The sequence below is a fragment of the Erysipelatoclostridium sp. An173 genome (assembly GCF_002160495.1).
Lineage (GTDB): Bacteria > Bacillota_I > Bacilli_A > Erysipelotrichales > Coprobacillaceae > Thomasclavelia > Thomasclavelia merdavium.
Genome location: NZ_NFKR01000003.1, coordinates 1 through 115343, shown reverse-complemented (window position 1 = coordinate 115343; position 115343 = coordinate 1). Strand labels below are relative to the sequence as shown.

Here is a 115343-nt window from a genome sequence, read left to right as displayed (position 1 = left end):
TTTAAAATATGCGCTAATATCTGCATATCACTAAGAAGCACTTTACAGATTTCATCCATTAATTGAATTCGGGTAAAAATTTTTCCTGGATAAGATAGTAATTTATAAAGTAATTCAAACTCCTTTTTTGGCAATTCAACTACTTCATCTTTTCTTGATACCGTAAAAGAGTCATAATCTAAAACCACATCACCAATGCGAATCTTTCGTTCATCATTAATCTTAGCTCGACGAAGTAATGCTTTTATTTTTAAAATAAACTCTTCTTCATCAACTGGTTTGCTCATATAATCATCAATTCCTACTAAATATCCCATTTTACGATCAATCGTTTTTTGCTTAGCTGAAACCATTAAAATTAGGCATCATAATATCAACGATCATTAAATCAATTGCTTTTTGATCTAAACACTCTAAAGCATCTTTACCATCATTAGCCAAAACAACATTATAATTCTCGTTTTCTAATAAACTTTTCATAAATAAACGAGTATTTTTATCGTCATCTACAACCAATATCGTAATCATATTACACCACCTTTAATTTTCATTTATCTTAACATCCTATTATTAATTATAAATTTCTTCTAATAGCATTTCAACATCACCAAATATCATCAGTGTAACTTTGTTTTTTAATTACATTAACACTTGATCATTTTTCTCTATTCTTCTAAATAATATAATGTTAGTTTTTTTTACTTAAAGATTATTATCCACTTTTGATATAACTTTACTCTTTGCAAACACTTATGTTATAAAAAATGAGCTTATAATTAAAAGCTCATTTTTAGTAATTTAAACTCTTTATTCTTTTTTCTATTTCCTTGATAACTTTAATAAATTCATCATCATTTTTACCGGTTGAATCATCTAGATTCCAATTATCATCAAATTCTTTACCTATATATGGACAATCTATATTACATCCCATGCTTATTGTAATATCAACATCAAGAATATCTTGTACTAATTTACTATATTGTTCTTGTTCCATATCAATTTGATATTTTTCTTTAACAAGTCTAATGTCATCTTGATTTATTTACGGTTTTAACTTAGTACCACATGAATAAAATTCATATTTGTCATTCATAAATTTCTTTCCTAATACTTCTGCTATTTGACTACGACATGAATTATGAACACATACGATTAATTTTTTTCCATATTTGTTAACCTTTCTATTACCTATCAATATTTTGATATAGCTAACATAAAATATCAAATTGTTATTATATATTATTTTTATAATAACATTTTTTCAATCAATTATATCTTTCTTCATAAAAAAACAAGAATCTAATAAATAATTTGTACTAAATATATTTAATCATTATCTAACATATGCCTGGATAAATTTTATTGTTTCACCTTTATTATATGGTCTAATAGTGTACTCGTTTACTGCACTAGGAATAATAAATGTTTCCGCATAATGTACAATAAATGGTTCAAAAGCACCATTTGGACTTTCAATAACAGCACTGGAACCATCTACTAAATTAAGCATATGTACTCCTTTCTTTGAAGAATGATAAGTCCTTTTTTTAGTAGTAAATCTTCTTGTCTCTATAAATTCTAACTCATGCAAACCAGTTTTTTCTTCTAAATAATCATTATCCTGATGAATAATTTCAATATTATTAACCAGATTATTTTTTACCCATTGTGTAGTTCTATCCCATTGAATATTATTTTTACCATCTTCTATATGGATTGGTCTTGGAAAACCATCCAATCCTAACCGATTCCAATCCCATAGCTTAAATGTAAATATATATGGAGTAGCACTAATTTCTAAAACCATACATCCTGAAGAGGAACAATGAATTGTTCCTGCCGGTATCAAGAAATGATCATGTTTTTTAGCTGGAAAAAAATTAACATACCTATCAGCATCAAATGTTTTTTTACCTAACTGTGCTACTTTAAGGTCATCAATCATTTCCTCGGGATTAATATTTTCTTTAAGTCCAAGATATACTCCACCATGATTTTGTGCATCTAATATATAATAACTTTCATCTTGAGTATAAGTCATTCCAAAATGTGATTTGATATATTCTGTTAAAGGATGAACTTGTAAACTTAAATTTTGACCATCAATTGTATCTAAAAAATCAAAACGAATTGGAAATTCAGCTCCAAAGCGGCAATAATTTTTTATACCTAACAATTCTACTGGCTGATATAAAACCAAATCCATAGCTGGTATTTCAATTCGAACATTTCCATATCTTAAATATAAACTGTTTTCTTCAGGAACACCATCAAAACTCCAAGCATAGTTTTTTTCTTTAGGATCTAAGCCACAATGTTCTTTCATCCATTGGCCACCCCATACACCGGGATCAAAATAAGGAACAAGTCTAAATGGTTGTTTTACTATTTGTTTTAACCCACTTCTTAAAGCGTTGCCGGTTACCATTTTTAAATGACCGTATTTATTACTATCAATAAAATAGTCAACTTTTTCAAATACTTTCATTTTATATTTATCCGCTATACGCCATTCAATAAAAAATCCTCTTTTGATTTTTCGTAGTGAATCCTCATCATTATTATCCGCTTTAAAATTAGGCATTCCTTGGCGATAACGACATTGAATTTCCCATCTTGCTAAATCGCAATAAATATAAAGATCTCCATTGCTAATTAATCTAGCACCAACACCATATATTAAAATTTTCTGTTTATCTTGAAGAAATTTTTTTACTTCATTCAATTTTTCATAATCTACAAAATCTTCTAATACACCATAAAACATAACTCCACGTACTCTATCATTTGTTAAATGTGGTTGCATTAATTCGTTTATTTTTTCTTTATTATAAAAAATATCTTCACTTCTAATTAATATTTTAGGTTCATAAACATCTTGAATAAAATTTAAAACCTCATCATCTACTCCAGGATAACAATCTACAACAAGACAATTAACAGCCTGTGTTGCTGTTGATAGCTCTTTTTCCATAGCTAATAAAGTTCCAAAAACTTCTTTATCAAATCCAGCAATTTTCGTTTCTGGATATTTATCATAATTCATTTTACAATTCATCTCTTTTCTTTTATTAATTTACTTTTCAATTATTTTTAACTTCAATAATGCATGATATATCCCATCATGGTTATTGTCCAAGGTCACTCTTTTTACCTGGTCTTGAATATTTTTGGGGGCATTTTTCATTGCATACCCATATTTTACTATCTTCAACATTTCTAAATCATTATACTGATCACCAAATGCAATTGTATTATCCAATGGTATTTGCCATAACTCACATAGTTTTTTTATCGCAGTACCTTTATTAACATTTTGATCCATTATTTCTATTAAATTATTGGATGATTGAGTAATAGTACAGTTATTAAAATGTGACTGGATTTTTTCTTTTATTGATAATGTTTTTTGTGGATTACAAATACATAAAATCTTATGAATAGCAGTTAATTGAGATAATTGATCGATTGTTGTTTGTTGTGACTTTACTTTAACAATATTTTCTTCATTTTGAATTCTTGAATCATTGCAATTTTTTACTAGCCATTGATCAAAAGAATACACACACCATGATAAATCAAAATGCTCCTTTTCAAGATATTTAATAATATTTACTGCATAATTTACATTCATACTCTGAGTATAAATAATGTCTAATTTGCTATCAATTATTAATGCACCACTATATGCAATAATAGTTCCTTTAATATTATATTTTTTCAAAATTGACAAAATTCCCGAAGGACTTCTTGCAGAAACAATAACAAATGGAATTTTCTTACTTTCTAATTCAAGAATAGCTTTTCTAGTTAAAAACGTAATCTCGTGATGATCATTTAATAACGTTCCATCAACATCACTAAATACTATTTGATTCATCTTAAGTCCTCCTTAAATTTTAATGGGTTTTATTCTCAAAGAACAAAACCCATTTTTTTATTTTATATTATCTATAATTTTACAAATATTGTTGCGCCCATTTTTATATCCAAGCCCAACTAAAACACATGCAAGAATACTAACAATCATCAATACAACTCCCAGTATTTGCATGAATGGATGAATGGATGCACCAAACAGAACAAGAACTAAGGATATTGAGGAAAAAATAATAAGGTTTCTTAACCATTTTTTTAAATGGTTTAACATTTTTGTTTGATATTGTACTTCTGCAATATATGCATTTTTAAGTTTTGCATCCATATCTTCATCTCCTTTTTAATATTGTAAACCTGGATTAAAGAATCCAATTAATACACCAACAAAGGCAATAACAACCAATAATAACATTACTTTAATTGGTGACATTTTCTTTTTAGCTAATAAATACCAGCAAAGCATAATAAATGCAGCTGTTAAAAATCCTGGATAAACACTGTCTAATGTTTTTTGTAATTCTAAATATGGTTCTTTAGCACCTTGAGCTGTTAATGTAAAATTAGTAGTAACAGTAACCCATGTAGCAGCTACAGCACCAATAACAATACCACCTAACATAGTGATTGATTCTCTTAATGCTTCTCCTTGTGGTCCGACTAAAAAATCAACTGCTTTTCCACCTAATTCGTATCCTTTAAAATATAAGAATTTCATTCCAAAGTAAGCAAATAAGTTCCATACAATAATATAGAATATCGCTCCTAATGGTGATCCGCCGCTTGACATTCCTAAAGCTACCCCTAATAAAATAGGTATAACTGTTCCAACAACTAGCGAATCTCCAATTCCTGCTAATGGTCCCATTAACCCAGCACGTAACCCATTAATTGTTTCATCGTCAACATCTTCCCCATTGGCACGAGCTTCTTCTAGTCCAGCTGTCATCCCAACAATAACTGATCCAATTTGTGGTTCGGTATTAAAGAAAGCTGTATAAGTTTTCATTGCTTTTTCTTTATCTTCTTTTTTATTATATAATTCTTCAACAACAGGTAGCATTGAACACAAATATCCAAATGTTTGCATATGTTCTTGAGAAAAACATGTTAAATTCCCATAATACCAATTGTGAAATGACTTTGTAAGAGTCTTTTTTGTTAACTTTTTATCCATTTTAAATATCCTCCTCATCATCTTCATCATCTGATACTGCTACCGTTTTGTTTAGTGTCAACATTTTAATTCTGTAATTAATTAACGCAAACATTCCAGCAATAATTGTTGCAGAAACAAGATTGATACCTAAAGCAGCAGCTAGAGTAAATCCAAAGAAAAATGGAATAAAATCAATAGCTTTAGTTACAATTTGTTTTAATAAAATTGCAATTCCGACACATGGAAGTAAAGAACCAACTGTAAATAAAGTCATCATTGCAATTCCATCCATTGGTAAATAACTCTTAATTAAATCTACCATTGGTGCCCCCATTTTACACATGATTAATGTTGGGATAAAAGAACAAATAATGTGTGAGATCCAAGGTAATCCCATATTAACTAAATATAATTTTTTAAAGTTTCCGTTTTCAACAGCTTTCCATCCCATATGTTGCCAAACAAGATTGATTGTTGCAGTACCATAGAATAAAACTGTTCCTAAAGTTCCAACCATTGTACCAAAAGATGTAGCCATTGCTTGCCCATCAGCACTACCAGCATCTAAACCATAGCTCTTCAATGCAATCATTGCTAATGGAATACCAATATAACTTACTGCACGAACATCTGCTGAAACTGTTCCACCAGGTGTAACCAATGCAATATATACAACTTGCATTGCAACCCCGACTAAAATACCAGTATAAATATCCCCTAAAATAATACCACACACTAAACCACCAATTAATGGTCGTCCTAATGTATAGTTACCGATTGACGTTCCTCCTAAACCAGGCATACTTGATAAACAAGCGAATAATCCTAGCAAAGCCGCTTGAATCCAACTAATTTCCATAATTAACTTCTCCTTTTTATATTATTATTAATAACCAAATTTTCCTTTAAAATCATCCCATGTTCCTATTGATACATCAGGTAATAAAGCGAATTTGATTTTATAGCCAGCTTTTGCTATTTTTTCAAATGCATCTGCCTCTTCTTGAGTAATTGATTGATTATTTCCCAATTTAACTGCACCTTCTCTATCATTGCATGGTCCAACAATAACTGTATCAATACCACATTTAAAATTTTGATCTACTAAAATTTTACACATATCAATTGGATTTTTAGTGATTAAGAAATAACGTGTATCACTATCTAATACTTTCTGACTCTTTTTTTCAAAATCAGCTAATGTCCATACAAATGTCTTTTTTCCACTTGCTGCTTTATAAGCGGCCTTAAGAACATCATTTTTTGCTGCCTTATCGTTAACAGCAATTAACCCATCACAAGGATATTCACGAGCCCAACGTGTACATGTTTGACCATGAATCATCCGATCATCAATACGAATAAATGAAACTGACATAATTTTTTCCTCCTTTAAATATCATCGTCTTCATCATTTTCAATTTTGAATTCTTTTAAAGCTGTTTGTCCCTCATGCAAAACTTGTTGTAAAAATGTTTCTTTATCTAATGTGTCTTTCATAAGAACAGTTGTTAATGCTAATGGCAAATTCATACCACCAATAATGATGCAATGTTCATCCATATTTTTTTCATGAATAACATTCATTGCTGTAGTAAGTGGTGAACCCCCTATTAAATCACCAAGCAAAATGATTTCATCATCTTGATTGATAAAATCAATAGTCTTTTCAAAATCTTGTGCAAATTCATCAGCACTTTTTCCGTTTTCTAAACCTGAAGCTATAACATCTTCACGTTGTCCTGCCAACATCATAAGCGCATCTTTTAATCCATTTGCAAATTGACCATGACTGACCATAACTACATATCTCATTTTTTATTCCCTCCTCTTTCGACACTTAAATTCTATCAATAAAACTCATTCATTCCATCTGTCTATTGTCACATTTTATTAATGACAATCAACAGATTATTAGTATGACAATTGTCATATAAAAAAAGAGAATAGTTACAAACTATTCTCTTAAAAATTCATTAACTTCATTTTGTAAAGACATTAATGATAAATCTAAATCTTGCCAATTTCTCATAATGTTTTGAATTTGAGTATCCATCATACTTAATGCCGAATTATATTTTCTAAATTGATTTTGACTTATTGTATTTTGCATAACCTCATTTAATAAACTTAAATCAACTTGTGTATCTCCTAATTCTTCATCACTCAACATATTTAAAGCTTTTGAAGATTGGATAACAGTTTTTAAAGATGATATTCCTTGCGAATAACGGAATAAATTTTCTTGAGATTCTTGATCATACGTTAACATTTTTAAAAATTCCCAGGCTTTTTTTTCATAAGAGGTACGTGAAGAAATTCCCATTAATAAAGATGACACTTCACTTCCAGTTTTTTGAGTTATCCCTGGCATTTTAACACAATCCCATTCAAACTGTGAATATTTTTTTACTTTATATGGATAAGGTTTGTAAGTTCGATATTCTGCAAAAGTCATTGGTGCAAATGCAACTTTACCAGTATCAAAATCCTGAGAGGTAACTGTGTAACCTTGATTTAGTTCCGTTAATCTTTGTGCAAAAGATAAAGCACTCTTTACAGATTCCTGGCTTAAATAACACTCATCTCCATCATCATCAAATAAATTAATTTCATGACTATAAATTGAATCTAGCCAATCATAATTATAACAACCATACTGATCAATTTGTCCATCGTTATTAGTATCCTTTGTAATCTGTTTACAAATTTCATAAAAATCATCTAATGTCCAGTTATTATCGGGAATCTCTATATTTTCATTTTTTAGCAACGTTTTATTGACGAACATTAATGTCGGATTACTTTCGTATGGTAATGCATACTGATCACCATGATATTTTCCCGTATCCAAAGCACTTTCATAATAATCATCTTTATTAAATTGTGTATCCTGCTGGATTAAATAATCCAAATCCTTTAAAGCTCCCAGAGCACTTAAAGTATTGAAATCTTCACTTAATATCATAAATACATCTGGTTCTTCCCCTTTAAGATATTGCGAAGATAGCCATTGTGAATAATCATCTTTTATAATTCCGCTTTCATATTCAACATTAACCATTGGATATTTTTTTTCAAATCTCTCAATAACCTGATCAATAATTTGATAACAATCACCATTAGGCACATTCCAATTACTTCCTGCAAAAATACCAATCTTTAATGTTATTTTTTGAGGTTGCCAAATAATTAATAAAACACATACTACAGCTAATAAAATACAAATAATTTTTTTCTTATTCATTATTTAAATCCCTCGTTGTTAATCCGGTCTGAACAGCCCAAATAGCTAACTGAGTACGATCTCTTAAATTTAACTTTGACAATATTGAACTCAAATAATTTCTTACTGTTCCCTCTGATAAAAAGAGTTTTTGAGCAATCTCTTTATTAGATAAACCAAATGCAACCTGCTGAATAACTCGCCATTCAGGTTGATTGATATCCTGAATAGCTTCTTCGTCAACTTGAATAGCTAAATTATTTTGCGACATCTTTGAAAACATACTAAATACTTTAGTAGCAATATCCGGGTTAATCATTGCTCCTCCACTATTTACTGTTAAAATAGCTTGATATAACTCATCCATTCCTACTCCCTTCAACAGATAACCACTAGCACCGTATTTTAAAGCGCTAAAAACAAAATCATCATCATCAAAAGTTGTTAAAATAATAATTTTTGTTTCAGGATATTTTTCTTTGACAACTTTAGTACAATATACCCCATCCATACCTGGCATTCTAATATCCATCAAAATAATATCTACTTTTTCTCGTTCTAAAATTTTTAATACTTCAAATCCATCCACTGCAGTGGCAACTACTTGAATATCTTCGTGAGTCCCTAAAACTATTTTCAGTGATTCTCTTATTAATTCTTGATCATCAGCTATTACTACTTTCACCATATTTTTCTCCCCTTTGTATTGGTATTTTGACAATTGTTAAAAATCCATTATCACCTGCAAAATAAATTTCACCATTGATAATAGCTACCCTTTCTTTCATTTGAGTTAATCCAAAACCATATTTAATATTTTTACACCCAGCCCCGTTATCTTGTATCTTTAGGTATAAAAAATCCATCTCCTGATAAATATCAATACCGACAAATGTTGCATGTCCATGTCTTAAAGCATTAGTGATACATTCTTGAATGATACGAAATAAGATATCCTCTTTATTTTTTTCAAAATCAATATTATTTAATTGATAATTTAGTTCAATCGTTAAATCGCTTACACTAGAAAACTCATCTATCATCCGCTCAATAGCTTCTTTAAAACTATGCTCTTCTAATGCTCCTGGACGAAGTTTATTTAATGAATTACGTACATCTTTTATTCCCTGACGTACAACCTTAGAAATAACCTCTAATTGTTGCTTAGTAGCTTGAGGATTAATTTCAATCATTGCTAAACAAGCATCTATTCCCGCAGCAATCCCCGTTAATGCATGACCTAAAGTATCATGTATTTCTCTTGCCAAACGTTTTCTTTCATTATTTTCACCTATTTTTTCAGTTATTGCAGCATAATTTTGTAATTCTTTATTCACTTGATTAATCATATTTAATTCTTCACTAATATGTTCATTTTCTTGAATTTCATCTGCAAGATAAACAATCATGAAACTAATAAACAAAATTATATTAATTGTTTCTAAACATGCTTTGACAATCATAAATACACCAGAAATATTAGATCCATAGACTTGAAAATAGTCATTGACACTTACCATTGGAAACATTGCTGAAAAAACATCATAACTAGATATTAGATATACAATAACCAATATCACCATGAACCATTTAGAATATCTACCATCTTTTAAATGAAAAATACAATCACAAAATACTAAAAATAAAATTCCATTATATCCCATATATATACTATAAATTAATGCAAAACTTACTATTATCTCGATAATGCTATAAAAAATATTCATATACTTATGAGTGGTAACATTCTCATTACGACCATACATAATAAAAATTAAAATACCATAAAGAAATAATGAACCAAAAAAAACTTTTAAAGGATGATGAGGTATGTAATCAATATTATCTAAAAAGTCTCTTGATAATTGTGATAAAATAATATAACGAGTGGTTAAAAGAATCACAGTTCCGTAAAAAAGAACGATTATTAGATTTAATATTGACATTGTATTATGTAAAATCGACAATGTTTTACGATGTGAATAAATCATTATTGCCACCCCGTTTCATCATAAAAGGAAATATTTTCCTTATTAATTAAATTTACTGGAATAATAATTTCTTCTTCAATATCTTTGCCTGACAATAATTCGTACATCTTTTTGCCAGCGATATTTCCAATTGAAATTGGTGATTGTGCAACAGTCCCTGCTACCATTTCATTGCTATTAATCAACGACTTTAAATCTGGTGTCCCATCTATACCATAAACTATAACATCATTAATATGGCGTGATTCTAAAGCTGCTAATGCCCCCAATGCACTAGGATCATTCAAAGCCATTACAACATCAACATTGCTATTTTTATCTAGCATTTCTTCCATCAAAGGCATTGCTAATTCTAATTGTCCCTCACATTCTCCTTCATCAATAACCTGATATTGTGAATTTCCACTAATTGTATCTAAAAAACCGTCAATACGATCTTTGGCAGATTTGACATTTGTATGCTTTAATAACATAATTTGTGCCGAATCCATTTTTTTCATCATATCACGTGCACATTGTACGCCTGCATCATAATTATCAGAAACTATTGTACTATCTACTAACCGCGGATTTTCAACAGGAGCATCTACTATAATAACAGGTATTCCTGCTTCATGTGCCGCTTTTAATGCGGGCGTGATTTTTTGTGAATCAATAGGATTTATAAAAATGCCATCAACTTGCCTATCAATGAATGAATAAATTTGTTCAATTTGTTTATCAACATCTAAAGCCGGATTACGAACTAAAAGTTGATCTTCATGTTGTTCAATAACCTTTATTAATTCATTATTAATAACTTCATAAAAAGGGTTATTCATTGTCATATACGTTACTCCAAAAACTCGATTTTGGGTTGATGGTGACTGATATTCCTTATAAATCAATGTTGTAATTAAAGCAACTATTAAAATAATGACAATGTATACTGATTTACGATTAATTTTTTTCATCCTTTTCACCTACTTTTTTTATTCTACCACGATAATATTACATAAACAATCTAACTACATTCTCGATTATCAATATATTTCAATTATACTAACTATTTTCTAATAAAAAAAGGATTTAAAACTGTCTTTAATAAGATTAGATTAAACCCTGAAATATAGATTAATTATTAATAACTATAGTGTTTTTACATTATAATTTTTAAATGCTTTTTTTTAAAGATATGGATAAAGACAAACAACTAATAGAATTGAAGTTCCCCAACATAATGGATTAATATAAATCATTCCTTGAAAACCTAATGGATAAACTAAAAAATATGTTCCTAAACAACGAACAATTATTTCAAGAATTCCAACTCCAAGAGGTACTGATGATTCACCAACCCCGGTTAAAACAAAACGAACAATAAAGTTTATACCTAAAATAAAATAACAAAACGATGTAAAAGAAATATATTGAACTCCTAAAGAAATAATATGTAGTTCATTTTTATTTACGAATAAAGTCATAAATTCACTACTAAAAAAGTGTGCTAATACAGCGACTATTAAACTTAATAAAACTGTAATCTTTAAAGTATCTTTAGCTCCTTTTTTAATACGATTATATGAATTATTACTATAATTTTGTGCTGTAGAAGATGCTTTAGAAAAGACATATCAGCAAATCATCGATGTAGCTTATTTTATTATTCCTACATCAATGGAAAAACAAGTTAAAGATTTTGCATTATCTCATAATTTAATAATCTATTGTTTAAAGGAATCTGTTTGTCAAATTAATGTTCGAGAAAATCATCCTATTCTAAATGATTTTTCTAAGGAAAGACTTTGGAATTATCCATTTATTAATTTTATTAACCAAAGACCTGGCGCTTATGACACTTATCAAAAATATATTAATCCACATAAAACTATCGAAGTTGATCACCATTCTTTGCGTAGTAAGATTGTTAGTGAAACTGATGCTTTTTCAATTGGAATTCCAATGAGCAATAAAGAAAAGAGGTAATTACATATAGTTGGTATTCCTACTCCTGAATTAAAAATGAAGATTTATGAAATACGCAGACAAAATGATAAGAATAATACTTTATTAAATCAATATCGACATATCATTGAAGAAAATTTGTTAAGTTTATAAAAGCCTCACATTGAGGCTTTTAATAATAGATTACTTTTTAGATTTATTTTTTGCTCCTAAATACACTGGTCCTATTTTCATCTTATTTAATACATCATCAATTTTATTAACTTCATCTTTAGTAAGCTCTATTTTACAACTATCAAAATTTTCTTTTAGTCGTTCTAATTTTCTACTTCCTGGAATTGGGACAATATCTATGTCTTTATTTTCCATCCATGCTAAAGAAATTTATCCCATTGTAGCATGTTTTTCATCTGCAAGTTGTTGAAGATATGATAATAGTTCTTTAGATTCTTCATAGCCATCTTTAGTAAATTGAGGCATTAAATTTCTAAAATCACTTTGATCCTCTTTTATTTTTTCACCATGATAAGTGCCTGTTAAAAAGCCATTCGCCATTGGTGAAAACGCTACAAATGTAACTCCTAGTTCTTTACAAGTATCAAAAATCTTTTCTTCATCTCTTGCCATCATTGAATATCTATTTTGAATTGCGCTAACTGGAAAAACTTTATGTGCTCTTCTTAGCGTTTCTTCATCCACTTGTGAAATTCCCCATGCTTTAATTTTTCCTTCTAAATATAATTCTTTCATTGTTTTAGCGACAGTTTCAATTTGTGTATTAGGATCAATACTATGTAAATAATATAAATCTACATAGTCAGTTTGTAATCTTTTTAAACTTTCATTCAATGTTTTTTTAATTGTTTCAGGTCTTGCATCTAAAGTTCTTTTACCATCAATCATTGTAATTCCACATTTAGTAGCGATAACTACTTTATGACGAATATCTTTCAAAGCTTCGCCAACAACTTCTTCATTATAAGCAATTGTTCCATCAGGATATACTCCAGTATATCTTTGAGCTGTATCAAAAAAAGTATATCCTAAATCATATGCCTTAAGAATTATTTTAACTGCTTCCTGCTTTTCAATCGGTTTGCCATAAGCGTGGGTAAATTCCATACACCCTAGACCAACTGGACTAATTTCTATATCTGTGTTTCCTAATTTTACTGTTTTCATATATTAAACATCTCCTTTACTATTGTTGATTAGCTTTAATTATTTCTGAAATTTTAATATTTTCATTAATAAATCTTGCTTCTGGATTTTTATCAGAAAGTGAAGTATAAATAGCTTTTCTTGGACAATGATGCGCACATGCTAAACAAAATTCACACTGATTAGATTTACGTTTAGCTTTTTTATCCTGTAAATTAAAATTTCCTATCGGACAAACAAGTGTACACATACCACAGCCTATACATTTATCTTCATTAACTGTAATCTGTGAACCATCATTAACATTATCTGGTCTACGACTTGCCATCTCATATAACTCTCTGCCTTTTTGTGTTGGTACAGGTATATAATGTTTCCTTTCGTGAATCTCATCCTTAATGTGTTTTAATTGTAAATCAATCTTCTTATCGATTGCTTTTTGCTCATTCATATCAAATGATGGGATATAATTATCAACCATCTGTAAAGTATGAACATAACCAAGATGTACTTTCTGACTTTTAGCATAATAGTAAGCCCATTCTCCTGCGACACTATCATTCATTCCATAAGTTAAAATCAGATATAAATATTCTGTTTTAAATTTTGCTTTATCTAAAAATCTTCTGACAATTTTAGGTAGTTCACCACCATAAACCGGTGCTACAATGCCTATTGTTTCATCTTTATAACTTAATTCTGTTTTCTTCAATTCTTGAACAATACTTATCGGATGTTGATCTAATTGTTTAGCAATATATAGACAATTACCAGTCGCAGTAAAATAAAATATCATTTTATTGACCTCCTTTCCTCTTCTCGTTTATATTTTACTTTTGATTTTTTTAAAAGTATAATATCAATATAGAATATAATTATACGTAAATTGCATAGTTTTTAAGGGAGAATATTTCATGGAATTACATCAATTAGAATGTCTTGTCACAGTTGCAGAAGCTGGAACTATTTCTAAAGCAGCTGAAATTTTAATGTTTTCACAACCTGCATTAACACGTGCTATCCAAAGCCTTGAAGATGAACTAGGTTATCCACTATTTGATTGAGTTAAAAATCGTCTTAAGTTAAACGATACTGGCGAACTAGCAGTTAAATACGCTAGAAAAGTTTTAGAAGATAAAGATTTGATGTTAAAAAATCTAGCAGCATATCAAAAAAAATAAACAATGTATTTCTATTGGAGCATGTGCACCAGCTCCATTATGGGGATTAAAGCAAATCTTTCTAAAACAATATCCTGATATAAAAATTAATTCTACTATCAGTGAAGATAACATTGAATTAATAGAAGCTTTTAATAATCATGCGTTTTCTATTCTTATCCTCGATTATCCAATTAATGAAAAAAATATAATTTCTACTAAATTATTTAGCGAGACTTTATATATAGCAGTAAGACCAGATGACCCATTATCCCACTATAAATCAATTACATTTGAACAATTAAACGGAACTAATATTCTTCTTTTATCAAAAACAGGATACTGGAGTGAAATCTGTAATGAAAAACTATCTGAATCTTTGATGCTTGTTCAAGAAGACATTGATGCTTACAACGCTTTATTAAAAGCCTCTTCTTTACCTACTTTTAGAACAAACATTACAATTCCTAAATTTAAAAAGATTGAAGATAGAGTCTATATACCAATATCTGATAAAGAGGCAACTTTATCATTCTATGCTATATACAATAAAAATGATCATGATAGATATAGTATAATAGAAAATGAAATTCGTAATGTTCCTTGGCATTTATATCGAAATGAAGAATCATTTTAGAATACAAAAAAACCTCGATAAATCGAGGTTTTTAATATCTAATTATTATTCACCAACATATGGTAATAAAGCCATTTGACGAGCACGTTTGATAGCTGTAGCTAATTGTCTTTGATATTTAGCGCTTGTACCAGTTACACGTCTTGGAATAATTTTACCGTTAGCTGAGATAAATCTTTTTAATAATTCAACATCTTTATAATCGATGTAAGTAATTTTGTTTTTTGTGAAGTAGCAAACTTTTCTTCTACCCATTCTTTGTTTTCTAAATGCCATTTTTTTAGCTCCTTTCATTAAAACTGAATATCATCTTCCATGATATCAAAAGTATTCAATGAATTATCAAATTCTTTTTCTAATTCAACTGTTTTCATATCATAGAAATTATCATTATTTTGTGGTTGTTGCTGCATTTGAGCTTGATTTCTCTCTCTAGCAGCTTTTGTTTCTAAAAATTGAACACTATCACAGATAACCTCAGTTACATAAACTCTTTGTCCCTGTTGGTTATCATAACTACGAGTTTGTATTCTTCCTTCAACTCCAACTAGACTTCCTTTAGAACAATATCTTTCCACATTTTCTGCTGGTTTACGCCAAACAACGCAGTTAATAAAATCTGCTTGTTGTTGTCCATCTCTAGAAGTAAAATTACGATTTACTGCTAAAGTAAATGAAGTAACCGCATCACCTTGGGGTGTTCTTCTTAATTCAGGATCTCTAGTCATGCGTCCGACAAGAACTACTCTATTAATCATCGATAATGCCTCCTATCTACGAAGTGTTAAATGACGTAATACAGATGCATTAATGTTTGATAAACGTTCAAATTCAGCGATATCAGCTCCACTGCAAGTTGTATCAACAACTACATAGTAACCTTTTTTGTAGTCTTTGATTTCATAAGCTAAATCACGTAAACCCCATTCGTTAACGTTATCTACTGTTCCACCATTAGCTGTTAAGACACCTTTGAAATATTCAATTAACTTATTTCTAGCATCTTCTTCAACGTCAGGTTTTACAATAAACATAATTTCATACTTGTTCATCTTTTATACCTCCTATGGTCTATCGGCTTATTTCTTTTTGAATAAGCAGGCAGTAAATTAATATTTTTACATGCTTAGTTATAATAGCACAACTTTTTAAACAAAGCAATAATTTGTTTGATTAAATCATCTTTTTTAAATAATATCTAAGCTGTCTTTCCATGCTATAACTCTTAAAACTGAAAGATCTAATTCATTTAAACATAGCTCATCATTATTTATTGCTGCTATAAGACTTTCAAAATAGATCTGTGGTCTACTTGTCATAATTAAATCATTACCAGCTTTTATAGCTTTAATCACTATTTCACTATCATTTCCAAATTCATTATTATTTAAATCAGTAACGTCATCAGTCATAATAACCCCATTATATTTTAAATCTTCCCTTAGAAGATCATGAATATCTTTAGATAAAGTAGCGGGATTTTGATTATCGACACTATCAATAATATTATTAGTTACTAATATACTATTAGCTCCAGCTTCAATACCAGCTTTAAACGGTAATAAATCATTATTTTTTAAACTATTAAAATCTCGACTATCATGATAAGTTCCACCACTACCAGGAGCACTTCCATAACCAGGAAAATGTTTTAAAACACTACCCATTTTTATATTACTCATAGCCATTACAACATTTCTTACATAATTACTAGTTGCATCAGCATCCACTCCAAATGAGCGTCTATAAATATAATCATCTTCATTTGTTGCAACATCAGCTACTGGTGCTAAATTAACATTTATTCCAAATTCTTTTAGATATTCTGATTTTTCTGTCGCATCACTTATTATTGAATCCATTCCTCCTGATTTATAAACATCTTGAGGTAATCTAAAACGGTTATCTCGCAAATATTTACTGACACGAACTACAGAACCACCTTCTTCATCTACAGCAATAATCATTGGGTATTTGGCATTGCTTTGATATCTTTCAATATTTTCAATTACTTCATTTCGAGATTTATTGGCAAAATCATCTTCAAATAATACACAGCCACTCATTGTTTGATCGGTTAATAAGTTTTTTGAATCTAATACTAATAACAATTGACCAGCTTTATCTTCAATGGTCATTGCTTGTACTATATTTGATAATTCCTTTCGTTTATCTAAACTAATATCAGCATTGATAATTTTATTTTCGGTAACCTTACTATTTATTATCTCATATTCACTTTTAATATCACCAGTATAACTAATTGTAATATCATTACCAAAAATCAAATTTTTTGAATCATTTAAAAGGGACTTATCTAATTTATATTCACTATTTTTATCATCTCTAATTGTAACTGTATCCTTAGAGACACTTATTATTTGAGCCGTAATTCGATTAATTATTATATTTGAATCTTTATCCATCAGTAATAAATACTGGTAATAACCAGCTCCAGTAATTAAACCTATTAAAACAACAATAATAATCAATTTACTTATTATTTTAGCTTTTGTCATTTTAAATCCTCTGGAGTAGTAATTTTAATATTTTCATAGCTTCCACAAACAGCCATTACAGGTACTTCAGTAAACTTTTCTACTAATGAAGCATCATCTGTTGCCTCGTATTTTTCATCTTTAGCTCTTTGATAACACTCTTTAATTAAACCAGCTTTAAAAGCCTGTGGTGTTTGAGCTTGCATTAATAAATTTCTAGGTAGTGTTTCAACCACTTTACCATCCTGGCATAACTTAATTGTATCTTTAACAGGAACCATTAATAAACAAGCATCATTATTAATTAAACATTCTAATAAACTATCAATATTATCGATTGTTAAATAGGGTCTTGCTCCATCATGAATCAAGACGATCTTTTGATTAACTACCTGCAAACCATTATAAACACTATCTTGTCTTTCTTTACCACCGAAAACATAAACAATTCGCTTGTCATTAACCAATTCTTTAATCTCATTAATTTCATCTTCCTTAGTCACTACTACAATTTGTTTACATCTTTGATCTTGAAGAAATACCGACATCGTCATTTCGTAGACTGTTTTATCATTAAATCGATATAACATCTTATTATAGCTAAGGCCACTACGACTACCTTTTCCAGCACACAATACAATTGCACTATAATCCATTTTCTCACTCCCTTTTAGATTATTGTATCATTTAATGATTATCTTGAAAATAAACATTATCTATCAACTAATTAATATAATTTAATAAAAAGGGTGTGATCAATCATTAAAAATATAATTGGTTTTATTTTAAGTTTAGGTGTTTTCCTTTTTAGTATGCACATTCTATCAACTAGCTTAGATACCTTAGCAAATGATAAATTAAAAAAAATCTTATATCATCTATCGGCAAATAAATATGTAGGCGTTTTAACCGGTACTTTAATTACCGCCATCATCCACAGTTCTTCAACGATGACTATTATTCTTATTGGTTTGCTTAATAGTCATTTAATTTCTTTGTATCAAGCTACCTGGATTGTTTTAGGCGCTAATATCGGTACAACAGTTACTGGTTTAATGATTGCTTTGGATTTGGGTCAATCAGCGATTTATCTTTGTATTATTGGTTTTATCCTCATGTTTTTTAAAAACAAAATAACATACTTGGGCCGATTATTAATGGCCTTAGGTTTGATTTTTTTAGCCATGGATGCAATGTCACTTTCTCTTGCCCCAATTCAAAAATCTACTTTTTTCATGAACTTATTTTCTCAATTAAATAATCCTTTAATAGCTATTTTAGCTGGAACTTTATTTACAGCAATCATTCAAAGTTCTACTGCTTCAGTTGGAGTTTTACAAACAATCTATAAAAAAGGATTAATCAGTTTTAATATGGCAACCAATGTTATTTATGGTCAGAATATTGGTACTTGTATTACAGCTTTTTTAAGTTCTATTAATGGTAATCCCAACGCTAAACGATTAAGTGTCATTCATGTTTTGATCAATATTATTGGTACATTAGTTTTTGTAGTGGCATCTTATTTTATTCCTTTTGTTTCTTTTATCGAAAATTTAACTTCAAACTATTCAATGCAAATAGCATATATGCATACATTTTTTAATCTAGCTTCAACAATTTTATTTTTACCATTTGATTCTTGTTTAATCTATCTTGCTTATAAAATTATTCCCATAACCAAAGGAGAGAAATAATGTTAACTAGCTTTATAGAATTTATTAATCTTTATGGTTATAAAGCCATTTTAGTATTAATTACTTTAGAAAATATTTTCCCACCAATTCCTTGTGAATTGATTTTAACTTTTAGTGGTTTTTTAACTACAATTTCCAATCTTGATCCTCCGGGTGTAATTATTGTTGCTACTTTAGGTTCTTATTTAGGAGCTGTTATATTATATTTCTGTGGTTATTTAATTGATTATAATCGTTTAATTTCTTTTTTGACTAATAAACTTCATTTTAATAATGACTCTGTATATCGTTCAATCAACTGGTTTGATAAATATGGTAAGATTATTGTTTTTCTAGGAAGATTAATTCCAATTATTCGTTCTTTAATATCAATTCCAGCGGGAATTACTAAAATGAATTTTTTTAATTTTTCTATTTATACAATTATTGGTAGTTTGATTTGGAATGCTGTTTTAGTATATTTTGGGATTTTTTTAGGTGATAACTGGCAACTAATTAGTTTTTATTTACAACGTTATTCTATTATCATTGTTTTTATATTAATTATTATTTTTATAGTAAAAAAGGTAAGAACTTAAATTTAAGTTTTTACCCTTTTCAATAAATATTTATTTACTGCTTTAATAATACCGCGCCCTTGTAATTCCATATTATATTCATCTAAGATATTTTCAATATCCTCTTCTCTAATCTTTTCTTTAAAATGTTTTCTAATAATTTTCTTTAAATCCTGTTTACTAAGATTTTTAAAACTTATAATCTCATCAATCCGGCTAATAAATTCTTCGCTAAAAAAAACATTGACCTTTCTAAAATTATTACCTTTTTTAAATCCTAATTGATTTTTAACTACTCCTTTATTAGATGTCATAATAATAATTGTATTATTAAAATATACTTTACGTTTATGACTATCTTCTAAATACCCTTCATCAAATACCTGTAAAAACAAACTCAAAACATCAGGACTAGCTTTATCCACTTCATCTAATAATAAAACACTTTTAGGATAAGTTTGCAATTGTCCTAATAATAAACTTGGCTTATCATAGCCAACATAACCTGGAGCAGCACCAATAATTTTTTGAACACTGCTGCTATCACGATATTCACTCATATCTAAACGAATTAATTTTCTTGATAACAATCTAGCTAATTCTTTAGCCGTCTCACTTTTACCAACACCACTATTTCCTAAAAACATCATTACTTTAGGCTGCAATGAATCTTTCGAGAGCTTTAATTGATTAACAATTTGTTCTATTGCTTTACTTTGACCAACTATTTTTTGATTTAGTTTTGCTTTAATATTTTCAAAATCATAGTTATCATTTATCTTTATAGATGTATATTCTTCAATTACCTCTTTTACAATTTTTTTAGTAATAATATGCTGTTGTTTAAATCGAGCTTTTACACAAGCTAAGTCAAATATATCAATAGCTTTATCAGGAAATGTTCTATTTTTAATATAACGATCGACATTTTCTACAAGATATGTCAACACTTCATCATTGACTTCAATCTGATGAAATCGTTCATAAAAAAGTTTTGTTTTTTGTAGTATTTCTAATGTTTCTTCTTTTGTGTTTTCTTTTAAAGTAATAACACTAAAACGACGATTCATAGCCTGGTCTTTTTCAAAATGCTGATAATACTCTTCAGTAGTCGTAGCACCAATAATAGTTAGATCTTTACGAGCTAAATATGGTTTTAAAATATTTGCTGCATCAATGGCTCCTTCAGCACCACCAGCACCAATTATATTATGAATTTCATCAATAAAAATAATTACATTATCCATGTCTTTAACTTTGTCGATGATTTTTCGTAATTTTTCCTCAAATTCTCCTCGATATTTTGTTCCAGCTACAATACTAGATAAACTTAACTCATAAATAATTTTTTTCTTCAATCCATCATTTACTTTATTTTGATTAATTAAATAGGCTAGTTTTTCTACCAAAGCTGATTTACCAACACCAGCTTCTCCAATGATCAAAGCATTATTTTTTTCTTTCTTACTTAAAATCATACATAATTTTTCTAATTCTTTTTTACGACCAATAATTAAGTGTTCACTTTGTTTTACTTTCTTATTTAGATTTACTAATGAAGGTATTTGATCTAATTTTGTTTCTAATTCACTATTTTCATTTAACTGATAAATAATATCATCAAAATCTACATGATATTTTTTTAATAACTCATGTGCTACACATTCAGCATTTTTTAATAAAGAGATTGTTAAAATATTAAGCGTCACTTTACTTTTATTTTGCTTATTTGTTATTTCCACAGCTGTTTCTAAAATATTCTTTACAGCATCACTATATTCCATATAAAAAGGTTGATCATCATTTGTCCCAAACAACCTTTTTATATCTTCATATATGTTTTTTTCATTTACACCGTATTCTTTTACTAAGTCTCGCAATTTACAATCACTTATCTTCAATAATGAAAGTAATAAGTGCTCACTGCCAACATTATTGTGTCCTAAATCAAAGGCAATGCTTTCAGCTACTACAATTGCTTTTTGGGCTTGTTCATCAAATTTTGTTAACATGTTCCACCTCTAATTTTATTATATGTTTCACCTCTTAAATTATTAACGAAACATTTTTATTTTAAACATAAAACGGTATTTGAAATAATAGCCAATATTTATTAACTGTAATTTTTATTTTTATAGCTAATAAAAAAAACTATCTTTCGATAGTTATGAAAATAATTCTGCCAAAAATGATTTCTTTTTTATTTCCTTACTTGTAACACAATAACTTGTCTTTAATGCTCCGGTCAATTTTTTTCCCTTACCTTCACCTAAAACAATCTTATATTCACCATTGTAATATTTAGCATTATAGTTTTTTTGATGATCGGCTAAAGCCTGATCAACGTCATCAACACTTTTAACCCATTGTTGATAATCTTTGATTAAAGAGTCTTTAATTTCATACATTGTTTCTATATCTTCATTGCTGTTACTATTAGCTATTATTTTATATTTAGGTTCATTGCCAGAAGCATCTACGGTTACGATGTTCATTAAAATTAATAAGATTATAACTGTTTTTTTCATATAGTTCACCTCAAGTTCATTATTACCAACTATGATTAAGTTATACAAAAAATATTTAAAAGAGGTATTAAGTTTTATGAATAATCGAATAATGCAAAAAGAAATTGTTACTGATTCCTTGGGGTCTTTAAATTCTCAAATCAAATTAAACCAACCAGTTAAAGAATTTCTTGTTTTACAACAAGTTTATGAAGCTGGTATTAAAGAAATAAGGACCAAATTAGAGATTCTTGATGATGAATTTAAAATAAAACATGATCATAATCCTATTCATCATATGGAGTACCGATTAAAATCTCTAGATAGTATTGTAAACAAACTAAAGAAAAGAAACCTTGAGGTTTCATTAGAATCAATGGTTGAAAATTTAACTGATATCGCTGGTGTCCGAGTTATTTGTAATTATGTTAGTGATGTTTATCGGATTGCAGAATTATTAGTTAAACAAAGTGATATTAAATTAATTCAAAAAAAAGATTATATTAAACATCCTAAAGAAAACGGTTATCGAAGTTTACATTTAGTAGTTGAAGTACCTATCTTTTTAGCAGAAAGAGTCCAGCCTATAGCTGTAGAAATCCAAATCAGAACTATTGCCATGGACTTTTGGGCTAGTTTAGAACATCATTTACGTTATAAATCTGATAGTGAAGTACCTGATGGTGTTCGTGATGAATTAATTGAATGTGCTAAAACAATTTCGCACTTAGATTATAAAATGCAAGGAATTCATGAAGAATTAAATAAATCAAAGAAAAGAATTAAAAGTTCATGAAAGAAAAGAATTAAAAGTTCATGAAAGTAGCTTTCTTAGATCGTGATGGAACCATAATTAAAGACTATCCCGATGAAAAATGGTCATCGATAAAACATCCAGAATTTCTTGAGGGTTCTATTGATGGAATGCAAAAGTTAATTGCAAATGGTTATCACATCATTATTATTACTAATCAGTATTTAATTAATGATGGTATTATTACCTTAGATCAATATCAACAATTTACTCAAGAATTTTTATCGATATGTCAAAATAATAATATTAACATTTTAGAAATATATTTTTGCCCTCATAATGAACAAGATCATTGTAATTGTAAAAAGCCAAAGCCTGGTATGATTTTAACCAGGCCTTGGCAAAATATAATATCGACTTAAATAATTCAATCTACTGTGGTGATAGTGAAGCAGACTATTTACTGGCAAAACATTTCAATTTACCATTTTATGCTATATCATCATCACTAGATTATCCTGATATTATTAAATACGATATTATTTTAGATGTTTGTCATTACTTAGAATTGACATAACATCTTCATTATTCATATGATGACTCTAACATCATAAGTTACTAAACAATTAACAAATACTGATACTTTAAAGTATCAATATCACAATATATCATGATTTTAATTCTTCCCAAATAAAATATCAAATTATTTTGTTTTTATAATTTAATAGAGTACTCTTTATAAGTGGCATACTAATAAATTGAAATTAAACACCATTGTTGTTTACTATATTATTCTAATTTAAACTCTTATTAAAATTACGTTTTTCTAAAATAATCATATAGATTTACATCATTCAAAATTAAATCAATAACATTATCTTCATCTTTAATATGCACATCATGATTCTTCAATAATTTTATTATTTCAAGGATCTTATTTTTATTATTATACACATATCTTAAATCAAATGTATGAATATCACCGCTACGTTCCTTTATCTGAATATAAAAATTATCCCCTAAAGTATTTAAAGGTCCATTTGATTTAACTGCTTTATACTTAATACTTACCAATAAAATATCACTATAAGATATTTTTTTATATATTTTATCATGATTGTTTTTTATAATAAAACCAAAAAATAATAAGAAAGAAGTATAAAAAGAGTTTCTATAGGTTATTTCAACATGATTTTCTGTAAAGATCCAATTTTCATTTATACAAAAACTAATAGTAATATATAATAAAATTATAAAGAAAAATAAATCAAATAAAATATATTTTCCTAGAAAAGTATAACAGATAGCAATTTCCAACATTATATCAATAACTAAGAAAATAATAATTTTTTTCCTATCTATCAAATTTCCTAAAAATATTGATTTCATGAATATTTTCTCCCCTTTCCCACATTCTATTTACTTCATTATATTCCCAAATAAATATACTGTAAATACATTATACAAGGACATGGAATAGCTTAGTTGATAAATAACATATCACTATAAAGCAAAATGAAGGATTTTATTAATCCTTCATTTAAGCTATAGATTTATTTGTTAATATTTAAAGTTGACATAGCATCTTTTTTATTCATATGATGAATCTACATCATAAGTTACTAAATCATCAAAAGTTTGTCTTCTTATAACTAAACGATCTTTACCTTGATAAGTAAAAACAACTGCTGGTTTTGGCAACTGATTATAATTTGATGACATCGAATAGTGATAAGCTCCAGTTGAAAACATTGCTAAAATATCACCAGGTTGTGGATCTTGTAACATAATATCTTTAATTAAAATATCTCCAGATTCACAGTTCTTTCCAGCCACTGTTACTAAATGATCAGCTGGCATTTGGGCTTTATTAGCAATTATTGCATCATATTTAGCGTCATATAAACAAGAACGAATATTATCAGTCATTCCACCATCAACTGTTATATAATCACGAATATCTTTAATATACTTATATGAACCTACAGTATATAATGTAATACCGGCATTACCAACACAATAACGTCCTGGTTCTACTAAAACCATTGGGCGTTTTAAATCACGAGCTTCAAACCCTTTAGTTATTATATCCATAATTGTATTAACAACTTCATCAAATTCTAGTGGACGATCTGCTTTAGTATACGCAATTCCAAAACCACCACCAGCATTTAACTTATTGATTACAATTCCAAAAATATCATAAATTTCATATGCTATTTCCACAAATTTATTCATTGCTAGTACGTATGCCTGAATATCTTCAATTTGACTACCAACGTGACAATGAATACCATCAAATTTAATATTTGGTGCATCTATTACTTTTTTGATTGCTTTTAAATATGTATTATCATGTGAACTAAATCCAAATTTAGTATCTTTAGCTCCAACACGAATATAATCATGCCCACCTGCATAAACACCTGGTGTTATTCTGACAATTCCATTTACCATAACGTTTAATTTAGCAGCAATTTCTTGAACTAATTCAATTTCATAAAAATTATCAATAACAAAATTTTCAACACCATTTAATAGAGCGTATTCAATTTCTGAAGGCAATTTATTATTACCATGAAAATAAATCTTTTTAGGATCAAAACCACCTTTTAATGCTACTGATATTTCTCCTGCAGAAACACAATCAATACCTACACCGTATTCTTTAGCAATTTGATAAATTGCTTTACAAGAAAATGATTTAGATGCAAATAATGGTAAAGTATTTTCATATTTGTCAATCATCTTTGTTTTAAGTGTATTAAATTGATTACGAATATGTCCTTCAGACATTACATATAAAGGTGTCCCATATTTTTTAGCCAGATCACAGGCATTTACATCATCTATGTATAAATTGTTATTTTTTATTTCGGCAAACTTTGTTTGTAATACCATAACTTCCCCCTATTAATATAATGATTTTAAAGTATATAATCCATGGTCTTTATCTAATAATGCATATGCTGCACTAATAGCACCTTGGACAAATACTTCTTTTGATAAAGCTGTATGTTTAATTTCGATAATCTCATCATTTCCTGCAAACATTACAGTGTGTTCACCAAAAATCGTTCCTCCACGCATTGCCTGAATTCCGATACTTTCATGTTTACGTTTTTCATGTAAACTACTACGATCATATACAGCTTCAACACCGTCGATTTCTTCTGCCATAACTTCATATAAAAGTTTAGCAGTTCCTGATGGTGCATCAATTTTTTGATTATGATGTTTTTCTAAAATCTCAATATCAAAACCTGCTTCAAAAAATTCTTTTGCAAAAGCTCGTAACATTTTTGTAAACATCTGAACCCCAAAAGAAGTATTATAAGATTGAAAGATTGGTATTTTTTTAGATGCTTCTTCAATTTTATTTAATTGTTCTTCGCTATAACCTGTTGTAGCGATTACTAATTTTGTTTTATTAGCAAGTGCATAATCTAAAATATCATCTAAATTATTAGGGTGAGAAAAGTCGATGATGACATCGGCTTTTTCATCACATTCAGCTAATGAAGAGTAGCTTTTTTCAGGAACTTTTTCATCAAATTCATAACTAACTACACCTACTAACTCCATATTTTCTTGACTTCTTACTTTATGGGCAACTTTTTTACCCATTAATCCATATCCGTATACTATTACTTTCATTTTAAAACCCCAACTTTTCAAATGCTGACATAGCATCAAATAATAATTTTTTATTTTCTTCTGTTGTTTCAACTAATGGTAATCTAACAGTTTCTTTGCAAATTCCCATATGTGCTAAAGCTGCTTTAGGCATAATTGGATTTACATCTATGAATAAATAACGACTTACCGGCTCTAAAGCAAATGCTAATTCTTGAGCTCGTGGTAAATCACCTTTTAATGCTAATTGTGCTAACAATTCAGTTTGACGTGGATATAAATTTGATAATACCGAAATTACACCTTTTCCACCAGCACAAATAAATGGCAAGATATTATCATCACACCCTGAATATAAATCAAAATCCATTCCTTGAGTCTTAGCTAAAACTTCCATTGCATAAGCAATGTTATCTGTTGCATCTTTCATCGCAACGATATTTTTATGTTTAGCTAATTCGACAACTGTATCTACACTAATATTAATTCCTGTTCTTCCTGGTACATTGTAAAGAATCATTGGAATATCAACAGCATCTGCGATTGTTGTATAATGTTTTATTAAACCACGTTGACTAGTTTTGTTGTAATATGGTGTAACAACTAAAATCGCATCAGCACCTTTTTCTTTAGCGTATTTTGCTTTTGTTAATGCTGTTGCTGTATCATTTGAACCAGCACCTGCAATAACTTTTATTCCAGTTCCTGCTGCCATTTCTAATGTAATATCTAATAATTCAAATTCATCATCAATATGAATAGTTGGTGTTTCTCCTGTAGTTCCATTAACTAATAAAGCTTGAACCCCACCGTCAATCATTCTTTGTACCTGTTTTCTAAAACTATCATAATCAATGCTTCCATCTTCATGCATTGGTAATACTAGTGCAACTGCACTACCTTCAAAAATAGCCATAATAACCTCCTTATATATTTAAGCCAAAAGCTTCATTTAACTTTTCCATCGCTAAATTACGATGCTTTTTATCGACAATAACTGAAATAGTTCGCTTAGAAGTAGTAACCTGGTAAAAATGAATATTATTTTCACCTAAAACTTTAAATACTTGAGCGGCACCACCTGGAGTTGTTTCTAATCGTTTACCCCCAAGAGCAATCTTAAAATATTTACGATTAGTTGCAATTTCTAGCTGCTGTACTTCTTCTTTTAAACGTAAAATTGCTTCATTAAGATTTTTTTGATATTTTTCATCTAATGTAATCTCGATTTGCATCGCATCTTCAATCATAACTTGAGAAATCATATCTACGTTAACACCACATTCACTAATAATTGTAAAAATTTTTGCAATTATCATAGGATGCTTAGGAACATTTTTTAGTTGTAGTTGTATAATATTGTCCTCATAGCTCACTGCATCAATAACCTTTTCCATCATTGTTCTCTCCTTTACAAAAAAAGTTGCAATGAGTATCATTGCAACATAAACAGCGTATGAACAATGATAGCTCACCATTATCAAAAGATAATGACAGTCTTATAGATGTTCTCTATAAACCCAGAGAATAAATAACTGCAATTATTTACCCCTTCGGCGAAAGCCCCTCTACTAACATCATAGTTGCAGCATCATCAATATTAGTTTCTTAACATTTCGCGCCTCTATCTAATATCTGTCTACAATATATCACAATAGATATCATAATACAATATTAATTATACTGTTTTAATCAATGTTTTTAAATAGAAACATTCCTCATTTATCAATATATATGCTTAGCTTTTATAATTAGAATAAATAACAATATATTTTAAAATAAAAAGATTAAACCAATAATTTTAGTTTAATCCTTTAAATATTATTTTATCATTTCTTTAATTTCTGCAACACTACAATTATCCAGTATCATTTCAAATATTCTATCATATTGTTCATTGTTTAAATTATCTAAGATATCTGGATTTTCATCAGGATAATATTTTTTAAATAACTGTTTTGTTTTCTCTCTGTTTTTTTCTATGATTCCTTTTTCTTTTCCTTTTTCATACATATCTTGTTTATCCTGTTCATTTGCCCAGCGATTTAAGCTTCTTTTATAGGCCATATCTCTTAACTCTTCATCTTTGTTGAACTTATCTATCTTGTTTTTCATAACTTCAATCACCTTATGTCCCTTTAATGCCATTATATCATCTGTCAATCCGTTTTCAAATATGTAGATCCCTTTTTCTAATTCACTGAATTCTTTTAGTTCTTTTTGTTTTTTTATAATGTTGATATACGGCATTTGAACATAGACTCTTGTTATTAGATTATACTGCTCTACTTTCCCTTCTTCATTACGGCTTTCATATTTATCGTACAGCTTCAAATTATTTTTATCGATGCCATCAATAAAAATTATCTGATAAACATGCCGGATCTTTTCTTTATAATCATCGCCGGTTTTTTCTTGTCGGGATAATAATGATGCTCCATAAATCTGAAATCTTTGATATTGATTTTTAGAAAAAGCTGAACTTTGCATTTCAATGTTGACATAATCACCATTATCCAACTGAGCTCGAATATCGAGGACCATATCTTTGTCTTCGATATTTTCAACGACAAGATCAGGATTTAAAATAGTAATTGATTTACAAACAATACCTAAGATACCTTCAATAAAAAGTTTTAAAAGATATTTAGCGTCAGGATCTTGATCATTACCAAGGGAGTGTTTAAACATAAAGTCGTTTTTAAAATCATAGATTTTATCTGGTCGTTTAACCATATTTATATCACCTCGATATTATATACTCCCTTAATAATTCATTTTTCTTTTTTATTTATACTTTTTGATTTAAATAATATTTATCTAAATCTATTTGCTTTTCACTTTTGGCTACTAATATAGCAGCTAATGAAGCTCCGGTAACATTAGTAGCAGTCCTAATCATATCAACGATACTTGATATTGGTGCTAAGATGACAATTATTTCTATCGGTAAACCAGCACTTGCAAATAATGCTGTTGCCGTTATAGTCGCTGTACCTGGAACTCCTACCGTACCTAAAGAAACTACAACTGCTAAAACAATTAAAAATAAATACTGCCCTAAAGTATAATTAATATTTAATACATTAATTGCTAAAATTGCTAACAATATCGGCCACATTCCAGCACATCCTGGCATTCCTAAATTGGCTCCTAAACTAGTTACAAAACTAGCAATATCTTCATTAACCCCTATTTTTGTTAATTGTTTAACCGTAATTGGAATAGTTCCAATACTACTTTGACTAGTAAAAGCAACTATTCCAGCTGGCCAGATTCCTTTAAAAAAAGTTAATGGTTTTAATCCAGCTATTTTTAATAATAAACTACTAACACCAAAAATTTGAATGAGGCATATTAAATAAGCTAAAAACATAACACTAACTAATGGTATTAGTTCAACAATTGTACTTTTACTTACTGCTCTTGCAATCAATGCTAAAACAGCATATGGTGTAAAACTAATAACAAAGTTAATTACTTCTTTCATTACTGCATTACCAGCATCAATAAATTTTTTAAACAATAATATTTCCTTTTGGCTATTAGTAGCAGCTTTATTATAAGCAATTGCTATTATTATACAAAAAACAACTATTGGTACTACTTCACCATTTACCCAACTATCAGCAAGATTTTTAGGAAATAGATTAACGATCGTATCAATAAAATCAGGAACATTAACAGCTTCATAATTATTAGCTAACTGATAATTGATTCCTGAACCAACGTTACTAACTACTGCTAATATTAACGTAATCACTGCTGCTAAAAATGTATTCAACAATAAAAAGAAAATTGTTTTAGCCCCTATTTTTTTAAGTCTAATTGAACTATCTAAATCGGTAATACTAGAAATAATACTAAAAAACAATAAAGGAATTACAGTTGCTAAAATCAAATTCGAATAAATATTACCAATGGCTTCTAAATAACGATAATATCCTTTAAATACAATTCCTACAATAATCCCAAAAACCAATCCTAATATCGTTAAGATACTAAAATCAATTTTTTTTACTTTATCCATATAATAAATAATAATAAAAAATACTCCCGCTAATAATAGCGCTCCTAATTCTAAAATATTCATATAAACTGTCCTCTTTTCTTTAAATTATTTTATACTTGACAGTTTACCAACATCGTTCAAAATACAATTTTCTTATAAAGTCATCAAAAATCATTCTTTCACTCTTTTCCTACTAAAACAGTATGATATAAATCTATAATAATCATATTTATCTGTCAAGAAATATAATAACTAGTATTTATTGCCCTTAAAATTTGTTATAATTTTATAAAATGTGAGGTGACCTTAATGAAATATTCACTTGAAGATAGTTTAGAGGCCTGGCAAACTAATGCTAAATTTTGGGATGAGTGTATGGGAGATAATTCTAATCAGTTTCATCGTGAAGTAGTTCGCCCTAAAGTAAATAAATTACTTGATATTCAAAAAGATGACTATGTCTTAGATATTGCTTGTGGTAATGGTAATTATTCTGCATATTTAGTTAATCAGGGTGTAAATGTTGTTGCTTTTGATTATTCTTCAAAAATGATTGAACTAGCTAAAAAAAGACAAGCACGTTATATTAATAAAATTGAATTTCATGTTATTGATGCTACAAATAAACAAAGTCTAATGACATTAAAAAAAGATCTCCCGTATACTAAAGCTGTTTCTAATATGGCAATAATGGATATTTTTGAAATATCTACCCTATTTAAATGTGTTAATGAGCTATTAATTGAAAATGGAACTTTTGTATTTGCAACTCAACATCCCTGTTTTGTTACTTTAACTGATAAATATATGAGCGCTCATAGTTATTATGATATTGCAATTGATGGGCAACCTAAAAAACAATGCTATTATCATCGATCACTACAAGACATCTTTAATGTATGTTTTAAAAATGGTTTTGTTATTGATGGTTTTTATGAAGAATGTTTTCATGATCAAGAAAAACCAGAAATTATTATCGTCAGAGCCAGAAAAATATTTTAAGATAAAATGAAGGAAATTTCCTTCATTTCATCTTTCTTTGATAATATTTTTAGCTGATAAATAAGTGATATAAAAATAACCACCATAAATGATAATTAAAAATAATATTGTTATCTTAATAGCACCAAAAACATTTAATTGACCTGATGACTCTAACATTAATTTACATACTTGAATTCCAAAAACAGAATGAATCAAAGCTAAAATTAATGGAAAAGCAAAATATATTGCAATTTGAATAAATAATGATTTATTGATCATCTTTTCATCGACACCTATTTTTCGTAAAATCTGATACTTTTCTTTATTATCAATACATTGTGATAATTCTTTCAAAGCCAATATTGCTGCACATGAAATTAAAAATACTAATCCAATATATAAACCAATAAAGATAACCATTGCTCCAGTTCCGATATTATTAGTAGCAATCTCTAGTTTAGTAGTAACAATTAAATCATCACTACGATATCCTAATAGTTTTTCATTAATTTCATCTCTTTTAGCTTTACTACTACTATAATTACCTATCAAAAAGCTTTCATCAACATTCAAATTCTTTACTGCTTCATCAGGTACGATATAAAATCCCATATCAGCTGGACTTGATTGAATCGTTAAAAAACCATATTGACAAGAAGCAAATTTACTATGATAAACCTTGCCATTTAATTCAATATCAGGTTTATTTTTTAAAACCATATTTCTAATATTACAAACATTGTTATAATTACCCATTACCACATATTCATTTTCTAATTGATAGGTTGGTAAATTATATAGTTTAGCTACTTGATTATATGCACTCACTCCTATTATACGTTCATGCTCATTTAAAAATTCCTCACTAACATCGCTATACATATTGCCATAGGTATCACCATATGTTAATTCATCACTATAATAAGTTTCAAAATTTAATTCTTCTTGTAAATTAATCTCATCATTTAAATTTATATTATTACTATTTAAATATTCTTTTACTGTCATTTGACTATCTTTTACATTTGTAATCATTTGTAAATCGACTGGTACTAATTCATCAATTTCACTATTAGCACTATCATTTAAAGCCACAGTACTTGAGAATATACAAATTGTTAAAAAGAGTAATAAACAAATAACGGTTATTGATAGTATTGTAGTATTAATTTTACTGACAACCTGACTAACAGTAAAACTATTTAAGTTTTTAAAATAGACTGATTTAATTTTCAAAACTAATTTTAATAATAATCCTGATAAAGACCAGTAAATTAAATATGTTGCTACGGCTCCATAGATCATTTGCAAGATTATTGAAAAAAAGGTTGTTAAATTTTCAACATTACTTGTAACGTTATAATAAGCATAAGATAAAAGTAAAACCGCACCAATAAATACAAATAAACAAACAATTGGATTTTTATTAGTAATTAATTCATTTTGTTGATGAGCAGTCATTAAATTTATTAATTGTTGACGATTAACCTGGACTGTATTAAAAACAATTACTAATAAATACATAATTCCAAAATAACATATTGTTTTTAATAATGCTGATCCTGATAATACAAATGTAAATCTATTCATATCAGCTTCAAACATATTAGCTACAATAATAGACATCACTTGTGATAATACAATTCCTAAAACAAGACCAACAATCAATGATATTAAACCAATAATTAAAGTTTCTACAATTAGAATCTTAGAAATCTGCTGTTTAGACATTCCTAATATCATATAAATACCAAATTCTCTTTTCCTACGTTTCATTAAAAAGCGATTAGCATAAACAATCAAAAATCCTAATACAAAAGAAACAAAAACACTTACACCTGATAAAATATCATTCATCATTTTAATAATATCTCTAGCCAAGTCACTAATTTCCAACATAACAGTTTGGGACTGTAAAGAATTAAAAATATAAAAGATTGTTATTCCTAAAATCAAAGTTACAAAATAAATAACATAATCTTTAAAACTCTTTTTAATATTTTTAAACGATAGATTAAATAACATCACTAATATCGCCTCCTAATAGAGAAACAACATCGATGATCTTATCAAAAAATTCTTTGCGACTTTGATTACCACGACTAAACTCATTAAAAATCTGACCATCTTTAATAAAGATAACTTTAGAAGCATAACTAGCACTAAAAGCATCATGAGTAACCATTAAAATAGTCGTTTTGTATTCTTGATTTAATTTATTTAATCTTTCAAGTAATAACCTAGAACTCTTGGAATCTAAAGCACCCGTAGGTTCATCCGCTAGGACTAACTGGGGATTAGTAATAATTGCCCTGGCACTAGCTACTCTTTGTTTTTGTCCACCAGACATTTGTGATGGATATTTATCTAAAATATCACTTATATCTAATTTACTAGCGACTTCTTTAACTCGTTTATCTATTTCCTGATAAGATACTTTTTGAATTTGCAAAGCTAAAGCAATGTTTTCATAAGCTGTTAAAGTGTCTAATAAATTGAATTCTTGAAAAATAAATCCTAATTGTTCGCGTCTGAATTGATTCAATTTATTTCCTTTAAGCTTAGTAATATCGATTCCTTTTAAATAAATATGACCGCTAGTAACCCTATCAATCGTAGAAATTAAGTTTAACAAAGTTGTTTTACCAGAACCACTGGCCCCCATAATGGCCACAAAATCTCCTTCATCAATTGACATTGATAAATTATTAATTGCTTTTGTTAGATTACTCTTGTTTCCATAATATTTACTAATATTTTCAATTACTAATATCTTTTTCATAATCTTTTTCTCCTTTACATCTTTATTATAGAAAACAGATAATCTAGATGACATCGAAATACCTTACACTATCTTACAACTTTGTAATAATCTTCATTATTAAAATCGATTATCACTTTAGTATACTTCCCTTGTTTTGATTCAATAGCTATTTGATGTCCTAACTTATGACATAAATTTTTGACAATATATAATCCCATACCTGTAGCACTAGAAACAAGGCGACCATTTTCTCCGGTAAACGATTTATCAAAAACATATGGTAATTCACTATCTTTTATCCCAATTCCGTTATCTAATATTTCCAAGGAAATATAATTTTTATTTTGAATAACATTAAAACTAATTAAACAATCACTTTCACCGTGATATTTAATACTATTACTAATTATCTGATTAATAATAAATTCTAACCATTTGCTATCACTCAATACTGTTGCTTCAATATTTTTTATTTTAATTGCAATATTTTGATACAATAAACTATCCTGATTTTTCTTAATAACATTTTTTATGATCTGATTCAAATCACATTTTTTTATTAAATAATCTTTTTCACTGCTATCTAATCTAGCATAATATAAAACTAATTCGACATTATTTTCTATTTTATTAATTTGATCTTTGAGTTTTCTAACGTTACTTTCGTGATTATGAATCATTAACTTAGTACTAGCCATCGGTAACTTAACTTCATGAATCCATAATTCAATATACTCTTTAAAATCACTTACTTCTTGTTGATATTTTTCTATTTCTTCATATGTTGCTTTATCAATTTCGTATAGCGAATCATACAAAATCTGTCCTTCTAAAAAATTTGGTCTTGTTATTAAGGCACTAATTAAACATTTTTTATCTAATTGATCTAACTTTTTTTGAAAATCCTGATAAAAGAAACTTTTTCGATAATAATCATAGCTAATAACGATTAATAAAAATAAAACCATTATAATCAAAAGAGATACTTTTAAAGTTGCTGGTAAATGATACATTACTAAAAAAAACTGCACTAATAATATCATTGTAAAATACAATAATATCAAAACAATCTGATCTTTAATATAATCTAGTAATTTCATATTAATATATACCCTTGATCCCTTCTTGTTTCAATAACATCAACTAACCCAATTTTAGCTATTTTCTTTCTTAATCTTGTCATGTTAACAGTTAACGTATTATCATCAATAAACTTATCAGTACCCCATAAATAATTCATAATATCATCACGAGTAACAATTTTTCCTTGATTAATTACTAAATAATAAAAGATACTCATTTCATTTTTCGACAACAATAAACTCATATCTTCTTTTTCAAGCGTACTTTTCAATAAATTGATTTTAACTCCATGATATTCTAACTTAGGCTCATTTTTTTGTAGCCGTTTAAATATGGCTTCAATATGTAACAATAAGATAGTTGGATTATATGGTTTAGTAATATAATCATCTACCCCATAACTATATGATAGTATTTCATCTATTTCACTATCTTTACTTGTAACCATAATTACAGGTACATTTGATACTTCTCTTAATTTTTTTAATAATTGCTGGCCATTTAAATAGGGTATTTTAATATCCAATAAAATTAAATCTGGATTAATTTCTAATATTCTGCTTAATGAATTTTTAAAATCATCTAAAATTATTCCTTGATAACCATTATTATCTAATAAAACTTTCAACTCTTTTCTCAATTCAATATCATCTTCAACAATTAATATCTTCATAACTTTTCTCCTTACCTTACAATCATGTAAGTTACTAATTAAAAAGGGTATAGCCGCCTATACCCTAATCAACCTTCTTACCTTTATTCATTACTTTATTAAATAACTTTTCTGTTTCCTCAAATTGTTTTAAAATTGCCTCATTACTAGGTTTACTTACTTTAACAGCATTATCTTTATCAACTAGCACTTGTAAATTACGATCAATATTTTTTAATAAAACAATAATTTCATCTAACTTTTCTTCCATATTTCCTCCACTTGATTACCAGGAATTACCCAGGTATTCTTTTCCTTTAATTCGATACATAAAATCAGTTGTCCATGATGTATCAGTTGTAATAGGATTATCTAATAACTCTAATCCTTCATCAACATTACTATTTTCACTAAGACGAGCAGCCAAATAATAATTACCTGCTTTTTTTACCCGATATTTATAATCATTAGTTATCTTTTCCTGGTTAGTTATATCCTGACGATCAAAGACACTAGCCCCAAATTCGTTTATATCTCCTGATGTAATACTAATATTTAATATCTGAGTATCAATTTGTGTATTATTATCATTATTGATAATTGTAAATTGCTTAGCGACTTCCAGTATGATTTGATTATAATCATCACTTACAGCTTCTATTTTAACAAATTCTGGTGTAGATTCAAAGTTTTCAATTCCTGAAGCAATAATTTGATTCATTTGATCAACAGCTTCCTTACATGACATCTCAACTTCTGGTGATAAATCAGTTTCTGGAGATACTTCATCTTCAATAATATCACTATCATCACTTGTAGTACTATTATCATAGTTATTTTCTGCTTCGCTACTTTCAACTATTTCTAGATGATTATATTTTAATTGATTATCGTTTAAGCAAATAAATTCAATACTATTCATCTTTTCATAATCAAAATATTCATCATCAATTTTATCATTTAAAACAATATAACCAATAACCTTATTATTTTGATACACCTCTAATAAATGTTGATTTACAAACATTGTTTTATAATCATAATTACCCTCAAGATTAGAAACACTTACCGTTCCTTTATCAAATATTAATAAATATTCTAGATTAGCAAAACCAAAGCCATCATATTGATTGATGATTTCATTAATATTGGTTTCTTTTAATTTATCACGATAAACAGGTCGTAAGAATGTTTCTTTATCTTTTTGATAAACTATAATATCATCACTATCCGTCAATGTTACAACCTTAAATTTATTTACATGACTAATTCGATCTGTAAATTCACCGTATTCTTTAATAAGATTTTTATAAATACTTAATCTGTTATTTTTTAAGACACAAACATAATCACCATTTACATTGTTGTAATGATCAATTTTTATAAAATTACTTGATATCATCAATATTGCCATAAAGGTCAGCAAAACAATTATGATCGTCTTATTCTTTTTTACATTACGATAAAATATTAATAGAACGATTCCAGTGATAACTTTTAATATTCGTAAAACTAAATTTATTCCATCAATAATTACATAATCATAATTTTTAACATAATAAAAGCCAAATAAAATTGTAAAAAGATTATAAAATAAATAACCAATGATAAAAAACATTATTAATAATATAAGATAATTTATTTTTTTTAGTGATTTCTTTTTATCATTAAATTCAATATTTTGTTCTTTCAATTTATCAATTAAATCTTGATTATAATCAGTAATTAAATTACCAGTATCATAAGAAATCTGAATTTGATTACTTGAATAAAAAACAGATTTCATCTTTGAAAATTGAAATTTACCATATTTATCAACAAAACCAGCTTCATTTAGTGTCATTACTCGATTATTAGTTTCTTTATTATAGATTACTGGAATAGCTATTATGACAATTACTAATAGGGCAATAATTATTTCATTATCTATTTTTGTAAAAGGGAGCGCTGCAATATATATTCCCAATAAAATTGTTATTACAATTAATAAAATAAGAATAATTTTATATATCTTATTTTTTACGTATTTTATTTGCATTGATCTTCTCCTGATTTAAATTAAATATGGTAAAAATACTGTTGCTAGTCCTAAAAAGAAGAAAAAGCCTAAAACATCAGTAACCGTAGTAACAAATACCCCACTAGCAAGAGCTGGATCAATTTTCAACTTATCTAAAATTACTGGGATGAAGTAACCAGCAATATTAGCCAAGATCATATTTAAAAACATCGCTAATCCAGTAACTAATCCAAATATTGGATTACCTTCAAATATCATCGAACCAATGGCAACCAAAATACCAATAATAATCCCACTACACATTCCTACTGCAATTTCTTTTAACATTATTTTTATAGCGTTGGCTTTTGTCATTTCACCAAGTGATAATCCTCGAACAACGATTGTTAAAGTTTGAGTTCCGGCATTACCACCCATACCAGTTACAATTGGCATTACTGTAGCTAAAGTAACTACTTGAGCAATTGTTCCTTCAAAAAAACTAACTACTGAAGCTGCTAAAACTGCAGTAAAAAGATTAATTATCAACCAGGGAATTCTACTTTTAAAAGATTCTTCGATAGTTGAATCTAAACGTTCTTCAGAGTCAACACCCCCTAATAAGTTGATATCTTCAGTACTTTCTTCTTGCATAATATCAATGATATCATCGAATTCAATTACCCCTAATAAATGATCTTCTTCATCTACTACAGGCATCATAATAAAACCATATTTTTTAAACTTTCGAGCAACTTCTTCCTGGTCAACATTATATAAAACTGATTTAACATTAGGATTAGTAATATCAATCATTTTAGTATCAAAAGTACTACTAACAATATCTCTTAATGATACGACGCCTTTTAATACATTTTGAGGATCTACTACATATAAATAATAAGTAGTATCTTGTTCCGTATTTTCTTGTAAATACTTTAAAGTCTTTTCGACAGTATTTCCAGAACGAATACTAATATATTCAGTAGTCATAATTCCACCAGCTGTATCAGGTTCAAAAGTTAATAATTTTTCAACATCAGCTTTATCATCTTGATCCATCTTATTTAAAATGTCTTGTTTTTCATTTTCTTCTAGTTCCCCAATTAAATCAGTAATTTCATCTTTAGACATTTCATCTATGATTTTACGTTGTTTGGCATCAGAAAATAATTTTAACAATTCATATTGTTCATCTTCGTCGTCTTCTTCTTCGATAATATTAGCAACTACATCATTAGGTAAATGATCCATTAATTCTTTAATACTATCTTCATCTTCATGAAGAATATCTAAAATATCGGCAGGGTGAATATTAGTAATTAATTTCTTTATCTGTTGCTGGTCACCATCTAATAAAACTTTTTTTAACTCTTCACGAGTAATACTATAACTCATATATATCCCCCTTTTTACTAGTTTATTTTTCACTGTAATTCTAACATAAATATAAGCTATTATTTTATCAAAATAACATAATTTAAAAAGGACTATAAAAATAGTCCTTAATCGATTGGTGCTTGATAAAAGCCACCAATAAAATTTTCAGTTGGAATTACATTAATTATTGCTTTATCATCACCTTCATGAAGCAATTGAACAATATCTTGTACTTCATAAGCTGATACAACAGTATGTAATAAACTCATTGGGGCTTTACTATAGCCACCATAACCATTCATTACTGAAATACCATGACGATAATTTTTAATATATAAATCAACTACTTGTTCTGGATGTTTAGTTGTTATTTGTAAAGTTACACGTTTGTAACGTTGATAGAACGATGAAATAGTTCTAGTTGAAATAAACTGGAAGACAATTGAATATCCCGCATAAATCCAACCAAACATATAACCAAAAATACATAATATACATGTATTAAAGACAAAGACATAACCCCAGATTGACCGACCGCTTTTATTAGAAACATATAAAGCGATAAAATCAGTTCCCGCTGTTGAAGCATTTCCTTTTAAAGCTATTACTGTAGCAATACCATAAACAAAACCACCAAAACATACATTTAAGATCACATCATCGAACAATGGTGGAAAAGTACAAACTTTAAGTAGAAAACTTGTTAAGAATACCTGACACAAAGATGAAATAACAAATTTTTTACCGATACTTTTAAAACACAAAATAGCAACTGGTACATTTAAAGCAATCATCCCAAGTGATGTTGAAAAACTGATACCATATAAAGAAGTAATACGATCAATTAAAATTGCTACCCCAGTAAAACCACTTGATAATAAATTAGCCGGTTCAACAAATACTTTAATAGCATAAGTTTGTAAAAATGATGATGCAATTACAGCAAGAGCAGTGATTAAATATCGAAACCAGATTTTCTTTTTCATAATCCTAATTTTACTAATTTTTTAACCAAATCTAAACTAACTACATCATAGTCATTTTGATGAGTTTCAGGTCCATAACAATAATTAACATCTTTTCCACTTGTAGTTGGATCAGTTCGCCAATCTTTACAAGAGGAATGAATTTGATTGATTTTTGCAATTTCAACAATTTCTTTAGCATTACTAGCATTAACACCGCTACCAGCTAATATTTCAATTTTATCCCCATATTTTGCTTGTAATTCTTTAATTAATTCAATTCCATCCATTGCTTTAGCTTTTAAACCGCTTGTAAGTAAGCGATCAACACCTAAATCAATTAAAATCTCAATACTCTTATATGGATCATTAACACAATCAAAAGCACGATGAAATACTGCTGTTTTATGATATTTTTTACATAACTCAACCATTTTTCTAGTTCTTTCAACATCAATCTCATGGTTTTCATGTAAGAAACCAAAAGCAAGACCATCTGCCCCTGTTTCTAATAAATCTTTAGCTTCAATTAACATTTGACGATACTCAGATTTACTATAACAAAAACCTGCGCCCCTTGGTCTAACCATACAGATTACTGTTAAGTTAGTATTAGCCTTAGTCATTTTTAATGAAGCTAAACTAGGTGTTAAACCTCCTAAATGCAAAGCACTATTTAATTCTATTCTTTTAGCGCCACCATTATAAGCATTTAAGGCATCTTCGTAACTACCACAACATATTTCAATCATTCGTTTTCCCTACTTTCTATTTTGCAAGATGATATAAACTTAAAGCATAAATTTTAGCATTAGTAATAATATCTTCGATTGTCATCCATTCGTTAGGTAAATGACCAATACCTTTTTGACCTGGGAAAGATGGACCAAAAGGAACGATATTTGGCATTAATTTTGCATAAGTCCCTCCCGTTGTTGTTACTGGTGTACCATCATTTCCGGTTACTTTTTCATAAGTATATACTAATGTTTTAACAAGTTTACAATCTTTTTCAAATTTAACTGGATTATAATTATCTACTAAAATTACATCAAAATCAGATACTGCTTTTTTAATATTATCAATAATTGTTTCTACACTTACGTTAGCAGGATAACTAACACTAAATTGAATACTAGGATCTTGGTCTAATAATAATTGATAATTTCTAACTTCCAATAATCCAAATTCTTCATCTTTAAAATCGATATTAAAACATTCACCATTATTTTTAGTATTTAAAATATAATCATTAACTAAGTTAAAGAATTTTTCTAACTGATCTTGTTTTCCTGTGATTTTAACTACTGCCCGTCCCCGTTCACCATAAACAACAGGATATTTACAATCAGGAGTAAATCCCATTATTGGTGGTTTTTCTTTACTTAAATAATATTTCAAATCTTCAAAACCACTTTCTTCATCACAGCCAAAAATAATTCTAACTTCATGACTTAAATCAATATTCAATTCCTTTAATGCATATAATGCAAATAAACAAGATATAATAGGTCCTTTATTATCTAATATTCCCCGACTATAAATAGTTCCATTTTCCACGTATCCGCTAAATGGCGGATGTTTCCATCCTGTTTTAACAGGTACTACATCTAAATGACCGATGGCACAAATATAATCATCACTGCTACCATAACTAGCATAACCAATATAATTATCAATATTAGTTGTTTTAAATCCTAAAGACGTCGCTAATGCTAATGTTTTATCTAAAGCTTCTTTTACTCCTGTCCCAAATGGAGCATTTTCTTTAGCTTCACTTTCAACACTATCAATTTTTACAATATCAATAATGCCATCGATCATTTGTTTTGATATTTCATCAACTTTATTTAATATTTCTGTTTCCATATTATTTTTCTTCTAATGGAGCCATTCTTGTTGCCATATAATTATCTAACCATTCTTGACTAGCAACTGTATGAACACATTTACCATCAATATTTTCAGTTAAATAAACAGTTGGTTTTTCATTAGCAGTTGCCACTGCAAATGAGAATCCTTCAATATTAGTAGCAACACCCCATTCTCCTTTATTATTCATTGCTACTAGTGACATATCACCAGCTTTTCCACGACGTTGTTTTAATTCTAAATCAAAATCATTAACAGCTTTTTCACAAGCAGCTTGTGGATGCATTCCTTCTTTCATTAAACGAACTATTTCATAAGCAACGCAACCTTTCATTACATCTTCACCAAGTCCTGTTGCACTAGCACCACCGACTTTACTGTCAACATAGAATCCAGAACCAGAAATTGGTGAATCACCAACACGACCAGCTTTTTTCATAAATAATCCACTTGTTGAAGTAGCTGAAGTCATTTTACCATGACTATCTAGACAAACCATTCCTACTGTATCATGACCAGCATATGGTTTAATTTCTTGTTCTTGAACTTCTTTAACACGATTACGATAATGAATTTTAGCACGATCGCTTAACATATTTTTTCTTTCAAATCCTTCTTTATGAGCAAATTTTTCTGCTCCAGCACCAACTAAAAGATTATTAACTTTTTCTTTTGATAATCTTCTAGCAATACTAACTGGGTTAGCATAATCTTTAATAGCAGCTACAGCACCAATATCAAGTGTATCACCATCCATAAATGCAGCGTCTAATTCTACTTCCATTTCTTCATTAGGTAAGCCACCATATCCTACTGATTTATAGTATGGAAAATCTTCTACTTCTCTAATTGCTGTTTCAATAGCATCACCAGCATCTTTTCCTTCTGCCAACATTTCACTAGCTTTGCTAATACCTTCCATGGCCATTCGCCATGTTGCGATAATACCCCACATTTATAAATTCCTCCTTTATTTTTAACAAAAGGATGCTTCTTAGCATCCTTTTTAGTTTAGAAACAATACTTTGAAGTAATTGGATTTAGATCTTCTTTATCTACTAAGGCTTTTGCTAATTTACACATTCCATCTAATGCTTCATTTAAACCAGTACCACCTTTTTTAGGCGTTTCGACAATATGAACTTTATCTTTAAACTCATTGATTGTTTCTTCATTTTCCTTTGACATTGCAGCAAATGCTGGTACATCTGTAGTTTGATTGATGTCATAAGCAATATTTGCTGCCATTTTTCCATATCCTAAATAATTAAATGCTGGTCCACAAATTACTACATCTGGTTTTAATTTATTAACCATTGCACATAATTTACGACTTACTTCTTTAGGATTTGCTTCATAAAAACCATCTCCACAATATAGACAAGCAACAACACGACCACCTACTGCTTTTAAGTATGGTTCCATCATAATTGCTGGTCCTACTGGATCTTTAGTTGCGCCTAAAGGAACCATATGATCGTCTTTAATACCTGCACCAGATTGGATTTGATCATAAATCATAATTACTTTCATTTTATTGCCTCCTTTTATAAATCATCAAATGATAAATCGTCTAATGAGAAATCGTCATCTTCTTCTTCGTTTGCTGCATTAGCTTCATCAATTAAATATTGTTTATCCATAATTTTAATAAATGGCATGTAAATAAATACACCGGCAATTAATAATAATCCTTGCAAGATAGCTCCAACCCAGTTAGTCGCTAATAAACCTGAAATAATTACTGGTGTTGTCCATGGAATTTGAACCCCACTACAAATTGGAACAAAATCCAGAGCCATTGCAAAATAAGATATAACGATATTCATCGTCGGTACTAAAACAAATGGAACTAACATAGTTGGGTTTAATACGATTGGTAACCCAAATACGATTGGTTCGTTAATACCAAAGATACCTGGTACTAATGCTAATTTACCTAATTCAGTAATACGTTTAGATTTACAGAATAATAACATTGCAATAATTAATGATAATGTAGAACCACATCCACCGAATGTTGCAAATAAATCTTGGAATTGTTGACAAATAATATGTCCTTCCCCAACTCCTGTTTTAAAGAATTCTAAGTTTTCAACTGCTAAAGTTTGTAAAATTGGATTAAATACTGCTCCAACTACAGATCCACCATTTACCCCGAAGAACCAGAATAAATGTAAGAAGATATAAGCAATAACCATTGCTCCTAAAGTATCACCTAAGTTTAATAATGGTGTTTGTAAGAATTCGAAAATAATTTGGAATACGTTTGTTCCTAAGAAACCAAATAATAAGTTAATTAGGAAGAATACTGTCATAACAATAACTGCTGGAATTAAAGCTCCAAATGATTGTTCAACAGTAGGAGGTACTCCTTTAGGCATTTTAATTACCCAACCTTTTTTCTCTACCCAAGAATAAATATGTACGGCAATGAAAGAAACAATGATACCAACAAAAATACCTTTAGCACCAACCCATCCAAGTGGTAAACCAGATAAGCTTGCTGCTACTTCTTCACCACCTACAGTAATTGTTCCTTCTACTGTATATGGCATAATTAAAAACCATGACATAATGGCAACAGCTGCACCAAAGATTTTGTCAGTTTTCATTTGACGAGCAAATGAATAAGCAATACCAACAACAGCAAAAATTGCCATGATATCAAATGTTGCACTTGCTGGTTTAGCAATAAATGTTGCTAATGTTTCACCAGTGCTTGAATTAACAACAACTGATTCTAACCAATCAGTCCATGCAGTAATTGGAAAGTTTCCAATTAATAAGAATATTGATCCGGCAATAAGTAATGGTGTAGAAACCAAGAAACCATCACGAATTGCAACTAGATATTTGTTACGCCCAATAGCTTCCGCTAAAGGCATCAAAACTTTTTCAAGTTTTTTCATCATAATAGTTTGCCCTCTTTTCTATTTTATTTTTTATTCCCCTTAATTAATTTAATTGCTGTTTTAAGAACTTTTTCTCCGTTCATCATTCCATAATCACCTTGGTCGATTACAGCAATAGGGATCCCTTGGCTTCCAAATTGAGCCACTGTTTCATCATACATATATTTTACTTGTGGTCCAAGTAAAATACAGTCAGGACGATCATTACTAATGATTTCTTCTAGTTTGTTGTGTGGAAAAGCTGCTACTTTAATTGGTAATTTATGTTGATTAGCAACATCTTGCATATTGCTTGCTAACATACTTGTAGACATTCCAGCACTACAAAATAAATAAATTTTTTTCATCTTTTTTTCCTCCCTTTATTTTTTATAATCAGTATTTTCATACTTATTACTATTTTTCTAATGCAGCAACACGTTCATTTAAACGAATGATTTCTAATGCCATTACTTTAATAGTTTCAGCTGACATTAATTGATCTTCTGCATGCATCAATAAAATTGTTGGTACAACATGTTCACCGCTTGCTTCTTTTTGAATCAATTCACCATGAGCACTATGTCCACCATTAAATGATTCTTCTCCTTCTTTGATCTTAGCTTTAGCTAATTCAAAATCTCCCTCACTTGCAGCCTTCATAGCTTCAATATAACTTGATTTAGCCATTCCTACTGCTGAAATAATTTTAAAACTTACTAATTCTAATCCTTCCATAATCAATTCTCCTTATCTTATAGTATTATTATAAAATTTATTACCCGTTTTTTTTATTATTCATTTTTCCTAGTATTAGGAAATTAATTGCATGAAACTACCTTAGTATTTCCAATATAGTCATGTAAAGCACGATGTTCACCTTTAAATAAATACAACAAAATACTAACTGCTGTAACTACAAATCCAGCGTACATCAATGGCGTTACAAAATTAATTTGGGTAATAATCGTAATAACTTCATGCCAAATAGCACTAGCAGTAACTAATACCCCTTCAATAACAATAATTCCTAATAATTGTCGTAATAACATATTTTTAATTGTTACTGGTTCATTATTGTTTTGAACAATTTTAATTTTACAAATTCTTTTACCAACTGTTTGTCCTGGATAAATATAAGTTGGAACTATCACAAAATAGAAAATCGCAAATAATACAGCTATTACCCCGGAAATAATTCCATAAGGCTGTTCAAATTCAACAATGTTTTGATTTAACATTGTATTAGTTAACTTTTGTGATGTAATTGCAATTGGAATTGCTGTACATAAAGCCCCAACATACCAGTCAATTATGTAACTTATAAAACGCTTTGTCATTGAAGCATCAATATAATTATATTTTTTCTTTTTATTTCTTTTTTTTCTTTCTACCTTAGTTGCCATTTTATTCTCCTATTCAATAACGTGCTGAATAAATTCCTGATAATTTTTAACCTCTAATAACTGTCTGAATTTATTAGAATCACTAACAATACTACTTAGCCAGTCAAAAAATATTTTCAACAGATGACTATCGGTATCTCTTATCGCTAATAAAAGTACTAATTTGACCTCAAAATCACCCCATTTTACTGGTTTATCTAAAATCATAATTGATATACAAGATTCTTTTGAAGTAATTTCAATCGAGTGTGGTACTGCAAAACCATTTACAAATGATGTTGCCGAAACTGACTCACGTTTAAATACATCTTCTTTATATCTTTCATCGGCTAAATTTTTACTAATTAATTCATCACATAAAAAATCAATAACCTCTTTGGAACTAGCCATTTGTTTTTTTACATGAAATAAATCTGGTCGTATTAATTCATTTACTAATACTACAAAATCTTCATGATAACGTTGTTTATCTAAAAGATTTAAAGTCTGGAAAACTTTACTTTCATCTTCATAATTAACAAATAATGTTATTTGCACTGTCGGGATATTTAAATTATGTTTTAATGGTACAGTCGTAATTATTAAATCTGGTTCTTGTTGTTTTATCATCGTTTCTTCATAAAAACCATATCTTTTTACAATTACCATTCGTTCTTCAAATCTAAGTTTTAATTTATCAATACACATATTTGATAACATTTGATTGTGCGGGATAATTATAACCGCTCGATAACGTTTAATCGAATTTACACGATCATAAGCAGCTCCTAAATGTAAAGCTAAAAATGATAGTTCATTTTCTTTAACATTTATCTTGCAAATATCAGCAATTACTTCACCAGCTCTAATTGCCATTTCAAAAACCAATGGGTATTTTCTTTTTATCTCTTGAAGATAAATATTAGTAATCGTAACATTGTTTTGCTGTCTTTCTAGTAATAGTTGTAAATGCATTTTTAAGCCTAGCTTAAAATCCTTATCTTTAGAAAAATTAATATCAAAATAATCTTTTACTTCTTTAATTACAGCATCAACAATTTGATTTAATAACTTATCTAAATTTTCATCTTCATCATCTTTTTGATAACTACCAATTAATAATTGAGCAAATAAAACAACTTCATCTTCTACTAACTCAATATCAATTGTTTTACTAACCCGATGAAAAAACTCATATGAAATTTGATATTCAATATTATTATTTAAATGATGTTTAGCAGTTTTACTATTAATATAATTACGATTAATAATTCTTTCAATTGCAACACCAGCATGAATCATAATCATTGGAAAATCAATTTCACGAATTTGATAATTATACAATTCACAAACATCCTCAAGGATATCTTTAATTTCTAATAAATCAAAATTTGACCATAAATCAGCAATTGAATTTAAATTCAAGAAATTACCATGAGTTTCCTCAGTTAATAATTGTTTATATAATTTTCTTTTATCTGCTTCATTTCCCCGTAAGCTAATATAATTCTTTGATCTAATCAATTTTAAGCTAGGATATTCACTTATCATCTTACGAATCTTTTTAATATCATTATCAATTGAATAACCACTAACAAAAACCTGGTCTTGTAAAGCTATTAAATTAATTTCTTTGCTTTTAAATAACAACTCTCGAATGATATAAACACAACGTTCATGTGAGTTTTGAGGAATAAGTTCCTTAGTTTCAATATCTTGTTTAAAAAGCAAAGCTTCATCAATTTGATAACCTAATCTTTTATTTGATTTAATCAATAAACAATCATAAAACTTATTAATAACATCGATATCTGATCTAATAGTACGATCAGAGACATTTAATAATTTGGCAAGTTCTTTCCCTGTAATCCAATTATTATCATTATTTAATATGTCAATAATTTGATTTTGACGTTTATTAAGCATGACATCAACTCCGCTATCATACTAACACATTTTTAGGATTTATATCTATAATTAAACTTCCTAACAGATAGGAAAATTCCTATCTGTTAGGAAGTGTTATTTCCTTTATAAATAATTAAGCATAATATTGTTATTATATTGTCAAATGAGGTAAACTATTAATCGAGGTGAGAAAAATGTTGAATTTTATTGAATATCCAAAATGCAGTACATGTAAAAAAGCTAAAAAATACTTAGATCAACTTGGTTTAGAGCACCAGGATCGTCATATTGTTGAAGAAAAATTAAACAAAGAAGAACTACATGCTTTATATAAAAAAAGTAATTTGCCACTTAAAAAATTCTTTAATACTTCTGGATTAAAATATCGTGAATTAAATTTAAAAGATAAATTACCAACAATGGGTGAAGATGAACAATTAGAACTTCTAGCTAGTGATGGTATGCTTGTTAAAAGACCAATCGTTGAAACTGAAAATCGCGTTTTAGTTGGTTTTAAAGCTAGTGAATATGATACATTAAAATAATGCCTGCTTCATATAGTCATTATCGTTTAGGTAAAATCGTTTTAAAACAGCTTGATGACCAGCTAAAAAAAATTATTAATGATAATATTGATTTTTATAATATTGGTCTTCATGGTCCGGATATTTTATTTTATAATCGGCCCTATTTACATAGCAAAATCAATCGCTTAGGCAGTGCTATTCATCAACAAAAAGCTTGTGAGTTTTTACTTCCAGCAATAACAACATTACAACATACTAAAAGTCAGGCTCAGTTTGCGTATCTTTGTGGTTTTGTTTGTCACTTTATTTTAGATAGTAATTGTCATCCTTTAGTAAATGAAATAATGGATAAGACTAAAACTACTCATTTTGAAATAGAAACTGAGTTAGATCGTTATTTTATGGTCAAAGATGGTTTGAATCCTTTAAAAACTCATTTAGCTAATCATATCCATATTAATGATGATATTGTTAGTAATATTGCTATCTTTTATCCTCAAGCGAGCATTAAAGATATTTATAAGAGTTTAAAAGGAATGAAATTTTATGATCGTTTATTGGTGGCTCCGCAATTGTATAAAAGAGGCTTGATTTATTTGGTATTAAAAATAACCTTTACTTTTAAAAGGTTTCAAGGCTTTGTTGTTAATTATCAACCAAATCAAAAAATTGCTTTAGATATTATTGCGTTAGAAAAGTTATTTAACCAAAGTATTGATGAGTGTGTTGTTTATATTAATGATTTTATTGCTGCTTTAAAAAACGAACATTCTTTAAGTAATCGATTTAACCGCAATTTTAAATAGACGAGTTCATCGTCTTTTTTATTTATTAAAATGCAATTTTTAACTAAAACTGCTATAATACTTACTATCGGTTGTAGTTAAAAATTAACTTAAACTTAAACTATTAAACATGACAAAATAATTTAAACTATTTATAATGGTTTAGACAGGAGGTTTTATATGCCCGCAAGTTATACACATCAACACTTTGGAAATCAAGTTTTAAGCAGGCTTGATCATCCTAAAATTGTTGAAATCATCAACAACAATCGAAATTATTACAATATTGGTCTTCAAGGTCCCGATATTTTGTTTTTTTATCATCCTTTAAAAAATAATTATGTAAATGAATTGGGAAATCGTCTTCATCAAGAAATTGCTCGCGATTTTTTTGAAAAAGCTAAAGAACAGCTTAAAGAAACTAATAGTGAAGCCGCTTTAGCTTATATCTTCGGTTTCATTAATCATTTTATTCTTGATAGTGAATGTCATGGTTTTATTGATACTGTCATGGAGAATAAAGAAATTTCTCATTATGCCATTGAACGGGATTTAGATCAGCGTTTTATGATTATTAATAATGATAAGTTCAATTATTGTAGTGCTAAACATCTTATCGCTAATAAAGATACAGCTACTATAATTGCTCCATTTTTTAAATTGAAACCTGATACAATTTTAACTTCTCTAAAATCATTTCGACGATTTAATCAATTATTTGCTTGTCAAAGCAATATTAAAAGAACCATAATCTTAACAGGAATGAAATTAGTTAATGCTAAGAGTTATTTAGGAATGGTAATGCAAGCAAAACCAGAACCTTTAATTAAAGACGATATTGACATCCTGGTTAATATATTTAATCAGTCAATTAATACTGCAACAAAGGAGATAATTGGTTATTATGAAAGTTACTTAAATAATACTAGAATATCTAACCGATTCGATTTTAATTATGAATAAACTAACTAAATTAGAAAAATACTGGATTTTATATGACGTTGGAAATTCGGCTTTTGTCCTTTTAGTTTCCACTATTATTCCTATTTATTTTAAAAACCTGGCTTCTAGTGCTGGGATTTCTTTAAGTGATTCAACAGCATACTACAGCTATGCGATTTCTATTTCAACACTAATAGTAGCTTTAGCTGGTCCAACACTTGGTAGTATTGGTGATCAAAAAAATCTTCGTAAACCAATATTTACCTTTTTTATGCTAATGGGGGTTTTATGTTTAGTTGCTATGGCTGTTCCTCTTGGCTGGATTGCTTTTCTAGTACTCTTTATTATCGCTAAAACTGGATTATCTACTAGCTTAGTATTTTATGATTCAATGCTAGTTGATATTACAACTAGTGATCGAGTTGATGAAGTTTCTTCACATGGTTATGCCTGGGGATATATTGGCAGCTGTATTCCTTTTACTATTAGTTTATTATTAATTTTAGGAGCTAATTCAATTGGATTAACAACTGTACAAGCTACTGCAATTGCATTTATTATTAATGCTTTATGGTGGCTTTTAGCAACAATTCCTTTATTAAAAAATTATCGCCAAGTAAATTATTCGACTAAAAAAGAACCTGTATTAGGTAATCTTAAACGAGTTTTGACGAATATTAAAAATGATAAAAAAGTTTTATTTTTCTTAATTGCTTTTTTCTTTTATATTGATGGTGTTTATACGATTATTGAAATGGCAACTTCATATGGTAAAGATGTTGGAATTAACGATAGCAGTTTATTATTAGCTTTATTAATGACTCAAGTAGTAGCTTTCCCATTTTCTTTGATATTTGGTAAGCTAGCTAAAAAATATTCAGTTAAATCTTTAATTTTAACTTGTATTACTGGTTATTTCTTTATCGCTGTATTTGCTTTATGGTTAGATACAGCTTGGAAATTCTGGGTTTTAGCTGTTTTTGTAGCTGTATTCCAAGGAGCAATTCAAGCATTATCTAGATCATATTTTACTCAGATAATTCCTACTAATCAGGCTAGTGAATATTTCGGTGTATTTGACATATTTGGTAAAGGAGCTTCTTTTATGGGAACTTTACTAATGGGAATTGTTACTCAATTGACTGATAGTTCAAAATATGGTGTAATCGTTATTGCTTTTATGTTTGTTATTGGTGGAATTATTTTTAAAAATAAATGTAGTGATTAAAAGTGTATTGCGATTAAATCTTTAAAATTTGACTAATTTTAAAGATTTAATTCATTTAATACACTTTTTTAATCAAATCTTAACATTCTTCACTTTTCATTGATATTTACTTTTGTTTTTAACTTTGATAGAATATAGATTATATAATTATATAAAAAAGGAGTGTATTATTTTATGGATTCAGGCCCCGAGTCGATTTCATTTCAAATTGTTTTAATTGTTATTTTAACGTTAGTTAATGCATATTTTGCAGCAAGTGAGATGGCAATTGTTTCTGTCAACAAAACTAAAATAAAAAATTTAAGTGAAGCTGGAAATAAAAAAGCCAAATTAGTTGAAAAGTTATTAGAGGAACCAACTAACTTTTTATCTACTATTCAAGTAGCTATTACATTAGCTGGATTTTTTAACTCTGCTAGTGCTGCAACAGGAATTTCAGTTACCTTTGCAAGCTTTTTAAAAAGTTTATCTGTTCCTTATGCTGATACGATTGCTGTTGTATTAATTACCATTTTAATTTCATTTATTACATTGATTTTTGGTGAGTTGGTACCTAAAAGAATCGCTTTGCAAAAAGCAGAATGGTTTTCAATGTTTTGTGCTAAACCAGTTTTAATTATTAGTAAAATAGCAGCACCATTTATTAAGATCTTATCTTGGTCAACAAAATTTGTCTTGATGATTTTTGGTATGAAGGATGAAAATGCTGAAGATACCATATCTCGTGAAGAATTTCGTTCTTTGGTAAAAAGTGGTCAAGAAAGTGGTGTCTTTGATGAAAATGAAAGTGATATGATTTCTAATATTTTTGAATTTGATGAAAGTTTAGCATTAAATATCATGACCCCAAGAACAGAGGTCTACTGTATTGATATTGAAGATCCTTTAAGTAAAAATATTGAACAGATGATGACAATGCGATATACTCGAATTCCAATATATGAAAAGTCAATCGATAACATTATTGGTATTTTGAATATGAAAGATTTTGTTATTGAAGCTCGCAAAGTTGGATTTGATAATGTAGATATTAGTAAGCTTTTAAGAAAACCATATTTTGTTTTAGAATCAAAAAATACTGATGATTTATTAAAAGAACTACAGGAAGATCATCAACATATTGCTATTTTAGTTGATGAATATGGTGGTTTTTCAGGAATTGTAACAGTTGAAGATTTAATTGAAGAAATTGTTGGTGAAATTGAGGATGAATATGATCCTGATGATGAACCAAAATTACAAAAAATCGATGATCACAATTACATAGTTGATGGTAATTATATAATTGATGATTTGATTGATGAATTAGATCTAAATTTAAATATAGATGATATTAATCATGATACAGTAAGTGGTTTTATTCTTGAGTTATTAGGAGAAATACCTGAGGATAATCAAGAACGAAGTGTTACAATCAATAACCTTATTTTTAAAATCACTGGTATCAAGGCTAATCGAGTAACAAAAATTAAATTGACTATAAAAGAAGAACCAGAAGCTAATTTAGAAGATTAGCTCTGGTTCTTTTTTATTCCTTACTTTCTTTTGTTTCATTAATTACAACACGATGTGGATATGGAATATCAATACCTTCTTTATCAAAACGTTCTTTGATTCTTAAACGTAAATCAGACATTAATTGGAATCCATCTGAATTATCTTTAGATAATAATGTTGCTCTTAATTGAATCCCACTTTCATTAAAATTAATACAATGTACTTTAACAATTGGTTCATTTTGTTCTTTTTGTAATTCATTTCGACCATCAACACATAATGGGTGCTTATCGCCTTCTTCTTGAATTATGGCAATAGCTTTTTGTAAATCACTTTCATAAGATATTTCAATTAATAAATAATTAGCTTTTTGTGTCTTTACATTAGATACATTTTCAATAATTGCTTTATTCATAATAGAATTAGGAATAATAACCTGTGTTTTTTCTAATGTTTCCACAATACTATGACGCATTGAAATATCAATAACTGTTCCTGTTACAGTATATTCACGAACATTAACAAAATCACCAATCTTATATGGTTTATAAGTTAAAATCATAAAACCATTAATTATATTACTTGCTGCTTCTTGTGAGGCAAGCCCAATAACAACTGCGATAATTCCCCCACTAGCTAACAATGCTTTCATGATTGATTGCATTGCACTTAATTCACTTAAAATAACAATCAATACTAAAGAAATTAAAACAATTTTCTTGATTCGCATTGGAAATACGATTTTAATTGGATCATCTATTTTTTTCTTTATAATCTTATTAATTAATTTATTTAATATTAAAGCAATAATTATAACAATAACAATGCTTATCAAACTGTTTATAAGACCATGTTCAAATAATGAATCAATCCTTTGATATATTTCATCTAAACCTGCCATCTATTCACCCACTTACTTTTTTCCAAAATAATTACCAATTACAAACAAACATATTCCTTGAATAGCACCAACAATTGCAACCATTAATAAAACATAGCTAATTATAAAAAGGACATTACTGCCTGTATTAAAAGCATTAATAATCAAAAATAATACAAATGAAATTGCTGCTACTATTCCCGAATATTTTGCTATATTTAAAAATTTAAACTCTAAAATCTTATTTTTATCCATTCTACTTACCTATACAAAAGCGTTTAAACAATTCATCTAATAAATCTTCTTTTGCTTTCTCTCCCAATATTTCTTTTAAATTATTCCAACATTCATACAAATCAGTAACTATTAAATCTGTTGGTACACTTAATTTCATTGCATCAACTGCTTGATTTAATGACTGACTAGCACGTTGCAATAACATCGTTTGTCTAGCATTAGTTAAAATGTAATTATTATTATCAATAATCTTACCTAGTTCAAACATTGTTTTAATTTCAGCTACTAAATCACCAATTTGATTATCTTTAGCACTTATTTTTACTCCTTGTAGATCAACTTTGATACCTTGATCAATTTTATTGATTACAATAATCCTTGTAGCATCTTTTGTAAGCTCTAATAACTGTTTATCTTCATCGCTTAATTCCTGACTACCATCAATTACTAATAAAACCAAATCAGCCTGATGAACTAATTCCTTTGATTTTTCAACCCCAATGCTTTCAATAATATCATCAGTTTCCCTAATACCAGCAGTATCAATCATATTCAAAACAATACCATCTATACTAATACTTCCTTCAACGATATCTCTTGTCGTTCCAGCAATATCAGTAACAATTGCTTTATCTTCATCCAATAAAGCATTTAATAAACTACTTTTCCCAACGTTAGGTCGACCAATAATAACAGTCTTAATTCCTTCTTTAATTAACTTAATATTCTTTGAATTTTCTAAGATTTCATTCATTTTAGCTAATAAATCACTACTTTTAGGCAATAAAGAAGAAGCCGTCAATTCTTCAACATCATCATATTCAGGATAATCAATATTTACTTCAATTTGCGTAATTATTTGAATCAAATCCTCTTTTAATGTTTCAATAAAATTACTAATATTTCCAGTGATTCCCTTTAACGCTAAATCAGTAGCATAACTATTTTTAGCTGTAATAATGTCACTAATAGCTTCAGCTTGTGATAAATCAATTCGCCCATTTAAAAAAGCACGTTTACTAAATTCACCACGTTCTGCCATTCTAGCACCATTTTTTATACATACTTCTAATACCTTAGAAGTAATATAAACACCACCATGACAGTTAATCTCTACCATTTCTTCACCAGTGAAAGTTCTTTTACCACGATAGATATTAACCAAAACCTCATCTATTTTCTTTCCTTCATCTATAATAAAACCATAATTAATTGTATGACTTGGTTTTTCTAAAATTTTTCCTGTGAAAAACTTTTGTACAAAAGCAATACAATCAGGTCCACTTACTCTAATTATTGAAATAGCAGCTTCCAATCTACTAGTTGCAATTGCTACAATAATATCATCATTCACATTATCACCTTCCTTTATCCTTTGTATTTTATCATAAATTATTATTAATTAATATACCCAATCAATGTTATAATAATTATATAAATTAACTATTGGAGGAGGGTAATATGAATTTAGGAATTATTGGAAGTGGCATGATCGTTCAAGATTTTCTCACTATCGCAGATTTAATCGATGATATGAAATTAGAAGCCATTTTAGGTCGAAAAGAATCTATAGAAAAAATAAATTTCTTAGCTAATAAATATAATATCAACAAAACATATTATGATTATGATGAATTATTAGATGATGACAATATTGATACCGTATATATTGCAGTACCTAATCATCTTCATTTTGAATTTACAAAAAAAGCACTAGATCATAAAAAACATGTTATTTGTGAAAAACCATTTACATCTAATTTAGATGAACTAAAAGAACTAATAACACTATCAAAACAAAATAACTGTTTACTATTTGAAGCAATTACTAATCAATACTTACCTGCATACAAAAAAATAAAAAAACAATTACCATCAATTGGTAAAATAAGTATTGTTTCATGTAACTTCTCTCAATATTCTTCACGTTATGATGACTTTAAAAAAGGAATAATTTTACCAGCATTTGATGTAAACAAATCAGGCGGAGCTTTAATGGATTTAAATGTTTATAATATTCATTTTGTAGTTGGATTATTTGGTAAACCAGAACACGTTCATTATTATGCCAATATTGAACATGACATTGATACTTCTGGAGTTTTATGTCTAAACTATCCAAATTTTGAAGCAGTATGCATTGCTGCCAAAGATTGTAGTGCTCCTATTTCAACAACTATTCAAGGTGACAAGGGATGTATAAAAATTGATGGTCCTGTAAGTGTACTAAGTGATGTGCAAATTTTAAAAAATACTGAAAATAGCGAACGGATTGATACTGGTAATTATCATCGTTTATATAGCGAGTTCAAAGCATTTACAACTTATATTGATAATCTTGATTTCAAGGCTTGTAATAAAATGTTAGAACACTCATATATTGTAATGGATGTACTTACTCAAGCTCGTAAAAGCGCTAATATTGTCTTTGGTGTAGAAAGTTAAAAAATTATATATCGCATATAGAAAAACAGCATATTATTATGCTGTCTAAACTAATTAAATAATAATAAAGATAGAAAATATAAATCTTCTATCTTTTTTCATATTTTTTATCGAATTATATAAATCTTGATATGATTAATGTCCTCCGCCTAACCATTTAATTAACCATTCATAAAAACCATATGTCATCATCATTATTTCCTCCTTTTATGAGGAAAATAATAATGATTAAATCAATGTTTTTTTGATTATTGTATTTATTATATTTAAATTGTATTTATCTTAAAACTCAAGCACATTTAATAAGACAATTTGATTTATTAAACAATTGTCTTCTACTTTATATTCATTTTTACCATTATACCTAGCTACAATTTCGTTTATTTTTTGTAAACCAATGCCATGATTTTCTACATCCATTTTGGAACTTTTTCTTTCTTGAATATATTCAATTTCTTTGATGTCATTGATCGGATTTGATATTTTTATTAGAAGATTATTTTTAATGTTAACTACATTTAAGATGATATATCGATCATTGGAAAGTTTTAAGTTGGCTTCTATTGCATTTATAACTAAATTATAAAACAATGAACAAATATCCATGTTATCCATATTTATAACACTATTTACATTATATGAAAAATCAAAATTTATCTGATTATCTTTAAAAGTTTGATCAAAAGAATTTAATATACTTGAAATATAAAGATTATTAGTATTATATACATCAACCAAACTAATCTTTTCAAAAATATTTTCTAAGTACTCTTTGGCATCATCATGTTTATCATTTTCTAGTAATTTATAAAGTACATGATAATGTGCTTTAATATCATGCTTAAAATTTCTTAAACTGGCATAGTTATCTATCAATTTTTGATAATAGTCTTCTTGTAATTTTAATGTTTCATCTTTAACTATATTTTCTAAATAATATTTATCTTTTTCATTTTTATTTTTTATAAATAATACTATTGATATTATTGAAATTATTATATTTGTAATTGCAACTATCTTTATTATGACACTTAATTGATATTTAATTTTATTATCGTATGTTTGGGCTATAATCAATGGAAATATTGTTGCACTAAAAGAAAATATAATATTCATATAAATATAGCTAGAAAATTTATTAAAATTGTACTTATTATATAACATTATTATTATTTTAGATAATATATAAATTACTACAATTACAAAAAATCTTAGGCAATTTGATAGTAAAAATTTTATCTCACTCACTTCTATGATTTTATACTCTATAAATAAATCTACAAATTGTTCAATAATAGTTGTTATAATTATACTTACTATAAGTATTTTTAATGTTTTTATATTATTATTCCTAAATAGAATTATTAAACTTATAAAACATATTACAACATTTAAATCTACCCAAATATCTACAATATGTTCAAATAAGACTAGATAAACTAGTATGATTATTATTGATAAAGCTAATATTTCTTTTAACTTTTTATTTTTATCATATTCTAAATCAAATAAAGCATCTGCTACTAATAAATATTTAATGATATCAATAAATTGTTTTATTAATAGTATTAGCCAATTAATCATATGAAATGTTCTCCATTAAATAATGATGATAAGTTTTCATGACATCGCTTCTTTTCCCGTGTGATATACTTACATTTACATCGTTATCTAAAGTAATAATGCGTTGATCTATATTCTTTATGTAGCGCATATTTACTAGATATGATTTATGAGTTCTAATAAAATTAGGATTAGAAATTCTAGTTGCAAAATCACTTAACGTCATCCGATAAATATCATAATCGTTTTCATAATGAATATTGATATATGGACCATCTGCTCTTACATAATAAACTTTATATAAATTTACTACATTATTATTTATAACAACAGTTCTATTTTCTAGTAATTCTTTATAAATTTTTGTTAATGGAATTTCTAATTTGTCAATTTTACTTTTATTTATATAACCATAAACATTTCTACCAAATGAATCTTCCATATACTCATCATAGTTAGTTAAAAAGATAATTCTTGATTGATTATTTCGGTTATAAAAAATATCTTTAACATTTACTCCTGAAATATTTCCCATTTTTATATCTAAAATAATTAAATCAAAGACTTTCTTACTATTTAATAATTCTTCACCACTATAAAATACATGATAAATAAATTTATTATTTCTTTTCCAAGAACATTTTTCTAAATAATCAATTATCTCTTTAACATATTCTTTTTCATCATCACATATTGCAATATTTACTTCCATTAACCTTCACCTTTCTTTAAAATATACTGATTTAATCAACTAAATTTTGATTAGCACAAAATAATTAATATATAAAATTATTAACAAATTTTATAAGAAGAACGATATTTTGTCTACTATTGTAAATCAGATATTTAAATATGTACACAATATGTGTAAAAACATAATATTGACGTAAAAAAATAAACACATGTTAATTCATGTGTTTATATCAATAATAATGAAACTATTAATGGAATTGTAAAGACACTTACTAGTGTTGTAATAAAAATGCTTTTAGCTGCTAATTCAACATCCCCACCATATTGTTTAGCGAACAAAACTGCACTATTTCCAACTGGCATTGCAATATTAATTAATGTAATTCCTTGAATTAATGGATCAGAAATAAAATATGCAATGATCGGGAATACAACGATTGGTAATACTACTTGTTTTACTACTGTAAAATAATATAATCTTAGTTCTGTAAATAAATCCTTAATTTTTATATTGGCAAGAGTGGCTCCAATAATCATCATTGCTAGTGGAGTAGTCATATCACCAACCATCTCACAACAATTTGCAAGTACATCAGGAACCGGTATTTCTAAAAAATAAATAAAGATGGCAATCACAGATGAAATTACTCCTGGTGATAATAGATTTTTAGGATTTAATTTCATTTTAACGTCATTTCCATAGTTGATTAAAATAACGCCTAATGTAAATACCTCCAGATTAAATAAAATATTAAATAGTGCTGTATAAAAAACCGCATCATTTCCAAATAAAGCCTTCATAATTGGAAATCCCATAAATCCTATATTAGAAAAGATTGTCATGAATATATAAAGTCCTTGTTGTGGCAAGGGAATCCGCATTATTTTTACAAGAATAAAGCTTATTACTGGTAATAATAAATAAACAGCAGTTGCAACACCTAATGTATAAATAACCATACTTTTATCAGTAATTGTTGTAGAACAAACTGAAGAAAATATCATTGCTGTTGTTGTTATAGAAATAACAATATAATTTAATTTACTATTTAATTCATCATTTAATATGTTCTTTTTTTGCATAAAATAACCAAGTCCAATTATTAAAAACAATTGAATCATTTGGTTAATAACGACCATAATATCCATTAAAATCCCCCATTCTTAACAGATATTATAACATAGTCACTTTACATTTATTAAATTGTTACTGAAAATGAAACTAATAAAAAAATGATAACATAAGCTATCATTTTAATTTATTTTCATAAAAATCGATTTTATAATTTATCATTTCCATATGTTTATTTAATTCTTGCTGCTGTAGTAATAAAATTTCTTTTTGTTTTTTTAAAATTTCATAACGCTGATCTAGTGTTTTATCCCCTTGTTTACACAAATCAATATAATTACGAATATAAGCTATTGTCATTCCCGTATTTCGCATACACATAATCATATCAAGCCATTTTAAATCATCATCATTATAAACTCGCTGATTACTTGTATTTTTCTTTATTGGTGGTAATAATCGTTCTTTTTCATAATATCTTAATGTTGAAGCATTTAAATTATATTTTTTACAAACCTGATTAATTGTATATTCCATTTTCATCTTCCTTTATCTCATTAATCATCTTTTTAATTTGATTGATTAAACAGCAGCATTCATATTGTTTATTTTGTAATAAATCATAATGAAATAATAATATATCCAATAGACTCATATCACTATCTATCAAATCCAAAATATCACTATCACTATAACCTAATGATATTAAGGTTTTAGTTAACGAAATAATTGCTTGATCATGATAATCAAAATTATACAATGACTTAATAATCTTATTTTCATATAATACATCCAATAAATCTTGTCTTACTGTTATATCCATATCCTGATCCTCCTACTTTAAGCATACAACTTAAACCTAACTGCAAGGCAAGTGTTTTTTTATATTTAAAAGACCAATATTATTAAAAACATAATATTGGTCAAACACATGTACTTAAAAGTATTTTATTTTACATAAGATATTACCATGTGACGGTTTTTACCTTCACCATGACTTTCAGTTTTAACATGATTAAATTTAGCTAATTCTTGATGCATTACTTTTCTTTCATCAGCAGGCATTGGGTCTAATTTAATATCTGTTTTGGTACGTTGAACTTGTTTACCAAATCTTCTTGCCATTGAAGCAACTTTTTTATAACGATCTTCTTTATATCCGTTAATATCAATACTAATTTCATAACGCTTTTTATATGTATTACTAACAGCATTTTTTACAATAAAGTTAATAGCTCTTAAAATAACACCAGCTTTTCCAATTAAAATTGAATTATTGCTTGTATTAATATTACAATAAATACGACCATCTTGTAGATATGAAACTGTTTCAATTTCAAATCCCATATCACTGATAAAACGACGAATATAACTTTCGATAAACTCTTGAATCATTGGTATAGTGTAACATTCAATTGTTGCTTTTTTTATAAATAAAGTTTTTGTTTCACTAATTACTTCATAGTTTAATTCATCAATTGTAACGCCTAGTTCTTCACATGCGTTATTTACAGCATCTTGAACAGTTTTGGCAGTATACTGTTTTTTCACTTATATCACCTACTTTTTCTTATTTAAGAAATTAGTTGTTGTTGCTTCAACTTCCTTTTTTGCTTTTTCAACATGGAAGAATTGAATATATACAGTTCTAACGATTGTAATTACGTTAGTTGTAATCCAGTATAATGACATTGCAGCAGGCATAGTTGCTGATAAATAAATAATGAAAATTGTCATTATGTTATTCATGGTATTCATTGACTTCATTTGATTTGAAGGTCGATATTTTGGTGAACGTCTTGCCATGATTTGGTTGATTTGCATTGCAAAGAATTGTGTTACAGCAACCAAAATTAATAAAACAATATAAGGAATATCTAAGCTAAAGATATGTTCAATTGGACGAGCACCTAAATTTACACCAAAAACAATTGTATCATATAAGATTTCAATTCTTTGTACAGCGTGCCACATTGCAAACATAATTGGTAATGTTAAAAATGTTGCAAGAGAACCAAACATACTTACGTTATTTTTCTTATAAAGATTTTGAATCTCTGCAGATTGACGCATTTGTGATGCTTGATCTTTACGTCCACGATATTTACGTTGAATTTTTTCTAATTCTGGTTGTAATAATTGCATTTTTTGTGTTGATACAGTCGACTTAATCATAATTGGTAATGTAATTAAGTTTACGATGATTGTAACACCAATTACCCCAAAGGCAACGTTTCCAACATATTCGTTAATGAACAGGATCCCTTTTGCTAGAGGAATTACAAATAAAAAGTCAAACCACCCGGCAGATAATGTCCAAGGTGTTGAAGTTGTAATCGCTCTTGACTCAATTAAATTTCCATTACTATCAAGATTTTGAGTACATCCTGTCAAGATAGCAACAAAGAAAACTAAACAAAATATTTTTAGAATCTTTTTAGTTTTGTTATCTAACACCATTTATTTTTCCATCCTTTTTAATATTTTTTTATATAGATATTGTAGCTCATTTAAATTAGAATTAAAATCTAATTTTAAATATTTATCTCTAATAATGACGATATAATCATAACTTTTTTCAAAATCAATCGTCTGTTGCACCATCATCCTTACTTGCCGCTTAATTTTATTACGTACTACCGCTTTTCCTAATTTTTTGCTTACTGATATCCCAACTCTTGCGTGTGGATGATCATTTTTTCGGTAATAAATAATGAAAGAACGATTAGCTAAACTTTGTTTTTCTTTTATTATGAGACTAAAATCCTCATTTTTTTTTACTCGATATTCTTTTTTCATAACTTTTTAGAAAAAAAACCCACCGTAAAGTGGATTTTTTTAAGCAGACAATACTTTTCTTCCTCTTTTACGGCGACGTGCAAGTACTTTTCTTCCTCCTACAGTAGCCATTCTAGCTCTAAAACCATGTGTCTTTGATCTTTTTCTTTTATTTGGTTGATATGTTCTTTTCATTAATTACACCTCCATATTTTAATACTTTTATACAAATAACATATGCCCCACCATTTTATATGAAAAAGCCCCTCAAGTCAATGAAATTAACGAAAAAGTACATCGCTAATAATCAAATTTTTTTCTTTTAATCTTCACCTCATTATTTTTTGTGACATTTTTATTGTGACTTTTCAAAAAACAAAACCCCTTTATCAACAATTTATTACACATGTTATGCACAAAGTCATATCACTGTTTTTTTTGATGTGAATAAATGTGAGTTTTGAAAAAAAGCGCGATTATTACAATATCTTGATTGTGACTTTATTATGAATACGATAATTAGCACTCTAATTTAGACACATTTTTCACATTCACATATTTCTATATGCACAAATAAAGTTGTGAATTTTGTGAATTTCTATTATTTTCTTACAAAATTGCCAATATTAATGTGAATAACTTTGTGAACACTTTTCCAGCCTCTTTTTTTTCCTTTAAATTTACAATTTATTAACATATAATGTTAGTTGCGGAGGTAAAAAAATGAATGATAATAGTAAAATTTGGCAATTATGTCTTGATACACTAGAAAAACAAGAACTGCCTGATAGTCGTAAAATCGACAAAATTATTATGGAATCTGTTTTTCGTAGTGCCAAAATATCATCTATTAATGATAATAAGGTTGTCATTACTACTCCTTATTCATTTAATGTAGAAACAATAAAAAATAATCAAAAAGATATTGAAGAAATCCTCTCAGGTATGTTAGCTTCGCCAATTACAGTAGAAATATTAGGTGAAGAAGATTTTAAAAAAACAATTACTGTTCAAAATGAACAACCATTTAAAGATAATTTAAATAAGACTTTCACTTTTGATAACTTTGTTGTTGGTAGTTCTAATAGAATGGCCCAAAATGCCGCTTTATTAGTTTCTAGCAATCCTGGTTCTAATTTCAATCCTTTATTTATCTACAGTAATCCAGGATTAGGAAAAACTCACTTATTAAATGCTATTGGTAACTATTCTAAAGAAACCAATCCTTCATTAAAAATTCGTTATATTACTAGTAAGGAATTTGTCGATGAAGTAATTGGGGCAATGAAAGGTAAAAATAGTAATGATATTTACCTTAAATATAAAAATCTGGATATGTTATTAATTGATGATATTCAGTTTTTATTTAATAAAGAAAAAAGTAGTGAGATATTTTTCCATATTTTCAATGAATTAATCAACAATAATAAACAAATTGTTATCACAAGTGATAAAATGCCTGAGGAATTACAAGGAATTGAATCCCGACTAATTAGCCGTTTTAACTCAGGTTTAAGTTTTGGTATTGATCCACCTGAATTTGAAACTGCTAGAGCAATTCTAGAAAAGAAAATAGAAAATCTTGATAATCCATCATTAATTATTCAAGATGATGTTGTTGATTTCATGGCAAATCACTATTGTAAAGATATTCGTAATCTAGAAGGTGCTTTAAAGCGATTATTTTTTTGCAGTATTATGAACCATACCAATAATATTGATATGGCTTTTGCATTAGAATCATTTAAAGATGATAAAGTTGTTCAAAATCCAAAAACAGCTTTAACAAAAGAATTAATCTTAAAAACAACAGCAGAGTTTTATTACTTAACAATTTCTCAGTTAGTATCTAAAAATAAAACTCGTAAATTAACAACCCCAAGAGAAATCTGCATGTATTTAATGAGAGAACTATTAGATATCACATTTGCAGAAATCGGAACAATATTTAGTAATCGTGATCACTCTACGGTCATGAAAGCTTGTGCTCGAGTTGATAATAAAATCAAGAAAGATCCTGACTATAAATTAGCTATCAACAAATTAAAGCACAAATTAGGAATAAATTAGACACATTAAAATCACACAAAAAACCTAGTATTATTCACGGTTTTTAAATTTATGCACAAAATTCACATCCTAATAATACTAGTAGAATTATTTAAAATAAATATATATAATAAGTCAAAAGGAGGTCATTATGAAATTTAGAATTAATCGACTTAAATTATTAAATGCTTTATCAAAAACAACTAAAGCTGTTTCTATTCGTAGTCCTTTACCCGTATTAACAGGTATTAAATTTGATTTACAACCTGATGGTTTAATTTTAACTGGTAGTGATTCTGATATCACAATTCAAACTAAAATTGAAACTAGTGATGACTTAGTTATTGAACAAACAGGTGGTGTAGTTTTAAATTCACGTTATATATTAGAAATTGTTAGAAAGATAGATAGTGATGAGATTTCATTAGAAATCATTGATGGTTCACTTACTAGAATTTCTGGAGCAACTTCTAAATTTGATTTAAATGGTAATGACGTTATTGATTATCCTCGTATTGATTTATCAAAAACAGGAACTAAAGTATTAATTAATGCTTTTACTTTAAAAGATGTTATTACACAAACTAAATTTGCTGCTAGTGAAAAAGAACATAAACCAATTTTAACTGGTATTAACTTTAAAGCAGCTAACAATCAATTAGAAGTAACTGCTACTGATAGTTATCGTCTAGCTAAAAAAGTAGTGCCATTAGATGATGAACTTACTTTCAATATTACAATTCCTCAAAAATCATTAGATGAAATTGCTAAAATCATTGAACGTGATGATTTAATTGAAATGTATGTTTCTGATCGTAAAGTACTTTATGTTTTTGACAACAATATCATTCAAACAAGATTAATTGATGGAACATTCCCAGATACTAATCGTTTGATTCCTGAAAGTTTTGATTATGAATTAGATATTGATACTCACTATTTATTAAATGCAATTGATCGTGTTTCTTTATTAAATAATGAACAGAATAATATTATTAAATTAGATATGTCTAATGAAAAAGTTATTCTTTCATCATATATGCAAGAAATTGGTTCTGTTGAAGAAATTTTAGATCGTTCATTCTATAAAGGTGATTCTTTAAGTATTTCATTTAGTTCAAAATATGCAACTGATGCATTAAGAGCATTTAATGAACCAAAAGTTAAAATTTTATTTACTGGTGCTATGAAACCATTTATCGTTAAAGATTATGAAAAAGATGATTTAATCCAGTTAGTTTTACCAGTAAGAACATATTAAGCTACGATATGTAGCTTTTTATTTTGTAGAGCACTTTTTTTACTGGCTGTTTTATGTATATGCCGATAAATTTTAAATATGAGCAATTTTTTTAGAAAGACAACATTTTTTTAGTAATCAAAAAAAAGCGTTTATATGCTTATTTTTTTGATTTTAAGGATAAATTATGTTATAATAATAATATATTTATGAAAAAAAAGAGGGACATCATGAAAAAAATTCAAATAAAAGATGAATATATAACTTTAGGACAATTTTTAAAATATACAAATTGTGTATCTAGTGGAATTGAAGCTAAGATGGTTATCCAGGATGGATTAGTACTTGTTAATGGTGAAGTAGAAACTCGTCGTGGTAAAAAACTTCGCTCTAATGATCAAGTTGAATTTAATGGAGAATCATTTGTAATTGAGTAATGAAAATTAATTCATTGAGTTTAAATACATTTCGTAATTATGATCATTTTTTTATTGAGTTTGATCATGATATTAACATTTTAATTGGTAGTAATGGTCAAGGTAAGACTAATTTAATTGAAGCTATTTATTTATTATCTGTGGGTAAATCTTTTAAAACACATATTAATAAACAAATGATTATGTTTGATAAAGAGTTTGCTCGTGTTAAGGGTGAAGTTGTTACTAATAACAAGGCTAGACAGTTAGAAATGATATTAGGTAATAATTTTAAAAGAGCTAAAATTGATGATCAGGATATTCATAAAATTAGTGAATATGTTGGATTATTAAATGTAGTTGTTTTTATTCCCGATGATCTTTATTTAATTAAGGGCAGTCCGAGAAATCGGCGCCATTTTATTGATTTAGAACTTTCGAAGATTTCACCAATTTATGTTTTTAATTTAAGTAAGTATAATAAGCTTCTTAAAGAAAGAAACAAGTATTTAAAATTGTTACATCAAAATAGGAAAAAAAGTGATGAGTATCTAGAGGTTTTAGATGAACAGATGGCAAGATTGCAATATGATTTAATTAGAAGAAGAATTGATTTTATTAAAAGATTAGATGAAAAAGTAGCTATTGTTTATCGTTTGATTTCTAAACAGAATGATGAACAAATTAAATTAGCTTATCATAGTTTTATCAAAAAAGATGTTAGCTATGAAAGTATTTTAGAAATGTATCAAAAAAATCATCAGCGTGATATTGATTATATGCAAACACATATTGGAATTCATAAAGATGATTTAAAGATTTATTTAAACCAGAAGGAAGCATATTTATTTGCTTCACAAGGGCAACAAAGAACAATTGTACTCAGCTTGAAGATTGCTTTAATTGAATTGATTAAAGAGGAAATAGGTGAGTATCCGGTTTTATTATTAGATGATGTTTTATCAGAATTAGATGAAACAAGAAAAAACATGCTATTAGATATATTGAATCAAAAAATTCAAACTTTTATTACAACAACTTCAATAGATGGTATTCACCATCGAATTATTGAAAAAGCAAAGAAAATCTATATCGCAGGTGGCAAGGAGGCTACATAATGTCAGAAGAAAAAGTACAACATAGTTATGATGAGTCAGATATTCAGGTATTAGAAGGACTAGAAGCGGTTCGTAAAAGACCAGGTATGTATATTGGAACGACATCAATTAGAGGATTACATCATTTAGTATGGGAAATTGTTGATAATTCTATCGATGAAGCATTAGCTGGATATGCTAGCCATATTCGCGTTATCTTAAAAGATGATGATGTTGTTCAGGTAATTGATGATGGGCGTGGAATGCCTACTGGTACTCACGCAAAAACAGGAATTTCTACTGTTGAAACAATTTTTACAGTATTACATGCCGGTGGAAAATTTGGTGGCGGCGGATATAAGGTTTCTGGTGGTCTACATGGTGTTGGAGCTTCTGTCGTAAATGCTTTGTCATCTTGGTTAGAAGTTCATGTACATCGTGATGGACATATTTATTATCAACGTTATGAAAATGGTGGTCAACCAGTTGAACCATTAAAAATTATTGGTGATAGTGATATTACAGGAACTATTGTAACTTTTAAAGCTGATCCACTTATTTTTAAAGAAGGAACAGTTTATGATTATGATATTTTAAGACAACGTATTCGTGAATTAGCATTTTTAAATAAGGGATTAAAATTATCATTAGAAGATACTCGTGATGGAGCAAATCGTAAACATGTTTATCATTATGAAGGTGGTATTAAAGAATATGTTGCTTATATCAACAAAAATAAGACACCAATTCATGATGAAATTATTTATATGGAAGATATGCAACAGGATATTACTATCGAAGTAGGTATGCAATACAACGATGGATATCAATCTAATATCTATTCTTTCTGTAATAATATTAATACTCATGAGGGTGGAACTCATGAAGAAGGTTTTAGATTAGCATTAACAAGAGTAATTAATAATTATGCAAAAAATAATGGTTTATTGAAAAAAGATGATGATGCTTTATCTGGTGAAGATGTTCGTGAAGGATTAACAGCAATAATTTCTGTAAAACATCCTGATCCTCAATATGAAGGACAAACAAAAACAAAATTAGGAAACGCTGAAGTAAGAAAAATTGCAAGTAATATTATTTCTAAAGAATTAGAAAAATTCTTATTAGAAAACCCAGATACAGCTAGAATAATTGTTGATAAAGCAATAGTTGCTTCAAGAGCTCGAATGGCTGCTAAAAAAGCTCGAGAAATGACTAGAAGAAAAAGTGCTTTAGAAGTATCTAATTTACCTGGTAAATTGGCAGACTGTTCAAGTAAAGATGCTAGTGAATGTGAAATATTCATAGTCGAAGGGGATTCAGCCGGAGGTAGTGCTAAAATGGGACGTGACCGTCGCATCCAGGCAATCTTACCTTTACGTGGTAAAATTTTGAATGTTGAAAAATCAAGATTAGAAAAGATTTTAGGAAATGCTGAAATTCGTTCGATGATTACAGCTTTTGGAACAGGAATTGGTGATGAATTTAATATTGATAAATTAAGATACCATAAAATTGTAATCATGACCGATGCCGACGTAGATGGTGGTCACATTCGTATTTTGATGTTAACATTCTTATATCGTTATTTAAAACCTTTAATTGAAAATGGTTTTGTTTATGCAGCACAACCACCATTATATCTTTTAAAACATGGAAAAGATGAACATTATTGTTATAGTGATGAAGAATTAGAAGATTTAAAAACTAAATTAGGTGAAGGGGCTAAATACACTATTCAACGATACAAAGGTCTTGGAGAGATGAATGCTGACCAGTTATGGGAAACAACTATGGATCCTAAAAGACGAATTTTAAATCAAATTGATTTAGATGAAGCAATGGAAGCAGATATGATCTTTGATATGTTAATGGGTGAAAAAGTAGAGCCACGACGTGAATTTATTCAAGAAAACGCCAAATATGTAACTGATTTAGATATTTAGTAAAGGAGAAAAGTAATGGAAGAAAGAGGAATAAGAAAAGTAAAACTAACATCAGAAATGAAAAACTCTTTTATGCAATATGCAATGTCAGTTATTGTAGCGCGAGCTTTACCTGATGTTCGTGATGGTTTAAAACCAGTACAGCGAAGAATAATTTATGGAATGAGTGATTTAGGTTGTACGCCAGGAACACCGTATAAAAAATCAGCTCGTATTGTTGGGGAAGTTATGGGGAAATACCATCCTCATGGTGACTCTTCAATTTATGAAGCTTTAGTAAGAATGGCACAAGACTTTTCATATCGTTACATGTTAGTTGATGGTCATGGAAACTTTGGGTCTATCGATGGTGATGGTGCTGCGGCGCAACGTTATACTGAAGCTAGAATGTCACGAATTTCTAGTGAGTTAGTAAGAGATATTAAAGAAAATACCATTGATTTTATTCCTAATTATGATGGTGAAGAAAAAGAACCAGCAGTTTTACCTGCTAGAATTCCTAATCTTTTAATTAACGGTTCAACTGGAATTGCAGTAGGGATGGCAACAAATATTCCACCTCATAATTTAAGTGAAGTAATTGATGCTATCTTAGCAGTAGCTAAAGATCCCGATATTACAATTATGGAATTGATGGAAAATTATATTCAAGGACCAGATTTTCCTACTGGTGGTTACATCTTAGGAAAAAGTGCGATAAAAAAAGCTTATGAAACTGGTAATGGTTTAATTGTAATGCGTGCTAAAACAGAAATTGAAGAGCACGGTAATAAAAAAGCTATTATTGTAACTGAAATTCCATACATGGTTAATAAAGCTAGAATGATTGAAAAAATATCACAATTGGTAAAAGAAAAGAAAATTGAAGGAATTACTGATTTACGTGATGAATCTAACCGTGAAGGAATTCGAGTAGTTATTGAATTACGACGTGATGTTCAACCAGAAGTTATTTTAAATCAATTATATAAATTGACATCTTTACAAACAACTTTTGGTGCTAACTGTATTGCCTTAGTTAATAATGAACCAAAAACATTGAATTTAAAAGAAATGATTACTTTATATCTTGATCATCAAGAAGAAGTAATTCGCCGTAGAACTCAGTTTAGATTAGGTAAAGCTGAAGATCGAGCTCATATTTTAGAAGGGCTTAAAAGAGCTTTAGATCAAATTGATGAAATTATTGAATTGATCCGTTCTAGTAGAACAACAGAAATTATTCAAACTAGATTAATGGAAGAATTCAATATGTCTGATAAACAAGCAAAAGCAATTCGAGAAATGCAATTACAACGTTTAGCTGGTTTGGAAAGACAGAAAATTGAAGATGAATTAAATAAATTATTAGAAATAATTGCTGATTTAAAAGATATTCTTGAAAATAGAGAACGTTTATTATCAATAATTCATGATGAATTAGAAGAAATTAAAGCTAAATATGGTGATAAACGTCGTACAGAAATTATTCAAGGTACTTTTGATTTAGAAGATGAAGATTTAATTCCAGTTGAAGATGTAATTATTTCTTTAACAAACAATGGTTATATAAAGAGAATGCCAGTAGATACATATAAATCACAAAATCGTGGTGGACGTGGTATTAAAGGTATGTCGACAAACAATGATGATATTGTTAGTTCATTAATTAATATGTCAACACATGATGATTTATTATTCTTTACTAATTTTGGAAAAGTTTATCGTTTAAAAGGATACAACATTCCTGAATTTGGTCGTTCTGCTAAAGGATTACCTGTTGTTAATTTATTGAATTTAGATAAAGAAGAACATGTAAAATCAATGATTAATATTAATCGTAAACAGTTTGAAGAAAATGATGATTTTTATCTAGTCTTTGTAACAAAAAATGGTTTAATTAAACGTGTTCACATCAATGAATTCCAAAGAATTCGTCAATCTGGTAAGATTGCAATTAGTTTAAAAGATGATGATCAATTAGTACAAGTTAAATTAACTGATGGTAATAATGAAGTTTTAATTGCAGCTTCAAATGGTAAATTAGTACGTTTCAAAGAAGATAATGTTCGACCAATGGGAAGAACTGCTAGTGGTGTAAAAGGAATAAACGTTGATGGCAGTGAAGTTATCGGAATGACTACTAATAATGAAGGGCAATATATATTAGTAGTAACTGAACATGGTTATGGTAAAATGTCGCCATTAGATGAATATCGTTTATCTAACCGTGGTGGTAAAGGAGTTAAAACTATCAATACAACGGCTCGTAATGGTCAAATTGTAGCATTAAGAGCTGTCAATGGTAATGAAGATTTACTAATTATGACTGATGATGGTATTATGATTCGTTTACCAATGGAACAAGTTAAAACAGCTGGTCGAGCTACTCAAGGAGTACGTTTGATTAAAGTTAGTGAAGGACATATTGTTTCTACAGTTGAAGTAGTTGAAAAAGCTACTGAAAATGAAGATGAAATTGAAGTAGAAGAGTAATAAGAAGCTGATCATTTTGGTCAGCTTCTTTAATTTAAATTAGTTATATATTGTTTAATATCTCCAACATCATAATAATAATTTTCAACATGATAGCTTTTTATTTCTAATAGGGTAGGGAGATTAGCTAACTCTACGCTAGAATAGATTTGTAATGATGAATAATCTATTTCTGGGGTTAATAAAGAAGCATAGACATAACCCTTTTTAGCTTTTTTATTTATTTTTAAATAGTTTTTATCAGCAATTTTTATTTCATATTTTTTTATTTTATTAAAACGATTTAATTCAGTACTATTTTTATATTTTTGAGCATTTTCACCTTCATAATATTGAATATTATTATTTTTATCAACTTGTCCAATTTCAATATCATTTTCAGTTTTAAAAGCACTCCAATCAAATTTTGATATTTTATTATCTGGATCTTTGTTTTCAGTATTAATGAAATATACATCGTTTTCTTTAGCAAAGTCACAGATTAAATCTTCAATCTGGTGACATTCTTGACAGTCATTATTATAAAAATAAACATAATACGTATTATCGGGATTATTAACATTTCTAGTAAAAATATTCTTAGTTGTAATATGTTCAAATTGACTATAAGCACCTTTACTCCTTTGAGTTAAAAAATAACATCCAGCTATTGCAATTATGGCAATAATAACAATTACTATTAATCTTTTCTTTGTTTTCATAATTAAATGTACCTCCAATTTAATAATAAAAATTTTGTTTACATAATTATTATAGGTGTTATTTTTATAAAAAAATTGGTTTAGGTATAAGAGGAAAGAATTTTGAATAAGATGTATATTTTATTTCCGAGGTAATAGTATAAATAATTTTAATTGTACTAATTATAGGATCAAACAAATGATACTAGCTAAATATGATTTATCATATTTGGCTTAAAAATAGTTAATTTATATAAAATAATTTTATTTTTTTGCAATTGTTTATTGTATAAACCTTATTGTTATTTTGGTATAATATAATAATCGAAGGAGTGAGATTGATATGGATGCAAGTCAGTTATTAGAATTAATAAATCAAGGAGAAACACTAACTACAGAATTTAAATTGTAGGTCAAAATACCTGATTTTAAAAAACTTATAAAATTATGTGTGAAAGAAATTGTAGCTTTATCAAACTCTAATGACGGATATTTGTTAATTAGTGTTGAAGATGATAAGACCATAACAGGGTGTAAAAATTATGATTTGCAAAATATTGTGGAAAGTATTTATGATAGAACAAAACCTAATATATTTACTAAAGCTGAGACTATACGCATAAATGATAAAGATGTAATTGTTATTAAAGTAGAAAAAGGAATGCAATTATGTGGTACAACTTCTGGAGAATATTATAAACGATTAGGTAAGAATTCAAAGCCGTATAATCCTACTGGGATTAAAGAAGATTTTAGTATAAGTACAGATTATTCTGCTCAAATTATAGAACAATCAACAATTGATGATATTAATATTTTAGAAGTTTATAAATTAAAAGAAAAATTAAAAATTAGAGATAAGCAATCTACTTTAGTAGAATTAGATGATATATCTTTTTTAAAAGATTTATCACTATTGATTGATACTAACAATGGATTAAAATTAAATGTTGCTGGTATGCTTTTTGTAGGAAAGGAAGAATCTATAAAAAAATATTTGCCTCAGGCAGAATGTATTTATTTACATTATAACGATAATAATCGTGATGAATACGATAATAGATTAGACTTAAAAATGCCAATTATTTCTGTATTAGATAGATTGACAGAAAAAATTCAAGATTATAATAGTTTGATTAATATACAGATAGGATTGTTTAGGTTGGAAATTTATGATTTTTCTGAAAAAGTATTTCAAGAAGCTTTATTAAATGCATATACACATCGCCGTTATGATTCTCCTGGTTCCATCTATGTTAAGCATTATTCTGATAAATTAGTTATAGAGAGTCCAGGAGGATTTATGGCTGATATTACAGCAGATAATATTATTACTCATCCTTCGTTACCGAGAAATAAATTAATAGCTGAAACACTACAACGACTACGTTATGTTCAAAGATCTGGTCAGGGTATTGATATTATGTATAGAGAAATGGTTTCTATGGGAAAACCATATCCTGAATATACAGTTTATAATGACGCTATTAGATTAACATTATATAGCGTATTAGAAGATGAAGGGTTCGTGAAGTTTATAACTGAAACCCAAGATAAAAATATGATTACATTTTCTTTATCCGAATTGATGATATTGAGGTATTTATTTGAAAATAAGACAATAAATCTATCAACAGCAAAAAAACTTACGCAGCAATCAGAAAATGAAGTTAAACATGCTCTTAATAATTTAGAAAAGTATAAGCTAATTGAATTATCTGGGCGAGTGTATATGATGACGCCAAGTTCATATCATAAGGTAAAATCTGATGTTCAATATACTCAGGATAAAACAGTAACATATTTAAAATCAAAAGATTTAATTATAGAGTATTTATTGACTCATGATAGTATAAATAATGAAACGATTCGTGAATTATGTAGATGCACTAAAAAACAAGCAACAACTTTTTCTAGAAAAATGAGAGAACCTGGGATAATAACTATGGAAGGAAAAGGAAGGGCAACAATCTATAAGTTAAATAAGAAGTAACATTATTATTGTTTTTGAATTAATCGGCCCAAATCGGTCCAAATCGGTCCAAATCGGTCCAAATCGGTCCAAATCGGTCCAAATTTATAATGCTAAACTTTGGACAATTTATCTATTTAATTATTTTATCATAAAGTTATGTGATATTATTTGTATAACTAGATATTAAAATTAAAAGAATTTTTAATAAGATGTATATTTTATTTCCGAGGTAATAAAAAAGAAAAAATATTTTTATATGTAAATAGTATTAAATGATGGCAATAAAAAGTACCTATAGTAAAAGCACAGCTTTTTTATAGGTATTTATTTATTATGATTGTTTTAAAAAATTAATAGTTTTAACACTGAGTTTTAAGCATTTTTCTTGTTTAAATATACAAATCCTGCAGCAAATAATAACGCCATAGTTAGATAATCATAAATTGGTGCATCATCACCTGTTTTAACAGCAGTTTTTTCTTGATCTGTTACAGGAGGTGTTGTTTCAGAATCTGTTATTTGTGTTGAATCTGATACATTTATAGCTTCTTTAATAAATGTAAAGGCTGTTTTTCCACATTCATCACAACTTGCATCATTATTATAGAAGTAAATCCATGACCAATGTCCTTGATATTGATAAGGATTTCCATTTTCATCTGTATATAATCCAGACATATCAATAACATGATCTGTTGTTGAAACATGTAAATTAGATGCTTGCATTTCTTTTAAACGATTAATAGTTGGTATTTCATGTAATTCAGGATCAACTGTTGTATCATCTTTTGAATAAATGAAATACATTGGTAAATCTTTAATTCCTTCTAATTGTTCATCACTAATAAATTTATCAGGAACTGCTTCACAAATTGGCACAATTGCATCATATTCATCAGGATATGCCATTGTCATTGATAATGTCATGTAACCACCATTTGAACATCCTGCAATAACAACTTTTGTAGCTCCAACTTTTTCTTTATATGCAGCAATTAATTCATGTAATGATTCTTGATAATAAGAAGTTCCATCAGCACTTATACTACCATTGTTAAAATTACTTTGTTTTCCATCATTATCCATCCAATATGTAGGACATTGTGGGACTAAAATATGAGCATTACCAATAGTATTTTGGAATTCTTCACCAGCTAAAGCTGTTGCTTTATTAGCTAATAATGTAATATAAGGATCAGTTTCTCTATCTGAGATAGTTGTAGCATAAGCACCACCTTCACCTAAACCATGTAACCAGACTACTAATGTATCACTATTAGTTGCTGGTGTATAAGTAGCATAATCATAGCTAACACCATCACTTGCTTGATAAGTATCTACTGCAAAATTATCAGCAGCAGTAGTTTTATTTGTATAATTACGATCAATTGTAATATCTTGAACAGGTAATCCATTAGATGTAACACTTTCATCTTTTAAAGTGATATCAAAATAATAATCTTTAACATATGTATTATATTGAGTTGTTAATGACCAAACAACTGGTGAACTAACAGTTGGAGAAACTGCAAGAGTTAATACTACTGTATTTCCTTCTGTAATTACATTTTCTACTACTCTAGTTTCTTCTTTTGGTTCAATAGTATTTGTTTCAAAATTAAAACCTTCAGAGTGTTCAACAACATTAAATGTTTCAGTTGTTACATTATCAAGAGGTTGTGATAAAGTTAAAGTGATTGTTCTAGTTGCACAACCCCAATCATAACCTTCAACATAAATATCGTATGTACCAGTTATGTCTACATTATCTTTTGCATTAATACTAGATATTGTTGAAAACATCATCATGTCACAAACGAAAAAACTTAAAATTTTTTTCATTCCTTTTTTCATTTTCAAACCTTCCTTTCGCTATCTATTATACAATTCAAAGCGCTTTCAAAAGGGTCAAAAACTTAGGTTATTGAGGTTGTTTTCGTATATTTTTACGGTATTTAGCAGGCGTTTGTTTATATTTCTTTTTAAAATCATTAATAAATGATTTTAAATTTGGATAACAATATCAAGTAGTGAATATTCAGTATATAATAAATCTTTATGAGCTTTTTCAAGACGGATGGAATTAATATATTCTTTAACTGTCATGTTTAAATATGTTTTAAAATATTGAGAAAGATATCCAGATGACATGTTAAAGTGTTCTGCAATATTGCCAATAGTTAATTTTTCATCATAATGGTCTTCTATGTATTTAGTCATTTGAATAATTCTTTTATCATGGACTGAGTTAATTTCATAAGGCATATCTTGTTTTTTAATAATTGTAGTTGAACACATGATATAGAGTATATCTAACAGATAACTATGAATTTTCATATTTACAAATTTATTTTGATTATCATAAGCATTGATGATGTGAAAAATATCATTTAAAATTTCGTTTTGATGTTTTTTATCAGGTTGTAAAAAATAATAATTATCTATTTCTGGAAAATAATAACGAAGATACTCATAGTTTATTTGTAAAGCATAACCTTTATAGATTTCTGTACTTTTACTATGATGCATACCGTGTAACTCCTGAGAATTAATAATATAAAGACTTCCTGCTGGTATCGTTAATTTTTGGGTATTGAGATAAAGTATTAAATCACCTAATACAGGTATTAGAATTTCAATACTGTTATGCCAATGTTTTGCTGTCTTGGTTTGATGATCTTCAAAATATATATCAATTAATTTTATTGGTAATTTATGATCTAATTCTATTTTTTCATATTCAAACATGATTATTTCCCTTTCATAATTATAGATAGTGTTATTTTTTATTAAATTACATTCTAATAATATCTTACGCGACTTTTCATTATTTTGCATCAAAACAAATATATCTATGTAAACTATATTTTGAATATAATATCATTAGATTAATATTATGTAGTTGGTTTTAAAATGATCCTTTGCATTCTAAGATAAAATTAGATAGTTAAAAATGCTAATTATTTTTTTAGTATTAATAGGAGAATAGTTATATAGTAATTTGAAATCTTTTAATACAATCTCGATTTTATACCATAGATATTGGTATAAGTGGTATTCCCTGGGAAATAATGATTATAAATAGATACAATGAAAGCAATTGAATATGATAAATAATTATTGTATAATTTTAGAAAATAAGAATAAGTAAGGGAGATATAAAATGATTGATATTGCGATATTAAGAGAAAATCCAACCTTAGTAAAAGAAAACATGAAAAAGAAATTCCAAGATGATAAGATTGGGTTAGTAGATGAAGCATATAAATTAGATAAAGATTATCGTGAAGTTGTAACTAAAGCAAGTGAACTAAGAAGTGTTCGTAATAAATTGTCTAAAGAAATTGGAAAATTTATGCGCGAAGGTAATAAAGAGGCAGCTGAAAATAATAAAAAACAAGTAAATGAAATGGCTGATGAATTAAAGAAATTAGAAGAATTAGAAGTTAAATATGGTAATGAATTAAAAGCTATTATGATGAAAATTCCTAATTTCATTGATGAAACAGTACCACTAGGAAAAGATGATAGTGAAAATGTAGAAATCACTAAATATGGTGATCCTGTTGTTCCTGATTTTGAAATTCCTTATCATACTGAAATTATGGAAAAATTTGATGGTATTGATATGGATGCAGCTGGTCGTGTTGCTGGTCAAGGTTTTTATTATTTAATGGGTGATATCGCTCGTTTACATTCAGCAGTTTTATCTTATGCTCGTGATTTTATGATTGATCGAGGATTTACTTATGTAGTACCACCATATATGATTCGTAGCAACGTTGTAACTGGAGTTATGAGTTTTGAAGAAATGGATAGCATGATGTATAAAATCGAAGGGGAAGATTTATATTTAATTGGTACTTCTGAACATTCAATGATTGGTAAATTTATTGATACTATTATTGATGAAGAAAAATTACCATATACTTATACTTCATATTCACCATGCTTTAGAAAAGAAAAAGGTGCTCATGGTATTGAAGAACGTGGTGTATACCGAATTCATCAATTTGAAAAACAAGAGATGATCGTTGTATGTAAACCTGAAGATAGTAAAATGTGGTTTGATAAATTGTGGAATAATACAGTTGATTTATTTAGATCATTAGACATTCCTGTTCGTACATTGGAATGCTGTTCTGGTGATTTAGCTGATTTAAAATCAAAAAGTATCGATGTTGAAGCTTGGTCACCACGTCAAAAGAAATATTTTGAAGTTGGTTCATGTTCAAATTTAACAGATGCTCAAGCTCGTCGTTTAAATATTAGAATTAAAGGTAAAGAAGGAAAATATTTTGCTCACACTTTAAATAATACAGTTGTGGCACCACCAAGAATGTTAATTGCTTTCCTTGAAAACAATTTAAATGAAGATGGTAGTGTAAATATACCAAAAGCATTACAACCTTATATGGGTGGAAAGGAAAAGATAACTACTAAATAGTTATCTTTTTAACTATATGAAAAGAATATATATTAGTGATTTAGATGGAACATTATTGAATAGTCAAGGATATATTAGTGATTATACAATTAAAACAATTAACGATTTAGTTGAACGAGGAATGATTTTTACTTATGCTACTGCTCGTTCTTTAGTTTCAGCTGCTCCCGTTACTAAAGGTTTAACCAAAAATCTACCATTAATTATTTATAATGGAACATTTATCGTTAATGGAGAAACTGGAAAGATTATTCATAAAAATGTTTTTAACAATGATCAGGTTAGTTTAGTAAAACAGATTATGGATAAATATTCCATTAAACCAATGGTGTATGCTCTTGTCAATGATAGAGAAAGAGTAACTATTATTAATGAAGATTTACATCCTGGGACTAAACATTATTTAAATAACCGTAAAAATGATTATCGAATGAATCTTACTAATAATGGTGATGAGTTATATCAAGGTGACATATTTTATTTTACGATTATTAATGATAAAGAAAGATTAGAACCAATTTATAATGAGTTAAAAAATTATCCTGATTATAATATCACTTTTCAACAAGAAATATACCGTGAAGAATACTGGTTAGAAACTATGCCTAAATCAGCATCTAAAGCAAATGCTATTTTAAAATTAAAAGAAATTTTAGGATGTGATGAGGTTATTTCTTTTGGTGATGCTATAAACGATATTCCGATGTTTGAAATATCTGATCAATGTTATGCTATGGAAAATGCTGTTTCAAAATTAAAGGAAAAAGCTACAGCAGTAATTAAAAGCAATGATCAAGATGGTGTTGCAAAATGGTTAATAGAAAATTATAAATAAAGCAAGTCGCTAGACGAATTAGACGTTTAGCAACTTATTTTTTATTAAAGAAACAAAATTATTAATTGCTGGATTATGATTATTTTTATCATAAACCAAGTAGATGCCTTCTTCAATTACTGGCTCTAAGGGAATTGCTTTAATGTATTGGTTATAACAATTGTCTTTAACAAAGGCATGAAGAATAGCACAGCCTTGATTACAGGCTATTTTTAATAAATTTCCTTCAAACTCAGGAAACTTATTTTGATTATCAATTTTACGAACATCAAAAAGAATATTATTAAGTTCACTTTGATGTAGTTTATCTTTCTTGGCTAATTCACTTTTTTTATTTACTAATACTACCAAGGGGTATTTATTGATCAAAATCTGTTGATAACGGGGATCATGGTTAGACATAGTTAATGCTAGATCGATAGTGGCACTTTCTAATTGTTGATAAAGTTCATGATTAGAATAACTATTTAATTCTATTGTTAAAAGGGGATATTTTTTATTTAATTTAGAAATAATCTTAACTAATAAATTAGGATCTAAATTTTTTAAAAAGCCAATTTTTAAATTACCTGTTATTCCTTGTTGATAGCTAATAAAGTTGTTTTTTGATAAATTGACCTGGTTAATTATTTTTTTAGCTTCTATTAAAAAATATTTTCCTGAATCTGTTAATGAGATTTGTTTACTATCACGATTAAATAAAAGCGTGTCTAGTTCTTTTTCTAAAGATTTTATTTGTTTAGTAAGAGCTGTTTGAGAAATAAAAAGATTGTTGGCTGCTTTAGTAAAATTCATTGTTTCACTAATAGCAATAAAATATTCTAGCTGGCGAAGATTCATAGATTAGCTCCTTTCAAAATAATGTTGCAATTATATTATAATATTTTTTTAGCATTTTAACTAAATTATATGCATTTTACCTAAATTTAATAGTTATCCTAAAAACAATATGATAATCTATCATTAAAGGAGGATACTATGAAAGTAACTATTGATTGTAATGATAATAATGAATTAGAAATAATCATTAAGTGTAAAAAAATAGATGATAATATTAAACAAATCGTTTCATTATTTGAAGATAAGCCATATTTGATTGGAAAGTTAAATGATCGAACTTATCAAATAAAAATTGAAGATATTTATTATCTAGAAGCTAATGAGGATCATATTTTTATTTATTGTAAAAATAAAGTGTATGAAACTAATTCAAGATTATATGAATTAGAAAATAAATTGGATAATCGTTATTTTATTAGAATAAGTAAGTCTATTATTTTAAATTTAAGAAAACTAGCAAGTGTAAAAGCATATTTAAATGGTCGTTATGAAGCAACTTTAATAAATAATGAACGGGTAATTATTACTCGTCATTATGTAAATGATTTTAAAAAGAAGTTTGGAATGTAGGTGAATAAAATGAAATTAAAAAAGATGATAAGACTATATTTAACGACAACTTGTATTTCTTATACCTTTGTAATGATAGGACAGGCAATATTATGCAATTTAAGTGATACGACAATGAGTAATAATTTGATTTTAATTATATTTGCTATTTGTACATTGGTTAATGTGTTAATTCATATTATCCATTATCAAGATTTAAAAGATTGGCTAACTTCAGTTTTATCAATTTTAAGTATTTTTGTGATTGTTTCTTTGGCTAATTATTTACTAGGATACAATAATGCTATTTTTGAATTTGAACGTCTTATTTTTATTTTAATTATGTCCATTGCGGTTTATTTTTTTGTAATAACAGTTGTATTTATAAAAAATCAAGATGATGCTAAAAAAATTAATGAAAAATTAAAGGCAACTATAAAATAAACTAATAGTTGCTAAGATGTAACTTCCAGTTGGTGGAGGAAACTGTTAAAAATAGTTATATTAAAAGCAGGAGGAAGAAGTGATGGAAAAAGTAATTGAAATAAAGAATCTAACAAAAAGCTATGGAAGTTTAATCGCATTAGATGATTTTAATCTTGATGTTTATCAAGGTGAAATATTAGGTTTGTTAGGGCCAAATGGTAGTGGAAAATCGACTTGTATTAATACTATTTTATCGTTATTGAAATATGATTCAGGAAAAATTATGATTTTTAATCAAGAAATGAAACCATCAGCATATCAAATTAAAAGAAAAATCGGTGTTGTTTTTCAAGATGTCGCAGTTTTTGAAGAACTAAGTGTTAAAGAAAATATTGATTATTTTTGTGGTTTATATATTAAAGATAAAAAAATAAGAGCTAAATATGTTCAAGAAGCAATTGATTTAGTTAGTTTAAATGAATTTGTAAAATTTAAACCAAAACAATTAAGTGGCGGGTTACTTAGAAGATTGAATATTGCTTGTGGTATTGCTCATAAACCGGAATTGATATTTTTAGATGAACCGACTGTAGCTGTTGATCCTCAAAGTCGTAATAGTATTCTTGAAGGAATTAAAAAGTTAAATGATGATGGGGCAACAATTGTTTATACAACTCATTATATGGAAGAAGTCGAACAGTTGTGTAATCGAGTTGTAATTATTGATAAAGGTAAAATAATTGCTTCTGGTAGTGTTGATGAATTGAAAAATATGATTAGTTTAGGCGAGAAAATTACTATTGAGTTAAATGAAATTAATAATGATTTTATTAAGCAAATAAAAGAAAATAAAAATGTTATTGATGTTACTACTAATAATAACATTGTTCATATTGCTTATTATAGTAAAGAAGGAAATTTAGAGAATTTAATTGATTATCTTAGAAAAAATAATGTTAGTTATACTAGCTTATTTAGTGAACGTCCAACACTAAATGATGTCTTTTTAAATCTAACAGGAAAAGAGTTAAGAGATTAATGTTTATTCATTTTTTTAAGTATCAGTTAAAAACATTATTACGTAATCGAACTGTTATTTTTTGGACGTTAGTTTTTCCAATTATTTTAGCAACATTTTTCAATCTAGCTTTTTCTAATTTAACTAGTAGTGAAAATTTTGATGCTGTTGATGTTGCTTTAGTTGAAAAACAAGAAAATAATGGTTTTAAAGAGATTTTACAATCTTTAGATCAGGATGATAATAAGTTAATTAATTTAAAAATAACAAATTTGTCTGATGCTAAAGAGTTATTAAAAGATGAAAAGATAAGTGGTTATTATTTAATTGATAGTAGTATTGAATTGATTGTTAATGATAGTGGTATTAATGAAACGATTTTAGAAAGTATTATTAATGAATATTTGAGTTTACAAAGTACAATAAATAATATTGGTTCAATTAATCCAGATATAATTTATAATAATATTTTAAATCAGCTTGATTTAAATCAAAATCATTTTAAACAAATTGATATTGGTAAAAATACTGATTCAACAGTTATTTATTTTTATACATTAATAGGGATGAATTGTTTAAATGCTAGTTTTTGTGGACTTCGAGCTAATAGCCAAATTGAGGCTAATTTATCAAGACAGGGAACAAGAATTAATATTTCACCGATTTCTAAACTAGTTACAATTATATCTAGTCTTATTACATCATTTATTATTCAATTTTCAATCATGATGGTTTTAATGGCCTATTTAGTATTTGGATTAAAAGTTAATTTTGGAAATCAAATAGGTTATATAATTTTATTAATTGCAATTGGCTGCTTTACGGGAATTGCATTAGGTAATTTTACTGGAAATGTTCTTAAGTTTAAAAATGAAGATAATAAAATTTCCTTTTTATCTAGTTTTTCATTAATATTATCATTTTTTTCCGGAATGATGATCATGGATATAAAATACTGGATCCAAAATAATTTACCAATATTTTCGTACCTAAATCCAGTTAACTTAATCACTGATGGCTTGTATGCTTTATATTATTATGATAATTTAAATCGTTATACAACCAACATGATCTGTTTATTTATAATAGGTTTGATCTTATTATTAGGTTCATTAATAATAGCACGGAGGAAACAGTATGATAGTATTTAAAAAATATTTAAAAGTTGCTAATACGTATACACCGCTTATCCTCTTATATACTGTAATATTTTTAGTAATGACAATTTTTGTAGGAACATTTAATTCATCATCTATTGATTATCAGGCAACAGATATTAATGTTGCTATCATCAATCATGATAGTAATACCTGGTTAATTGACAGTTTAAAAGATTATGTTGGTGATAATGGTAATTTAGTTGAATTGCAGGATAATGAAGAAGCTTTACGTGATGCTTTGTTTTATCGTAAAGTTGATTATATTATGATCGTCCCTGAAAACTATACTAATGATTTTATTGCTGGTAAAAATGTTGATATTGAAACGATGGAATTACCAGATGCTTATAATAGTGTTTATAGTAAGAATTTATTAAATCGGTTTTTAAATACTGCTAATCTATATTTACAAGCAGGAGTTGATGAAAATCAAATAAGTACTTTGATTAAACAAGATCTTAGTAATAAGGCCGATGTATCAATGTTAGAGCAAAAAAGTGATGTTGATTTTACTATGGTAACTACATATTATAATTTTTTAAACTATATGTTACTTACAATTGCAATAGTAATTATTTCTATGGTTATGGTTTCTTTTAATGAAGAAAAAATTATGCGTAGAAATTTAATAGCTCCAATTAGTTATAAAAAGATGAATCGACAATTATTATTGGGAAACTGTACATTAGGATTATTACTTTGGCTGTTATATATATCAATTAGTTTCATTCTTTATCCAAAAGCTATGTTTACAATTAATGGTGCTTTATTAGTGTTAAATTCATTTGCTTTATTGATTTTTATTGAAGTTTTAAGTTTTCTAATTACTAAAATTACTAGTAATCGTGAAATCTTAAGTGGAATAGGTAATGTTTTTTCGTTAGGCTCAAGTTTTCTTTGTGGTGCTTTTGTACCTCAAAGTATGCTTAGTCCGTTAGTATTAACTATTGGTAAATGTTTACCATCTTATTGGTTTATTAAAGCTAATAACGAGATTGTAAAACTAACAAGTTTTACTTTAGAGTCATTGCTTCCAATCTTTATAGATATTATAATTATTTTAGGTTTTGCTTTAATTGCTTATATTTTAATGCAGTTTATAAGCAGGTGGCAATTAAAAAGATAATTATACAAGGAGAAAAATTGTGGAAATCGATTATTATGAAGCAACAAGTTTAGATGCTAAAGATATAATAGAATATTTAAATGTTATTGCTAGTCAAACTAATAACTTAACTTTTGGCAAAAATGAATTAGAAATTAATGAATTACAAGAAATGCAGTTAATAAATGAAATTCATAATAGCATTAATTCGGTTATGATCCTTGCTAAAGATGGAAATAAGATAGTAGGGATGGTAAGTTTATCTGGTGAATCTAAAGCTAGAATTAAACATCGTAGTAATTTAGGTATTTCAGTATTAAAAGAATATTGGCATCAAGGTATTGGTAGTTCTTTATTAGCTGCGGCTATTGGTTATGCTATTGAAAATGATATTGAAATTATTGAATTGGAAGTTATTACTACTAATAAAAATGCAATTAAATTATATGAAAAATTTGGTTTTGAAACGATTGGAATATATGAAAATTATTTTAAAATCGATGATGAATATTATGATGCTCAATTAATGAATTTATATTTATGATAATAGCGCTTAAAGAGCACTATTATTTTAATTTAGTATCTTTTATTTTTAATTATAATTTGTTTAAATAATATTTAAGAAGTTAGTGTAAAAATATATGATTTGAAATGGAGGTAAAAATGAAAAAGATATTCTTTTTTGATATTGATGGTACTTTAGCTATTAAAGGTGTGATTCCTAAAGGTAATATTGAAGCCCTAAAAAAACTTAAAGAAAAGGGATATCTAGTCTTTATTTGTACAGGACGAGCACCATTTTATGCTAAAAATATGTTTAAAGATTTAGTAAGTAGTTATGTAACATGTAATGGAAGATATATAATTTATCAAGATAAAAAATTACACGGTGAAGTACTTAGTGAAAGTGATTTGAATTATTATCAAAATAAGATTAGTAAATTAAATTGTGGGGCATTATTTATGTCTGATGAAAAAGCGTATGCTTTTAATCTTAATCAAAAGCAAATTGAAGAATCTAAAAAAGAATATGGTAATGATAAGATTAGCCACCAAAAACTTGATCAGGATTTTTATACATTTGATTTATTTTATCAAAATATTAAACAACGTGATCAATTAATAGCAGAATTTAAAGATGATTTGATAATAAATGATCATGGTGGTACTGGTTCTTGTGATTGTTCAACAATTTGTTTTGATAAAGGAAGTGCTATTGCTTATTTATTGAAATATTTTGAAATTTCTAAAGATCAAGCATATGCTTTTGGTGATGGTTATAATGATCAAGCTATGTTTAAGGAGGCTGGTCATTGTATTGCGATGGGAAATGCTGTTGATGTTTTAAAGGAAAAAGCAACTTATGTTACTGATACAATTGAAAATGATGGCATTTTAAAAGCTTTGTATCATGAAAAAGTTATTTAATAAAAGGAAGTGATGCTATTTGCATGATATTTGGAATCCTTGGCATGGATGTAAAAAGATAAGTGAAGGATGCTTAAATTGTTATATGTTTTATATGGATAAAAAATATGACAAAGATGGTTCAAATATTTATAAAACTAAAAATTTTTATTATCCATTAAGTAAAAATCGTAAAGGTGAGTATAAGATAAAAAGCGGTGAATTAATTAGAATTTGCATGGCTTCTGATTTTTTTCTTGAAGAAGCTGATAAGTGGCGTGATGAAGTATGGCAGATTATAAAACAAAGAAGTGATGTTAAGTTTTTTATTCTAACTAAAAGAGCTGAAAGAATTAAAGAGTGTCTTCCAAGTGATTGGCAGGATGGTTATGAAAATGTTATTTTGAATGTTACTTGTGAAAACCAAAAAAGGGCTAATCAACGTATACCTATTTTATTAGATTTGCCAGCTAAACATTTAGGAATTATGTGTGCGCCATTACTTGGACCGATAGATATTTCTAAATATTTATCTTTTGATAGAATTGAACAAATCATTGTTGGTGGCGAAAATTATGAAGGTAGTCGGCCATGCCATTATGAGTGGGTTTTAGATTTATATAAACAGGCTAAAAAAAGGAATATAAAATTTTGTTTTATTGAAACAGGAACCTATTTTATAAAAAATAACAAGGGATATTGTATTCCTTCAAAAGCTAAACAAAGTCAATTAGCTTATAAATCAAAACTTCAAAATTACGGTAAACCAATTAAATTCAATCTTACTAAAGATGAGTATATAATGCATTATCGTCAAAAGTGTAAAGAATGTGGTTCAAGACTGATATGTAATGGTTGTAGTGATTGTGGACGATGTCAGGATGCGATTGTTACTAAAGAAGAAATGGAAGAATTTGATCGGAAAAATATGATTAAATAATAATCATCAATGCTTTTAATGTATAATTAGTAATAAAAAATAAGTATTAGACATAATTAAATATTAACGATATGATGTAGGTGTCAAATAGGTACCTACTTTTTTTATTAGATTAGGAGGTTAAAAATGAAATTAGTAAATCGTGTTGGATTATATTTTATAGGCTTATTTATTATTACAATTGGAATTAATTTATCAATAATTTCTGGTTTAGGAATTTCACCAGTTTCTGCATTTACTTTACCATTAAGTGAGGCAGTTAATATTAGTTTAGGAACAATTACAATTGTTACATATGTAATTTTTGTATTAATTCAAATTTTGGTTTTAAAAAAAAATTTTAAGAAAAAGAATTTATTACAAGCACCATTTAGTTTTGCATTTGGCTTTTTTGTTGATTTTACTGGTCAAATGTTAAGTGGTTTAAATCCGCAAACATATACAAGTCAATTTATTTTAATGATTTTAGGAATAATAATATGTGCTTTTGGAGCAACGATATATATTATTATGAATATTGTTCCTAATGCTCCAGAAGGATTAAATTTAGCACTTAGTGAACGTTTAAATATGCCTTTTTCTAAAATTAAAATTATTTGTGATTGCTTATTTGTTTTAATTGGTGTTATCATTTCTTTAATTTTCTTAGGCGGAGTAACAGCAATTAGAGAAGGAACATTGATTTCAGCTTTATTAACAGGAAAATTAATTGGTCTTTTTACTAAATGGTTTGAACCAGGATTGAAGAAAATCGCTTTTAATGATAATGATGAAAAACAATTATTATTAAATGAAGCTATGTAAAACTTATTTTTATAGTTAATGATAATATACATTTAATAAATAAATAATAAAAATGATTGAAATTATTTAATAGATAAGATATAATCATATTTGCCATTACAATAGGCGGCTTCGAACCATGTCAGGACCGGAAGGTAGCAGCATTAAGAATAACCGTCTATGTGTAGTGGTTTTTTGTATAAAGGAGAAAAATTATGGATCAAGATATTGAATTTATGAAGATTGCATATTTGGAAGCTTTAAAATGTCTTGAAAAAGATGAAGTGCCTGTGGGAGCTATTATTGTTAAAGATAATCAAATTATTAGTAGTAGTCATAATTTACGACAAACTACCAAATTAGCTACAGCTCATGCAGAAATTTTAGCAATTGAAGAAGCTTGTAAAAAGTTAGATTCATGGTATCTTGATAAGTGTACGTTATATGTAACTTTAGAACCTTGCGTAATGTGTTCTGGAGCAATAATAAATAGTCGGATAAAGAAAGTTGTTTTTGGAGCCTATGAATCAAGGTGGTTAGCTTTAACGAGTATTTATCAAAGTGAAAAGCCTGTCAACCATCATCCAGAAATTATACCTGGCATTTTAGAAGAACAGTGTTCTAAAGTAATTAAAGATTATTTTAAAAATAAACGAAAGAAGGATAAAAGTTAATAATTTTATCCTTTTTTTATCGATTATATAGTATAATAGGTAAAAGTGAGGAGTGAATTAGTGATGTCATATAAAGCTTTATATCGGTCATATCGACCTCAAACATTTGAAGAAGTTGCGGGACAAGAACATATAGTTACAACATTAAAAAATGCTATTAAAGAAAATCGTATTGGTCATGCTTATTTGTTTGCTGGTCCTCGTGGAACCGGAAAAACAACTATCGCTAAATTATTAGCAAAAGCTTTAAATTGTACCGGGGAAAATCCACCATGTGACAATTGTCCTAATTGCAAGGCTATAACTGCAGGGGAGCATCCTGATGTTATTGAAATAGATGCTGCTAGTAATAATGGTGTTGATGAAGTACGTGATTTAATTGATAAAGTAAAATATGCACCTATAAACGGTAAATATAAAGTTTATATTATTGATGAAGTTCATATGATGTCACCAGGAGCTTTCAATGCTTTATTAAAAACATTAGAAGAACCACCTGCACATATTGTTTTTATTTTAGCGACAACAGAACCTCATAAAATTTTGCCAACTATTATTTCTAGATGTCAGCGTTTTGATTTTAAAAAAGTTGATGATCATGATATCGTTGAGCGATTAGAATTTGTTTTAAAATCTGAACAAAAAAAATATGATCTTAAAGCTTTAGAATTAGTTGCAAAACTAGCTGATGGGGGAATGCGTGATGCTTTAAGTATCTTAGAGCAGTGTTTAGCTTTTAATAATGAACTTACGGTCGCTAACGTAAATGAAGTATATGGCTTATTATCAATGGATAATAAAATTAAGTTTATTAAGCAATTATTATCTAAAGATATCAAGGGTGTTTTAGAGTCGCTTGAAAACATGCTAAGCGGTAGTATAGATATTAAAAGATTAACGTTTGATTTAATTGACGTTTTAAAAGATATTATTATTTATAAAAATACTCAGGATATTTCTATTTTATTTGTCTTAACTAAACAAGATGTTGATAATTTAGCACCATATATTCTAGTAGAAGAAGCATTTGAAATCATTGATATTTTAATTGATGCTAGTTCACATTATAGTCAATCAGTTAATGCTAATACATATTTTGAACTAGCAATGCTTAAAATTTGTAATAAAGTCAAAGATGAAAATAAAATTAATGTAGAAAATACACCTGTTTTACAAGTTGACCATACTTCAAAAGCAACATCAGTAGTTGAAAATGATATTCAAGAAAATATATCTGCTGATGTTCAAAATAATAATCAACAAGAAGCAGGTATTGATAATCAAAATAATGTACAACAGCAACCAATTATTGATATCCAAGAAGACGAATATTATAATGAACCTATTAATGAGCCTGATTATTATCCTGAAGATTTAACATATAGTGAAGAAGTTAATAATCCAATTGAATCGATAGAAGTAGAAAATAAACCTGTAAAAACAGAAAAGAAAGAAATAGTTAATGTTGAAGTATCATTTGATGACATATTAAATATTTTAGTTCAAGCAAAACGAACTGTTTTAAATGAAATTAAAGAAAAATGGTCAGTAATTGCTCGTTATCGTTTTAATTTAAATACAGCAAAATTTGCTTCAATGCTTTGCGATGGAACTCCGGTTGCTGCTTGTGAAGGTGGTATTATTATTGCTTTTGAACATCAGCCAAATGTTAATGAAGTAAACGAAACTAGAAACTATCATCAGTTGAAGAAGTTTTTAACAGAAGTTTTGGGTGAAAGTTATGATTTTATTGCTGTAAAAAGTAGTAATTGGACAGAACTTAGAAATACATATATTAAAATGATGCGCTCTGGAACTTTACCAAAACCACAGCCAATTGTTCTCCATCATATTGGTGATGTAGAAGATAATCAGCCTGAATTAAATGATGCGCAGGCTTTAGCAGTTGAACTGTTTGGTGATTTAGTTGAATTTGAAGAATAGGAGGTACTTATGAATTATCCACAAGCATTTCAGGATTTAGTAGATTGTTTTAAACGTTTGCCTGGAATTGGCGGTAAAAGTGCTGAAAGATTAGTTTATCATATTTTATCTATGGATAAAAAATATGTTGATGAATTTGCTGAGGCTTTAGCAACAATTCAAGATAAAATTCATTATTGTAAAAAATGTGGTCATATATGTGAAAATGAATATTGCGATATTTGTTTAGATCCTGATCGTGATCAGTCTACTATTTGTATAGTTGAAGATCCTAAAGATGTCTTTGCAATGGAAAAAGTAAAAGAATATCGAGGCTTATATCATGTTTTACATGGTTCTGTATCGATTATGGAAGGTAAAACAATCGAAGACTTAAATATTGCTTCATTATTTGATCGCTTAGATGATAATGTTAAAGAAGTAATTATTGCTACTAATCCTACTAGAGATGGAGAGACAACAGCTCTTTATTTAGCCAAGTTATTAGCCAAGAAAAATATTAATACTAGTAGAATTGCTAATGGTCTTCCAATAGGAAGTAATATTGATTATGCTGATGAGTTAACATTATTAAAATCATTAGAAGGTAGAAAAAAAATATAAACATCTCATACAATTTAATGAGGTGTTTTTTTATGAAACAAATTATTTATGTAATCATTAGAGCTTATATAATTTTATTTTTGATAAATATTTTTACTAACAACTATTTTAGTTATAACTTTTTAAATATTTTTATTTTATCATTATTACCATTATCTGGAATTATCATTATTTATATTATCTCACTAATATAAAAAAAATCCGGTTTTTAAACCGGATTTTAATCAATAGGAATATATTTACTGCTCGTATCAATTTCTTTTGGAGCATTTTTAGGTAATGTAATAATCAATTCACCATTGTTGTAACTTGCTTTAATATCTTCTTGTTTGATATTATCACCAACATAGAAGCTACGTGAACAAGATCCTGAATAACGTTCGCGACGAATGATATTACCATCATTGTCTTTTTGATCGTTATCACTAGATTTTTTGGCACTGATATTTAAATATCCAGCATGCAATTCAATAGAAATATCTTCCTTAGCAAAGCCAGGAACTTCCATTTCTAATTGATAGTTATCACCGACTTCTTTAACATCAGTTTTCATTAAATTAGTAGTTCTAGTTCCTCTAAAGAAAGGTTCATCAAACATGTTATCAAAAACATCATCAAAAGTTGCAAATCCAGGTAGTAATTTCATATAAATCATCTCCTTTTAAATTTATTTTTCGAAATTACTTCATGAATAAATCATCTTCATAATAATATTCTTATTTTTAGCATCAACTATAGTGAAAATGTTAACTAAAATTATTCAATTGGAATAAAATTACTTTTTGTTTCTACTTGTTTTGGTGCTTCTTTAGGCAATTTAATAATCAACTCACCATTGTTATAACTTGCTTTAATATCTTCTTGTTTAATATCATCACCAACATAGAAGCTACGTGAACAAGATCCTGAATAACGTTCGCGACGAATGATATTACCATCATTGTCTTTTTGATCGTTATCATTAGATTTTTTAGCACTGATATTCAAATATCCATCATGTAATTCAATAGAAATATCTTCCTTAGCAAAGCCAGGAACTTCCATTTCTAATTGATAGTTGTCACCGACTTCTTTAACATCAGTTTTCATTAAATTAGTAGTTCTAGTTCCTCTAAAGAAATGATCATCAAACATGTTATCAAAAACATCATCAAAAGTTGCAAATCCAGGTAGTAATTTCATATAAATCATCTCCTTTTAAATTTATTCTTTGAAATTACTTCATGAATAAATCATCTTTTCTTTTTACAACTATTATTATAGTCTATTTTTTAGCACTGTCAAGTATAGAGTGCTAATTTTTTTTATTAATTTATTTCCATAAATAATAGAGGAAAATAGGGTATTTATATTGGCTAAATCAATATTTTTAATGATTTATTTAAAATGACGTTTTAATTGCTATATGTTATAATATACAACGAAAGTCTATAAAAAATTGGAAGGAAATAAAAATGAAAGGTAAGTTTATTACATTAGAAGGACCTGATGGTAGTGGTAAGACAACAGTGTCTAAAATTATTGTTGAAAAACTAAAAGATGAAGGACACAAAGTTTTATTAACAAGAGAACCAGGTGGAATTGATATTTCTGAACAAATAAGAAATATTATTTTAGATAAAAAAAATGTTAAAATGGAAGCTCGTACGGAAGCTTTATTATATGCAGCAGCTAGACGCCAACATTTAATTGAAAAAGTACAGCCAGCATTAAATCAAGGATATATTGTAATTTGTGATCGTTTCGTTGACAGTTCTCTAGCATATCAAGGAGTGGCTAGAGGAATTGGAATTGATGAAGTTTATCAAATGAATCAATTTGCAATTGGTGATATTCAGCCAGATGCTACTATCTTTTTTGATTTACCATATGAAATTGGGTTAGCAAGAATTAATAAAGGAAATCGTAGTACTGATCGTTTAGATTTAGAGTCAAATGATTTTCATAAAAAGGTTTATGAAGGTTATATGGAAATTTGTAATAAGTTTGCTGATCGAATCACTAAAATTGATGCTAATAAGTCAATAGATGAAGTCGTTGATCAAGTTTTAACTGTAATAAAGGAAAAGTTATGAAAGAATATTTACAGGAAAATCAACCAAAATTCTATAATTTAATAAAAAATGAATTTATTCAAAATAAAATTCCTCATGCTTTTTTACTAGTTGGTAATAATACGAAAGTACCATTAAATTACTTAGCAATGTCATTAATTTGTGACGAAACTTTAGCTTGTGAAAAATGTAATGATTGTCGTAAAGTTCTAGAAAATAAGTATGGAGATATTATTAGATATGATGGAAAAGAGACTTCAATAAAAAAAGGTGATATTGAATATATCCAAGATACTTTCAAAAAATCTTCTTTAGAAGGTAAAGCAAAAATTTATATTATTGAAAATATTGAATCAGCTACTAAAGAAGCTATGAATACATTATTAAAGATGTTAGAAGAACCGACATCAGGTATTTATGCTATTTTTACTACTAATAATATTAGTAGGGTATTACCAACTATATTGTCACGTTGTCAAGTTATTGATATTAAGCCTGATAGTAAAGAGGTAATATATAAAGCTTTAATTAAAAGTAATATTCCTGAAGAGGCTGCTAAAATTTTAACATATTTATCAGCTAGTGAAGAAGAAGCTAAAAATTTATATGATGAAAGATTTGAATATATGCAAACTGAAGTAATTAATTTTATTGAGGATTTGTATACGAAAAGAATGAATTTGATTATTAATGTTCAAACTAATTTATTGAAGAACTATAAAGAACGTGATGATATTAAATTATTTTTAAATATGCTTGTTTTAGCAATGAAAGATATGTTTCACGTGAAACATAATCAAAATTTAGTATTCAGTGCCCATTACGATTTCTTTAATAGTTTGCAAATAGATGAAAACAAATTAATAAAACAAATTGAAATTATTTTAGAAACTATTTATACAATAGAAAGCAATGCTAATCTATTAATGTTAATAGATAGTATGATGTATCGTTTATAGAAAGGAGATTATATGGAACAACTTAAATTAGCAAGTGTTAAATTCAAAAGTGCTGGAAAAGTTTATTACTTTTCTACTGATATTGATTTAGAAAAAGGCGATTATGTAGTTGTTGAAACTGCTCGTGGTGTAGAATTAGGTGAAATATCACAATCATTAAAATCAATAGAAGAATTTAACTTAGATACAGAATTAAAAAAAATAACTCGTCGAGCAACAAAAAAAGATGTAGAGGCATATCTAAAAAATCTTGAAGACGCTAAAGAAGCATTGGTAACTTGTCGAGATATTGTAGCTCGTTATGATGTCGATATGCAATTAACCAATTGCGAATTTACTCTGGATAAAGCAAAAGTAATTTTTATGTATACTTCAGATGTTAGAGTGGATTTTCGTGAGTTATTAAAAGAGTTAGCAACAGTTTTTCGTTGTCGAATTGAATTAAGACAGATAGGTCCCCGTGATAAAGCAAAAATAATTGGAGGAATAGGAACATGCGGATTACCACTTTGTTGTACATCCTTATTAGGAGAATTTAATGGTGTATCAATTAACATGGCAAAAAATCAGATGTTGGCAATAAATATTGATAAAATATCTGGAGCCTGTGGTCGATTAATGTGTTGTTTAAAATATGAAGACGATGTTTATTCATTAGAGAAACAACGTTTTCCAAAAATAGGTAGTCGCGTTAAATATGAAGGTAAAGAAGTAAAAGTATTAGGTTTGAATATAATTAATGATTTAATTAAAATCGATAATAATGGTGCAGTAATTTTTGTTAATCTAGATGAAATTGAATTTAATCAAAAGCCTAATTAGTTATGTCTGATCAAGAAGTAGTTAACTATTTATTAGCTCATAAGAACATGAAGATTGTCCAAAGGAAAGACATGTTTAACTTTTCTTTGGATACTGTTTTATTAGCTAATTTTTGTACCATTAATAAAGATGTAAAACATATAGTTGATTTTGGAACCAATAATGCGGCAATACCTTTACTTTTATCAAAGAGAACTAATCGAAAAATTACTGGAGTAGAAATTCAACAAGAAGCAGTTGAACTAGCTAATAAAAACGTTGCTTTAAATAATCTAGAAGATCAAATAGAAATAGTTCATGACGATATTGCGAATTTTGTCAAAAACTTTCCTAAAGTTGGTTTAGTTGTTTGTAATCCACCATTTTTTAGAGTAGATGAAGAAAGTAATTTAAACGAAAATGAATATTTGACAATAGCTCGCCATGAAATAAAAATAGATTTAGAGGGTATAATTAAAGCAGCTGCCTTTTTATTAGATAATAAAGGACGTTTTGCTATGGTTCATCGTCCTGATCGGATGATTGAAATATTAAATGTTATGCAAAAATATGATATTGAACCAAAAAGAATAAGATTTGTCTATCCAAAGGTCAATCGAGACAGTCATGTTTTGTTAGTTGAAGGAATGTATAAAGGTAAAAAAGGACTAAAAATTGAACCACCATTATATGCTCATAATGAAGATGGTTCTTATAGTAATGAAGTAAGAAAAATGTTTGGAGAAAAAATATATGAATAGACAAAAAAGTTTTGAAAATCAAGCGCCATCTTTATATTTAGTTGCCACTCCAATAGGAAATTTAGAAGAAATTACATTTCGTGCAATTAATGTTTTAAAAGAAGTTGATTATATTGGTGCTGAAGATACTAGAAATACAATTAAATTATTAAATCATTATGATATTAAAACTAAGCTAATATCTCATCATGAGCATAATTTAAGTCAATCAATTCCTAAATTAATTAATTTATTATTAGAAGGTAATGATATTGCTTTAGTTAGTGATGCTGGTTATCCAGCAATTTCTGATCCAGGATACGAACTTGTTAAAGCTGCTATTGAAAATAATATTAATGTAATTCCTGTTAGTGGGGCTAATGCTTGTTTAGATGCCCTAGTAGTTTCTGGTATTGCACCTCAGCCGTTTTTATTCTATGGTTTTTTAGATCATCAGGATAAGAAAAAAAGAAAAGAATTAGAAAAATTAAAAAACTATCGAGAAACAATCGTATTTTATGAATCACCACATCGAATTAGTAAAACATTGAAGTTAATGCAAGATATCTTGGGTGATCGTCATATTGCACTTTGTCGTGAGATTACAAAAAAACATGAAGAAATTATAAGAGGGAAAATTAGTGAGATCATTTCTATCACTGCAGAGCTAAAAGGGGAAATGGTAATTGTTGTTTCTGGTAATAATGATAATGATGAAGTTAATTTATCTCCAGAAATACTTATTACAGAGGTAGATAATTATGTAAATAAAGGAATGAGTGTTAAAGATGCTATAAAAGAAGTATCTAAATTAAGAAAAGTTAATAAAAATGAATTATACGCATTATATCATAGTCAAAATGATTAATATCGTCATTTTTTAGTAATTAAATTCTTAAATGTTTCACGTGAAACATTTAAGAATTTCTGTATTTCTATATTTTGTCGTTTGATTTAAAATAATAAATAAAGTATGATAGTTTCATGGGAAGGATGTAAGTATGGAATATAGATATAGAAAAAATAAAAAATTAAGATTTAAGAAAAAATCATTAGCAATTTTATTTCTGATAATTGCAATAATTATAGCATTTGTTTTTTGGATTACCAATAGAGAAGGACCTTATGAAAAATATTACCAATATGATGAAAATAATAAAAAAATTGGTGAAGTCCAGCATTATCAAAAAGAAAATGAACAATTCTTTATATCAATGTATTATCCAAAAACCAATATAAAAGAGTTGAATAAAATCATCAATGATTGTTGGAATGATTATATAAAAGATCAAAAAGCTAATAAGGATAGTAAAGATATCCTTTATATGGATTATTCAATAGATCAAGTTTATAAACAGTATGTCAATTTAAAACTCTCTATGAATCGCTATAATGAAGATGATAAATTAGTAGAACAGTCAAATAAGCTATTTTGTTACGATACTAAAAACGAGAAAGTTTTAACAGTTAATGATGTATTAAGAAAGAATTACAAAATATCACTAGCAAATATCAATGGTATTGATAATATAAATCAAGACAATGATAATTTAGAAATAAAAAAGGATAAGGTTGTTATATATACTAATGATAAATTGAAGGAAAAAGTTGAAATTAAATATGAAGAAAATAAAGATTTAATTAGATTAGCAAATAAAAATATTCCTTCAAATGCCCCGTTAGATGTTAAAACACCGACACCATTACCTAAAATCGATCCAAATAAAAAAATGATTGCTTTTACTCTAGATGACGGACCGCATAAAACAAATACACTTCGTGTTGTTGAGATGTTTGAAAAATATAATGGTCGTGCAACATTTTTCCAATTAGGTAAAAATGTTCAAGCATATCCAGATATTGTTAAAACAGTATATGAACATGGTTTTGAAATTGCAAGTCATTCTTGGGATCATCCTGATTTAAGAAAATTAGATACAAATGCTGTTAATAAACAAATTGTTGATACACAAAATGCAATTTTCAGTATTACTGGAGATGAACCAAGTTTAATTAGACCACCATTTGGAGCTTATAATGATAATGTAAAAACTGTTGTCAAAAATAATGGAATGCAAATTGCTTTATGGACAGTGGATACATTAGATTGGAAGTTAAAAGATGCCAATAAAATAAAAGATGCTATTGTTAACAATGCTTATGATGGTGCAGTAGTACTTATCCATGATATTCATAACTTTACAGTTGATGGATTGGAAATGGCATTAGCTGAGTTAGCTAATAAGGGATATCAATTTGTAACATTATCTACATTAGGTGAGTATAAAGAATTAAAAACAGTACTTCGCTAATATTAGCGGAGTATTTTTTTATAATTAAACTTACAGATATTCTGTAAATTTTAAATAAGCTTTAGTACAATGATAATGTAAAATATTCTCTTATAAACGATATTACTACTTGGAAAATTGCAAAACTAAAATATAGGAGAATAATCAGGCATATGATATATACTTTATCAAATATAGTAAGATTGTAAATATTATAGGTAGCTATTAATAAATAATTATTTATAATAAGTATATTAAAATTTATAATGCTATTAAATTTAATTAATAGAAAATATTATTATATAGAAATACATATTAAAAGGAGACAAAGAGACAGAAGATTTAAATTTATTTATATGTTTAACAATATATATTAGATAAGTTGAGATAATAGAAATATTGATAAAACACAAAAAAACATAATTAATATATATTGTTTTTAAAATATTTTAATAAAGTATTATATGGGTGATATATAATGGATTGGGAAATAATAAGTTATGAAAATGAAAAGTTTAATGAGTTAATGCAACAATATGAAGCTGCTATTAAGATTATTAAGACCAAATTGGAATTAATAGATCAAGAATTAAATTTTAAGTATGGACATAGTCCAATTCATGGTATTCAATATCGAATTAAATCTATAGAAAGTATTAAAGGCAAATTAAAAAGAAAGAAACTTGATCAAACAGTTGCTGCTATTAAAAAATTATATGATATTGCTGGTATTAGGGTTATTTGTAATTATTTAAATGATATTCAATATATAGCTCAATTACTAGTTAATCAAGATGATATTACACAAATTAAACATAGTAATTATATTCAGTATCCAAAAAATAATGGGTATCGCAGTTTTCATTTAATTGTTAGTGTACCTGTTTATCAAAAAGATGGCAAAATCAATGTTCCAGTAGAAATTCAAATTAGAACAATTGCAATGGATTGTTGGGCATCATTGGAACACGAACTTTGTTACAAAAATGAATCAAAAACAAATAATGATATTAAAATTAGATTAAAAGAATGTGCGGATAAAATGGCGCAGACTGATTTAGAAATGCAAAAGATCTATTTAGAAATAAATCGGCCATGGGATGGTAATAGGTAATAAATGATAGAAATAAAATGTTTCACGTGAAACATTTTATTTTTAAATATTGAGAAATTAAACAATAATAAAATCTCCATGATTAATAAAAAAAGCTGTAACTACAAATATAAAACAAATGAGGACTTAACGAGTGATAATAAATATTATATATAACTGATAATTTTAAATATAATAACATTATTATAATAAAGTAGTTAACATGAAAAATAATTTTAAATATAATAGTAGCAAGAAAATCATAATTATAAAATACGGATGTTATGAATATAATAAAAAATAGCATATAGATATTGTTTAATAAATATATGATTTTAAAATATATAGATAAAAGAAAATATTTCTGATAAAAATATTATAAAAGTAAACTTTGATAATCCAGTAGTTACAAAATAGGAAAAATATAATATAGATTAATTAAGTTTTAAAGAATAAAAATATTATTTTAAAATAAATAATATTTTTGATACTAATATTGGATTAGATTTGGTAACTAAATGTTATTAGATCATTATAATAATATAATCTTGATGAATTTAGGTATATATAAATTAGGTGTTAGATATGCAAAAGCAATATAGTAAATAAGTACAAGTATAAATATAAAATTTATTAAAAATTAGAATTATCTTGTAATTTTTGCATAGACTCTAAATTCAAATACTCATGCTTTATAATATATGAAATGAAGTGATGATTATCAAATATAATGTTTCACGTGAAACATTATATTTGATAATATGTTATAATATTGAGGGGTGGTATAAATGGAAGTAATTAAAGAATTAATTAAACAAGCAGATTTAGCAATTAAAAACGAAGATTTTGATCATTTGATGGATTTTTATAGTGATGATGCAATTTTAGTAGTTAGGCCTGGCAAAATTGCTCGTGGAAAAAAAGAAATTAAAGAAGCTTTTATTAAAATAGCCAAATATTTTGATAATAGTATTGTTCCAACTCAAGGGAAAATGGAATTTTTAGAAGCAGGTGATACAGTTTTAGTTATATCACAAACCTTACTAGATGCAAATAATGCTCAAGAAAGTGAATATAGTATGGAAAGAAGGGCAACCTATGTTTATCGTTTGATAGATGGTAAATGGTTATGTGTGATAGATAATTCTTATGGAACTACAATATTAGATGAAAATTAATTTGACTTTAGGCTTAGAGTTTGTTAAAGTTAAGAGTGGAAAAGCGAAGAAGGGAAAATGTTAAAGTAGCGCTAATAGAGACTTAGTGGCTGGTGGAAACTAAGAGTTAAGCTTTAAGTGATGGGCCCAGAGCTGTTATCTCGAATAATTAAAGATAACCGTTTAACTTGCGTTAAAAGTATTGAGTGACACATTTTTGTGTAAAAAAGGTGGTACCGCGATTATTTCGTCCTTTTAATAAGGGCGTTTTTTATTTTTAGAAAAGGAGAAGTGGATATGAAAGATAATAAAGATTATTATTTAACAACAGCGATTACATATACTTCAGGTAAACCTCATATAGGGAATACATATGAAATTATTTTAGCTGATGCAATTGCAAGATTTAAACGACAAGAAGGATATAATGTCTATTTTCAAACAGGTACTGATGAACATGGACAAAAAATAGAATTAAAAGCTAATGAAGCTGGAATTCCACCAAAACAATTTGTTGATGAAAAAGCAGCAGAAGTAAAAAGAATTTGGGATTTAATGGATACAACATATGATCGTTTCATGAGAACGACAGATGAATATCATATTAAACAAGTTCAAAAAATATTCAAAAAATTATATGATCAAGGTGACATTTATTTAGGACATTATGAAGGTAAATATTGTACTGCATGTGAATCTTTCTTCACAGAAACTCAATTAGTAGATGGTAAATGTCCAGATTGTGGTGGTGAAGTACATGATGCAAAAGAAGAAGCATATTTCTTTAAATTATCTAAATATCAAGATCGTTTAATGAAACATATTGAAGAGCATCCAGAATTTATTCAACCAGCATCTCGTAAAAATGAAATGATCAACAATTTCTTAAAACCAGGTTTACAAGACTTATGTGTTTCTCGAACATCATTTAAATGGTCTATTCCTGTTGATTTTGATCCTAAACATGTTGTATATGTGTGGATTGATGCTTTAACTAATTATATTACTGGATTAGGATACGATGTAGATGGTAATCATGGCGAATTATATAAAAAATATTGGCCAGCTGATTTACATTTAATTGGAAAAGATATAGTAAGATTCCATACTATTTATTGGCCAATTATGCTAATGGCTTTAGATATCCCATTACCAAAACAAGTATTTGGACATCCTTGGCTATTACAAGGTGAAAGTAAAATGTCTAAATCTAAAGGAAATGTAATTTATGCTGATGATTTAGTAGATATTTTTGGTGTGGATGCAGTAAGATATTATGTATTAAATGAAATTCCATATGATAATGATGGAAGTATTACATGGGATTTATTAGTAGAAAGAATTAATTCTGATTTAGCTAATGTTTTAGGAAATTTAGTAAATAGAACTATTGCAATGGCAAATAAATATTTTGATGGTGTTATTAATAATCCAAATGTTAGTGAAGCAGTTGATGATGAATTAAAAGAAGCTGCATTACAAATGCCAAAGAAAGTAATTGCTAAAATGGATGAATTTAAATCTGCTGATGCTTTAGATGCTATCTTTACTTTACTTAGAAGAACTAATAAATATATTGATGAAACAACACCATGGATTCTTGCTAAAGATGAAAGTAAAAAAGATCGTTTAGCAACAGTTATTTATAATTTAATTGAAAGTATACGTTTTGCAGCAGTAGCTTTAATACCATTTATTCCATCAACAGCTAATAAAATTTTAGATCAAATTAATACAGATAAACGCGATTTATTAGAATTAAATCAATTTGGTTTATATCAACCTGGTACAAAAGTTGTTGAAAAACCAGAAATGTTATTTGCAAGATTAGATCCAAAAGAAATTCAAAAGAAAGTAGAAGCTTTACAAGAAGTAAAGCCAGAAGTAAAAAAAGAGGAAGCTAAAGAATTAATTACAATCGATGATTTTAGTAAAATTGAATTAGTAGTTGGAACAGTTGAAGAATGCAAAAAGCATCCTAAGGCTGATAAATTATTAGTTTCTAAAATTAATATTGGAACAGAAACAAAACAAATAGTAAGTGGTATTGCTGATAAATATAAACCAGAAGAATTTGTAGGTAAAAAAGTAATTGTTGTTGCAAATTTAAAACCAGCAAAATTAAGAGGGGTAGAATCTCAAGGAATGATCTTAGCTGGTGATAATGATGATATGTTAGAAGTTATCAGTGTTGAAAACTTACCTAATGGTACTAGAATACATTAAAATATTGATGACTGAAGAGTATGTTAACATTAGTTAGCATACTTTTTTTATGACTTTAAATAGATTTTACAAAATATTAATAAAGTTCTTGAATAATTTAATAGTTTATGATTATAATCAAAATAGATAAAATATAACAACTTTATCACAAATAAAATACATAATAATTATATAAGGTGGATATTAATTAAAATCCTTTATCATAAAGCATCAAAATCGTTCATATATTCTTTCTATGCAATAATGTTTTAATTAGATCAAAATAGTGGATATGGAGGGAAGTATGTTGCAAGTAAATAGTATTTATGAATTAATGGGAAAATTTAATAACGAATATAAATCGCTTTTAGATGTCATTGATAATGTAATTGTAGTGATTGATGAAAATTATAATCTATTATATAAGAATAAAGCATTTGATAAATATTTAAATAATTATTTTATTAAAGAAATATGCGCTAAAATAAAAAAATGGAACTTTTTAAATGAAAATAAATTAGAAATATTTGAGAATTATAATGACAAAACAATTAAAATTACAGTATTAAAAATATCTAATTATCATGGTAAATTAGAAGGATATTTTTTAGTTGCTAATAATATTGATGAATTATCAAAAGATAAAAATAAATTGGCTATCGATAAAGAGATTTATCAAATTGCTTTTAAGCAAGCTAATACATATTTATGGGAATATGATATTAAAGAAAGAAGCATAAAAGCATTATTTTGCCCTGATGATGCCGTTTTACGAATCTTAGATCATAATAGAATATATTATAATATTCCTGAAAGTTTAGTAACAATGGATATTATAAGCAGCGAAGATAGTAAAAGAGTAGAAAAAATGTGCCAAGAAATGGCTGAAGGAAAACCACATAATCAAATTGAATTAAAAATGCGTAATTATGATGGAGAGTTTCAGTGGGTAAGATTAAATTGTACAACCATTTTTGATCAACAAAATCAACCGGTTAAAGCTATAGCTGCAGTAGAAAATATTAATAAATATGTTGAATTGAAAACAAAATATCAAATAGAACGAGAATATCGAGAAGTTTTAGGCAAAGATTCGTTATACTATATTGAAGTTGATTTATACAATAATAGAATTTTAAAACAGCATGTTGGAATTGATAATTTTATCACAGTAACAAATGGCAAAGACTATAGTGATTTTGTATATTCATTAGCTAATAATGTTAATGAAAATGACTATGAAAGAATCATCAAGGAATTAAGTACAGTTAATTTGTTGAAAGAGTATCAAAATGGCGAACATTATTTAAAGTTCGAATATCGGTTTTATAATCAAAAGACTAAGAAATATCATTTTGTAAAAGTATCTATTTTTCTGATTTGTATTAATGATCAGTTGTATGCATGTGAATATATTAAGGATATTAATGAAAATAAAGTAAAAGATTTAGTGATGCAAAAAAAGATCGAGTTAGATCCACTAACTGGATTGTATAATCGAAAAGCAATAGAATTTAAAATAAACCAGCTTATAGAAAAAGCTCCTGATAGTAAACATGCAATTATGATATTAGATATTGATAATTTTAAAGCTATAAATGATAATTTTGGACATTTATATGGTGATGCCTTACTTTGTGAAATATCAAGAAAATTAAAATCATTATTTAGGATTGATGATTTAATTGCGCGGTTAGGTGGTGATGAATATCTAATATTAATGAAAAATATTCCTAATATTCCAATTGTAATTGAAAAAGCAAAAAGTATTTGCCAAAGCTTAAATAAAGTGTATGGTGCTAGTGATGTGAAAATTAATATATCGGTTTCTATTGGAATTGCTTTATATCCAAATCATGGTCATAATTTTAAAGAACTATATTTTCATAGTGATCAAGCGTTATATAAAGTGAAAAACGAAAATAAAAACGATATATATTTGTATACAGGTTCAATAACTAATCATATTAAAAGTGTAAACAATAAAAAAAGAATGGTTAAACAACCTGGAAATGCAATAATAAAAAATTTAGAGGATTATATTTTTAGAATCCTATATAGCTCACAAAATCTCCAAAAAACAATTAATGCTATTTTAGAATTATTAGAGATGCACTATAATTTGAAACAAAGTTTAATAATTACAAAAGATTTAATTGATGGAAAATATAAGATTATTAGCACGTTAAAGTATGAAGAAAAAATTAGAAACAATTTAATAGAATTATTATCATCGAATAAATTGAATGAATATGGAGAGTTGTTTAATCAAAATGGTATTTTATGGATTGATAATGTAGAAAATTTAAATGATAATAACGTATTAAAAAAATTATATAAAGACACTGAGATTAAATCTGTTATTCAATGTTTAATTAAAAGTGAAAATGATATTATTGGGATAATAAGTTTAGAATATCATGAATTATACCAATTTACTAATGAAGAAAAAGAAAATCTAATAACTGCTATTGCGATTATTAATACATTTATTGTAAAAAAATATCAGGAACAGGAAAAAAATTTGTATAGTCAAATAATGCAAAACATATTAGATTTTCAAGAAAACAGTATTTATATAATTAATCCAAATACATTTCGATTGATATATGTAAATAATCGAATAAGAAAAATGTATAAAAATATTAAAATAGGTGATTATTGTTATCGAACATTTTTGTCTAAAGAACAACAATGCGAAAATTGTCCTTTAAAAGAAATGAACAAAAACCAGGAAACTTATAATAAATTAATATATAATGATGCTATAGGGGCTAAGTTACAATTATATATTAGAAGAATCAAATGGATCAATGGTTGTGATGCGGTTTCTATTACATGTATAAATATTGATAAAAAGATAGATAGTTGAGGTAATTATAATGAAAATTTATTATAATGGAAATTTATATGGTCATAAAAAGGCAACAGCATTTGTTGAAAAACATGGCAAAATTATTTTTATTGGTAATGATGATGAAGCATTAAAATATAATGGTGATAGTATTGATTTAAAGAAAAAATATGTTTATCCTGGTTTTAATGATTCACATATGCATTTAGTTAATTATGGACAAAGTTTAAGAAATCTTTTATTAGAAAATCATACTGATTCATTAGCTGATCTTCTTGGAGAATTACAACGTAATTTATTACCAGGAAAATGGCTAGTCGGGAGGGGCTGGAATCATGATTATTTTAAAGATGTTTCAAGATTTCCAACTCGTAAAGATTTAGATTCAATTAGTAAAGAAGACCCAATTGTAATTACAAGAGCTTGTGGACATATTTTAGTAGCTAATAGTAAAGCAATTGAATTAGCAAATATCCATGACCAAGAAGTTGAAGGGGGCAGTTATGATTTAGAAACTGGTATTTTTAAAGAAAATGCATTAAATTTAATCTATAATGCAATAGGCAAACCAACTGTAGATGATATTAAAGAGTCAATTATGATCGCTCAAAAAAGTTTAAATTCTTATGGGATAACTTCTGTACAAAGTGATGATTTTTTAAGTGCAACAGATAATTATCATGATGCACTAGAAGCATTAAAACAGTTAGATGCTGAAAATAAATTAACAGTGCGAGTATATGAACAAGCTCAATTTACCAATATAGTAACATTAAAAGAATTCGTTGATTCTGGATATCATACTGGAGTTGGAACTAATATGTTTAAGATTGGACCATTAAAAATGCTTGGTGATGGTTCACTTGGTGGACGGACTGCATATTTAAGTGAACCATATTATGATGATCCTACTACTCAAGGAATTCCTGTATATACTAAAGAAGAATTTAAAGAAATGTTTGATTTTGCAAATAAAAATCAAATGCAAATAGCTATTCATGCAATTGGTGATGGAATTCTTGATTGGATAATTGAAGCTTATGAATATGCTTTAGCTAACCATCCACGTCAAGATCATCGTCATGGTATTGTTCATTGTCAAATTACTCGCCAAGATCAATTGTTAAAAATAAAACAATTGCATCTACATGCATATATTCAAAGTATTTTTTTGGATTATGATAATCATATTGTTAATGAACGTGTAAAGCCAGAGATTGCTAAAACTTCTTATAATTTTAAAACATTGAAAGAAATTACTACTATTTCTAATGGTTCTGATTGTCCGGTTGAAAAACCTGATATCTTAAAAGGTATTCAACTAGCAATAACAAGAACATCAATTGATGGGACTGGACCATATTTAAAAGAGCAGTCTTTAACTAGAGAGGAAGCAATTGATTCATTTACTATTGATGGAGCATATGCTTCATTTGAAGAAAATATCAAAGGATCAATAGAAATTGGAAAATTTTGTGATCTAGTTATTCTAGAAAATGATATACTATCAGTAGACGTAAATAAAATAAAGGATATTAAAGTTCTTGCAACTATTATTGATGGAAATATTGTCTATGGAGGGATATAAATGATAGTAAATGAAGAAGCAGTAAAAGAAATATTAGCGCAAGTTAAAGGCGCTAAATTAGTAGCAGCTACAAAATATGTTGATTATCATGAAATTGAAAAACTAGAAGCTTTAGGTGTGAAGTATTTTGGTGAAAATCGTGTTCAGGCTTTTTTAGAAAAATATGAACATTACCATGGTAATGGAGAATTTCATTTTATAGGTACTTTGCAAACAAATAAAGTAAAATATATTATTGATAAAGTTACTTTAATTCATTCAATTGCAAGTTATTCATTAATTGATGAAGTTGAAAAGCAGGCTCGTAAACATGAATTAAAGATGCCAATTTTAGTGCAGGTCAATGTTGCTAAAGAAGAAAGTAAACATGGTTTTGAAGTTGAAGAAATTGAAGAAGTATTTGATTATTTAAAAAAATGTCCGCATTTAGAAGTAAAAGGATTAATGATGATGGCACCAAATATTAATCATGAAGAAACACGTCTTTATTTTAAACAAACTAAAGAATTATTTGATGACTTGAAAAACAAGTATCCAGAATTTCCAATGAGTGAGATTTCAATGGGAATGTCAAATGATTATCATGAAGCCATGGAATGTGGAGCAACATTAGTTAGAATTGGTAGTGCATTATTTAAATAATAAAATAAAGTTTATGGATTCAAGAGAAATTTTGAGTCCTTTTTTTATAAAATTATTGTGAATTTTTTTTATACACATAAGTTTTATATTCTAAACCACAAAAATTTGTTATACTTTTTTTGTTAGCCAGAAAGGGGGAAAATAAATAATGGGGATATTGAAGAAAATTTTGCTAATATGTAAATTTTTAGAAATTTAGTAAGAGATAAAAAACAGGGATAAAGTAAAGAGTGAGGAGAAATGTGGATAACATTGAAAAATTAAAATGGACAGTGAAATAACTATAGTAATATTGACAGAAGATCAAGAATTAAGAAAAAATTTGATAGGTAAGATTAAAGAACGGGAAAAATATGTTTTAAAAGCAGATTTTGATAGTGGCAGTGATTGTATAAATTATTTGTCAAGTAATAGTTGTGACTTATTAATTGTTGATTTGATATTAATGGAAATAGATGGACTTGGAATTGTTAAAAGAGTTAAGGAAATCAATTATAATGCGTTTCGAAATATTATTTGTATAAGTAATTTTAGTAGTGGAATGATATTTGATCAATTAGAAAAATTGAAAATTGATTATTATTTCAAAAAACCGTTAAATTATAATTATTTTATGGAAATTATAAAAAATATTGTAAATGCAACAACAATTAACAAGATCGAATATAGTTCTAAAATAAATAATGAAAAAAGAGTTCATGATATATTAATTAAAATGGGAATGCCACGTCATTTAAGAGGCTTTTATTATTTAGTTACCGGGACTACAATGGTGATTGAAAATATTAATCTTTTAAGTGAGATTACTAGAGAGTTATATCCCAGAATTGCTAGAGCACATGGAACAACAGCTTCACGTGTTGAACAATCAATTCGGCATATAATTAAGAATACCTGGGAAAATGGAGATCAAGATGAATTAGATGATGTATTTGGTTATAGAATCAATCATCGTCCGTGTAATTCAGAGTTTATCTCAACGATTGTAGATAAGTTATTATTAGAAATTAGACAATAAAAATAAAGAATCAATGGAGATCTTTCATCTCATTGATTCTTTCTAAAAAGATAACTATAGATTTTATAAATAACTATGACGACTTGCGGCTTTGGTTTGGTGTTCTAAGCGCAATTTGTCAGCAATCATAGCAATAAATTCAGAATTAGTAGGTTTAGATTTAGCAGCACTAACAGTATAGCCAAAAATATCATCAATAGCATCAGTATTACCACGATTCCATGCAACTTCGATAGCATGCCGAATTGCTCTTTCAACTCGTGAAGCAGTAGTACTGTATTGGCGAGCAATATCTGGGTATAATACCTTTGTAACTTGTCCTAATAGTTCAATATTATAATAAGTAGATAAAATAGCGGTTCTTAAGTACATATAACCTTTAATATGAGCAGGGATTCCTACTTCATGTAATATATCAGTAATTTCATTTTCAAGTTTAATTTTTTGATATTTTTCAGATTCATCTTGAGACATCATTTTTATATCTTCTAAAGATACTTTCATTACTGAATTTAAAGTAGAGATGAAATAATTAATATCAAAAGGTTGCTTAAAGCAATAACTAACATTTAATTTTTCTAACGTTTCACAGATCAAAGGATTTGTAAAACTTGTGATGCATACTACTTTATTATATGCACGATTGTTAATTTCTTTTAGTTTGTTTAAAACACCGATACCATCAATATTACTTAACATTAAATCAATAATCAGTAAATCGCAAGTATTATTAGATAAATAATTTAAACAGCTAACAGCACTATCACTATTACCAATAACGGTAAAATTATTAGTGGCCAATAAGCTATCCTTAATATTTTTCAATAAATCTTTGTTTTCTTCTAAAATGTACACTGTATACTTTTTTACGTCTGTCATCTTTGTATTCCCCTTTCGTTTTAGTGACAAAATTTATTATATTTATACAGTTTAAAAGAGAAAAGGGTTTAGAAACAGATAATTCTTGATTTAGAAAACTAGCTAATATAGTTCCTTAATACAATAAAGTTTTCGTTAAAATTCGTGAAAAAATCTCGAAAATTTAATTAAAATAACGACCGTTGTCGAGAAGCATTAAGGCATTTTAAAAATTAAAATATTTAAAGAATCTAAGTAAAAATATTGAATCGAATAAGAGCCAGAGGCATATTGATTATATAAATCAAACATTTCTTCGTTATCAATTAAATTAGTTTTTGCTTGTTGATAACAACTATCACTAAATTTAAATTCCATCCAATTAATACCATTATTACGATAATTGCGTACCATTATTTTTAATTGATTTAAATCATAACTTTCATTATAGTAATTTTCATAATCAAAATAGCAGTACTTACCATTAATTGTATTTTTATAATCACTTGTAGGTTGATAAAGTTTTAACATTGTATCAGAATCAAACATAAAATATGAGTACATTGTAAAAGCATTTTGTTCATCAACATAATCACCCCAGGTAGCATCAAGATAATAGTAATCACCATCAAGTTCAATTAAATTCCAGGCATGACTAGAATTATCACTATCATTCAAAGCTTTACCAACAATATAAGCAGAATTAATATCAATAGCTTCACATAAATATTGAATGGCTTTGACATAACCACTACAAACAGTATTACCATATATTAAAGCACTTGTAATGTATTGATTATCTTTAGCCCCATCAACATAAGTATTTTTTTCGATAACATAATTATAAATAGCTTTTAATTTATCGTAGTCGCTACTATTAGAATCCAATGAACTAATAAATTGATTACGAATATTTTCTAGTTGTTTTGTTAGTTCTGTTACTTCATCTTGATTATAGGTATAAATTGGTTTGTAATAACAGACATCAACTTGATTTTGTAATTCAAAATAGTTGAAATAAAATATTTCTGGGTGATCGTATAGTACATATTCGTTAATACTTACTATTTGTTCATAATCCGCTGAAGGTAATTCAATTTTAGATTGATAGTTAATTAGACAGTTATAAATACTAGTATAAATATCCTTTTCTTTAGTAGATAAATTATTGTAGTAATATAAATAGCTAGTATCATCATTAAATTGATCATTATCAATATCAATATCAATATTTTCTTTGGAATCTGTTTTTTCTTTTTGGACAGGTGCTTCAAAAAAATTACAACCAGTTAATGAAAATAAAGCAATGATAATAATTATTAAAAGTTTTTTCATTTTGAATTAGCTCCTTTTGTAAATAGTCTTTATATTAGTATATCATAATAATAAATTATATAGATATAATCAGTATATTTTATATAAATATTAATTTATATAAATAAATTCTTACAAATTTATTAAATTTTTTCATAATTTCGCCATAAATTTGTATTATAAAAAAGAATATGATATTATTTAACGGTAAAAAGTACTAAAATAGGAGGCTTCTATGAAGAAAAAAAATAAGTTTATAAGTTTTATAACTTCGAAATACTTAATTTTAGCGGTTCAATTGATCGCAACAGCAATTTTTGTATATTTTGTGTACCAGTTAAAAGTGGTGCCAACTAAATACTTTATTCCTGGATGTATAGGATTAGTTTTACTAATTATTATTTTCTTCTTTATTATGAAAAGTGGACAGAAGAAAATAGACAAGGGTCTACGTAGTAAAAGATCAATAATTACTAAATTAGTGAGTTTATTGGTAAGTATCCTATTAATGGTAGCTTCTACATTTGTAGTTAGAGGAAACGATTTTTTTAATCAAGTAAGTGAAGCAACTACGCAAAATTATCTTGTTTCTGTAATTACAATGAAAGATCATGAAGCAACAAAATTAAAAGATCTTGATGGAGCAAATTTTGGTGTATCATATCAATATGATACAACAACAGTGACAAGAGCAATTGCCGATATGGAAGAAGAAATCGGTGAACAAAAACATATGAATAGATATGAAGAATATAGTGCTCTAGCAGATGCTTTATATAATGGTGAAGTTGATGCTATTATTGTTGGACAAGAATACGATGCAATGTTAGAAATCAATCATCCAAGTTTTAAAGATGAAACTAAAGTAATTAAATCATATGAATATGAATCTAAATTAACAGTTAATACAAAACAAACAAATGTAACTGAAAATACATTTACTGTTTATGTTACAGGAATTGATACATATGGTTCAGTAAATACTGTTTCTCGTAGTGATGTTAACTTATTAGTAACTGTTAATCCTGTTGAAAAACAAATTTTAATGACTAGTATCCCTCGTGACTGTGAAATTAAATTAAATAAAAACGGTGAGATGGATAAATTAACGCATACTGGTATTTATGGTACGGCAGAAACAATTAGTACAATTGAAGATTTCTTAGATATTCAAATTAACTATTTTGCACGTACTAATTTCAGTGGAATTACTAATATCGTTGATGCATTAGGTGGTGTAACAGTTAATTCGGACTATGCTTTTACGACACTACACGGTAACTATGAAATTGTAAAAGGTGAAAACGAAATGGATGGCGATAAGGCATTATGTTTCGTTAGAGAACGTTATTCATTACCAAATGGCGATTTTGACCGCGGTAAAAATCAACAAAAATTATTAGAAGCAATGCTTGATAAAGCAATGTCAGCAAAAATTATTACTAATTTTGATAATATTTTAAGTGCTATTGAAGGAACATTTGAAACTGATATGTCAAGTGAAGAAATTAGATCATTACTTAATATGCAGCTAGATGATATGGCTGAATGGGAAGTATTTGATATTCAAGTAACTGGAGAAGGTTACATGACAGACGAAACTTACTCAATGTCAGGATCTAATGTATATGTTATGAAACCGTATAGAAAACAAGTTAACTTAATTAAAGATGTTATTGATAAAATCGAAGCCGGAGAACGTATTAGCAAAGATGATATAAAAGATATAACAGATTATGAAGGTTAGAGCTTTTGATTAAGCTCTAATTTTTTTTACAAATATAGCTATATTATGACATTACATTATGTTATTATATAAGGTGCAATGAGGTGAAGATATGAAACGAAAAAAGAAGAAAGGAATATTATCTAAGCTTTTATCTAAAGGAGTTATCTTAACTTTTCAATTAATAGCTTCTATTGTATTCTTAGCATATATATATAGTTTAAAGATGTTACCATTAAGATATTATTTAATCCTGGTGGTAATTTTATTAGTCTTGTTTTTAGGTGAAGTTATTTGGATAACTTCAGGTGCTCGTAAAAAAAGACGTACAGGCAAACGCTTTAGAATTTTTATTAGTAAATTTACAAGTGTCTTACTTTCAATATTTATGATTACAGTCAGTGTTTTTGCTGCAAGAGGAAATGACTTTATTAATAACATTACAAATGCATTTACTCAGACAAGAGTTATCGCTGTATATGTAATGAAAAACAGTGATATTGAAAAAGTTGAAGATTTAAAGGGAAAAACTATTGGTGTTGAAAATAAAACTAGTGTTTCTAATATTACTGATGCACTAGCTCAAATTCAAGATCAAATTGGTAGCGAACCAAAGAAAAAAAATTATGATGATTACGCTGTATTAGCAGACGCTTTATATGAAAATGAAGTTGATTGCATCATTGCTGATCAATCATACTTAGGAATATTAGAAACTAATCATGAATCTTTCAGCGATGAAACTAGAGTAGTTTACCAAATGGAAGTAGAAGAAAAAATAAATACTGTAACAACTAAAACAGATGTTACTGAAAATTCTTTTATCGTTTATATTACTGGAATTGATACTTATGGATCAGTAAATACTATTTCAAGAGCTGATGTTAATTTACTTGTTTGTGTTAATCCGGTTGAAAAACAAATATTAATGGTAAGTATTCCACGAGATACTAAAGTTAATTTACACATGAATGGTAAAATGGATAAGATTAACCATTCGGCGATGTATGGAATAAATGAAACGATTCAAACGTTAGAAGATTTCTTGGATTTAAAAGTTAATTACTATGCTAAAACTAATTTCTCTGGTGTAACTAATATTATTGATGCATTAGGTGGTGTAACAGTAAATTCAGATTATGCATTTACAACATTGCATGGTAATTACAAAATTGTAAAAGGTAAAAATCAAATGGATGGCGATAAAGCATTATGCTTTGTTAGAGAACGTTATGCTTTACCAAATGGCGATTTTGATCGTGGTAAAAATCAACAGAAATTATTAAAAGCTATTATCGATAAGGCAATATCACCTAAAATTATTACTAATTACAATAATATTCTGTCAGCTGTTGAAGGAACATTTGAAACAGATATGGCTAGTGATGATATCAAAGCATTAATAAATATGCAACTAGATGATATGGCAGAATGGGATATGTTCAATGTTCAAGTAACAGGAGATCCTGAATATACGTACAAAACATATTCTCAAAAAGGACAAAGAACATATGTTACTGCTCCTGATAAAGATAAATTAGAAGATATCAAAAATGTAATTGATAAAGTTGAAAATGGTGAAAAGATTTCTAGTAAAGATGTAAAAGGATTGCAATAAAAATTATAAGTAACAAATTAGTAAATCTAGTTTGTTACTTTTTTATATTTATTGCTTATAAAAATGAGATAAATTTGAGATAATATATAGTATTTTATATGCTATAATATAACTGTCTTTAAAATAACTTTGGCATATTAAACAATAAAAATTATTTAAATATTATAGTAATGGAGTGTTAATATGAAATATGCCAATAAGATGTTTTTTAATAATCAAACTTATTTATCTTTAGTAACTGGTGGTGCTGTCTATGGATAATTACACAGCTACAGTTATTAATCAATCAATTATCAATAATGATTCTAAAAGTGTAAAGCTTGATGAAACTTGTAAAGTTCTTCTTAGTGATACCAAGATATTAGCACATATTTTAAAATATGTCGTTGATGAATTGAGTGATTTTACGATTGAGGAAATCCAGGAAATCATCCCAGCTAATATTAATCATGAACCGGTATTTCC

General features: G+C 27.4%; 119 protein-coding genes, 1 other RNA gene, 2 pseudogenes, 1 riboswitch and 1 other annotated feature (1 of these 124 running past the window's edge). Of the genes and pseudogenes, 54 read left to right on the top strand and 68 right to left on the bottom strand.

Annotated features, from left to right (window positions below; all coding sequences use genetic code 11):
* The 15 genes and pseudogenes from B5F09_RS02295 to B5F09_RS02230 all read right to left on the bottom strand — a co-directional run.
* Positions 1-353 carry the 5' portion of a response regulator transcription factor gene (locus B5F09_RS02295; RefSeq protein ID WP_239404213.1) on the bottom strand. 235 nt of this gene lie to the left of the window's left edge, so 353 of the gene's 588 nt are visible here — the first part of the coding sequence; its start codon is at positions 351-353; its stop codon lies beyond the left edge, outside the window.
* A complete protein-coding gene (locus B5F09_RS15110) occupies positions 340-528 on the bottom strand; it encodes a response regulator transcription factor (RefSeq protein WP_239404212.1) in 189 nt (62 codons plus the stop codon). Before B5F09_RS15110 ends, B5F09_RS02295 begins: the two co-directional genes overlap by 14 nt.
* 262 nt (positions 529-790) lie before the next feature.
* Positions 791-1195: pseudogene (locus B5F09_RS02290) on the bottom strand (arsenate reductase ArsC).
* A 141-nt stretch (positions 1196-1336) separates the two neighbouring features.
* Positions 1337-3049 (bottom strand): class I mannose-6-phosphate isomerase, encoded by a 1713-nt coding sequence (locus B5F09_RS02285; RefSeq protein WP_087371153.1) that lies wholly within the window; start codon positions 3047-3049, stop codon positions 1337-1339.
* Between the two features lie 30 nt (positions 3050-3079).
* Complete coding sequence (locus B5F09_RS02280; RefSeq protein WP_087371150.1) at positions 3080-3883, bottom strand: Cof-type HAD-IIB family hydrolase; 804 nt, start codon at positions 3881-3883, stop codon at positions 3080-3082.
* Positions 3884-3940: 57 nt separating this feature from the next.
* Entirely contained in the window at positions 3941-4207 is a 267-nt protein-coding gene (locus tag B5F09_RS02275) for a hypothetical protein (RefSeq protein WP_087299735.1), read from the bottom strand.
* Between the two features lie 15 nt (positions 4208-4222).
* Positions 4223-5056 carry a PTS system mannose/fructose/sorbose family transporter subunit IID gene (locus tag B5F09_RS02270; protein ID WP_087371147.1) on the bottom strand — a complete coding sequence of 278 codons (834 nt, stop codon included), beginning with the start codon at positions 5054-5056 and terminating at the stop codon, positions 4223-4225.
* A gap of 1 nt (position 5057) precedes the next feature.
* Positions 5058-5897 (bottom strand): PTS sugar transporter subunit IIC, encoded by an 840-nt coding sequence (locus B5F09_RS02265; RefSeq protein WP_087299739.1) that lies wholly within the window; start codon positions 5895-5897, stop codon positions 5058-5060.
* Positions 5898-5924: 27 nt separating this feature from the next.
* The gene (locus B5F09_RS02260) at positions 5925-6416 is read right to left on the bottom strand and encodes a PTS sugar transporter subunit IIB (protein WP_087299741.1); all 492 of its coding nucleotides are present in this window, start codon (positions 6414-6416) and stop codon (positions 5925-5927) included.
* A gap of 14 nt (positions 6417-6430) precedes the next feature.
* Positions 6431-6853 carry a PTS sugar transporter subunit IIA gene (locus B5F09_RS02255; RefSeq protein ID WP_087371144.1) on the bottom strand — a complete coding sequence of 141 codons (423 nt, stop codon included), beginning with the start codon at positions 6851-6853 and terminating at the stop codon, positions 6431-6433.
* Positions 6854-6995: 142 nt separating this feature from the next.
* Complete coding sequence (locus tag B5F09_RS02250) at positions 6996-8285, bottom strand: ABC transporter substrate-binding protein (RefSeq protein ID WP_239404211.1); 1290 nt, start codon at positions 8283-8285, stop codon at positions 6996-6998.
* Positions 8278-8952: a response regulator transcription factor gene (locus tag B5F09_RS02245; protein WP_087371136.1), complete on the bottom strand. Its 675-nt coding sequence runs from the start codon at positions 8950-8952 to the stop codon at positions 8278-8280. The genes B5F09_RS02250 and B5F09_RS02245 overlap by 8 nt, the downstream gene beginning before the upstream one ends.
* Positions 8930-10255: a sensor histidine kinase gene (locus tag B5F09_RS02240; protein WP_087371134.1), complete on the bottom strand. Its 1326-nt coding sequence runs from the start codon at positions 10253-10255 to the stop codon at positions 8930-8932. The genes B5F09_RS02245 and B5F09_RS02240 overlap by 23 nt, the downstream gene beginning before the upstream one ends.
* Positions 10255-11208 carry a sugar ABC transporter substrate-binding protein gene (locus B5F09_RS02235; RefSeq protein WP_087371131.1) on the bottom strand — a complete coding sequence of 318 codons (954 nt, stop codon included), beginning with the start codon at positions 11206-11208 and terminating at the stop codon, positions 10255-10257. The genes B5F09_RS02240 and B5F09_RS02235 overlap by 1 nt, the downstream gene beginning before the upstream one ends.
* 213 nt (positions 11209-11421) lie before the next feature.
* Positions 11422-11808, bottom strand: coding sequence for an MATE family efflux transporter (locus tag B5F09_RS02230; protein ID WP_087371128.1), 387 nt, complete (start codon positions 11806-11808; stop codon positions 11422-11424).
* A 103-nt stretch (positions 11809-11911) separates the two neighbouring features.
* Here B5F09_RS02230 and B5F09_RS15105 point away from each other — a divergent pair, with 103 nt between their 5' ends.
* A complete protein-coding gene (locus B5F09_RS15105) occupies positions 11912-12220 on the top strand; it encodes a hypothetical protein (RefSeq protein ID WP_239404210.1) in 309 nt (102 codons plus the stop codon).
* Positions 12221-12382: 162 nt separating this feature from the next.
* Here the strand turns inward: B5F09_RS15105 and B5F09_RS02220 are convergent.
* Positions 12383-13381: pseudogene (locus tag B5F09_RS02220) on the bottom strand (aldo/keto reductase).
* Between the two features lie 19 nt (positions 13382-13400).
* Complete coding sequence (locus B5F09_RS02215; protein ID WP_087371125.1) at positions 13401-14156, bottom strand: EFR1 family ferrodoxin; 756 nt, start codon at positions 14154-14156, stop codon at positions 13401-13403.
* A gap of 118 nt (positions 14157-14274) precedes the next feature.
* On the opposite strand from B5F09_RS02215, the gene B5F09_RS02210 reads away from it, so the two are divergent.
* Both B5F09_RS02210 and B5F09_RS02205 read left to right on the top strand, forming a co-directional pair.
* The gene (locus tag B5F09_RS02210) at positions 14275-14424 is read left to right on the top strand and encodes a LysR family transcriptional regulator (RefSeq protein WP_087371122.1); all 150 of its coding nucleotides are present in this window, start codon (positions 14275-14277) and stop codon (positions 14422-14424) included.
* 103 nt (positions 14425-14527) lie between these two features.
* Positions 14528-15157, top strand: a complete 630-nt coding sequence (locus B5F09_RS02205) for a LysR substrate-binding domain-containing protein (protein ID WP_087371119.1) — start codon at positions 14528-14530, stop codon at positions 15155-15157.
* Between the two features lie 45 nt (positions 15158-15202).
* On the opposite strand, the gene rpsR is transcribed toward B5F09_RS02205, so the two are convergent.
* From rpsR to ispD, 5 genes are all read right to left on the bottom strand, one after another.
* On the bottom strand, positions 15203-15433 hold the full coding sequence (gene rpsR / locus B5F09_RS02200) for a 30S ribosomal protein S18 (protein ID WP_087299785.1): 231 nt from the start codon (positions 15431-15433) through the stop codon (positions 15203-15205).
* Between the two features lie 17 nt (positions 15434-15450).
* Positions 15451-15915, bottom strand: a complete 465-nt coding sequence (gene ssb / locus B5F09_RS02195; protein WP_087371116.1) for a single-stranded DNA-binding protein — start codon at positions 15913-15915, stop codon at positions 15451-15453.
* Positions 15916-15927: 12 nt separating this feature from the next.
* Positions 15928-16209, bottom strand: coding sequence for a 30S ribosomal protein S6 (rpsF, locus tag B5F09_RS02190; protein WP_087299788.1), 282 nt, complete (start codon positions 16207-16209; stop codon positions 15928-15930).
* Between the two features lie 135 nt (positions 16210-16344).
* Positions 16345-17676, bottom strand: coding sequence for a glycoside hydrolase family 3 N-terminal domain-containing protein (locus B5F09_RS02185; protein ID WP_087371114.1), 1332 nt, complete (start codon positions 17674-17676; stop codon positions 16345-16347).
* Positions 17673-18311, bottom strand: coding sequence for a 2-C-methyl-D-erythritol 4-phosphate cytidylyltransferase (gene ispD / locus B5F09_RS02180; RefSeq protein WP_087371111.1), 639 nt, complete (start codon positions 18309-18311; stop codon positions 17673-17675). Before ispD ends, B5F09_RS02185 begins: the two co-directional genes overlap by 4 nt.
* 102 nt (positions 18312-18413) lie before the next feature.
* Between ispD and B5F09_RS02175 the strand changes: the two genes are divergently transcribed.
* Both B5F09_RS02175 and B5F09_RS02170 read left to right on the top strand, forming a co-directional pair.
* On the top strand, positions 18414-19352 hold the full coding sequence (locus B5F09_RS02175) for a Na/Pi symporter (protein ID WP_343283894.1): 939 nt from the start codon (positions 18414-18416) through the stop codon (positions 19350-19352).
* Positions 19352-19930 (top strand): DedA family protein, encoded by a 579-nt coding sequence (locus tag B5F09_RS02170; RefSeq protein ID WP_087371105.1) that lies wholly within the window; start codon positions 19352-19354, stop codon positions 19928-19930. The genes B5F09_RS02175 and B5F09_RS02170 overlap by 1 nt, the downstream gene beginning before the upstream one ends.
* A 2-nt stretch (positions 19931-19932) precedes the next feature.
* Here B5F09_RS02170 and B5F09_RS02165 read toward each other — a convergent pair whose 3' ends face one another.
* Complete coding sequence (locus B5F09_RS02165) at positions 19933-21921, bottom strand: AAA family ATPase (protein WP_087371102.1); 1989 nt, start codon at positions 21919-21921, stop codon at positions 19933-19935.
* 153 nt (positions 21922-22074) lie between these two features.
* Entirely contained in the window at positions 22075-22437 is a 363-nt protein-coding gene (locus tag B5F09_RS02160) for a hypothetical protein (protein WP_087371099.1), read from the bottom strand.
* Between the two features lie 76 nt (positions 22438-22513).
* Here B5F09_RS02160 and B5F09_RS02155 point away from each other — a divergent pair, with 76 nt between their 5' ends.
* The 3 genes from B5F09_RS02155 to B5F09_RS14965 are packed head-to-tail and all read left to right on the top strand — an operon-like array spanning position 22514 to position 23747.
* Positions 22514-23212 (top strand): GTP pyrophosphokinase family protein, encoded by a 699-nt coding sequence (locus tag B5F09_RS02155; protein ID WP_087371096.1) that lies wholly within the window; start codon positions 22514-22516, stop codon positions 23210-23212.
* A gap of 20 nt (positions 23213-23232) precedes the next feature.
* The gene (locus tag B5F09_RS02150) at positions 23233-23592 is read left to right on the top strand and encodes an HAD-IIIA family hydrolase (RefSeq protein WP_204215175.1); all 360 of its coding nucleotides are present in this window, start codon (positions 23233-23235) and stop codon (positions 23590-23592) included.
* Positions 23568-23747, top strand: a complete 180-nt coding sequence (locus B5F09_RS14965; RefSeq protein WP_204215173.1) for a hypothetical protein — start codon at positions 23568-23570, stop codon at positions 23745-23747. Before B5F09_RS02150 ends, B5F09_RS14965 begins: the two co-directional genes overlap by 25 nt.
* Positions 23748-23986: 239 nt before the next feature.
* Here the strand turns inward: B5F09_RS14965 and B5F09_RS02145 are convergent, their stop codons facing one another.
* From B5F09_RS02145 to B5F09_RS02115, 7 genes are all read right to left on the bottom strand, one after another.
* Positions 23987-24559: a hypothetical protein gene (locus B5F09_RS02145; RefSeq protein WP_087371093.1), complete on the bottom strand. Its 573-nt coding sequence runs from the start codon at positions 24557-24559 to the stop codon at positions 23987-23989.
* Between the two features lie 201 nt (positions 24560-24760).
* Positions 24761-26071, bottom strand: a complete 1311-nt coding sequence (lysA, locus tag B5F09_RS02140) for a diaminopimelate decarboxylase (protein ID WP_087371091.1) — start codon at positions 26069-26071, stop codon at positions 24761-24763.
* A 12-nt stretch (positions 26072-26083) separates the two neighbouring features.
* On the bottom strand, positions 26084-26827 hold the full coding sequence (gene dapB, locus B5F09_RS02135; protein ID WP_087301779.1) for a 4-hydroxy-tetrahydrodipicolinate reductase: 744 nt from the start codon (positions 26825-26827) through the stop codon (positions 26084-26086).
* A 1-nt stretch (position 26828) separates the two neighbouring features.
* Positions 26829-27722, bottom strand: coding sequence for a 4-hydroxy-tetrahydrodipicolinate synthase (gene dapA, locus B5F09_RS02130; RefSeq protein ID WP_087301781.1), 894 nt, complete (start codon positions 27720-27722; stop codon positions 26829-26831).
* A gap of 10 nt (positions 27723-27732) precedes the next feature.
* Positions 27733-28203: an ACT domain-containing protein gene (locus B5F09_RS02125; protein ID WP_087301783.1), complete on the bottom strand. Its 471-nt coding sequence runs from the start codon at positions 28201-28203 to the stop codon at positions 27733-27735.
* Positions 28204-28265: 62 nt separating this feature from the next.
* Positions 28266-28441: riboswitch (Lysine riboswitch) on the bottom strand.
* Between the two features lie 186 nt (positions 28442-28627).
* Complete coding sequence (locus B5F09_RS02120; RefSeq protein WP_087371088.1) at positions 28628-29542, bottom strand: Rpn family recombination-promoting nuclease/putative transposase; 915 nt, start codon at positions 29540-29542, stop codon at positions 28628-28630.
* Positions 29543-29597: 55 nt separating this feature from the next.
* Entirely contained in the window at positions 29598-30899 is a 1302-nt protein-coding gene (locus tag B5F09_RS02115; RefSeq protein ID WP_087371086.1) for a dicarboxylate/amino acid:cation symporter, read from the bottom strand.
* A 228-nt stretch (positions 30900-31127) separates the two neighbouring features.
* Here B5F09_RS02115 and B5F09_RS02110 point away from each other — a divergent pair, with 228 nt between their 5' ends.
* Positions 31128-31820 carry a class I SAM-dependent methyltransferase gene (locus B5F09_RS02110; protein WP_087371084.1) on the top strand — a complete coding sequence of 231 codons (693 nt, stop codon included), beginning with the start codon at positions 31128-31130 and terminating at the stop codon, positions 31818-31820.
* 27 nt (positions 31821-31847) lie between these two features.
* On the opposite strand, the gene B5F09_RS02105 is transcribed toward B5F09_RS02110, so the two are convergent.
* The 17 genes from B5F09_RS02105 to B5F09_RS02025 form a co-directional block, all read right to left on the bottom strand.
* Positions 31848-33827: an ABC transporter permease gene (locus B5F09_RS02105; RefSeq protein ID WP_087371081.1), complete on the bottom strand. Its 1980-nt coding sequence runs from the start codon at positions 33825-33827 to the stop codon at positions 31848-31850.
* Positions 33817-34584: an ABC transporter ATP-binding protein gene (locus B5F09_RS02100; RefSeq protein WP_087371078.1), complete on the bottom strand. Its 768-nt coding sequence runs from the start codon at positions 34582-34584 to the stop codon at positions 33817-33819. The genes B5F09_RS02105 and B5F09_RS02100 overlap by 11 nt, the downstream gene beginning before the upstream one ends.
* A gap of 68 nt (positions 34585-34652) precedes the next feature.
* Positions 34653-35666 (bottom strand): sensor histidine kinase, encoded by a 1014-nt coding sequence (locus B5F09_RS02095; RefSeq protein ID WP_087371075.1) that lies wholly within the window; start codon positions 35664-35666, stop codon positions 34653-34655.
* Positions 35663-36322: a response regulator transcription factor gene (locus B5F09_RS02090; RefSeq protein ID WP_087301797.1), complete on the bottom strand. Its 660-nt coding sequence runs from the start codon at positions 36320-36322 to the stop codon at positions 35663-35665. Before B5F09_RS02090 ends, B5F09_RS02095 begins: the two co-directional genes overlap by 4 nt.
* Positions 36323-36386: 64 nt before the next feature.
* Positions 36387-36572 carry a hypothetical protein gene (locus B5F09_RS02085; RefSeq protein ID WP_087301799.1) on the bottom strand — a complete coding sequence of 62 codons (186 nt, stop codon included), beginning with the start codon at positions 36570-36572 and terminating at the stop codon, positions 36387-36389.
* Positions 36573-36587: 15 nt separating this feature from the next.
* Complete coding sequence (locus B5F09_RS02080; protein WP_087371072.1) at positions 36588-38339, bottom strand: hypothetical protein; 1752 nt, start codon at positions 38337-38339, stop codon at positions 36588-36590.
* A gap of 15 nt (positions 38340-38354) precedes the next feature.
* Positions 38355-39698, bottom strand: coding sequence for a magnesium transporter (mgtE, locus tag B5F09_RS02075; RefSeq protein ID WP_087371069.1), 1344 nt, complete (start codon positions 39696-39698; stop codon positions 38355-38357).
* 107 nt (positions 39699-39805) lie between these two features.
* Entirely contained in the window at positions 39806-40666 is an 861-nt protein-coding gene (locus B5F09_RS02070) for a YitT family protein (protein WP_087371066.1), read from the bottom strand.
* A complete protein-coding gene (locus B5F09_RS02065; protein ID WP_087301807.1) occupies positions 40663-41397 on the bottom strand; it encodes a copper homeostasis protein CutC in 735 nt (244 codons plus the stop codon). The genes B5F09_RS02070 and B5F09_RS02065 overlap by 4 nt, the downstream gene beginning before the upstream one ends.
* Before the next feature lie 16 nt (positions 41398-41413).
* The gene (locus B5F09_RS02060) at positions 41414-42514 is read right to left on the bottom strand and encodes a Sapep family Mn(2+)-dependent dipeptidase (RefSeq protein WP_087371063.1); all 1101 of its coding nucleotides are present in this window, start codon (positions 42512-42514) and stop codon (positions 41414-41416) included.
* Between the two features lies 1 nt (position 42515).
* Entirely contained in the window at positions 42516-43472 is a 957-nt protein-coding gene (locus B5F09_RS02055; RefSeq protein ID WP_087301811.1) for a N(4)-(beta-N-acetylglucosaminyl)-L-asparaginase, read from the bottom strand.
* Between the two features lie 56 nt (positions 43473-43528).
* Entirely contained in the window at positions 43529-44050 is a 522-nt protein-coding gene (locus tag B5F09_RS02050; RefSeq protein WP_087301813.1) for a GrdB-related putative oxidoreductase, read from the bottom strand.
* Positions 44051-44064: 14 nt separating this feature from the next.
* Positions 44065-45432, bottom strand: a complete 1368-nt coding sequence (locus tag B5F09_RS02045) for a PTS sugar transporter subunit IIC (RefSeq protein ID WP_087371059.1) — start codon at positions 45430-45432, stop codon at positions 44065-44067.
* Between the two features lie 23 nt (positions 45433-45455).
* Positions 45456-45779, bottom strand: a complete 324-nt coding sequence (locus B5F09_RS02040; RefSeq protein ID WP_087301817.1) for a PTS sugar transporter subunit IIB — start codon at positions 45777-45779, stop codon at positions 45456-45458.
* Between the two features lie 49 nt (positions 45780-45828).
* Complete coding sequence (locus tag B5F09_RS02035) at positions 45829-46149, bottom strand: PTS lactose/cellobiose transporter subunit IIA (protein ID WP_087301819.1); 321 nt, start codon at positions 46147-46149, stop codon at positions 45829-45831.
* Between the two features lie 83 nt (positions 46150-46232).
* Positions 46233-46817: an RDD family protein gene (locus tag B5F09_RS02030; RefSeq protein ID WP_087301821.1), complete on the bottom strand. Its 585-nt coding sequence runs from the start codon at positions 46815-46817 to the stop codon at positions 46233-46235.
* Positions 46818-46826: 9 nt separating this feature from the next.
* Entirely contained in the window at positions 46827-48722 is a 1896-nt protein-coding gene (locus B5F09_RS02025) for a BglG family transcription antiterminator (protein ID WP_087371056.1), read from the bottom strand.
* Between the two features lie 176 nt (positions 48723-48898).
* Here B5F09_RS02025 and B5F09_RS02020 point away from each other — a divergent pair, with 176 nt between their 5' ends.
* The 5 genes from B5F09_RS02020 to B5F09_RS02000 all read left to right on the top strand — a co-directional run bounded on the left by B5F09_RS02020 (position 48899) and on the right by B5F09_RS02000 (position 53701).
* Positions 48899-49249 (top strand): arsenate reductase family protein, encoded by a 351-nt coding sequence (locus tag B5F09_RS02020; protein ID WP_087371053.1) that lies wholly within the window; start codon positions 48899-48901, stop codon positions 49247-49249.
* Entirely contained in the window at positions 49249-50037 is a 789-nt protein-coding gene (locus tag B5F09_RS02015) for a zinc dependent phospholipase C family protein (protein ID WP_087371049.1), read from the top strand. The genes B5F09_RS02020 and B5F09_RS02015 overlap by 1 nt, the downstream gene beginning before the upstream one ends.
* Before the next feature lie 159 nt (positions 50038-50196).
* The gene (locus tag B5F09_RS02010; protein ID WP_087371046.1) at positions 50197-50979 is read left to right on the top strand and encodes a zinc dependent phospholipase C family protein; all 783 of its coding nucleotides are present in this window, start codon (positions 50197-50199) and stop codon (positions 50977-50979) included.
* On the top strand, positions 50972-52186 hold the full coding sequence (locus B5F09_RS02005; RefSeq protein WP_087371043.1) for an MFS transporter: 1215 nt from the start codon (positions 50972-50974) through the stop codon (positions 52184-52186). Before B5F09_RS02010 ends, B5F09_RS02005 begins: the two co-directional genes overlap by 8 nt.
* 174 nt (positions 52187-52360) lie before the next feature.
* Positions 52361-53701, top strand: a complete 1341-nt coding sequence (locus B5F09_RS02000; protein ID WP_087301833.1) for a hemolysin family protein — start codon at positions 52361-52363, stop codon at positions 53699-53701.
* 13 nt (positions 53702-53714) lie between these two features.
* Here the strand turns inward: B5F09_RS02000 and B5F09_RS01995 are convergent, their stop codons facing one another.
* The 3 genes from B5F09_RS01995 to mnmE are packed head-to-tail and all read right to left on the bottom strand — an operon-like array spanning position 53715 to position 56154.
* Positions 53715-54584, bottom strand: coding sequence for a mechanosensitive ion channel family protein (locus tag B5F09_RS01995; RefSeq protein ID WP_087301835.1), 870 nt, complete (start codon positions 54582-54584; stop codon positions 53715-53717).
* Between the two features lie 12 nt (positions 54585-54596).
* Entirely contained in the window at positions 54597-54818 is a 222-nt protein-coding gene (locus tag B5F09_RS01990; protein ID WP_087301837.1) for a hypothetical protein, read from the bottom strand.
* A gap of 1 nt (position 54819) precedes the next feature.
* Positions 54820-56154: a tRNA uridine-5-carboxymethylaminomethyl(34) synthesis GTPase MnmE gene (gene mnmE / locus B5F09_RS01985; protein ID WP_087371040.1), complete on the bottom strand. Its 1335-nt coding sequence runs from the start codon at positions 56152-56154 to the stop codon at positions 54820-54822.
* Between the two features lie 107 nt (positions 56155-56261).
* Here mnmE and B5F09_RS01980 point away from each other — a divergent pair, with 107 nt between their 5' ends.
* Positions 56262-57245: a Gfo/Idh/MocA family protein gene (locus B5F09_RS01980; protein WP_087371037.1), complete on the top strand. Its 984-nt coding sequence runs from the start codon at positions 56262-56264 to the stop codon at positions 57243-57245.
* 282 nt (positions 57246-57527) lie between these two features.
* Here B5F09_RS01980 and B5F09_RS01975 read toward each other — a convergent pair whose 3' ends face one another.
* From B5F09_RS01975 to rpmH, 9 genes are all read right to left on the bottom strand, one after another.
* Positions 57528-58829: a sensor histidine kinase gene (locus B5F09_RS01975; RefSeq protein ID WP_087371034.1), complete on the bottom strand. Its 1302-nt coding sequence runs from the start codon at positions 58827-58829 to the stop codon at positions 57528-57530.
* Positions 58822-59520, bottom strand: coding sequence for a LytTR family DNA-binding domain-containing protein (locus tag B5F09_RS01970; RefSeq protein ID WP_087371031.1), 699 nt, complete (start codon positions 59518-59520; stop codon positions 58822-58824). The genes B5F09_RS01975 and B5F09_RS01970 overlap by 8 nt, the downstream gene beginning before the upstream one ends.
* A 206-nt stretch (positions 59521-59726) precedes the next feature.
* Positions 59727-60650, bottom strand: coding sequence for an AEC family transporter (locus B5F09_RS01965; RefSeq protein ID WP_087371028.1), 924 nt, complete (start codon positions 60648-60650; stop codon positions 59727-59729).
* Between the two features lie 100 nt (positions 60651-60750).
* Positions 60751-61110, bottom strand: coding sequence for a MerR family transcriptional regulator (locus tag B5F09_RS01960; RefSeq protein WP_087371025.1), 360 nt, complete (start codon positions 61108-61110; stop codon positions 60751-60753).
* Positions 61094-61396, bottom strand: coding sequence for a hypothetical protein (locus B5F09_RS01955; RefSeq protein WP_087301917.1), 303 nt, complete (start codon positions 61394-61396; stop codon positions 61094-61096). The genes B5F09_RS01960 and B5F09_RS01955 overlap by 17 nt, the downstream gene beginning before the upstream one ends.
* 125 nt (positions 61397-61521) lie before the next feature.
* Positions 61522-62124 (bottom strand): RNA-binding cell elongation regulator Jag/EloR, encoded by a 603-nt coding sequence (gene jag / locus B5F09_RS01950; protein WP_087301920.1) that lies wholly within the window; start codon positions 62122-62124, stop codon positions 61522-61524.
* A gap of 9 nt (positions 62125-62133) precedes the next feature.
* Complete coding sequence (locus tag B5F09_RS01945) at positions 62134-63033, bottom strand: membrane protein insertase YidC (protein WP_087301922.1); 900 nt, start codon at positions 63031-63033, stop codon at positions 62134-62136.
* Positions 63034-63372: a ribonuclease P protein component gene (gene rnpA / locus B5F09_RS01940; RefSeq protein WP_087371022.1), complete on the bottom strand. Its 339-nt coding sequence runs from the start codon at positions 63370-63372 to the stop codon at positions 63034-63036. It lies immediately after the preceding gene.
* Positions 63373-63411: 39 nt separating this feature from the next.
* A complete protein-coding gene (rpmH, locus tag B5F09_RS01935) occupies positions 63412-63546 on the bottom strand; it encodes a 50S ribosomal protein L34 (RefSeq protein WP_003535525.1) in 135 nt (44 codons plus the stop codon).
* Positions 63547-64074: 528 nt separating this feature from the next.
* Here rpmH and dnaA point away from each other — a divergent pair.
* The 6 genes from dnaA (at position 64075) to gyrA (ending at position 72574) form a co-directional block, all read left to right on the top strand.
* The gene (gene dnaA / locus B5F09_RS01930; RefSeq protein ID WP_087371019.1) at positions 64075-65421 is read left to right on the top strand and encodes a chromosomal replication initiator protein DnaA; all 1347 of its coding nucleotides are present in this window, start codon (positions 64075-64077) and stop codon (positions 65419-65421) included.
* A 130-nt stretch (positions 65422-65551) separates the two neighbouring features.
* Positions 65552-66661, top strand: coding sequence for a DNA polymerase III subunit beta (gene dnaN, locus B5F09_RS01925; RefSeq protein ID WP_087371016.1), 1110 nt, complete (start codon positions 65552-65554; stop codon positions 66659-66661).
* 209 nt (positions 66662-66870) lie between these two features.
* Entirely contained in the window at positions 66871-67077 is a 207-nt protein-coding gene (gene yaaA / locus B5F09_RS01920; RefSeq protein WP_087301931.1) for a S4 domain-containing protein YaaA, read from the top strand.
* The gene (recF, locus tag B5F09_RS01915) at positions 67077-68174 is read left to right on the top strand and encodes a DNA replication/repair protein RecF (RefSeq protein ID WP_087301933.1); all 1098 of its coding nucleotides are present in this window, start codon (positions 67077-67079) and stop codon (positions 68172-68174) included. Before yaaA ends, recF begins: the two co-directional genes overlap by 1 nt.
* Positions 68174-70099, top strand: a complete 1926-nt coding sequence (gene gyrB, locus B5F09_RS01910) for a DNA topoisomerase (ATP-hydrolyzing) subunit B (protein WP_087301935.1) — start codon at positions 68174-68176, stop codon at positions 70097-70099. Before recF ends, gyrB begins: the two co-directional genes overlap by 1 nt.
* Before the next feature lie 15 nt (positions 70100-70114).
* Positions 70115-72574, top strand: a complete 2460-nt coding sequence (gene gyrA, locus B5F09_RS01905) for a DNA gyrase subunit A (protein ID WP_087371013.1) — start codon at positions 70115-70117, stop codon at positions 72572-72574.
* 29 nt (positions 72575-72603) lie between these two features.
* Here gyrA and B5F09_RS01900 read toward each other — a convergent pair whose 3' ends face one another.
* A complete protein-coding gene (locus tag B5F09_RS01900; RefSeq protein ID WP_087371008.1) occupies positions 72604-73275 on the bottom strand; it encodes a hypothetical protein in 672 nt (223 codons plus the stop codon).
* A gap of 430 nt (positions 73276-73705) precedes the next feature.
* Here B5F09_RS01900 and B5F09_RS01895 point away from each other — a divergent pair, with 430 nt between their 5' ends.
* Positions 73706-75247, top strand: coding sequence for an ATP-binding protein (locus tag B5F09_RS01895; protein WP_204215171.1), 1542 nt, complete (start codon positions 73706-73708; stop codon positions 75245-75247).
* A 354-nt stretch (positions 75248-75601) separates the two neighbouring features.
* Here the strand turns inward: B5F09_RS01895 and B5F09_RS01890 are convergent, their stop codons facing one another.
* A complete protein-coding gene (locus tag B5F09_RS01890; protein WP_239404209.1) occupies positions 75602-77083 on the bottom strand; it encodes a hypothetical protein in 1482 nt (493 codons plus the stop codon).
* Positions 77084-77233: 150 nt separating this feature from the next.
* On the bottom strand, positions 77234-77977 hold the full coding sequence (locus B5F09_RS01885) for a helix-turn-helix domain-containing protein (RefSeq protein WP_158095797.1): 744 nt from the start codon (positions 77975-77977) through the stop codon (positions 77234-77236).
* Positions 77978-78392: 415 nt separating this feature from the next.
* Here B5F09_RS01885 and serS point away from each other — a divergent pair, with 415 nt between their 5' ends.
* The gene (gene serS / locus B5F09_RS01880; protein WP_087301943.1) at positions 78393-79676 is read left to right on the top strand and encodes a serine--tRNA ligase; all 1284 of its coding nucleotides are present in this window, start codon (positions 78393-78395) and stop codon (positions 79674-79676) included.
* Positions 79677-79692: 16 nt separating this feature from the next.
* The gene (locus tag B5F09_RS01875) at positions 79693-80511 is read left to right on the top strand and encodes a Cof-type HAD-IIB family hydrolase (protein ID WP_087371000.1); all 819 of its coding nucleotides are present in this window, start codon (positions 79693-79695) and stop codon (positions 80509-80511) included.
* Positions 80512-80529: 18 nt separating this feature from the next.
* Here the strand turns inward: B5F09_RS01875 and B5F09_RS01870 are convergent, their stop codons facing one another.
* Positions 80530-81351 carry a LysR family transcriptional regulator gene (locus B5F09_RS01870; protein WP_087370997.1) on the bottom strand — a complete coding sequence of 274 codons (822 nt, stop codon included), beginning with the start codon at positions 81349-81351 and terminating at the stop codon, positions 80530-80532.
* A 138-nt stretch (positions 81352-81489) separates the two neighbouring features.
* On the opposite strand from B5F09_RS01870, the gene B5F09_RS01865 reads away from it, so the two are divergent.
* The 14 genes from B5F09_RS01865 (at position 81490) to B5F09_RS14955 (ending at position 92154) form a co-directional block, all read left to right on the top strand.
* Positions 81490-81921 (top strand): LytTR family DNA-binding domain-containing protein, encoded by a 432-nt coding sequence (locus tag B5F09_RS01865; RefSeq protein ID WP_087301953.1) that lies wholly within the window; start codon positions 81490-81492, stop codon positions 81919-81921.
* Positions 81922-81930: 9 nt separating this feature from the next.
* Positions 81931-82344: a DUF3021 family protein gene (locus B5F09_RS01860; protein ID WP_087370994.1), complete on the top strand. Its 414-nt coding sequence runs from the start codon at positions 81931-81933 to the stop codon at positions 82342-82344.
* 82 nt (positions 82345-82426) lie between these two features.
* A complete protein-coding gene (locus B5F09_RS01855; RefSeq protein WP_087370990.1) occupies positions 82427-83365 on the top strand; it encodes an ABC transporter ATP-binding protein in 939 nt (312 codons plus the stop codon).
* Complete coding sequence (locus tag B5F09_RS01850; protein WP_087301959.1) at positions 83365-84495, top strand: ABC transporter permease; 1131 nt, start codon at positions 83365-83367, stop codon at positions 84493-84495. Before B5F09_RS01855 ends, B5F09_RS01850 begins: the two co-directional genes overlap by 1 nt.
* Positions 84482-85630, top strand: coding sequence for an ABC transporter permease (locus B5F09_RS01845; protein ID WP_087370985.1), 1149 nt, complete (start codon positions 84482-84484; stop codon positions 85628-85630). Before B5F09_RS01850 ends, B5F09_RS01845 begins: the two co-directional genes overlap by 14 nt.
* Before the next feature lie 19 nt (positions 85631-85649).
* Positions 85650-86153 carry a GNAT family N-acetyltransferase gene (locus B5F09_RS01840; protein WP_087370983.1) on the top strand — a complete coding sequence of 168 codons (504 nt, stop codon included), beginning with the start codon at positions 85650-85652 and terminating at the stop codon, positions 86151-86153.
* A gap of 119 nt (positions 86154-86272) precedes the next feature.
* A complete protein-coding gene (locus tag B5F09_RS01835) occupies positions 86273-87037 on the top strand; it encodes an HAD family hydrolase (RefSeq protein ID WP_158095796.1) in 765 nt (254 codons plus the stop codon).
* A gap of 19 nt (positions 87038-87056) precedes the next feature.
* Entirely contained in the window at positions 87057-87956 is a 900-nt protein-coding gene (locus B5F09_RS01830) for a DUF5131 family protein (RefSeq protein ID WP_087370977.1), read from the top strand.
* 126 nt (positions 87957-88082) lie between these two features.
* Positions 88083-88760 (top strand): YitT family protein, encoded by a 678-nt coding sequence (locus B5F09_RS01825; protein WP_087370975.1) that lies wholly within the window; start codon positions 88083-88085, stop codon positions 88758-88760.
* Between the two features lie 90 nt (positions 88761-88850).
* An RNA gene (ffs, locus tag B5F09_RS01820) (signal recognition particle sRNA small type) lies at positions 88851-88936 on the top strand.
* 18 nt (positions 88937-88954) lie between these two features.
* Entirely contained in the window at positions 88955-89413 is a 459-nt protein-coding gene (locus tag B5F09_RS01815) for a nucleoside deaminase (RefSeq protein ID WP_087370972.1), read from the top strand.
* A 63-nt stretch (positions 89414-89476) separates the two neighbouring features.
* Complete coding sequence (gene dnaX, locus B5F09_RS01810; protein WP_087370969.1) at positions 89477-91357, top strand: DNA polymerase III subunit gamma/tau; 1881 nt, start codon at positions 89477-89479, stop codon at positions 91355-91357.
* A gap of 9 nt (positions 91358-91366) precedes the next feature.
* On the top strand, positions 91367-91960 hold the full coding sequence (gene recR, locus B5F09_RS01805) for a recombination mediator RecR (RefSeq protein ID WP_087301975.1): 594 nt from the start codon (positions 91367-91369) through the stop codon (positions 91958-91960).
* A 32-nt stretch (positions 91961-91992) separates the two neighbouring features.
* Positions 91993-92154: a hypothetical protein gene (locus tag B5F09_RS14955; protein WP_204215169.1), complete on the top strand. Its 162-nt coding sequence runs from the start codon at positions 91993-91995 to the stop codon at positions 92152-92154.
* A gap of 26 nt (positions 92155-92180) precedes the next feature.
* Here the strand turns inward: B5F09_RS14955 and B5F09_RS01800 are convergent, their stop codons facing one another.
* Together B5F09_RS01800 and B5F09_RS01795 are read right to left on the bottom strand one after the other, a co-directional pair.
* Positions 92181-92606, bottom strand: coding sequence for an Hsp20/alpha crystallin family protein (locus tag B5F09_RS01800; protein ID WP_087370966.1), 426 nt, complete (start codon positions 92604-92606; stop codon positions 92181-92183).
* A gap of 110 nt (positions 92607-92716) precedes the next feature.
* Positions 92717-93142, bottom strand: a complete 426-nt coding sequence (locus B5F09_RS01795; protein WP_087370963.1) for an Hsp20/alpha crystallin family protein — start codon at positions 93140-93142, stop codon at positions 92717-92719.
* A gap of 272 nt (positions 93143-93414) precedes the next feature.
* On the opposite strand from B5F09_RS01795, the gene tmk reads away from it, so the two are divergent.
* The 13 genes from tmk (at position 93415) to B5F09_RS01730 (ending at position 109362) form a co-directional block, all read left to right on the top strand.
* Positions 93415-94035 (top strand): dTMP kinase, encoded by a 621-nt coding sequence (gene tmk, locus B5F09_RS01790; protein WP_087370960.1) that lies wholly within the window; start codon positions 93415-93417, stop codon positions 94033-94035.
* Positions 94032-94973, top strand: a complete 942-nt coding sequence (locus B5F09_RS01785; protein WP_087370957.1) for an AAA family ATPase — start codon at positions 94032-94034, stop codon at positions 94971-94973. The genes tmk and B5F09_RS01785 overlap by 4 nt, the downstream gene beginning before the upstream one ends.
* A 12-nt stretch (positions 94974-94985) precedes the next feature.
* Complete coding sequence (locus B5F09_RS01780) at positions 94986-95795, top strand: stage 0 sporulation family protein (protein WP_087370953.1); 810 nt, start codon at positions 94986-94988, stop codon at positions 95793-95795.
* Between the two features lie 2 nt (positions 95796-95797).
* Positions 95798-96535 (top strand): tRNA1(Val) (adenine(37)-N6)-methyltransferase, encoded by a 738-nt coding sequence (locus B5F09_RS01775; protein WP_087370950.1) that lies wholly within the window; start codon positions 95798-95800, stop codon positions 96533-96535.
* A complete protein-coding gene (gene rsmI / locus B5F09_RS01770) occupies positions 96528-97382 on the top strand; it encodes a 16S rRNA (cytidine(1402)-2'-O)-methyltransferase (protein ID WP_087370947.1) in 855 nt (284 codons plus the stop codon). The genes B5F09_RS01775 and rsmI overlap by 8 nt, the downstream gene beginning before the upstream one ends.
* A gap of 133 nt (positions 97383-97515) precedes the next feature.
* On the top strand, positions 97516-98826 hold the full coding sequence (locus B5F09_RS01765; protein WP_087370944.1) for a polysaccharide deacetylase family protein: 1311 nt from the start codon (positions 97516-97518) through the stop codon (positions 98824-98826).
* A 457-nt stretch (positions 98827-99283) separates the two neighbouring features.
* Positions 99284-99919 (top strand): GTP pyrophosphokinase family protein, encoded by a 636-nt coding sequence (locus B5F09_RS01760; RefSeq protein WP_087370941.1) that lies wholly within the window; start codon positions 99284-99286, stop codon positions 99917-99919.
* A 767-nt stretch (positions 99920-100686) separates the two neighbouring features.
* Positions 100687-101076, top strand: a complete 390-nt coding sequence (locus tag B5F09_RS01755; RefSeq protein WP_087303432.1) for a DUF4440 domain-containing protein — start codon at positions 100687-100689, stop codon at positions 101074-101076.
* 37 nt (positions 101077-101113) lie between these two features.
* Positions 101114-101313, top strand: a binding site (T-box leader).
* Positions 101314-101352: 39 nt separating this feature from the next.
* Positions 101353-103281, top strand: coding sequence for a methionine--tRNA ligase (gene metG / locus B5F09_RS01750; protein WP_087370938.1), 1929 nt, complete (start codon positions 101353-101355; stop codon positions 103279-103281).
* A gap of 283 nt (positions 103282-103564) precedes the next feature.
* The gene (locus B5F09_RS01745; protein ID WP_158095795.1) at positions 103565-106132 is read left to right on the top strand and encodes a sensor domain-containing diguanylate cyclase; all 2568 of its coding nucleotides are present in this window, start codon (positions 103565-103567) and stop codon (positions 106130-106132) included.
* A gap of 10 nt (positions 106133-106142) precedes the next feature.
* Positions 106143-107702 carry an amidohydrolase gene (locus B5F09_RS01740; protein WP_087303328.1) on the top strand — a complete coding sequence of 520 codons (1560 nt, stop codon included), beginning with the start codon at positions 106143-106145 and terminating at the stop codon, positions 107700-107702.
* The gene (locus tag B5F09_RS01735) at positions 107703-108344 is read left to right on the top strand and encodes a YggS family pyridoxal phosphate-dependent enzyme (protein WP_087370933.1); all 642 of its coding nucleotides are present in this window, start codon (positions 107703-107705) and stop codon (positions 108342-108344) included.
* A gap of 265 nt (positions 108345-108609) precedes the next feature.
* Positions 108610-109362, top strand: coding sequence for a sporulation initiation factor Spo0A C-terminal domain-containing protein (locus B5F09_RS01730; protein ID WP_087303332.1), 753 nt, complete (start codon positions 108610-108612; stop codon positions 109360-109362).
* 63 nt (positions 109363-109425) lie between these two features.
* Here B5F09_RS01730 and spo0A read toward each other — a convergent pair whose 3' ends face one another.
* Both spo0A and B5F09_RS01720 read right to left on the bottom strand, forming a co-directional pair.
* On the bottom strand, positions 109426-110241 hold the full coding sequence (spo0A, locus tag B5F09_RS01725) for a sporulation transcription factor Spo0A (protein ID WP_087370930.1): 816 nt from the start codon (positions 110239-110241) through the stop codon (positions 109426-109428).
* A 195-nt stretch (positions 110242-110436) separates the two neighbouring features.
* Positions 110437-111555: a transglutaminase domain-containing protein gene (locus B5F09_RS01720; protein ID WP_087370927.1), complete on the bottom strand. Its 1119-nt coding sequence runs from the start codon at positions 111553-111555 to the stop codon at positions 110437-110439.
* 214 nt (positions 111556-111769) lie between these two features.
* Here B5F09_RS01720 and B5F09_RS01715 point away from each other — a divergent pair, with 214 nt between their 5' ends.
* From B5F09_RS01715 to B5F09_RS01705, 3 genes are all read left to right on the top strand, one after another.
* Positions 111770-113281, top strand: coding sequence for an LCP family protein (locus tag B5F09_RS01715; RefSeq protein ID WP_087370923.1), 1512 nt, complete (start codon positions 111770-111772; stop codon positions 113279-113281).
* Between the two features lie 91 nt (positions 113282-113372).
* Positions 113373-114878: an LCP family protein gene (locus B5F09_RS01710; protein WP_087370920.1), complete on the top strand. Its 1506-nt coding sequence runs from the start codon at positions 113373-113375 to the stop codon at positions 114876-114878.
* 253 nt (positions 114879-115131) lie between these two features.
* Positions 115132-115343: hypothetical protein (locus B5F09_RS01705; protein ID WP_394335294.1), on the top strand; the 212-nt coding region annotated here is incomplete at its 3' end.

What these genes read in the sequence shown, in the direction of transcription:
- B5F09_RS02260 (WP_087299741.1), bottom strand. Translation starts at nt 6,416, where the DNA reads ATGTCAGTTTCATTTATTCGTATTGATGATCGGATGATTCATGGTCAA.
- B5F09_RS01850 (WP_087301959.1), top strand. Translation starts at nt 83,365, where the DNA reads ATGTTTATTCATTTTTTTAAGTATCAGTTAAAAACATTATTACGTAAT.
- dapB (WP_087301779.1), bottom strand. Translation starts at nt 26,827, where the DNA reads ATGAAAGTAATAGTATACGGATATGGATTAATGGGTAAAAAAGTTGCC.
- B5F09_RS01715 (WP_087370923.1), top strand. Translation starts at nt 111,770, where the DNA reads ATGAAGAAAAAAAATAAGTTTATAAGTTTTATAACTTCGAAATACTTA.
- gyrB (WP_087301935.1), top strand. Translation starts at nt 68,174, where the DNA reads ATGTCAGAAGAAAAAGTACAACATAGTTATGATGAGTCAGATATTCAG.
- spo0A (WP_087370930.1), bottom strand. Translation starts at nt 110,241, where the DNA reads ATGACAGACGTAAAAAAGTATACAGTGTACATTTTAGAAGAAAACAAA.
- metG (WP_087370938.1), top strand. Translation starts at nt 101,353, where the DNA reads ATGAAAGATAATAAAGATTATTATTTAACAACAGCGATTACATATACT.
- B5F09_RS02125 (WP_087301783.1), bottom strand. Translation starts at nt 28,203, where the DNA reads ATGGAAAAGGTTATTGATGCAGTGAGCTATGAGGACAATATTATACAA.
- B5F09_RS01720 (WP_087370927.1), bottom strand. Translation starts at nt 111,555, where the DNA reads ATGAAAAAACTTTTAATAATTATTATCATTGCTTTATTTTCATTAACT.
- B5F09_RS02155 (WP_087371096.1), top strand. Translation starts at nt 22,514, where the DNA reads ATGAATAATCGAATAATGCAAAAAGAAATTGTTACTGATTCCTTGGGG.
- gyrA (WP_087371013.1), top strand. Translation starts at nt 70,115, where the DNA reads ATGGAAGAAAGAGGAATAAGAAAAGTAAAACTAACATCAGAAATGAAA.
- B5F09_RS01785 (WP_087370957.1), top strand. Translation starts at nt 94,032, where the DNA reads ATGAAAGAATATTTACAGGAAAATCAACCAAAATTCTATAATTTAATA.
- B5F09_RS01800 (WP_087370966.1), bottom strand. Translation starts at nt 92,606, where the DNA reads ATGAAATTACTACCTGGATTTGCAACTTTTGATGATGTTTTTGATAAC.
- B5F09_RS02280 (WP_087371150.1), bottom strand. Translation starts at nt 3,883, where the DNA reads ATGAATCAAATAGTATTTAGTGATGTTGATGGAACGTTATTAAATGAT.
- B5F09_RS02045 (WP_087371059.1), bottom strand. Translation starts at nt 45,432, where the DNA reads ATGATGAAAAAACTTGAAAAAGTTTTGATGCCTTTAGCGGAAGCTATT.
- B5F09_RS02285 (WP_087371153.1), bottom strand. Translation starts at nt 3,049, where the DNA reads ATGAATTATGATAAATATCCAGAAACGAAAATTGCTGGATTTGATAAA.
- B5F09_RS02105 (WP_087371081.1), bottom strand. Translation starts at nt 33,827, where the DNA reads ATGTTATTTAATCTATCGTTTAAAAATATTAAAAAGAGTTTTAAAGAT.
- B5F09_RS02145 (WP_087371093.1), bottom strand. Translation starts at nt 24,559, where the DNA reads ATGAAATCAATATTTTTAGGAAATTTGATAGATAGGAAAAAAATTATT.
- B5F09_RS02085 (WP_087301799.1), bottom strand. Translation starts at nt 36,572, where the DNA reads ATGGAAGAAAAGTTAGATGAAATTATTGTTTTATTAAAAAATATTGAT.
- B5F09_RS01735 (WP_087370933.1), top strand. Translation starts at nt 107,703, where the DNA reads ATGATAGTAAATGAAGAAGCAGTAAAAGAAATATTAGCGCAAGTTAAA.
- B5F09_RS01795 (WP_087370963.1), bottom strand. Translation starts at nt 93,142, where the DNA reads ATGAAATTACTACCTGGATTTGCAACTTTTGATGATGTTTTTGATAAC.
- B5F09_RS02120 (WP_087371088.1), bottom strand. Translation starts at nt 29,542, where the DNA reads ATGGTTAAACGACCAGATAAAATCTATGATTTTAAAAACGACTTTATG.
- B5F09_RS02030 (WP_087301821.1), bottom strand. Translation starts at nt 46,817, where the DNA reads ATGGCAACTAAGGTAGAAAGAAAAAAAAGAAATAAAAAGAAAAAATAT.
- B5F09_RS02235 (WP_087371131.1), bottom strand. Translation starts at nt 11,208, where the DNA reads ATGAAAAAAATTAATCGTAAATCAGTATACATTGTCATTATTTTAATA.
- B5F09_RS01945 (WP_087301922.1), bottom strand. Translation starts at nt 63,033, where the DNA reads ATGGTGTTAGATAACAAAACTAAAAAGATTCTAAAAATATTTTGTTTA.
- B5F09_RS02080 (WP_087371072.1), bottom strand. Translation starts at nt 38,339, where the DNA reads ATGCAAATAAAATACGTAAAAAATAAGATATATAAAATTATTCTTATT.
- B5F09_RS02060 (WP_087371063.1), bottom strand. Translation starts at nt 42,514, where the DNA reads ATGGAAACAGAAATATTAAATAAAGTTGATGAAATATCAAAACAAATG.
- B5F09_RS01980 (WP_087371037.1), top strand. Translation starts at nt 56,262, where the DNA reads ATGAATTTAGGAATTATTGGAAGTGGCATGATCGTTCAAGATTTTCTC.
- B5F09_RS02055 (WP_087301811.1), bottom strand. Translation starts at nt 43,472, where the DNA reads ATGTGGGGTATTATCGCAACATGGCGAATGGCCATGGAAGGTATTAGC.
- B5F09_RS02000 (WP_087301833.1), top strand. Translation starts at nt 52,361, where the DNA reads ATGGATTCAGGCCCCGAGTCGATTTCATTTCAAATTGTTTTAATTGTT.
- B5F09_RS02050 (WP_087301813.1), bottom strand. Translation starts at nt 44,050, where the DNA reads ATGAAAGTAATTATGATTTATGATCAAATCCAATCTGGTGCAGGTATT.
- B5F09_RS01760 (WP_087370941.1), top strand. Translation starts at nt 99,284, where the DNA reads ATGGATTGGGAAATAATAAGTTATGAAAATGAAAAGTTTAATGAGTTA.
- recF (WP_087301933.1), top strand. Translation starts at nt 67,077, where the DNA reads ATGAAAATTAATTCATTGAGTTTAAATACATTTCGTAATTATGATCAT.
- B5F09_RS02020 (WP_087371053.1), top strand. Translation starts at nt 48,899, where the DNA reads ATGTTGAATTTTATTGAATATCCAAAATGCAGTACATGTAAAAAAGCT.
- B5F09_RS01990 (WP_087301837.1), bottom strand. Translation starts at nt 54,818, where the DNA reads ATGGATAAAAATAAGATTTTAGAGTTTAAATTTTTAAATATAGCAAAA.
- B5F09_RS01900 (WP_087371008.1), bottom strand. Translation starts at nt 73,275, where the DNA reads ATGAAAACAAAGAAAAGATTAATAGTAATTGTTATTATTGCCATAATT.
- B5F09_RS01780 (WP_087370953.1), top strand. Translation starts at nt 94,986, where the DNA reads ATGGAACAACTTAAATTAGCAAGTGTTAAATTCAAAAGTGCTGGAAAA.
- serS (WP_087301943.1), top strand. Translation starts at nt 78,393, where the DNA reads ATGATTGATATTGCGATATTAAGAGAAAATCCAACCTTAGTAAAAGAA.
- rsmI (WP_087370947.1), top strand. Translation starts at nt 96,528, where the DNA reads ATGAATAGACAAAAAAGTTTTGAAAATCAAGCGCCATCTTTATATTTA.
- B5F09_RS02100 (WP_087371078.1), bottom strand. Translation starts at nt 34,584, where the DNA reads ATGAAAAAGATATTAGTAATTGAAAATATTAGTAAATATTATGGAAAC.
- B5F09_RS01855 (WP_087370990.1), top strand. Translation starts at nt 82,427, where the DNA reads ATGGAAAAAGTAATTGAAATAAAGAATCTAACAAAAAGCTATGGAAGT.
- B5F09_RS01875 (WP_087371000.1), top strand. Translation starts at nt 79,693, where the DNA reads ATGAAAAGAATATATATTAGTGATTTAGATGGAACATTATTGAATAGT.
- B5F09_RS01845 (WP_087370985.1), top strand. Translation starts at nt 84,482, where the DNA reads ATGATAGTATTTAAAAAATATTTAAAAGTTGCTAATACGTATACACCG.
- B5F09_RS02165 (WP_087371102.1), bottom strand. Translation starts at nt 21,921, where the DNA reads ATGTTAACAAAATTTGATGAACAAGCCCAAAAAGCAATTGTAGTAGCT.
- B5F09_RS02090 (WP_087301797.1), bottom strand. Translation starts at nt 36,322, where the DNA reads ATGAAGATATTAATTGTTGAAGATGATATTGAATTGAGAAAAGAGTTG.
- B5F09_RS01970 (WP_087371031.1), bottom strand. Translation starts at nt 59,520, where the DNA reads ATGGAAGTAAATATTGCAATATGTGATGATGAAAAAGAATATGTTAAA.
- B5F09_RS02245 (WP_087371136.1), bottom strand. Translation starts at nt 8,952, where the DNA reads ATGGTGAAAGTAGTAATAGCTGATGATCAAGAATTAATAAGAGAATCA.
- dnaA (WP_087371019.1), top strand. Translation starts at nt 64,075, where the DNA reads ATGAATGATAATAGTAAAATTTGGCAATTATGTCTTGATACACTAGAA.
- B5F09_RS02185 (WP_087371114.1), bottom strand. Translation starts at nt 17,676, where the DNA reads ATGACAAAAGCTAAAATAATAAGTAAATTGATTATTATTGTTGTTTTA.
- B5F09_RS02265 (WP_087299739.1), bottom strand. Translation starts at nt 5,897, where the DNA reads ATGGAAATTAGTTGGATTCAAGCGGCTTTGCTAGGATTATTCGCTTGT.
- B5F09_RS02270 (WP_087371147.1), bottom strand. Translation starts at nt 5,056, where the DNA reads ATGGATAAAAAGTTAACAAAAAAGACTCTTACAAAGTCATTTCACAAT.
- B5F09_RS01730 (WP_087303332.1), top strand. Translation starts at nt 108,610, where the DNA reads ATGGACAGTGAAATAACTATAGTAATATTGACAGAAGATCAAGAATTA.
- B5F09_RS01835 (WP_158095796.1), top strand. Translation starts at nt 86,273, where the DNA reads ATGAAAAAGATATTCTTTTTTGATATTGATGGTACTTTAGCTATTAAA.
- B5F09_RS15105 (WP_239404210.1), top strand. Translation starts at nt 11,912, where the DNA reads ATGGAAAAACAAGTTAAAGATTTTGCATTATCTCATAATTTAATAATC.
- lysA (WP_087371091.1), bottom strand. Translation starts at nt 26,071, where the DNA reads ATGGTATTACAAACAAAGTTTGCCGAAATAAAAAATAACAATTTATAC.
- dnaX (WP_087370969.1), top strand. Translation starts at nt 89,477, where the DNA reads ATGTCATATAAAGCTTTATATCGGTCATATCGACCTCAAACATTTGAA.
- ispD (WP_087371111.1), bottom strand. Translation starts at nt 18,311, where the DNA reads ATGGATTATAGTGCAATTGTATTGTGTGCTGGAAAAGGTAGTCGTAGT.
- B5F09_RS01960 (WP_087371025.1), bottom strand. Translation starts at nt 61,110, where the DNA reads ATGGAATATACAATTAATCAGGTTTGTAAAAAATATAATTTAAATGCT.
- B5F09_RS01995 (WP_087301835.1), bottom strand. Translation starts at nt 54,584, where the DNA reads ATGGCAGGTTTAGATGAAATATATCAAAGGATTGATTCATTATTTGAA.
- B5F09_RS01965 (WP_087371028.1), bottom strand. Translation starts at nt 60,650, where the DNA reads ATGGATATTATGGTCGTTATTAACCAAATGATTCAATTGTTTTTAATA.
- B5F09_RS02010 (WP_087371046.1), top strand. Translation starts at nt 50,197, where the DNA reads ATGCCCGCAAGTTATACACATCAACACTTTGGAAATCAAGTTTTAAGC.
- B5F09_RS01865 (WP_087301953.1), top strand. Translation starts at nt 81,490, where the DNA reads ATGAAAGTAACTATTGATTGTAATGATAATAATGAATTAGAAATAATC.
- B5F09_RS01815 (WP_087370972.1), top strand. Translation starts at nt 88,955, where the DNA reads ATGGATCAAGATATTGAATTTATGAAGATTGCATATTTGGAAGCTTTA.
- B5F09_RS02240 (WP_087371134.1), bottom strand. Translation starts at nt 10,255, where the DNA reads ATGATTTATTCACATCGTAAAACATTGTCGATTTTACATAATACAATG.
- B5F09_RS02070 (WP_087371066.1), bottom strand. Translation starts at nt 40,666, where the DNA reads ATGAAAAAGAAAATCTGGTTTCGATATTTAATCACTGCTCTTGCTGTA.
- B5F09_RS02015 (WP_087371049.1), top strand. Translation starts at nt 49,249, where the DNA reads ATGCCTGCTTCATATAGTCATTATCGTTTAGGTAAAATCGTTTTAAAA.
- recR (WP_087301975.1), top strand. Translation starts at nt 91,367, where the DNA reads ATGAATTATCCACAAGCATTTCAGGATTTAGTAGATTGTTTTAAACGT.
- B5F09_RS02250 (WP_239404211.1), bottom strand. Translation starts at nt 8,285, where the DNA reads ATGAATAAGAAAAAAATTATTTGTATTTTATTAGCTGTAGTATGTGTT.
- B5F09_RS02150 (WP_204215175.1), top strand. Translation starts at nt 23,233, where the DNA reads ATGAAAGTAGCTTTCTTAGATCGTGATGGAACCATAATTAAAGACTAT.
- ssb (WP_087371116.1), bottom strand. Translation starts at nt 15,915, where the DNA reads ATGATTAATAGAGTAGTTCTTGTCGGACGCATGACTAGAGATCCTGAA.
- B5F09_RS01885 (WP_158095797.1), bottom strand. Translation starts at nt 77,977, where the DNA reads ATGTTTGAATATGAAAAAATAGAATTAGATCATAAATTACCAATAAAA.
- rnpA (WP_087371022.1), bottom strand. Translation starts at nt 63,372, where the DNA reads ATGAAAAAAGAATATCGAGTAAAAAAAAATGAGGATTTTAGTCTCATA.
- B5F09_RS02025 (WP_087371056.1), bottom strand. Translation starts at nt 48,722, where the DNA reads ATGCTTAATAAACGTCAAAATCAAATTATTGACATATTAAATAATGAT.
- B5F09_RS15110 (WP_239404212.1), bottom strand. Translation starts at nt 528, where the DNA reads ATGATTACGATATTGGTTGTAGATGACGATAAAAATACTCGTTTATTT.
- B5F09_RS02115 (WP_087371086.1), bottom strand. Translation starts at nt 30,899, where the DNA reads ATGAATATTTTAGAATTAGGAGCGCTATTATTAGCGGGAGTATTTTTT.
- dapA (WP_087301781.1), bottom strand. Translation starts at nt 27,722, where the DNA reads ATGGCTATTTTTGAAGGTAGTGCAGTTGCACTAGTATTACCAATGCAT.
- B5F09_RS02210 (WP_087371122.1), top strand. Translation starts at nt 14,275, where the DNA reads ATGGAATTACATCAATTAGAATGTCTTGTCACAGTTGCAGAAGCTGGA.
- B5F09_RS01775 (WP_087370950.1), top strand. Translation starts at nt 95,798, where the DNA reads ATGTCTGATCAAGAAGTAGTTAACTATTTATTAGCTCATAAGAACATG.
- B5F09_RS01755 (WP_087303432.1), top strand. Translation starts at nt 100,687, where the DNA reads ATGGAAGTAATTAAAGAATTAATTAAACAAGCAGATTTAGCAATTAAA.
- B5F09_RS01765 (WP_087370944.1), top strand. Translation starts at nt 97,516, where the DNA reads ATGGAATATAGATATAGAAAAAATAAAAAATTAAGATTTAAGAAAAAA.
- B5F09_RS02160 (WP_087371099.1), bottom strand. Translation starts at nt 22,437, where the DNA reads ATGAAAAAAACAGTTATAATCTTATTAATTTTAATGAACATCGTAACC.
- rpmH (WP_003535525.1), bottom strand. Translation starts at nt 63,546, where the DNA reads ATGAAAAGAACATATCAACCAAATAAAAGAAAAAGATCAAAGACACAT.
- B5F09_RS14955 (WP_204215169.1), top strand. Translation starts at nt 91,993, where the DNA reads ATGAAACAAATTATTTATGTAATCATTAGAGCTTATATAATTTTATTT.
- B5F09_RS01745 (WP_158095795.1), top strand. Translation starts at nt 103,565, where the DNA reads ATGTTGCAAGTAAATAGTATTTATGAATTAATGGGAAAATTTAATAAC.
- B5F09_RS01890 (WP_239404209.1), bottom strand. Translation starts at nt 77,083, where the DNA reads ATGAAAAAAGGAATGAAAAAAATTTTAAGTTTTTTCGTTTGTGACATG.
- B5F09_RS01825 (WP_087370975.1), top strand. Translation starts at nt 88,083, where the DNA reads ATGAAATTAGTAAATCGTGTTGGATTATATTTTATAGGCTTATTTATT.
- B5F09_RS01870 (WP_087370997.1), bottom strand. Translation starts at nt 81,351, where the DNA reads ATGAATCTTCGCCAGCTAGAATATTTTATTGCTATTAGTGAAACAATG.
- B5F09_RS01955 (WP_087301917.1), bottom strand. Translation starts at nt 61,396, where the DNA reads ATGGATATAACAGTAAGACAAGATTTATTGGATGTATTATATGAAAAT.
- B5F09_RS01975 (WP_087371034.1), bottom strand. Translation starts at nt 58,829, where the DNA reads ATGATTAATTGGCTAATACTATTAATAAAACAATTTATTGATATCATT.
- B5F09_RS01740 (WP_087303328.1), top strand. Translation starts at nt 106,143, where the DNA reads ATGAAAATTTATTATAATGGAAATTTATATGGTCATAAAAAGGCAACA.
- B5F09_RS02005 (WP_087371043.1), top strand. Translation starts at nt 50,972, where the DNA reads ATGAATAAACTAACTAAATTAGAAAAATACTGGATTTTATATGACGTT.
- rpsF (WP_087299788.1), bottom strand. Translation starts at nt 16,209, where the DNA reads ATGAACAAGTATGAAATTATGTTTATTGTAAAACCTGACGTTGAAGAA.
- B5F09_RS02170 (WP_087371105.1), top strand. Translation starts at nt 19,352, where the DNA reads ATGTTAACTAGCTTTATAGAATTTATTAATCTTTATGGTTATAAAGCC.
- dnaN (WP_087371016.1), top strand. Translation starts at nt 65,552, where the DNA reads ATGAAATTTAGAATTAATCGACTTAAATTATTAAATGCTTTATCAAAA.
- B5F09_RS02095 (WP_087371075.1), bottom strand. Translation starts at nt 35,666, where the DNA reads ATGAAATTACTAGATTATATTAAAGATCAGATTGTTTTGATATTATTG.
- tmk (WP_087370960.1), top strand. Translation starts at nt 93,415, where the DNA reads ATGAAAGGTAAGTTTATTACATTAGAAGGACCTGATGGTAGTGGTAAG.
- B5F09_RS02110 (WP_087371084.1), top strand. Translation starts at nt 31,128, where the DNA reads ATGAAATATTCACTTGAAGATAGTTTAGAGGCCTGGCAAACTAATGCT.
- rpsR (WP_087299785.1), bottom strand. Translation starts at nt 15,433, where the DNA reads ATGGCATTTAGAAAACAAAGAATGGGTAGAAGAAAAGTTTGCTACTTC.
- yaaA (WP_087301931.1), top strand. Translation starts at nt 66,871, where the DNA reads ATGAAAAAAATTCAAATAAAAGATGAATATATAACTTTAGGACAATTT.
- B5F09_RS02035 (WP_087301819.1), bottom strand. Translation starts at nt 46,149, where the DNA reads ATGGAAGGATTAGAATTAGTAAGTTTTAAAATTATTTCAGCAGTAGGA.
- B5F09_RS02275 (WP_087299735.1), bottom strand. Translation starts at nt 4,207, where the DNA reads ATGGATGCAAAACTTAAAAATGCATATATTGCAGAAGTACAATATCAA.
- B5F09_RS01860 (WP_087370994.1), top strand. Translation starts at nt 81,931, where the DNA reads ATGAAATTAAAAAAGATGATAAGACTATATTTAACGACAACTTGTATT.
- B5F09_RS02255 (WP_087371144.1), bottom strand. Translation starts at nt 6,853, where the DNA reads ATGAGATATGTAGTTATGGTCAGTCATGGTCAATTTGCAAATGGATTA.
- B5F09_RS01710 (WP_087370920.1), top strand. Translation starts at nt 113,373, where the DNA reads ATGAAACGAAAAAAGAAGAAAGGAATATTATCTAAGCTTTTATCTAAA.
- B5F09_RS02215 (WP_087371125.1), bottom strand. Translation starts at nt 14,156, where the DNA reads ATGATATTTTATTTTACTGCGACTGGTAATTGTCTATATATTGCTAAA.
- mgtE (WP_087371069.1), bottom strand. Translation starts at nt 39,698, where the DNA reads ATGAGTTATAGTATTACTCGTGAAGAGTTAAAAAAAGTTTTATTAGAT.
- B5F09_RS02040 (WP_087301817.1), bottom strand. Translation starts at nt 45,779, where the DNA reads ATGAAAAAAATTTATTTATTTTGTAGTGCTGGAATGTCTACAAGTATG.
- B5F09_RS02065 (WP_087301807.1), bottom strand. Translation starts at nt 41,397, where the DNA reads ATGATTGAAATATGTTGTGGTAGTTACGAAGATGCCTTAAATGCTTAT.